This is a genomic window from Pseudomonas sp. ok266, assembly GCF_900110195.1.
Taxonomy (GTDB): Bacteria; Pseudomonadota; Gammaproteobacteria; order Pseudomonadales; family Pseudomonadaceae; genus Aquipseudomonas; species Aquipseudomonas neuropathica.
On sequence record NZ_FOCU01000001.1, the window covers coordinates 341,956 to 453,670 of the forward strand.

Genomic DNA, 111,715 nt, shown 5'->3' on the forward strand with positions numbered 1-111,715 from the left:
TAAACGGTCGCCGACAGCAGGTTTTCCGTCAGGGTCAGGGACTGTTGCTTGCGGGCGAAGATCACCGGCACGCCGAGGTTCAGACCGGTCATGATCGCCGGGGCGATGCCCGAGGCTTCGATGGTGACGATCTTGGTGATGCCCGAATCCTTGAACAGCGAGGCGAATTCGTCGCCGATCAGCTTCATCAGGGCCGGGTCGATCTGGTGGTTCAGGAAGGCGTCGACCTTCAGGACCTGGTCGGAAAGCACAATGCCTTGTTCGCGGATTTTCTGGTGCAATGCTTCCATGAAGCTGTCCTCTTTTGGCGCTTTGTGCGCCGAAGGTCTAGTAAAAAAAGTGGTCAATTCTAGCGCTTTAACATCGCGCGTATATCGGCCAATGCGTTGTTGCCGCGCACGGCTTTGACTTCGGTCGGTGTGTCGTCGTTGCCTTCCCACGCCAGATCGTCCGGCGGCAGCTCATCGAGGAAGCGGCTGGGCGCGCAGTCGATGATCTCGCCGTACTGCTTGCGCTTGGCGGCGAAGGTGAAGGCCAGGGTCTGACGCGCGCGGGTGATGCCCACGTAGGCCAGGCGGCGTTCCTCTTCGATGGTGTCGGCTTCGATGCTGGAGCGGTGCGGGAGGATTTCCTCTTCCATGCCCATGATGAACACGTAAGGGAACTCCAGACCCTTGGACGCGTGCAAAGTCATCATCTGCACGCCTTCGGCGCCGTCTTCCTCTTCCTGCTGACGTTCGAGCATGTCGCGCAGGACGAGTTTGCCGATGGCGTCCTCGACGGTCATTTCGCCTTCTTCGTCCTTTTCAAGGGTGTTTTTCAACGCCTCGATCAGGAACCAGACGTTGCTCATCCGGTAATCGGCCGCCTTGTCGCTGGAGCTGTTGGTGCGCAGCCAGTTCTCATAGTCGATGTCCATGACCATGCTGCGCAGCGCCGAGATCGGATCCTCACCGGCGCATTGCTCACGGACCTTGTCCATGAAGCGTTTGAAGCGCGACAGGCGATCGGTGAAGCGGCTGTCCAGATGCTCGCCCAGACCGATTTCGTCGGTGGCGGCGTACATCGAGATCTTGCGTTCGGTGGCGTAGTTGCCGAGTTTTTCCAGGGTGGTCGAGCCGATTTCGCGGCGCGGTACGTTGATCACCCGCAGGAAGGCGTTGTCGTCATCCGGGTTGACGATCAGGCGGAAGTAAGCCATCAGGTCCTTCACTTCCTGGCGGCCGAAGAAGCTGTTGCCGCCGCTCAGGCGATACGGCACCTGGTGGTGCTGTAGCTTCAGTTCGATCAGCTTGGCCTGGTAGTTGCCGCGATAAAGGATGGCGAAATCGCTGTACGGACGGTCGGTGCGCAAGTGCAGGCTGAGAATTTCCATGGCCACGCGCTCGGCTTCGGCGTCCTCATTGCGGCAGCGGATCACGCGGATCTCGTCGCCGTGGCCCATCTCGCTCCACAGCTGCTTTTCGAATTCGTGCGGGTTGTTCGAGATCAGCACGTTGGCGCAGCGCAGGATGCGGCTGGTGGAGCGGTAGTTCTGCTCGAGCATCACCACTTTCAGGGACGGATAGTCGTCCTTGAGCAGCATCAGGTTTTCCGGCCGCGCACCGCGCCAGGCGTAGATCGACTGGTCGTCGTCGCCGACCACGGTGAACTGGTTGCGCTTGCCGATGAGCATTTTTACCAGCAGGTATTGGCTGGCGTTGGTGTCCTGGTATTCGTCGACCAACAGGTAACGGACCTTGTTCTGCCACTTTTCGAGGATGTCGGCATGTTCTTCGAAGAGTTTTACCGGCAGCAGGATCAGGTCGTCGAAGTCCACCGCGTTGAACGCTTTCAGCGTGCGCTGGTAGTGGGTGTAGACGATGGCGGCGGTCTGTTCCTTGGGATTGCGCGCGTTCTCCAGCGCCTGAGGCGGCAGGATCAGGTCGTTTTTCCAGGCGCCGATCATGTTCTTGATCTCGTCGACGCCGTCGTCGCCCGCGTACTCCTTCTGCATGATGTCGGTCATCAGGGCTTTGACGTCGGTCTCGTCGAAGATCGAGAAACCGGGTTTGTAGCCCAGCCGCACGTGTTCCTTGCGGATGATGTTCAGACCGAGGTTGTGGAACGTGCAGACGGTCAGGCCGCGACCTTCGCCGGCCCGCAGCAGAGTGCCGACCCGCTCTTTCATCTCGCGCGCGGCCTTGTTGGTAAAGGTCATGGCGACGATGTACTGGGCACGGATGCCGCAGTTCTGGATCAGGTGCGCGATTTTGCGCGTGATCACGCTGGTTTTGCCGGAGCCAGCACCGGCGAGCACCAATAGAGGGCCGCCGACGTAGTTCACGGCTTCTTGCTGCCGGGGATTGAGTCGGGACATACGAAAATTCGGGAGTCATTGACGAAATGGGCCGGCATTTTAACAGGCTCAGCGATTTGTGCTGCTCTCTCCGACTTGTGACGTACCACGCGATTCAAATTTGCCGGTTTTGTTACTTTCGCGGAGGATGCGCGGTGATTTTGCGGCTAATGTTCTCATTCGTGACACAAAATAACGTTTTGATAACCGTTGTCATTTGGTCATTGAACGGCGCAACGGCATAATGCCCCGCCCACATCATTGCAGAGTCTAGGGAGCTAGCTTGTCTACGCCTGTCGAACCCTTGCGTTTGCTGCTACTGGCCGAAGAGCCAGCGTGGACAGCGTTATTGCGTGAGTGTCTGGCTCCAATGGGGAGCGCGGCGGTGCTGATCAGCGCGCCGAGCTGGGATTCGGTCAGCAGTTTGTTCGAAGACAACCGCCATGCGGTGTTGTTGACCCTTCCGGCATTGCAACCGGCACCGGGCCGGTGCAGCCTGCCGACGGTCTTGCTGCTGGAGCATGAACCGGACACCGCGCCGGTTGGCGTCAGTGACTGGCTGGTGTTCGACGCCCTCGACGCCGGCATGCTGCGCCGCTGCCTGCGCCATGTGCGCGAACGCGGCGTTCTCGAAAACACCCTGCAACGCCTCGCCGAGCAGGATCCGCTGACCGGCATCGCCAACCGTCAGGGTTTCCAGACCTTGCTTGCTGCGCGCCTCGCGGAAAACGACGGTCGCGGCCTGGCCCTCGGGCATCTCGATCTCGACAACTTCCGCCACGCCAACGATGCGCTTGGCCATCAGGCGGGCGATCGCTTGATCCTGCAAGTGGTCGCACGGCTGAAAAGTCAGCTCGAAGCCGGTGATCAACTGGCGCGACTGGGCAGCGACGAATTTGCACTGCTGATCGACACCCGCCGTGCACCGCAGCGCGCCGAGTGGATGGCCGAACGCATCACCGAAGCGCTCGCCGAACCGTATTGGGTCGATGGCGAAAGCCTGCTGATCGGCTCCAGTCTCGGCATCGCCCACGCCCGTGCGCAGGGCGGCGCTGATCCGCTGATGTGGCACGCCCACATCGCCATGCAGCAGGCCAAGAGCACCCAGGGCTGCACCTTCCATATCTTCAACGAACGCATCAACCGCAATGCGCGGAGCATGGCCGACCTCGAAAGCGAGTTGCGCCGAGCGTTGCGTCGCGATGAGCTGGAGTTGCATTACCAGCCACGCCTGAATCTTGAGGATGGCCAGATTGTCGGCCTAGAAGCGTTGGTGCGCTGGCGTCATGGCGAGCGCGGTTTGCTGCCGCCGAGTGAATTTGTCCCTTTGGCCGAGCAGAGCGGTTTGATTGTGCCGCTGGGTTACTGGGTGATTTCCCGGGCCTTGCGTGACATGCAGGCGTTGCGCGAGCGCGGACTGCCGGCGCTGCACATGGCGATCAACCTGTCGTTCCGCCAGTTTCAAGACAGTCAGTTGTTGCCGACGCTGAGCCGGTTGATTGCCGAGCGTGGCGTTGAGGCCCAGTGGCTGGAATTCGAACTGACTGAAACCGCCGTGATGCGCCGTAGCGATCTGGTCAAGCAGACCATGGACGCTCTCGGCCGTCTCGGTGTGCGCTTCTCGCTGGATGACTTTGGCACCGGGTTCTCGTCGTTCGTGCACCTCAACAGCCTGCCGATCACCTTGTTGAAGATCGACAAAAGCTTTGTCGGCGGCATGGAGCAGCGCGAAGAGAACCGCAAACTGGTGCACGCGATGATCAATCTCGCGCACAACCTGCATCTGGAAGTGGTGGCGGAGGGGGTGGAAACCCCTGAACAGCTAGAACTGTTGCGCGGGTTTGGTTGCGATCAGGTGCAGGGTTATCTGATCAGCCGGCCGTTGCCGTTGGCGGAGTTGGTTGAATATCTAACCTTCGGCTCAAGCCAACAGTCAGCCCTCGAAATCGTGAGCTGAACGCATAACCCTGTGGGAGCGAGCTTGCTCGCGAAGGCTGCGACACATTCAATACACATGTGTCAGGTACACCGCTTTCGCGAGCAAGCTCGCTCCCACAGGGGAACTTCATTCAGGTTGAGGGATGTTGAAGCCCCGAGATTGCGGCTCCAGCCGAATCATCCGCTTCATCTTCCACTCGAATGCCAGCGTCAAACTCACCGCCGCACACGCCAGGCCCAGCGCCAATCCCCACCAGACACCCGTCGGCCCCCAGTTCAAATGGAACGCCATCCACCATGCCGCCGGTGCGCCAATCAGCCAATAGCAAGCGAGCCCGACCAGAAACGTGGTCTTTGCATCCTTGAGGCCACGAATGCAGCCCATGGCAATCGTCTGCGTGCCGTCGAACAGCTCGAACCACGCCGCCACTGCCAGCAGGCTCACCGCCAGGCGAATCACCTCGGCAAACGCCGGATCATTGTGATCGAGGAACAACCCGACCAACTGGTTCGGCAACAGCCAGAACACCATGGCGAAACCCAGCATCACCACGGCGCCGAAGACGATCCCGACCCGTCCGGACATCCGCGCATCACTCAGTTGCCCGGCGCCGTAATGCTGGCCGACGCGCATGGTGATCGCGTACGACATCCCCGCCGGCACCATGAACGCCACCGAGACAATTTGCAGGGCAATCTGGTGCGCGCCCAATTGCGTGCTGCCCATGGTGCCCATGCACAACGCCGCGAAGGCGAACAAACCGACTTCCACCGCGTAGGTGCCGCCGATTGGCAGGCCGAGGCGCCACAGTTCTTTGAGATATTGCCGGTTGGGCCGCGACAAGCCTTCGCGCAATGGATAAGCGTCATAGGCCGGATGCCGGCGAATATGCCAGGCCAGCGCCAACGCCATGCAATTGGCGACAATCGCTGTGACCAGGCCGATGCCCGTCAGGCCCATTTTCGGCAGACCGAACATGCCGGTGATCAGCGCGTAATTGAGCAGGAAATTCGCCACCGTGCCGGCCAGGCTGATGACCATCACCGGTGTCGCCCGGCCGATTGCACTGGTGAAACCGCGCAGGGCCATGAAGCTCAGGTAGCCGGGCAGGGCGAAGGGCAGGGCAATCAGGAATTGCCCGGCCGCGTTGACGTTGGTTTCGGTCTGGCCGAACAGCAGCAACACCGGTTTCAGGTTCCACAGCAGCAACCCGGCGCCCAGCGCCATCAGCCACGCCAGCCACAATCCGGCCTGGGTCAGACGCGCAGCGCCAATGATGTCGCCGGCGCCCTTGCGAATCGCCACCAATGTGCCGACCGCTGCAATCACGCCGATGCAGAAAATCGACACGAACGAATAAGTCGCCGCACCGAGACCGCCGCCCGCAAGCGCTTCAGGACTCAGGCGCGCCATCATCAACGTGTCAGTCAGTACCATCAACATGTGCGCCAACTGTGAAGCAATCAACGGCCCTGCCAGCCGCAGAATGGCCCAGAGTTCGGTACGCACAGGATGCTGCATGGTCATCACCACTCAATTTCAGAGGGAACAGGAGACCGTCGATTCTCGGCGCTTGGCGGGCTTTGCACAAAGGGATAAAAAGGATGGGTGGCATGATTAAAACTCATCCTGGGTAAACGGTTTAAGATTGGCTTTATCCCGCTATCGGAGCTTTCTGCATGTCTCGTCGTCTTCCTCCCTTGTATGCCCTGCGCGCATTTGAAGCGGCGGCGCGACATAGTTCGTTCACCCGGGCTGCCGAGGAACTGTCGATTACCCGGAGTGCGGTGAGTCGGCATATTCGGACCCTCGAAGATCACTTCGCCTGTCGGCTGTTTCATCGCAGCGGGCGCAATCTGCAACTGACCGAAGCGGCGCGGTTGCTGCTGCCCGGGATCCGCGAAGGCTTCAGTGCGCTGGAGCGGGCCTGCAATACCTTGCGTGCCGAGGACGACATTTTGCGCATGAAAGCGCCCTCGACCCTGACCATGCGCTGGTTGCTCGCGCGCCTGAGTCGCTTCCGTCATTTGCAGCTTGGCAACGAAGTGCAACTGACCAGTGCGTGGATGGACGTCGATTCGGTGGACTTCAACGATGAGCCGTTCGACTGCGCGGTGCTGTTGAGTGACGGGCATTTTCCGCCGGACTGGGAGGCCAGCCTGCTGTTTCCTGAAGAGCTGATTCCGGTGGGGGCGCCAAACCTGCTGAATGATCAGCCGTGGGATCTGGCTCGACTGGCTTGCACCGAATTACTTCACCCGACACCGGACCGTCGCGATTGGCGCAGTTGGCTGGAACACATGGGGCTGTCCGATCAGGTGTCACTCAAGGGTGGGCAAGTGTTCGATACCCTCGAATTGGGCATGATCGCGGCGGCGCGCGGGTACGGTGTGTCGATGGGCGACCTGTTGATGGTCGCCGAAGATGTGGCGCAGGGAAGGCTGAGCCTGCCGTGGCCAACCGCGGTCGCCAGCGGCTTGAATTACTACCTTGTGTGGCCAAAGACCCGCCCGGGAGGTGAACGTTTGCGCCGTCTCAGCGACTTTCTGCAAAGCGAAGTCCGCGCCATGGAGTTGCCGGCGGTCGCGCGCTTGAGCTGAAACGTTAGAGCCGCCACAATGCCGGCCTTGTGCCATAACCTTGTTTTCCGCTCAAGTATTTGGATCCACCGCCGAATACGTGCTTGTGGAACCGTCGTGCCGGTATCCACGATTCACCCCCACAACCAGAAAAATTTCCGAGTCGAGATCAAGGAGGATCCCGTGGCTCGGCCAGGAGCTGTCCATGTCTCAACCTCGCGCTCGGATCGCCTCGCAGCTGGGCCTCGCGCTCGCTGTAATACTGGCGATAGTTATCAGTGGCAGTACGGTGTTCGCCTTGCGTTCGCTGGACTCCGCCAACCTCGCCACCCGTGAAGAGCATCTGGCCAGTGAGGCGCGGCTGCTGGCCGACCAACTGAGCACATTCCACGGCACGCTGCGTGAAAGCACCCAGCGCCTGAGCGGGCTGTTCGAGAAGCGCTTTAGCGCAGGTCTGAGCATTCACCCGAGTGAGCCGGTGAATGTTGCCGGCACCCAGACCCCGGGTCTGCATCTGGGCAGCGAAGTGCTGAACAACAACTTCAAGGAAGTCGACGAGTTCAAGCAGATGACCGCCGGCGTCGCCACACTGTTCGTGCGCAGCGGCGAAGACTTCATCCGCGTCAGCACTTCGCTGACCAAACAGGATGGCACCCGTGCCATCGGCACCTTGCTCGATCACGCGCACCCGGCCTACGCGAAGTTGATGGCGGGGCAGGGTTACGTCGGTCGCGCCTTGCTGTTCGATCGCTCCTACATGACCCAATACACCCCGGTGCGCGATGGCAGCGGCAAGGTGATTGCGGTGCTGTTCGTCGGCTTCGATTACACCGACGCGCAGAACATCCAGTTCGATAACCTCAAGCGCTTCCGCATTGGCCAGAGCGGTTCGCTGGCGTTGCTCGACGAGCAAAACAAATGGCTGGTCGCGCCGGCGGGGGTGCAGGCGCTGGATCAAGCCGTTCCGGTGATCAAAGGTTTGGCTGCAAAGCCGGGCAAGGGTGAGTTCTGGAGCGACACCTCGGAAGATTTCTACAGCATTGCCGTGCCGTTCGATGGCGGACCATGGTCGGTCGTGGCGAGCATGCCGAAAGCCGAGATCCGCGCGGTGACCTGGAGCGTGGGTACGCAACTGGCCATTGGCAGTCTGTTGGCGATGCTGCTGGCGGTCGGATCTGTGGTCTGGCTGCTGCGCAGCAAACTGGCGCCTCTGGGGGATCTGGTGCGTCAGGCCGAGGCCTTGGGCGCCGGTGATCTGAGCGTTCGCCTGAACGTATCGAGCAACGATGAAATCGGTCAGTTGTCGCGCGCGTTCAACCAGATGAGCCAGGCGCTGTCGACCATGGTCGAGCACATCCGCCGCTCTTCGGAAGAGGTCAATAGCCGTGCCCAGGCCCTGTCCGGTTTGTCCGGTGGTGCGTATGAAGGCATGGAGCAACAATCTGGCGAAATCACCAGCATGGCCGGCGCGGTGGAAGAGTTCAGTGCGACGTCGTTGAACATCGCCGACAACATGGGCGCGACCCAGCGTCTGGCGCAGGAAAATGCCCAGCAAACGCAGATTGGCCGCAGCTCGATGGAAGAAGCGTCGTCCTCGCTGGAGCAAATCGCTGGCGCCCTGAACAGCACCGCTACCGTGATCAACACCCTCGGTCAGCGTTCGCAGGAAATTGGCGGCATTGTCGGTGTGATTACTTCGATTGCCGAACAGACTAACTTGCTGGCGCTCAACGCCGCGATTGAAGCGGCACGTGCCGGTGAACAAGGTCGCGGCTTCGCCGTGGTAGCCGATGAAGTGCGCAGCCTGGCCTCGCGTACTCGTCAGGCGACTGATGAAATTTCCAGCATGATCCACAGCATCCAGCAGGAAACCGGTAACGCGATCAGCACCATGGAGCAGGGCAATGTGCTGATGCAGGAAGGTTTGTCGCGCAACGCCAACGTGGCGTCGGCGCTGGCGCGAATCGATGAACAGAGCCGTTCGGCGGGACAGCAGTTTGCCGCGATTACCACGGCCACTCAGGAGCAGAGCAGCACCGCGACGTTGTTGAGCAGCAATTTGCAGAGCATCGCACTGGCCAACAGTGAGCAGCGTGAGGTTGTGTCGAACCTGGCGGTGACGGCTAAAGAGCTGGAGAAACTGGCGGCGGATTTGCGTTCCGAGGTTGATCGCTTCCGTTGATACAGCCTTGATATAGCTTTCGCGAGCAAGCTCGCTCCCACATTTTCCGGGGTAGCTCACAAATTGTGTGAACACCCCAAAACCTTGTGGGAGCGAGCTTGCTCGCGAAGGCATCCCTGCCAATTCTTGATAAATCACACGATCGCAAGCTCCGTTACACTTGCTGAAACGTTTCCGCAGCGCTATAAAAATGGCACAACTCCAATAAAGGCTGCTGCCATGACCCCGCTCAAACTCGCCGTCGCCCTCGGCGCATTCTCTGCTGCTTCCCACGCCATGGCTTGGGATTACGTCCTTCTCGATACCAACAAGCCCGCGCAAAACTGGACCATCACCAGTGAGCAGCTCGGCGTGAAAACCGCCAAACCCTTCTCCGTGAGCCTGCGTACCTTGCACGGTGGGCGGCAAGAAGGCGTCAGCATCGTCGATATCGATAACGGCGCGATGAAACTCTCGGTGGTGCCCACCCGAGGCATGAACGTCTTGCAGGCTTCTGTCGGCAACGTGCGGATGGGTTGGGATTCGCCGGTCAAGGACGTGGTCAACCCGGCCTTTATCGAGCTCAACGGGCGTGGTGGCCTGGGTTGGCTGGAAGGCTTCAATGAACTGGTCGCCCGCTGCGGTTACGAATGGGTCGGCCATCCCGGCATCGACAATGGCGAACTGCTGACCTTGCACGGCCGCGCCGCCAACATCCCGGCCAGCACCGTCACGCTGCACATCGATGAAAAGCCGCCCTACGCCATCAGCCTGCATGGCGAATTGAAAGAACAGGCCTTCAAGAAAGTCGACTTCTCGGTCGTCACTGAACTGGTCACCGAACCCGGCAGTGTGCGTTTCGCACTCAACGATACGCTGACCAACAACGGTGATTATCCGAAGGAATACCAGGCGCTGTACCACAGCAACTTCAGTACGCCGTTTCTCGAGCAAGGCGCCCGTTTTGCTGCACCGGTAAAACAGGTCTCGCCTTTCAACGACAAGGCCAAGGGTGATCTTGCGGACTGGCAGACCTATCGCGCGCCGACCAAGGACTACGACGAAACCGTCTACAACGTCGTGCCCTATGCCGACGCCAAAGGCGAAACCCTGACTGTTCTGCATAACAAGGCGGGCAGCCTCGGTGTTTCCGTTGGCTTCAATACCCAGCAGTTGCCGGTGTTCTCCCTGTGGAAAAATACCGACACTCAAGGCCAGGGCTATGTCACCGGGCTGGAGCCGGGCACCAGTTTTTCCTACAACCGTCGCTATCAGCGTCCGCTGAATCTGGTGCCGACCATCGCGCCCAAAGAACAAAAACAGTTCCAGATCAGCTACAGCCTGCTCGCGGACAAAGGTGCTGTGGATAACGCCTTGAAGCGCGTGACCGAGATTCAGGCCGGGCGCGAAACTGAAGTGCGGCAGACGCCGCTGGTGGATCTGACCGAGCATTAAGGTGTCGCCGGCCGATATTGCAGCGCCTCGGCCAAGTGTTCGCGTTTGATTGCATCGACTTGCTCGAGGTCTGCCAGTGTCCGGGCGACCTTGAGCAGGCGATGGGCCGAGCGCAGCGACAACGTCAGTCGCTCACAGGCGGACTCCAGCCAGGTTTCATCGGCTGTGGATAACTTGCAGTGCCGCTTCAATCCCGGCAGATCGAGAAACGCATTGGCACAGCCCTGACGCTTCTGCTGTCGTTCGCGAGCCTCGGCTACCAGTGCTGCGGCGCTGGCGCTATCTTCTCCCGGCTTCACCTGCGGGTTCAACGCCGTCGCTTCCCGCGCCACGGTCAGGTGCAAGTCGATCCGGTCCAGCAACGGCCCCGACAGTTTGTTGCGATAGCGCTGCACCATGTCTGGCGTGCAGGAACACTTGCCGCTCGGCTCGCCGAGATATCCACAGGGACACGGGTTCATCGCCGCCACCAACTGAAATCGCGCCGGGAAACGCACGCGATCCTTGGCCCGGGCAATCACGATATGCCCGGACTCCAGCGGCTCGCGCAGCACCTCCAGCACCTTGCGATCAAACTCCGGCAGTTCATCGAGAAACAGCACGCCATGGTGGGCGAGGGTAATCTCGCCGGGTTGCGGTTTCGAGCTGCTGTCGGCTTTCGAAATAGCTGCGAAAGGACTAGGCTAGAGGCCTCATAACACCGTCTCTCTCTACTGAAATTGCTGCGAATAATTACGGAAATAACTGCGACAGGATTGAGAATGTCTACAAATAACTGCGACCAGCCAAAACAGGTTCGACGTATCAAACCTACGAGACGCAGTGTCTCGGGTGTTATGCCATTTCGGGGTGCGGGCGGGATTCCCTTTGAATCTCTTCTCGAGCGAGATTTTCTTAAGCGAATGAGGTTTTCTCATCGAGTTTCATCGGTGGTCGCCCAGCCGGTGAGAATCGATTTTATTGATCCTCACGGTCGACCTCAGACCTACACTCCCGACTTCTTGGTGTACTACCACCAAGGGGGACACAGCCATGTCGATTACATCAAGCCAATGCTTGTTGAAGTGAAACCTGCGTATCTCTGGCGTGAGCACTGGCGAGCTTGGTCCGGGAAGTGGAAGGCCGCTCGGCGTTATGCCAGCGAACAGGGGTGGTCATTCAGCATCTACGACGAATCCCGAATTCGTGGCCTGCCGCTGGAGAACATCATTTTTCTCGAACGCTTCGAGCGAATGACGTTTGATCGCGAAGACATCGACATGGTGCTCAACACTCTGCAGGAGACAGAGATCTCTCCCGTGCATTATTTGCTAGCGCGGCACTTCAACGGCATTTATCGGGAAAGAGGTGTTTCCCTTCTTTGGCATCTCATCGCGACTGGCCGAGTCGAGTGCGACATTACTGAACCTCTCGATCAGTTCCTTGAGTTGTGGATACCTCACTTATGAACATCTACGAAATTGATACCGATGAGCATTTGATCCCTTTCGAGCCGTCCAGATCGCGTGTAGCAATTGAGGTCGGCGCGATGGTGCGTCGTGACAAGACTATCTACCGAATCCTTCAAATATTGGGGTTCGATACAGTCATCGGTGTGGAGGTAGAAACCGGTGTAAGTGCTTCGTTGCGGGTGCCGGAACTACGGGCTGTCGAGCAAGAAAGAATTGATGGGCTCTACGTCAATCATGATGTAGCGACCATCAACTCTGACGACTGGGCCGTCGCGCAGCAGCGCTTCTCGGCAATAAGCCCTCTAATCAACGAGACCGTTAATCCTAGGTATACCGTAGAGGCGCGGGCGAAAGAGGTTGGGGTTGATACTGCCACGCTTTACCGTTGGCTGGAGCGCTACCAGAACTGGAACGAAATTCTCGCCTTGGTTCCGCGCAAGCGTGGCTGGAAAAGTGGGGCAACGAGGCTGACGATTGAAGCTGAGAAGATCATCCGGGATGTGATCGACGATCACTATCTCAAGTCTCAAAGACCGAGCATTCAATCGACCATCGCGGAAGTGGCGATGCGCGCCAAGGCTCAAGGTATTACCCCTCCAGGTGCCTCGGCGATCCGTGCTCGGATTGCCAAAATTCCCGAAAAGCAGGTTCTTAGAAAGCGTGGCTTTGCTGATCAGGCTCGTAATAGGTACACACCGTCTGTGGGCAAGTTTCCGGGGGCTGACTATCCGCTTGCGGTCATCCAGATTGACCATACCCCTATCGACCTGATTGTCGTTGATGATCTTCATCGCAAACCCATCGGCCGCTTATGGCTCACAGTTGCCATCGATGTGCATTCCCGAATGATCGCTGGCTACTATCTGGCACTCGAGGAACCATCGGAAATCTCCGTCGGCATGTGTATCGCTCACGCGGTGCTGCCGAAGGAGGACTGGCTCAACGTTCACCAGGTAGAGGGTGATTGGCCAGTATGGGGCTTTCCGCGAGTCGTTCACTCCGATAATGGGCCGGACTTTCGCGCGGAGAACGTTCGGCGTTCTTGCTCGAATTACAACATCGAGAACGTCTTTCGCCCGGTCAAAGTTCCTAAATATGGTGGGCATATCGAACGGTTGCTCGGAACGTTCATGCGCATGTTGCACGAGCTACCTGGCACAACGTTCAGCAACACGAGTGACCGAGACGGGTACGATTCGGATAAGAACGCGACGTTGACGATGGGCGAGTTCGAGAGATGGTTAGTACGGGCCATCCTCCGCTACCACCAGAGTCCTCATTCAGCTATTTACATGAGTCCAGCCCGAAAGTGGCAGCTGGGCTTCTTTGGGAATCGCGAGCTTGACCCGCTTGTCAGTGTTCCGCCGCGCCCAGATGATGCGCTAACGGTGCAGTTGGACTTCCTGCCGTCTTTTCATCGTACCGTACAGACCTACGGCGTCCAGATCGACGTGTTCTATTACTCCGAGGCCTTGCGACACTGGATCAACACCACTGATCCTGAAACTGGCCTAGCGAGGAAATTCATTTTCCGGCGAGATCCGCGTGACATAAGTGTCATTTGGTTCTTCGACCCATTACTTAAGCAATATTTTCGCGTTCCAGTCGCAAACCAGGCTTTCCCTGCAGCTACCGTTTGGGAGTTCAGGGCCGCTAAGAAAAAGGCGGTGGACGAGGGGCGAGAGAACATCGACGAAGCGACGATATCCAGACTAATAATGGAGAATCGTGAGCTGGTGAAAAGTGCCTCTCAGATGACCAAAAAAGCACGTAGGGATGCCCAGAAGCTCAAGGTGCACGGGAAAAACGTTACTCCTGCATCCCCCAAGAGATCTGTAGCCCAAGTTGTCGCGGATTTGCCCGCATCGCCAGACGGCCTACTGCTCGATGACGTTGAATTGATCGGTGACATTTCATGAGTGAGTACGCGCATCTTCTGCCGGATTTTCGACCGGTTCTTCAGCTCTCAGATCGTGAGCGTATTTTGTTCATGGGTGAGCCACGCTGGATTGGTTATGGAGCCGCTCATAATATCCTGGAGAACCTCGGTTACTTGTTCGATATGCCCAAGCGACCCCGCATGCAAAATCTGCTGATTGTCGGCGATTCTAACAACGGCAAAACAACTATCGTGCGCCAGTTCATGAAGACTCACGGTGAAGGCTACGTCAACGAAAATGCCGATCCAGTGCGGCCCGTGATCCTTGCCGAAGCACCGGCATCCGCCGATGAAAAGGACTTTTATATCGCATTATTGGATCGCCTTTGGATGCCGTATCGAACGACGGACTCCAAGGTTTCATTGCGCTATCAGGTCTTCCATTCCTTTCGCGAGCTGAACGTGCGGATGCTGATCATCGATGAAATCCATTCGCTTTTAACCGGCTCTGCGATCAAGCAACGAGAGGTCATGAATGCCATCAAAGCCCTGTGTAACGAGCTGGCTATTCCAGTGGTTGGTGTAGGAACACCTGATGCCGTCAGGGTGCTCCATCATGATCCGCAACATGCCAGTCGATTTGACGTGGTCAAACTGAATCTTTGGAAGCTCAACCCTGACTTCCAACGGTTGTTGAAGGCCTTTGAAGCCATCCTGCCACTTAAGCGTGCTTCGGAGTTGTACAAGGCGGACAAGGCGCAGTTGATCCATTCGATTTCCGGTGGCAACACAGGCGACATTCATCGCCTGTTGGTCGAGTGTGCAAAGGAGGCAATAGTTTCGGGTAAGGAGCACATAGACAGAGAGCTGATCGAGAGTAAGTCGTGGCTGCGTCCTACACGTGGCATCCGGGAGCTGATGGGGTAGCGCCTGTATGGCCACTTTCTCAATCACTAATTGCGGACGAGTTGCTGTCTTCGTGGCTGGTGCGCGTCGCACTGGCCCACGGCTACTCACCCAGTAACTTGGCGTCCGTGGTGTGGCCGGCATTTCGAATCTGGACTCAGGATTTTGATCGTGGGATCGAGCTTCGAAGGTTGGAAGTGCTCGCTGCATACACTGGGATTACAGCAACCACATTGCAGTGTTCAACACTGGATCGAGTCGCGAAGTTGCTGGTCAATGACCCTTCGAAGCGGACTGGTGTCTGGCCGTGGGTGCTTGTACTAGGTTGTCGTAGTAGGTTTCATGCCGGCGGGCTCCAGTGTTGCCCCGAGTGCTTCACCCAAGGAAAAACGTTTTACCGAATTCAATGGCGATTGGCTTGGCACACGAGTTGTCCCATCCACAACGTCGGCTTGATCGACTGTTGCCAGCGATGTCACTCTCCTTTGCAGCCGGGCCTACTGCAGGCGAGCGAACTTATGGGCCAATGTCACGCCTGTGGTGCCTTGCTCGGAGCATGCGCTCGAGTGGCGGCTCTGCCAGACGCGCTTGCTATTCAGCAGTACGCGGATCAATTGGTCACAGCGCCTGGATCATTCGGAAATATCACTCTGGATTTCACACAGTGGATGCGGGTGGCGCGTGCGATGATTAGCTTGTTGCAAGTTACTGCCCGACAACGTTCGCAAACACTACTGCTATTTTGCAAAAACCTAGGTGTGGATACGACATCCCTAACACCCGCATCGCTGGGCTTACCGTTCGAATATTTAGCACAGCCCGAACGTGCCAAATTGCTTGGGGGAGCTTGGGCGCTGATGACCGCTGGGCCAGACATATTCATCCACGAGGCCAAACGACTTGCCTTACCTTTGTATGCCCTTCATGTTCCTCCCCATGGAGCACCGGACATCTTGATCCGCATGGCGAGCGCGTTGAAAGTCCACTCCCCGCATCTGGCTAGTCAGCGTAACGATGATCATCCTCGCACGCAGATGGAGGTGTTACGCATGTGGTTGCGATTGACGAGAAGGATGAGACGAAATGGCCTCTGACCAGGCGAGCACCACTCCGACGTGCTGTGACTGCGGCAGGGCAATGCTCAAGGCGAAGAAGGTTCATGAGGGCCAGCGCTATTGTGCGACCTGCTACCCGCGCTTGTTCAAGCGACGGATGTGCGCCGGCTGTGGAAATTTCGCAAGGTTACCCATATTCGATCTATCCGCTCGATGCGGTGGTTGCGCGCGAAATCGTCCTTGCGTGCGCTGTCAGAAGGTCGAATTCAAGATTGGCCTGATGACTCAGTATGGCCCGGCGTGTAAGGCATGCGCGCGATATTTTAGAGTGCCGGCACCTTGCGAGGTCTGCGGCAAACTTTCGCGGCAACTGGCTCAGAATCAAATAACGGGTTTGCGTTCTTGTCCGAAGTGCAGCGGTCCCGACGCTGCTACGTGCCCTAGTTGCCGCCGCCATCGAGTTCTGGTGGAAAGTGCGCAGGGAGAGAAACTTTGTAAACCGTGCAGCTACGAGGGGACGCGGCCTTGTGGCACATGTGGCACTGACATGCCGGCGGGTCGAGGCCATGAGTGTGAGCACTGTTACTGGCGGCGTACGCTTAGAAGTCGTTTGGCAATAGATCAGCAGGGTTTCGCTTCTCCTGAGGTAGGCGCGTTGTTTGTGAGCTTTGGCGAATGGCTTGAGCGCGAGATGGATGTAAAGAAAGCGGCGGCCAGGGTACATACTTACTTCGACTTCTTTAGCCAGATCGATCATCTATGGGGTCGTATTCCTTCCTACGAAGCTCTGCTCGAGCACTTCCATGCCGGTGGCTTGCGTAGGGCTGAAGTACCCATGCGGTGGCTTGTAGAGGCTCATGGGGTACGCGCAACTGCTGATGCTCGCGAAGCACACTCGGAACAGCGCCGATTGGATGAGTTGCTATCTCAAGTTACAGGGCAATGGGAAAGCGATGTGTTGACCAAGTATCACCGCGCCTTGATCGCCAAGCTGAGTCAACACGACGTCCAGTTGCGTTCAGTCCGGCTGGCTATTCGTTCGGCGGTAAATTTTTTGAACCAGGTACAACTGACTGGTGGGGCGTTACCCACCCAGCGTACGCTTGAGTCTTTTTGGCGACATTGGCCTGGGCAAGTAGCGGCGGTGACAGGCTTTATCAACTTTCTCAACAAGACTCTCAATCTGAAGCTGGATCCGCGACCAAATGAGAAGTGGCTGAAAGCTGCTAAGCGTCATAAGTCCGAAAGAGAGCTGATCGATCTTTTCAAAAATCGTTATGAGGTCAGAGACTTTGAGGCGAAGTGGATAGTCAAAGGGTTGGCCTATTTTCATGGTATTAGACGAGCGAACCGCAAGTCGTTGGACTTTCGCCCAGCCTCATTCCGCGAGGTGGCAGGATTCGAAGTAGACTTTGCGGGCAGCACACTCTGGGTGCCGTCTGCTGAGAGTTACGGATCAACGCACGTTGATGCTGAAACGTTAGGGGCAGCGACCTTGCTCATTGCAGGCTCAGGAGATCACGCGCGGTGATTTGCTGGCGATTGCCATCGCCTAGCAGAACATACACCGTGTTCTTGGTGATAAAAAAACCGTTATTGTCATAGCTTTGTTGGAAAGAGCTACGAACCCAGTCCCCAGCGGAAAAGCGTCCACGACTGTCATGTACTACATGTAGTGCATATAGAAGTACTGGCTTCAAACCACGGGACAGAAGGATATCCCGCTCTTCTTCGGTGATTTCCAGGTCGAGTATCGCCCAGTCTTTCACAAGACAGAATGAGTGATGCGCAAATTTCCCGTGCGCCACTATGGCAGCCTCATCGGCCGACAAGTTGCAGCCTTTGACTGTCTGCCGGTCTCTCCCAATAAGCTTTTCAAGTCTTCCGAGATCCATTGGCGAGGTACTCCCGAGAATTGGCCGTGTGCTTCTGCATGCCTATGTGCGCGCAAATACGAACAATAGCTACTGAAAGATTGATGATGGAAGTGACGATCCAGGTTGTCAAAAGGCTAAATCGGTAGTTCTTTTGCTTTAAGGGCAGCGGTGAGCTGTTCTGTAGGCTTGCTAGCAAGTACCGCAACGACTGATGGCAACATTGATCCCTTTAACCGTCGGTCGACACCTTCTCGCCTCTCATTGACATCATCGTCAGATATGACGATGCTTGAGTGCATGAGATATCCAGGCGGGAAAGGCAAGTGCTACCAGCACTTGATCAACCTGATGCCACCGCATCAGACCTATATTGAGTCGCACCTTGGCGGCGGCGCGGTCATGCGCAACAAGAAACCTGCGCAGCGCAGCATCGGGATAGACCTCGATGCGAAGGTCATTGACCGTTGGCACGCGGAGCTGCCAGGGGTATGTGAGCTTAAAAAAACCGATGCGTTGGGGTTTCTAGAAAACTTTGAGTTTACTGGGGACGAGCTGGTTTACGTTGACCCTCCCTATGTGCCGCACACCCGCCGAAGGGCCAAGGTCTACCGTTGCGACTACTCAGAGGCCGATCATGTACGGCTGTTGCACCTGCTTAAAACACTGCCCTGCAAAGTGATGCTTTCTGGCTACGACAACGAACTCTACGACGAGCAGTTGGTGGGTTGGCACAAAGTGAAATTCCAAGCCAAAACTCACGTGGATGTACGCGAGGAGGTGGTGTGGATGAATTTTGAACCACCTGCACGTTTGCATGACTCTAGATACATGGGAGCAACATTTCGCGATCGGCAAACCATTCAGCGTCGTCAGGCGCGGTTACGAGATCGTATCGACAGCATGAGTGCAGCAGAGCGCTATGATTTGCTGCAATGGATGCAGGAACAATACGGTGACGCCGAGGAGGCAGCCTGATGCAGCTGGGCGCGATTTTCATGGACCACGTGGTCTTCAATGTCGAGTTGCCTATGCCAGACTCGGAAGTGATTCCGGGTGTTCCGTGGGGTGCAATCGAAGCTTTTCCGACACCCGCGTATTGGGCGTATCAGGTCTACGCCCGACGGCTGCAAGGTGAGCGCATCAACTACAAACTGGGTGCGACTCTGAAAGAAGAAGTGGGTGCATGCCTCTTGGGAGGTCACGGCATTCCTGCCAGTGTTGGGCTTGCAGCCTTCCACCATGTCAAAGCGCGTGGGGCATTTGGAGATCGGCCACCTTCAGAGGAAGCGCTACTGGAATGGCTCAAGGAGCCAATATCGGTGGAGGATCGGACGGTTCGTTACCGGTTTGCCAAACAGAAGGCGCGTTACCTAGCTGCAGCACTGCACAAACTGGCAACCGAGTATCCCCCGCTGAGTACGGGGCGAGCCCTACGAGATTGGCTGCTGGACATTCCCGGCATCGGTTACAAGACGGCTTCATGGGTGGCGCGCAACTGGCTGGACGCAGACGATGTCGCCATTCTCGACATTCATATTCTGCGCGCAGGTCTGTTGGGCAAGTTCTTTGAACAGAGTTTGACTGTTGAGCGCCATTATCTGGAGTTAGAGGAGCAGTTCATCCAACTCAGCAAAGGATTGGGTGTGCGAGCATCTGAACTGGACGCGCTGATCTGGCTAGAAATGATGTCTTCCTCGGCGACGGTCCACAGCATCATGGGCATGGGGCAGACTTCACCTGAACGACGTTCACGGGGCAAGCCCAAGAAAAGCCAAGCCGACGCCAACCAGTTGACTTTCCTCAGCTAGGGCGCTGGCCCACGGCTCGCCAGTGATGCCCAGTGGGCAGAAATTCAGCCCTAAGCCGCACGCAGCGAGCGCCATTGTCGCTATCTGTGCGCCGGCATCTCTCCAGATCAAACTGCACCCTTCCTGATATTTCGCCAAGGCTTTGCCAGGCTCAGCCAGAAATAAGATCAGAGTGGCGTGTGGTGCGTTGAGAAGTTGCTGGCTGTGCTCCCAGAGTCCTTCAAATGCCTTTGGTGCAGTAGTCAACTCGGCGAGGAAATGCCCTCTAGGTTCATACAGCCACCAGCGCTCGTCATGGGGTCGCTTGATGACTAGGTGTATGGGATGGATTGCCCCCGCCGATGGTGAGGCGCGGTACTCAAGCTCGAAACCCAGATCGGACGGCCACGACTCATAAGTGCGACAGGCGTACCAGAGAAAATCAGCTAGCCCCGCGTCCTCAAGAGCTGCGAACTGACGTACTGTCCTTCTCTGCTGAAGTGCTTCAAGTACTGCCGGCGAAGCTACAGGTAACCCCGCCGGCAGATGCTGGATCTTTCCTGTGACCCACCGAAACGGTTTATAGAGATCGTGGGGGTGCTTGGGAAATGGATTACCCAGATCGATCCAAGTCATATCCGACCTCTTCGAACACCTCAAAGTACTTGTTACAGCCACGGCAATTGCCACAAGGAACGTCGGCTTTATGGCAACTATGCGCCCATGCCAGATAGCCTGAGGGAATACCTGATGCGCGAACAAGCTCTTGCGTGGAGAGCTTTATGGCTGGAGCCTCAATGCGCATGCCACCTTCCTGAAGTGACATCAGTTGGCTGATCGCGTTCACGAACTCGGGTGTTCCGTCTCGGTGGGATCCGTCCGACTTCACAGTTCCCAACCATAGATGCGTCACGTCGTACGAAATGGCTTTCATCGCTGCCAAAGTAATTAGCATCTGATTGCGGTATGGCCACCAGTCTGAGGCAGGGGCCAAACCATCTGCCGTAGTACCGGCCATGTCACCTGAGCCGAGGCTACGACAGTCAATCTCCAGAACGTAATGCTCAATTCCCAAGCGTTCACAAATAGCTTTGGATGCGGCGATCTCGGCATTCGCTGCCAACTGACCGTAATTGAGGGTAAATGCCAGATCAGGGCGTTTCCACCAGGCTAGTGACAACGAGTCCATGCCCCCTGAAAGCAAAAGTGCGATCTTCATAGCTTGATCGCCTCCCAGACCGTCTGATAAATCGATGACACGTAGTCATCACAGATCAGGCAGTCCGACCCTTCCATCATCTTCTTGTCTTGGGCTGACTCGTTCTCCGAGTACAGCACTACAGGTTTGTTTAGAGCCCTGGCGTAACCGATCTCATAGATCGTGCCTGAATCCAGTCCATCGCCAATGGCAAACAACAGATCGCAGTCTCGGATTGCCTGAATATCCAACTCAACGACGTCTTCAGCCGAGCCAAGCCCTACGTCGTGATAGGGGGAGAAAACCCGTAGTCCCATCGCTTGTAGATCGTTTAGCGCTTCGCGGATCATCCAGAGTTGAGCCAAGGTAAAAAACGGGCCCGCCAAATACACTTGGGGTGTGAAACCGTTGCGGTATCGATCTGAGGCAACCAGCGCTTCAGGTGTATAACCGCTGAGTTGCTTGGGCGTAGGATATCCCTGAGTCTCGCAATAAAAAGCAGTGGCCTTGGATGCGATTGCAGCAGCTTCAGTGGCGTTGTGTCCCTGCTCTAGCCACGCGTATGCAAAGTGGGCAGCAAAGGTGTCGCCTGAACCGATCTTCCAGACACGCTTCGTCCGGTAAGCCGGCACGGAGGTAATTGCCCCATGCTCGTACACCAGCGCGCCCAGCGGCCCCATCTTGATGATGACTACTTCCGCGCCTTCTTTTTGGGCAAGCAGTGCTGCCAGCTCTTCCACAGGCAAATCGGAATCACACAGCTGTTGTGCTTCGTGGCGATTCAGGACAAGTGCCAAATGTTTGGCCTTCGAGCCGTTGGCGCTGAAAAACTCGGGATTGTCTGCACTCTGTGGGTCGTAAACGGCGTAGTCGGCATCTACTACGACAGTGCCTTCGATCATGCCAAATCGAAGAACACGGGGGGCTGCAACCTGAATGCTGATAGCAGGATCGGCATGACGATAAGCAATCTGCGGGGTGGCCAAGCCATGGGTGTAATCGAACGATACGCTTTGGGGCACATCGGTAGGCTCCAGCGTGAAGCCTTCGAGTGCTGCGCGGTTGCTCATGATGAACAACGACTGGCTGTCCAGAGGGCTGTGGAGCTCCACATCACCCCCAAAACGAGAAATCGCCGTTGCCGCCCTGCCTGCGGAGCCGTAGTACTCTTGCCAACTCGGGCGTAGACAACGCTCCCTGTACACACCACCTGCGACGGTAATCATAAAGCGCTCCTTGCTTCACTTGACGGGATAGATGAGGACTCGTACTTGGCCGTTGTTGATAGCGAGTACTCTGGCGGCGTACATGTAACCTTCACTCATGCAGATCCGCAGGCGTTGGAGGCGCGGGTCTGCGATTCCGCCGGCGATGTTGCCACGCCAGAGTGCATGCACAACGGACTGACCGTTCTGTTCCCCGGATACGATGTCCAGGATGTCGTTGACGTGCAGCTGATCCACAATCTCTTCCTTGGGGGATGCCAACTGCGCACTAAACGACAGCTGATCACACACCTCAGGCGTTTCAATCGTCGGGCCTTGGGGCCCTCCAGTACCGGACATGAGCATTTCCTTTTGCTAAGCGAGGGTCATAGCAATATCACGAGGTGATATCCAATTGCTATCAGTCTCGCCGGTTGATTTGACCAATTGATATTTCACCTTAGTGGGGAAATATCAGATCTTTTCGCAACATCGTTCCGGCAATCGCAGCGGGCTTGAAGTCCACAATACCAGCTTCTCCCAGAGGCCCAGTCGCTTGCAATGGCGGTTCGAGAGTGTAGGTTTCTCCCGTACTACTGAGCTGAATTTCATCGAAGTAAACATCGCGAGTGTTGTTGACCTTGGCGACTTGGCGCCCGAGCAAACGACTGCCTTTCGGAATGGTGATGTTCTCGAAGTTGTCGTAGACGTTCTGGTAAACCATTGCCGATACTTGATCAGGATCGACACGCTCCAGCGTCAGATTGATGAAGGTTCCCTGCGTCAGTTCATACGGTTGAGGTTGGTGTAATTGAGCTTTGATCGCCGTGTCATTGACCAGTTGCTGAGCCGAGGCAGAACCCGAAAGAATCAGCACCTGAACCATTGCCAATACGGCAGTCAGCTTTTTAAAACGCATAGTTATCTCCAGTGCTTCAATGTAGAAATGATTCAGAAACCCAGCCGTACGTGCCCGGACTGTCCAGTTCAAGCGCATGCAAAATCTGGTGGAGCACTGCTGCGCAGGTGGCACTCATACAAGCTCCACTCCCAGCTTTCTAAACGCACCTATTAGCCGGTTGCGATAACGAACCTGCTTGTCTTTCTGGGTGTGATTAAAGGTTTCGAAGCCTTGGGGGAAGAAGTTGGCCATATTTTTAAAGACGCCCTTTTTGTACCGGATTGAGGAGCTCAACTTCTCTACGAATTGTGAAAACTCTTCCTCGCTCGACACGTGCGATTTCATTAATAGCCCTGCACGCCCTGAGCTTTGATCACCTTCGATTTCCTTACGCTGGGTCTCGAAGCAGAAGTAGTCCACATTGGCGATCTGGATGCGCAGCACCAATAGGCCGCGCAACTGATTGGTGCCTCGGTCGAGGTAGACCCAGCTGCGTACATCACTGGGAATCTTCGAGTTCTCGATGGGAGCCAGCACAAGTACTTTGGCTGGCTCACTCGAGTTGAACCCATCAGTGGGGGTATACCAATCCAAGCGCGTGATTTTGTTCTTCTCGCATTTTTTCAGAGATGCGAAAGCGTTCCAGATATCACGCAGAAACCCGTGAGACTCCAACTTGGCTTCTGCAACGTGCTCTGCCTTGCCGACGTTCTTGCCGGAACCGACACCGTCGCCGTCTGCCAGGGAGTCAGGCCTTGGTGGATTTGGGCCAAGCCTCCCTTTATCTGTGGGAACAATTTTTTTGGTTTTGACAACCTTCCTCCTCTTCCCCAATGCCTTGAAGGGTGGAGCTTTGACGATCGTGATTTCTGAGTGCTTGTCAGGTTCAACATAAGACTGTTCCTGAAGAAACTCTTCAGCATGCGCAGATCTTAACGGACGTGGCATGACCAATCTCCCAGCACCCTCCTTCCCATCGGTAGAGTCAAATTTTAAAGCTTGCCACTGAATGTCTTCCCCGATGGGTTCGCTGGAGCCCACTAAATCGAGGCAAAGAAATGTTTTGCCGCCGTTAATCCACTTCCCTCGGCACTCTAGCGTTCCAGGGCCGGTAAACCACGGTTCCGCTTCCAAGTTCACCTTTTGTAGCGGGGATCGGGAAGCAAACTGTGAATTGATTTTCTTTGTGCGCATCTCGGTGTAGCTGTCATACATAAGATGAGCCAAATACACGGCATCGTAGTTACGCATTCTGCGAGACGGCTTGACCAGCCACTGGTGAGCAGAAGGTCGCGGGTCTTCATAAAGCACGTCCATCACGTCTGACCATTTGAGAGTGGTCAATGCCCGGCAGACATCCATGTTCCTAGCATAGGCTCTAGCAAAATAGTCAACGCAAGAAACCAGCAGATTGCCTTTTGGCAGCTTGAAGTTGATCAGTTTCATGCTGTCTCGCTCGCCGTAATGCAGGGGGTAATCCTGATCAGCGAAGATGTGGCCCATACCCATCTGATTGAGCTCCAACCGAGATGTCAGACTCCAGCCTTCCGGAGAGAAATCCACATCGAATTTTCTCTCTTGCATCAATGTGTCCGACACACATTTACCCCGCCTCCAGATCGTTCCGATCCGATAGTGAGGAATGGTGCTCAGTGGCAGACTCACAAATTGGCCTGCCGAGGGAACGTTCTTTTTCAAGGAACGGAAATACACATCCACAAGAGGCATGGAGCGGGCACGAATGTTGTGCCGGATTTGGGCATACGACCAGACGATGTAATTACCGCTAAGGCGCGCCACGCCAGAGTCGGGATGAGTCAAATCGGATCGTGGATAGGAGAACTCAACACGTTTAACTGGCCCCACCTTACAGCCCCTTAGTCTGAAAATTCCGCTCTTAATCCTGCATAAAACCGCCTACCTCAAGCGGACGGCGTTATGCAGGGCTAGGTGAAACATTGAGGTCTGGGACTAAGCCCAATGTACTTTTCCGTGACGAATCCAAAAGTGAGACTTGCAGCCGCTTTTTAGCCATACGGAAGGGTGGAGAGAGGGATGACCGTGCTTATCAAGTTCGCAATCCCATCTGGGCCGGGCTTCCTCGATCAACAAGAGTTCAATAGTGTGTCCACAACCGCAGGGGCATTTGAATCCCACACACCAGTCCTCTTGCCCATCTCTGGCCAAAACGAGTGATCGCATCGGCATTTTTGCTGGCAACGAATCCCCCTCGATCACCACGAGCGTTCTCGCCGGAAGCAATGGGTCTAGCTTGCTCACAACGTACTGAAATAATTTTTTCAGCATGGTGTCCTCGCACTCAGGTCAGGAAGGCCGAGCAGCGGCTCTTTGCAGCTCTGGGCTAGCTGCGACTTCGGGCTAGGGGAGTAGGCTGTTTCGTTGAAGTAGTCCTCCTCACAGCCTGATAATGTAAAAATAGTGCGCGCATACTTGCCGTTCTTATCTTCTCGATATGGGAAGGCTCGCGCGATGAATTCAGATACGCACGCTGATGCTGCACGCATGTTGAGCGTGATCACGGCAGGCGCTTCCTCCTGCATACCGGTGATGTATCCGCGCTCCACTTGATCCTTGTGCGCTTGCGGATCCACCTGATGAAGATATTCGGCTAGCAACGTTTGAGGGGTGTACACGCCGCGATCACCCAGTGACGAGCCACCGGGTTTCACATAATCAATCCGGCCGACCACGTCCGTGATGATCCAGTGATCATCACCATCTTTACGAGTAGGAATCTTCACTCCCACGTCAAACAGCGGAATAAGGAACGTCGTGGATATCAGATCCGCGACCATCCGCGCCTGGTGAGTGTCGACGCAGCAGAAAATGACATCGGCGCCTGCGGCTGCGAGAACCGCTTCACGTGTCAGGATGGAGGCGTTGATTGATTTGGTGAACGGTACCGCGCGAATACGGTTGATGGCTTGCGCGAACATTTCCACCTTTGGTCGACCCGCCAGAGCATCTTGAAGTGTGGCATTCAGAATCCGGTTGAGGTTCTTCTCTTCAAGCTGATCGTGATCAATGAGGATGACCTCGCCGAAACCAAGTCTTGCGACCTGTTCGGCCACGATTGAGCCAGTGCCAGAGACCCCAATGACGACAGCGCTCAGCCGACTCAGGGCTGCTGTCATGCCGGAGGTAAAGGCGACCACGGGTTGAGATGGCGGAGGGACAGATCCCCACCAGTATTTAAGGTCATCGCCTGCAACCGTGACTAGAGCGATCGGTGTGCAGTGGTTTTGCGGGTCGTAGACCCGAGCGCGCATCGCGCCACTTGGCACCATGATTGCTGAGCCATGAATGGCGTCAACGCCTTGAATTAAACACGGTATGGTTTTGGCATCGCTTTGGTCATCTACCTCGGAAAACTCGAAGTAGCTGCCAGGATGGGAGTGAACCAAGATAATTGAATGGGATTCACTCTCTGCAAGGTCGATGGCTTGTTCGAGATACCGGCCAGGCCAGCTTATGTAGTCAGCGTCACGCCGTTCGCATTCGGCGTAGGGTACGGTTATCAGGTGCTTTGAGAGCAGTTTCAGGTGCTCTCCCTCAAAGCGCGTGCACACGAGTATGGCGGCGGCTTCTAGGCCATCGCCCGGGAACAAATGTTCCCGAAGCGAGGCATGAATCTCCTCCGTCAGCACAAGACGAGAGTCGATACTCATTCACCGATCTCCTTGAGGAGGCAGCCCTCAACCAGTGCTAAATGAGTAATGACGTTGTCGGTAGCTGGATTCCATGGATGTGCACTGCGATGACGAGACCACCGCTGGAAAGACATACCATCGATAACCACTGTGTAATCCGCGCACGGGATGGCGACGCCACTGGTGAGGCCGACGGCTGGATACAGGTAGAACATGTCGATCTCTGTGGAGGGATACCCAGCCGGGATTTGGAGTGCCAGCCGCACGTGCTGATGGGTATAGCCCTGCGGCAAGGGGTAATCATTGATTACTAACCAACGATTCCCCTCCGGGGTCAAGCACGCTTCCCAGTGACCCGCAGTCCGATCCAGATGCTGCTCATCGACAGGGAGCAGACTGAAGAAGCGACGTGGCGGCACAGGTACCTCACCATTGCCCACATCCTTGGGTGTCAGGCGCAGTTTTTCGATGCCCGGTGTCCGCAAGTCGATGATGTCGTCGAGCGTTTTCTCCACCTTTGGTTGACTCTCGACTTTGAAGTAGATGTGCCAACCTTCATTTGGATTCATGCCTGCGCGTACTACGGCGTCGCGTACCGATATCGTTGGAGTATCGATCTCAAGGACGACCCCTTGAACGTTGAGCTTCCACACTGCTTTGCGAGTAACGAAGCGCTCAATGCCGGACTTATCCAAGTTGACGAAGTCGGTGGCTTGAATTTCCAAGTCGGCTTCATCCTCACGCTCCAGCAGCAGGCGTTTGTTATCACCTACCTCTGCCAGTTTGCGAACCTGATAGCCGGTGATTTGCTCGAACGGCCATTCCAGACGAGCGCCATCTACTGTGAGAAAGTAGGCGCGATCCGTCTCCGCTACCAGGAAGCGGGTGGGGTCTTGGGTGAGCGTGACGATCTCATCAGGACGGATGTCTTCCATGGCCCCGGAAGCCAGCAGCTGCAAGACGATGGCCAGTTGATCCGGTTTAAAGCCAGCCGCCGCCGCAATCTGCGCGCCAGTGGGAGTTTGATCCTCGATGGTTACCTTGCGGAAGTCGAGGTTCTTGCCAGCCACTTCAATTACGAAGCCGCTGTGATGGTTTTGGGAGGTAACTTGCATGGTTTGTTTCTCCAAACGGTTGCCCCAGAGGGCGGTTAATGACCTCAAACGAAGCCATTTCTTTTCACGTCGGAGGGAACACGATCAGTACTTGACCGATCGGCAGCGCACGAAGATACTCATCCAGCACAGACGTATTCGTGTTTGAGCTAAGGCGCAACTGCAATTGCGCTTTAGCTTTCCTTCCTTCGATGTGCTTCCTTCAAATTCCTTTTCATACTGCTTCCTAAGCCTGTATGACGCGCTTTCTGCGTGCCTTATTTTGTTAGATCGATCACATCTGCTTGTGGGGCGTAGCGTTTGACTGCCGCGAGCCCTGCCTCACGAGCTTGTACGGTTTCGTAAAGCTCGCTCTGCCCTATGATTCGGTTGTTGGCTGCTTTCAAATGAAAGAACGGTTTCTCCCCCTTGGTCGCGGCCCTTCCATAGAACCTGTCGTACGGAGCATGCTCGCGGCACGAACCGATACCGTTTTCACATCCGGCCAGCGTTTTGTAGCTTTCGCTGTACATGATGATTTCTCCATTCGGGGCCTTCAGGTGAAAGTACCTTTCTTCGTTTGTGGCCCATTTGATTTCATAGCGAGCTTTCATTTTCCCTCCTGGGCTCCTGATTTCCATCTCGATAAATGAATCCGTTTAACAGTGACCAAAAAAAATGGCCTGAGCAAAAGCTTAGACCATTTTTCTGGTTAACGGAAGCCCTTTAATCAGATTTGCCAGCGACCTGGTACACAAATTCCTTGCCACCGGTATCGGCAGCCTCTTCAACCCTTAACAGAAAACCTTCTTCTGCGAGGCGCTTAAGGCGAGTGCTGGCGTTCTGAACGCTGATGTTGAGTTCTTCAGCGACTTTGGCTGTTGTGGTCGAGCGGTGGCTTATCACCATGTCCAGCAATGCCTTGCTGGAGGCGGTTGGCCTTGGTCCGGCAAACCGGCATTGGCCGTTCACCCAGCACGTAAGGTGCTGCTCCGCAGAAACTGCCGCGCCATCAAGGTTGGCGAAGATGTCTTCATCTTGGAAGTTAAAAGCGAAAAAAGTAATTTCCTTACTGTATCGCTTGACGGTGTAAATTAATGACTCTCGGAGAAAGGAAATATCAGCAGCGGCTAATTCAGAAAACGATATACCAATAGTAGAGGCATCTTTAATTTTATCAATGCGATTCAATAATTTGGTATAAGTTTCCCTGCCCCTAGAAGTTCCATAGGGGTTACTTTCTTCCGTGAAGTCCCGCAGGGCTATGATGTAAGTTTTCTCGTTCATGGCGCGAGTTTAAGCAGAGATTGGGTTTTTGTCAAGCTGAATTCAAATACAATGTGAGTTCCGATCAGTTTTGGTAAATTCAATGCCCAACTCTTTTTCTCAAGAACACCTGCTTTGTATTCGAGAGTAACGGAGAAGTTTTCTTGCCTAATTTTAATAGTCGCATTTAATTTCTCTGCTTCGGAATGACTGTTATGTAATCCGGCGCCACCCCCCGTGGTTCGACTACTGAGTCCGCCTTTCAAAATAGCGTGAAGAATAAGTTTTGGATTGGAGACTGGAAGTGATGGATCGAATTTCTTGGCAAGCTCAGGTAGTCGTTCGCTAATGGCAGGACGAAGCGTTTCACAGATGCCCATACCGGAGTCCGATATAACAGTAATTACTTTGGGTCTTTGATCTGCACTTCCGTAGCACTGAAGTCCCGCAAAGCCCGGGATCGGAGTAGCGGAGTGCTCCTCGACATTTCCTACGAATTCAGCCACGACTGTAAATAGCTTGCTGGAATGATTTTCGCCGAACGCCTTGATAAAGCTAGTTTTGATCCGCTCTGGAACATTAACACTTCTATCCCCATATGCAGTAATTTCCATAAGCTCAACCAAGCCGACATTATTGGCATTATATAGTTGGGCTGCTGAACGTGACGGCTTTTTTGGAAGTACTTTAATGCTCGGATCCAATCTATCGATAAACCCTGCGCGGTTCAAATAAGAAAGCGCTAACTTATTCTCGGAGAAGTCGAGCTCTACCTTTTTCTTTGCAGCCGCAAGCTGGTTAGCTATCGCAAGTATCTTCGCCGCCGCGCAAAGAAGGATCTTTCGTTCGGCAGGTATTTTGATTGTGACATGGCCGTGATCCGCATCTAACGGCGAGCCCGCTTTGCTCAGAGCTTTTTCGAAGTGCGTTTCCGTAAGCCAAGTCCCTCCGCAATTAAGCTCCAGAACGAAACTTGCGCTTTTAATAATCGACCAGCCAAATGTTTCGGGGTCTTGGATAAATACTTCTAGGTTTTCGTGGAGGTGATGTGATACGGCTTTACGCTCAAGATCCAATTGGCTGGCTATTTCTCGTGCTTTCAATCCTGATGACTTGCTGAGTAGCTGAATAATCCTTTTCTGCATAACTGGCTCGAGATCTTACATAAATGGCAACGTCTGTTTTCCAGTGTCGCTTTTGAGCCTATCGGAGATTTTTGAGATCGCGGCTAGTATGGGGAGCCATGACCTACGGACCTACGCTCGGCGTAAAAAACCACGGGAGATACGCATGTCCCGTGGGATGTGGGTGCAAAATGCTACTACGAATGATGGCCTCGGTGGGGTGTTCCAGACGATCCGCATGAAGGAGTTCCTCAAAAACGAGAGTATCAATGGATAGGCATGGCAGAGTTGCCCCGTACATAAGGAAAATCAGCAGTTCAGACCTTCAGCCACTTGAATCAGCATTTCCTCCACAAGATTGGTTCCCAGGCTAGTAGAAAGCAGCTCACTTGGACTTTCACCCGAAAAGCGAAATTTGGGTTTGGACAGCCAGTGGCGGGCCTTTTCAGTGTCACCGAATACCGCTATAGCCATCGCGATAACGTGTACCGCACGATACATTCGATCACTTTCGTCGGCTCTCAAGCGCTGGTTGTTGGCTAGGCGCGTTTTGAGGGTTCGATAGGGGATGACCCTATCACGCTCGACCGGGGTCATGATTCCCTTATCGCAAAGGGCTTGGAGACTACTGGCGGAAAAACCAGACTCGATCAACTCGTGAATGGCTTGAACTGAAGCGTCGGTTGGAATCTGGAGATGGGTTTCTAGCCAGAGCCTGTAAGGCCGGTATTCGTCGCTTCGTAAAGTCACGGACGATGAGTCACGAATTGTGGGGTTGCGCAAGGGTTGCAACGTTATTACGCCATTGACCACTTCGATGATCAACTCATCGCCGATGGTCAAACCGTATTGCGCAAGAAGTTCAGGCGGTAAACTGACTATCCCTTTATCACCACCATCGTTCGTGTTCTTGAGTCTAACCCTCCAGCGCTCACCTTCACTCATGATTTGCGGCCCTCACGTTGAGATTAGAGTGTCGTCAGTATGCTCGTGTGAAATGCAGTACGCACGGAAGTGAACAACGGGGGCAGGGTCATAGGGGGGGCGCCCATCACCACCGAAAAGGTCAGAGAGCTTCGGGCTGGGCGCTGATCCCTTTGGAAGGAAGCGACGATGGGATCCTCGGCGCTTCTGGTACTGGGTTGGTATGCAATTCCCACCATAGACTCAAGTGATTCTTGCGCAAAGGCTCAGGAGTGCGCTCTAGGCATCATTGGTGATGCCTCCCGAATACATGGAAATCGTGTTGATGGGTGCCAAACTGTATTTGTCCGGATTGGCTGTCCCCTCCTTTACCTGGCGATCATTCGCTCAGCCAATCGCTGTGCACGTTCTGCTGGCCGTTGCGCGAGTCCTCGTCTGAGTGTCAATTGCAGAGTGGTGATGTCCTCTCGACACGTTGCGCTGCGCTATACACCTTAAGCTGGCGCCAGCCTAGCTTTCGCAAAATCCACCTAATACACTCCACTTAGAGCTACTAGGTCAGCGACTGAATCGTCGCTGGCCTTAGGGCTTCGGATACCCTGTCGCCAGGTCAGGGGCAATCGATACCCGAAGGGTTTGCTACGTAGGAAGTTGCGATGGATCAAGATTTAATGAATGCATGGAAGGGGCTTGCTGACTACGGCGATAATCTTGACTTCGTCACTAAGCAGCTGATGGCTTTGTTTCCAGATTCCCTTGGATGGTTGGCTTGGCAGGACGTTATCTTCCGTGCCCAAAAAGACTATTGTTCGCCCGGGGATGTCTCTTCTGATTTGCGTCTTCAGATTGCTGAACACTGGCTCGAGCTTGCGAAGGCTGGTTGCCTGGATGTGCAAATCGATCCCTCCAAGGGTCTGGTGGTAAGGGAAAAACCTTCGGATGCAGCGCAAAGATTGCAGCGTAAGGATTTGGAAAAGGTTCTGTTCAAACTCCTCGAGCGTCTGCCGGATGAGCGATGGCTGCCGTATCAAGATATTTTCGCTGCTTTAGATGCAATGACAGGACAGTCGCTTAGGGACTATCTCGATGAATTCGGCGATCTAGTGAATCACCTTACGGAGAGACGCTACATTGTCTGGAACGATATGAGCGGGCGGAAACTTCCTCGCTTCCGCAAAGGGTTGGATTTCGATGAATGGAGTAGAGTGATGTCTAAGCCACCAGCACCTGCACAGGCAGGTCACGTTTTTAATTTCAATGCTCCCGTTGGTGCTGTGCAGTCAGGGGACTACGCCGTTGCTAACGTTCAGCAAACGGCTGGTTCAAGTGATTACGGCGTATTGATAGGCGCGCTTAAAGCGGCTCAAGCAGAGTTTGCTGCCGCAGAGATTTCCTCGGGTGACCGGGAAGAGGCGCGGGAACACCTTCAAGTTGTTATCGAAGAAATTCAGAAGGAAAAGCCCAATCGTCTCAGCCTGAAATCATTGCTATCAGGTGTTGCTGCAACGGTCCAGACTCTCGGCTCCAGTTCTGAGGCATATAAGGCAGTAGTCGCAGCCTTGAGCGTGCTGGGGGTCTCCTGATAACTAAAGTCTCCCCCCAAGCGATCCGAAGATTATCCCGGACATAAGAACACCGAAGCAATGCGCATGATGACGTGTATACACTCAACAGCACATCATTCACATATAGCCACTATGCAAAACTCGAAGGATCGAATGAGTAAAGCAAATCTTAAGCCCTCTCGAGGAGAGCTGGTCAAGAACCTTGATCACTATCGGTTAACCCAAAACAGTCAGATGAGTGAGCTAGAATTCGAAGTTCTCACGTCAGTTTGTTTCGATGCAGATCGCGTAATACGGATCGTCTCGAAGACGGCTCTTGTGGACGTGCCGCAGCCATTAAAGGTTACTCTGCTCCCACACCTGTCACTTGACCCAAGCCCGATACCGATGGCTACCATGGTTGGAGATAGGGAGGCCTACCGCATATCAATACCCATTTCCTTCATACAGAAGCTGATAGCGGTCGCACCAACGCGTGATGGGATGCAACCTGCGGTGGTATCCGATTACTTCTGTCAGTCGGCTCTGGTCGCCGTTCTCGCTGCCTATGCTCACGAGCTAACCCATGTTTTTATTGGCCATTTGCCTACAAAGTCATCGATCGCTCAGGAAAGCCATGCTGACTATATCGGCGGAGGCTTGATATGGAGGTGGTTACGACGCCCCGATATCCAAAAAATTTGCAATGTACGACCACAGATAGTGGAATCTGCATGCGCTTTTGGCTTCCTACACTTGCTATCAATTTTGAATGATACGGACCACGACGAGAGCATCTATTTGCCTCGGGCTGCTCGTCTCCAAGTTTACGGTGGAGCAGCGGCATTTTGTGCTGATCAGACTGTCGGAGTTGGCTACGGAAATCTCATGCTGAAAGCAATGATGGGTCTTCCAGCATGTCCGGACCTCGACTTCCGGTCAGCTCATATAGAAAAGGCTTACCAATATTTGATGTCACAGACTACTGAGGAGATGATAGACAAAACAGTCTCAGCTTTAGATAAGGTTCCAGAAGAAAAACGTCATTGGTATGACGCTTCCGTGCATCTCAAACCGATCAAAAGATTTTTGCAGCGTATTTTAAAAAGGGATTCAAGATAGTCTCTTAGGCAATACCTCAAAAAGGCGTGCCTTTTGTTCGCTAGTGGCAGCTAGCGACCCTATGCACTCAGAAGTATGCGTACGTTTTTTGGCCGTTCTCTTTCGGTTGTCACTGTGGTGCCTGCTGGCCAAGTCGAACGCAAGCGGTTGGTCAGCAGGGAGACAATTGGCTGGCCAGAGTCAATCCGAATGAGTGGTCACGTGGAATGCAATTTCTCACTCTCCAAAGAGTCCATTTTTCCCGAATCAATCGGGACTCATTCATGAATGAGGGGAGCGGGGCGCTAGATGATGCCTATAACTGCCGTAGTCGCATGATGGCGCCTGTGATGCTTTGAGCATTCGTATCCAGCGTTTCCATGGCCGCAATTGCGTTAGTGGCGACAATCCCCATTCCATTCTCGGAGAGCCACTTGGTCACCTCCTCAATTGCCGCACATATGGAGTGCTGGTTGTGCAGGAGCAGTGTGAGAGCGTCCGCTGTGGCTATGTTGGCTTCAGAATTATCTGGCATGGGTATCGTCCTTGAGTAACTGGTGCAGGAAGACTAGCTGAACTCGCCGCTGGCTGGAGCTACTACTCCAGATACGCTGGCACTAGTGGTAATTGCACTGACTTGATCACCCATTTGCAATCGAGCTAACCAGCCATTTGCACCGGACTTTACCCACACCCTTAGCAGACATGACCGGCAGTGAGCGGCTGTGGATTTAGCCGGTCGGAGCACACAAACACTTCAATATGATGACCTCAATGGTCGTGCCTTCACTTTGCCTTGGGTGAAGTTGCGGTCACTATTGTTGACGGCTTTGAACTTGCTGCCATCAATGGCGATGATCGATTGAGAGAAGAGATAGAGGTTGCGGCAAAGCACTACGAACTGGCGACAGACGTTACGAATAGCTTTGCCGTGGTCCTTGCGAAAATCGGCAATGGTTTGAAGTCCGGGGCCAAACGCCCCGTAGGCCACTTTAACTCGACGTTGCGCTCCGCCTCACGCTCAAGCCGGCGGCTGGATTGAATTCATATCTCCTTCGAACGGAGCTGCGAAGCGCTTTCAGACTAGCCTGTCGCGACGGTAGGCACTTGATACCGCGGAGAGTAAAGAGTCCAGCTCGGCATTTGTTGCAAACCGGGCTTCAAACTCGCCGGCCTGTCCGTCGAACATGAACTCCGCACACTGGCATTCCTCTTCAGCCTCGTCGCAGTTGCTGCAGAGCGGGTTGCAAGCGTCGATAAGCGCGTCGATAGGGTCATCATCCAGCGAATAAGCAGCCCCGCCATCCATTTCCCCCATGCCTCCTCGGGCGAATTCAACCACGTCCTCCTCATCTTGGAATGCCCAGCTACACAGAGCCTGAAGGACCGGAATGAGCACAACGCGGACGTAGTCAAAGCGGAACCCATCGAGGAGGCACAGTATTCTCCCATCGGCCTCAACCAGGCACTCGAAGCTTACTTGGCCATATTTCTGGACCAGGGTTTGGTACCTTTTCGGGTTGATCCGAATGTGCTTCATGGCGTTGTTGACCGCATCTACCAGTGCCATCTTGCCGCCGTGGATGCGGGCACCACAGACTCCGTACTCCCCGTCAAACATCGGAACTAGCATCCCGCGGGACTGGTTCAGGCCAATTGTCTGGCGGATGGCGACGATGTAGTCCACTGCGTGGGCGGCGCAGAGATTCGCGCCGATGACTTGGTGCAGAGTCAGCGCACGGTTGTCAGAGTCACTTTTCAGCTCTTCGAGGACCGGAGTGAGGATGGTGTCTAGGTATTTGAGGTAATCGGAACATGCGCTCCTGCAGGGTTCGGAAATTGGCAGCTCTGGAGCATCCGTCTGGGTGTTCTTGGTCATTGAGGGCCTGTACTAGGGCGTGAAGCCTAATTGGTCAGAAAGCGAGTATACACCTGCACCTGACGCCCTCGGCGGAGGCATAGTTTATTGGCACAGGCTGCCGGGAAGGGCTGGAGTCCAGACGTGTGAAGTCTAACGATCAATGTAAGATTTCAGTAATTAATGCAAATTGCTCCCGGCCTGGACGAGCCACGTCAAACCTCGGCTGGGCCAAGTGCCGCATTGAACCGGAAAAGCACGATATAGACACTCAGAAGAGGGGCTTGAATTCGTTTCGAAACACGCTTCCCGAGAAAGATCTCAACGAGTATGAATCGGTCATACTCCCGAAGCACGCGCCCTGCGAGGCTTATCGGAGTCTACTGGTGTTATGGTAGTCGTCCAAATAGGAGGACATCTTGGACGCGCATACACAGACATTGAGATTGGTGCAGGGTCTAGAGGACTTACTCGACCAGTTTCCCCTTTCTAGCGTAATCAGATCGCACGCGGAGTTAACTGAACAAGCACTTGATGCTTGGTCTGAGCGCCTCGGGGATCTGGGGCATCCGGGGCGCAAATACTGGGATCACCCGGCGGAGTTAATGTACGACAAAGCCGGCGTACTGCTTGGAGCCATGTTTGTGCTTATTCAGGCGGCTATCACCGAGACGGTCTCGATCGTAAAACGGATCTACGAGCTAAACGGACAGACGATACGCAAGGATGCCGTGATGTCGTTGGAGGCAGAGCTTAATCCGAAGTCAGGCCTTAGCTATGTAGCGATCGCAAACGGAGCTGCAAACTTTTATAAACATCGCTTCGAGTGGCCGGAGGACTGGCTTGGAAGCGTGTCATCGCAACAGACAGACACAATCAACCTCGTCCGCGCCGTCGGAATGAGTCCCGAACAGGACTTGGCGGATAACCTGCTCTCCGCGGTCCACGCCATTACGAGAACAAGTGACGACAACCCGAAAGACTTATCAGATCTGGTTGTTGGAAAATGGCGGGCGCGACTTGCGCTGAGCCTTCGCGTTCAGTTCGCGCTGACCCAGTATCCCTAATGTGATAATTGAGCGAGGGGTTAGCGACAGTTCGCCTAGGATGCAGCCGTGTCAGCAGCGCCATATTCCTTCTTTTCATGCACCGATGAACAGTCGTTCGGTTCTGCCGCCGGGTGGACTGGGGGCCGTCAATTTTCCTCCCCGAAAAGTAACCTTTGGTCGTTAGCCGCTAAGGATAGCGGTATGGATGCGAATAATGAGCACAACTATAGATTTAGAGGGTATGACTACCGGATGATTTCAGTCGCATTAATTCCGAAATTCGACAAGTGGAGCTTCTAGGTGTTCGCTGCTCTCTGTTGTTAACACTACTCTCATTTGTTTGGATCAGCAGTGGCATAATAAGATTCTTGTCTCATTAATTTCGAAAGTGTCGCAGCTATTCGAAAGCCTACAGCTGCACTCGCTGTTGTCTAGAAAAGGTTTTTTAAGGGCGGACGCAGAATTACACTTTTAGAATCTGAGTGGAATTCTACTAGATCCAAGGGCGGCACACGCTCGGTATCATATATACGGGCCTTATCAGGCATACCTATAATTGTGAATTGATCCGGATGCTCGGGTAGCGCACCCCAAAAGCATGTCCAAGGGCCAGCCCACGACTGCGCGATTCTAAGGTGACGTATTTTGTTCTGTATATCGAGTGCGATCTCGTCGGATAGTTCTGCAGCAATATCACCTAATAGTTCAATCCCTTCCCGGTAAACTGGCCACCCACGCCGCAGAGCTCGCTCAAGACGCTTTATATGGTCATGGATAAAATCGCGCCTTAGTTCTTGATTTTTTAAACCTTTTTTTAACAGAAAAGCGCAGAGTATGATAATTCCATCTGGGCACCAGTAGCAAGACCTCGCAAGATTCTCGTACCATTGAACATGTATGTTAGCCCATCCTCCGCGTCTCAATAAATAGTAAGCCCCTGCAACTGCACTCATAGGATCGAGGAATTTACTTGAAAACATAGAGCGAGCTTGATTCTGGTAAGCAGATTCGGCGATAGCGTCTGCAGCACGCAATGAATCTCGTGCTAAAAACTCAATGAGATTATCTGCATTCTCTCGGTCACTTGTTATAGTGATGTCAATGTCAATTAGCCTGGTTGATGGCGGTGATATAAGGATCCGCATCTTTCCTGTGGGCAGTGTCGTAAAACGCCATCGAACAAACTCCCCTCCAACTTGAAGCATCCATTGACCATGAGGAAGATTCAGTTCGATTTGCCAACTATCGGACTTTGGTCTTACGTGCTGGACCCCAAGGTCGGCTACCTTCCAATAAGGGGGGGCATCAGCATCGTAAATGGACTGATAGAGACGTAGCCAAATTTCCATACGAGGAAATTTTAAGGAATAGGATGCAATGATGTTTGAGGAGCGGTGGATATAGTGTCGATTTCGGTTCGGTATAGGGTCGACTTTACCACGACCAATCGACACGGTAGCCTCATCGGTGCCGGAAAAATCTACTGACTCGGTTGCTGTCTTGCCGGATGGCCAATATAGTTTGACGTATGCCTTTTTCGTCTTGCGCGGCAAACTTACTGTCCTTTGGTCTTGGTTGGCTAGAGCAAACTCTGCTAGCACAGATCCATCTATGGCCAATACTTTCAAAGGAAGAGCTGGTTCAGCTTCTTCATAAAATTTAATAGGCGTATCGTAAACACTTAGCTTGATGGTCAAAAACTTCATGGATTGATCACCTTGAAGGTCAGCGGATAGACAGGCGGATCCAGTTGTTCATCGGGATGCACCATGCTAGGAAAATCGGCAGACGCTCCAATAGCCCCAACTTCATAAAAGCCAGGTTGCACTTCAACTTGGAATGCCTGATCAGTATGGATCTGAGCTGTCCTTTGGCCTCTAAAGTGCTGCAGGTAGAGCTCATACGACGAACGCTGATCGGGTGGAGAAAGATCAATCCAGACTTTTACTTTGGGTGCGGTCTGCGCGCTGATCAAAGGAATAGATCGACCATTAATCCGGTGGTCTATTGTTTGTGAAGGTAAATTTCCTTGGTTATTAATCAATTCGAAGTCAAGTAGCTTTCTCACAGCTGCCGCCAGTATTTCGCCATCCACTATCCAACGTCGTGACCCAATCTCTTTCACGCCACAATATCCGGACAGTGCCCCAAGAAGAGCTGACGTGAAGCGGGACACATTGCCGCCAGGGCGGGAAAAAGCGAGCTGCCCTTCACCGGTTGCAAACAATGCTGTAACTGATCTTCGAATTGACTCCTTTTCAAGATCGATTGGGGTCAGCGCTGCCGGCTCTGATCCTTGTGTAAATAGCATGTCACGAGGTACTTCGCGGCACGCGTCAATGAAGTAATACAGGGCACCCGCAACCTCTCGTTCAAGGGCACGCATGGTAGTAGTGATGTTAAAACCATTCTCCCAAGGCCTGCGCCTATCCGCGCCGAAATCTTCTGCAAGGAGATAGTGATCAGCGACCATCACGCCGTGTCCACAGAAGTAGAACACGCCCACATTGTCCGGATGACGTTGTACACGCTCTAACCATTCATCAAAGGCGTTCTGTATGCTTGTAAGCGTTGCAGCGGCTAGGAGGTGGTTACCCCCTGGAGTGGTGATCGAAATTGGGGTGTTGCTGGAGCCGAGCGCTGCCACAGAGGCTAACGGCGCCTGCGGGTTTGCCAAGCCCACCACTCTTGGATTGATCGTTGGGGCTAACAACCAGCTCAAAAGCGCTATCAGGGATACTGGGGGTGACTCCAGTTGGCCAAGGCCAAGCGGACGCTCTGCAAGAGGCCCGCTACCGCCCAGGAGGTGCGGGTAGTTGCCGACGCCAATGGCCAGGACATGCGTTCCTGGGCCATCGCCCGTGGCGGTTGAGTACAGTAGGGTCACAGGGCACTCATCCTTTAGTTAGCCGGGCAGCCAGACGTTTGTAGAAACTTGGACGCTGAAAATATCCGCCGTGCGCTCCACCTGCTCCATACCCTGTATCGTAGTGGTAGTCAGATACCCCTCCAAAAATCGGCTCTAGCTGATAGCTGAATGGGTCATTGGTGTCGAACACGTTGAGCCAACGGGAAATCTTGGCGGGACGGGGGAGGCGTCCTTTTGGCGGATCTGGCGGCAGATTCTCCTGGCTAATTCTGAACAGCTTCATTTCTTCGAACAGGCCAACTTGCGAACCGACGGTGATCAGGCAGTCGATCTGCAGGCCTTTAGGAGCGTAATGCGTGGCCAAGTCGTAAATGATCTCTCCGCCAAAGCTGTGAGCAATTACTGTTAGTTGCTGATCACCGTCTCGACGCGCAGCGTCTGCCTTGAGAAGCTCGTCCAATACGATTGAAACAATCCGGCCCTGACCTGTTACCCGTTGAGCAAAGTAGGTGAAGGCATCACCAGTGAAACGAGTGAAGTTAGCGTTGAGTTTCTTGCGCAGCAGCTTTCCAGCGGCATCTGTGGCCTTGTCGGGCACTGCGTGAGCCAGCCTTGACCAGGCTTCCTTAAGCGAGCTGATTATCGCTCCTGCGCCGAACGATTCAACCTGGTTGGCTTTGGTGTGGTGGACCAACTGGTCTACCAGATTGTTGACGGTGGTGGATGGATTCATTACCCAGTCTGGAGTGGAACCTACGGCGTATGTTGAGCTGATTGCGTAAGACTGGGCTAAGGCTTGAGCCTCAGCTTCGGTCTTCGCTCCAGCCATGGCCGACGCATACAGCAGATCAACGATTTCTGGGAAGTGCCGGCGTGCATCATCCAACCTGTCGCCGGTGAGTTGTGGGGATTCTGCCCAGAGCCCAGCTACCCGGCCGCGGGCAACGCCTTCAGCAGTACCGGTTTCCATTCCGCCGAAACTCTCAAATTTGTCATCCGGATTGGGCAGCGCGGCCATGCCCCAAGCAAATTTAGCCCCCGCGTCCCCCCAGTAAGGACTGAAGATTTGAAGTGAAGCTCTGTCGGCACCCAGTGCCGGCGCAACCAGTTCTTTGAGGAAACCGTTGCGGCCAACCTCGCTTTCCCGGTACTCAGCTCCATCACGGTTGTTAACTCCGTGTACGAAAACTATTGGCATAAAGCTGCTCCTTTGCAGATTGTGCATGGTTTCTGCTAGCACTAAAGAAGGCAGCGCGGGTACTACTGATTACGGCGCTGGCGGAGCTCGCAATTTCCCATGGCGATAAGTCGTGGTCATTGGCTTCACAATGCCATCACGGACAATCTAGCCTAAGGAGGCGGCTCTGCACGCTCGGAATTCAAGTATTTGATCGTAACCATCCTCCCCCCCCCCCCGATCACTGATCAGATTTTGGAATTGGTCGAGAGTTACCTGACCGACCTGAGTATTTGGAGGGGGCGAAAAAGTAATCTGCTGTACGTGGTGTCTCAGTGGGGCTATCTGAAAAGATCCACCAGAATATAAAGCGAATAGACCTACATCGAGCTTGGAGAGCACGGCTTGGACGCGATCCGTCTCAAGCGAGGTGAGATATCTGGTGAGTACTGTGAAACATCCTGCCTATCCGGAATACAACCCTTTAATATCTATTGGAGCATTGAGCAGAACTCAATGCCTCCGGGCCGATCTGACGTCACTATCTGGTCGGCATCTAGCCTAAATTTGCGGTAAGAGTTAGCTCAATCAAGGGCTACGTAGTCGCATTAATTTCGAAAAATTCGCATTTATTTCGAAAACCGACACCTGCCACCCACCAGTGCCGGCCCGGAGGCCGAATGGTGCGGTTGACGGAAGGGACGCTGCGGCCAATGGGTTAGCGGTGCACCACTGGCGACTGACTGAATCGCCGCGACCTCCAAAGCTTCACTCTCGGCAAGCGGCGGCAACAGTCCCGGTAGCCTACTAGCTAACAGCGTTTTTCCAGTTCCCGGCGGCCCACTGAACAGCAGGTTATGCGCACCCGCAGCGGCAATCAGCAATGCCCGTTTCGCCGCCACTTGCCCCTGCACTTCATTCAAGTCGGGATAAGGCTTGCTGGCATGCATCAGCCCGTCAGACACATACGGCTCAACCGGTGTATGCCCATTGAAATGCGCCACCGCCTCCAGCAGATGATCCACCGCAATCACCTTCAACCCCGAAGCCAGACACGCCTCCTCGGCATTCGCTCGCGGCACCACCAGCGCACGCCCCGCCTTGCGCGCCGCCAATGCTGCCGGCAACACCCCGCGCACCGCCCTTACTGCGCCGGACAATGCCAACTCACCCAGGCATTCCACATCGTCCAGCGTCAGACACGGCACCTGCACACTCGCCGACAGAATCCCCAAGGCAATCGCCAGATCAAACCGCCCGCCATCCTTGGGCAGATCCGCCGGCGCCAGATTCAAGGTGATCCGCCGCGCCGGAAACTGCAGCCCGGAATTGATGATCGCACTGCGCACCCGATCCTTGCTCTCCTTCACCGCCGCCTCGGGCAGCCCGACCATGGTCAGCGACGGCAGGCCGTTGGCCAGATGGACTTCGACGGTGACAGCGGGGGCTTCCACGCCAATCTGGGCGCGGCTGTGGACGATGGAGAGGGACATGGTCGTTCCTTGAGCTGAATCGGGGGCCGCTTCCTGCGGGTTTTTGAAGGGTAGTCTGGGGAGAGGGCGTTGGTCGGACAGTTTTAAGGGCGAACTTTCACTGGATGTTGCTGAAGGCACTAATCCTCAGGCATAAAAAAACCGCCTGTTTGGCGGTCATTTTTGCGGTACTCAGGTTCCACCACCGGCGAGCCAGCCATCGGGCTCCATTTCCTTGCCATAGGTCGCGGCCACTTTCAGAAAATGCCGCTGACTGGCTGAAACTCTGTCCGGCAAACCGAGTGTCTCGGTACCTGGTTTGGAAACCCGTGCCGGTTGGGTTTTCTGCTTCTTCTGCTTCATAAACACCTCACGTGCCGGGATGCTTGATTCGATCTTATTGGTCGTCCAATGGAAAGACAAGGCGGCCGGTTGTATCAAAATAAAATCCCAGCGTTTGATAGTAAGGGATGGCGCCTGAGTCTGGCTCTTGTACTTCGATTTGCGTGCACCCCAGCTTCCGGGCGTAGAACTCTGTTGTCAGCAATGCCATCGGAGCGATCCAGCCCCGCAAGGTATTTGTCTTGCAGGTGTGCCCCTGCAAAAGGACGATTTTCATGCAGATCGTGCTTCTTCGCGGCGTTGCGTAGCACAGTCCGCACAGTTCTTCTTCGTACCAGAACGCCAAGTCCAGCCCTTTTGCATCTTTGGTCTTCCAGTCCAACACAGCGTCCCATGGATACCCAACGGGGCCGGTCCACTGGTGGAATGCGTTGATTGCTACTGGAGTAATCGGATCGATCCTGAGTGATAGAGCATCAACTCCAGCCGCCAAGGCTTCTGGGTCCATGGACATTGTTTGATGTGCGAGTTTTCGGGATTCAGATTTGAGTGTCTGATTTCGAAGTTCGGTACCTTTGCCTTTTCTTCGCATCGTCTTGTTCTGTGGGATCAATCTGCAGACGATATCGAAGGCATTGATGCTTACGTAATCAGACGTAGGGGACGGTCCTTGTAGGACAGTGCTTGCGTTAGTGAAGGACGTTGGAGATGGCCAGTTCAGATTGTGAGAGGGCGGAGAGGCAATACTTTATACCGGCATGGATGAGGGTTTTGCGCTGCTCTCGATCGTAAATGAGCTTTGACTCCTGAGCGGTACTGAAGGATCCTCACGTTCGGGGACTGCAACTGCGCATTCGTCGGGACTGGGCACCAGTAAAAGCTCCCCCGCATTTTTGGCAGCAGAGAAAGCTGGTTTCTCTGAAGTAATGACGACGGGCTAGCCTGTCGGATTCTGAACCCAAGGCCGTAAAGCCAGGAGCTAAAGAATCGCTGCGACTATTCCTCCGAACAAAAAAAGGCGTCCTATGGACGCCTTTTTTATTTTTCACTCAGGACCTTCTACCGGCCAGCGCGCCGCTTGGCTCAAGCGCTGGCCCACATGTAACAGCAACTTCAATAAATCGCCGTTGGTTGGCTGACATATCCCCAGCCAAACGGAGTGCTTCGAGGTGCAAATCAACAATCTGAAATAGCTTTTCCTTCCTCTTCTTATCCTTCACAGATACCTCCACTTTGATGGGCGTATTTCGTTTGCCAATGTAATGACATGCGTAAGGGCTGCGTAACTGGGCGCAGACTCTGATGTTTGTAGGGCTATGCCCTAATAGTTGTAGGACGCCGGCGAAAGGGTTTCGACGATCTTGTATCGCGGAGTCGGATGCTCCAGTTTGGCCGCTCAATGCAGCCTCTGGAGCCGAGAAATGAACCGCAATGGTATGCGCCCGATTCATCCGGGCGAGGTTCTGAATAAGGAATTCATGGAGCCGTTGGGCATGACTATCATGGATCTGGCCATGCCCACGAACTGGCCCGCAAGTGAGATCGAAAAGCTTGTGAAATGCCAGCTCAGGATCTGCGCCGATCTGGCAATCAGCCTTGCCTCTCATCTCAACACTACGCCTGAGTTCTGGATGAATCTGCAATCGACTTACGATTTGCGCAGGGTCCAGCTCCGGCATGCGGGTTTATAGCGATTGCAGCATCCGCGAAGCCCTTTTCCACCATGGCCCCGTCATTGGGCGCTTGGTCTGTTCCCGTTCCACCACCATCAGCGGCACATCCTGCAACCGTATCCACGGCTGGTTATTCCAGTGCAACAAACTCAACGACATATCCGGCCAACTGAGCAGGCTCAGGTGTGGGCGTTCGCTTGTGGTGGGATGTTGGGCGTCGCGCAGGGTAGGGATGACCTGGTGGGTGATCCATTCGCGTAGCGCTCGGTATTCGGGGCAGTAGTGGTAGACGAGGAGGGCGTAGATGCCGGATTCGCTGATCAGCAGGGTGTTTTCGATTTGATTGTGGATGAGGGTTTTACGGGTTTGGTATTGGTCGGGGTCGAGTTTTCGCAGCATGCGTTCGTTGAGGTAGATGTGCAGCAGGCGACTCAGGTCTCGGGCGCAGAACCAGGGTTGGTTCTGGATGAGAAGGGCGTGGAGGGGGAGTTTGTGGCGGGTGAAGATGTGCGGGCTTAGATAAGTCTCTTCTTGATTCATGGAGCAGTTCCTCTTGCTTAAGGGGCTGCCCTCAATCGTCGCCAAACGATTGGGTGGCAGTTGTACGCGGGTTGGCGAACCGGAGCAAAAGGAACCCGGCAGACCCGAAGGTCTCCCACGCACAACCGCCATGAAACGATGTGGCGGTAAATGTAGCCGCCATCATGGTTGTCGTGCGCCTTAAGCTGTTCGGGTCGCCAAACCCGGTGCTGAACATTCAGCATCGGGTGAGCTTAGAAACCTGGGCTTTTCGGCGCAATCGGACGGCGGTCATTCAGGTTGTAGGACGTTGCCGGGATGGTTGAAGGGCTGGAGATCAAAAGATCGCAGCCTTCGGCAGCTCCTACAGGGGGCGCGGATTATTCAGCGGGCGGCGTCAGCTTTGCTTCCATCTCGGCGACTTTGGCTTCGAGGCTTTCGAGGCGTGCGCGAGTACGCGCCAACACAACCATCTGACTATCGAATTCTTCCCGGCTCACCAGGTCGAGTTTGCTGAAGGCGCTTTGCAGCAGCATCTTGAACTGGCTTTCGATTTCGGCTTTCGGCAGCGGGGTGTCGCCGCTGAACAGGCGTGAGGCGGTGCCGCTCAGGGCGTCGAGGAAGTCTTTGGGCGCGAGCATGGAATGTGTCCTGTAAACAGTGGCGGGCAGTGTATCACGCAGTGTCTATAGTCACTGATGCAGGCATGGATGCACGCTTTTCGCGCAAGAGGGCGGGCGGCGACGCACCGTTGTTGTGCGTAACCGTCGGGCCTTTTTCGCGCTAACGCCTGTGGCAGCGGCCAAGGGATTGAAATCAGGGGATTTTGGCGAGATGGCAAGCTTTCTGCTTAGTCACCTTCGACCCATGCACTGATGCAGTCGCTGTGACGAATGCAGTGCGGCAGACGGAGCGGGGAGTTTCGTCGGCAGCGGTTAGCTGGCGTCAGTCGGGCAGGTAAGGCCGACGATGCGTTACAAAGCCAGGCACTGCGCTTAGACTTGAGTCGGGTTTGTTTTCCTGGGGCAAGTCCACCAATTCGGGAGAGAGTTTCATGAAGCTAGTCACTGCCATCATCAAGCCGTTCAAGTTGGACGACGTGCGCGAGTCGCTGTCCGAAATCGGCGTGCAGGGCATTACCGTTACTGAAGTCAAAGGCTTCGGCCGGCAGAAGGGTCACACCGAGCTGTATCGCGGCGCGGAATATGTGGTCGATTTTCTGCCCAAGGTGAAAATCGACGTGGCCATCGACGACAAGGATCTGGATCGGGTTATCGAGGCGATAACCAAAGCGGCCAACACCGGCAAGATCGGTGACGGCAAGATCTTCGTGGTCAATCTGGAACAGGCGATTCGCATCCGTACCGGCGAAACCGATACCGACGCGATTTAACCGCCGCCACAAACCCCAACGCCCCAGGAGAAAACAATATGACTCTGCGTAAATTCGCAGGGCTAGGAGCCCTGTTGTCCATCGTAATGCCAAGCCTTGCAATGGCGGCAGACGAAGTGGCGGCCCCGGTCCTCAATTCCGGCGACACTGCCTGGATGCTCACCTCGACAGCCCTCGTGCTGTTCATGACCATCCCGGGCCTGGCGCTGTTCTACGGCGGCATGGTTCGCTCGAAAAACATTCTTTCTGTGATGATGCAGTGCTTCGCCATTACCGGTCTGATCAGCATCCTGTGGGTCATTTATGGCTACAGCATTGCGTTCGACACCACCGGCATGGAGCAGGGCGTCGTCAACTTCAACTCGTTCTTCGGCGGCATGGGCAAGGCGTTCCTCGCCGGTGTCACGCCGTCGAGCCTGACCGGCCCAGCGGCGCTGTTCCCTGAGGCGGTGTTCATCACCTTCCAGATGACCTTCGCGATCATCACCCCGGCGCTGATCGTCGGTGCGTTCGCCGAGCGGATGAAGTTCTCCGCGATGCTGATCTTCATGGGCGTCTGGTTCACCCTGGTTTATGCACCGATCGCGCACATGGTCTGGTCCGGCAACGGCGGCCTGATGTGGGACTGGGGCGTACTCGACTTCGCGGGCGGCACCGTGGTGCACATCAACGCTGGTGTGGCTGGTCTGATCGCCTGCCTGGTATTGGGCAAGCGCAAAGGCTTCCCGACCACGCCGATGGCTCCGCACAACCTCGGTTACACCCTGATGGGCGCGGCGATGCTGTGGGTCGGCTGGTTCGGCTTCAACGCCGGTTCCGCTGCAGCGGCCAACGGCACCGCCGGCATGGCGATGCTGGTCACTCAGATCGCTACCGCTGCTGCCGCGCTGGGCTGGATGTTTGCCGAATGGATTACTCACGGTAAGCCAAGTGCACTGGGCATCGCTTCGGGTGTGGTTGCTGGCCTGGTGGCAATTACGCCGGCTGCCGGCACCGTAGGCCCTATGGGCGCACTGGTGATCGGTCTGGCCGCAGGCGTGGTGTGCTTCTTCTGCGCCACCACCCTGAAACGCAAACTCGGTTATGACGATTCCCTGGACGCGTTCGGCGTACACGGTATCGGCGGTATCCTCGGCGCGATCCTCACCGGTGTCTTCGCTGCACCGTCGCTGGGTGGCTTCGGCACCGTGACCGACATCGCCGCACAAGTGTGGATTCAGTGCAAAGGCGTGGGCTTCACGGTGATATACACCGCGATCGTCACCTTCATCATCCTCAAGGTGCTGGACGCTGTGATGGGTCTGCGTGTGACCGAGGAAGAAGAATCGGTCGGCCTCGATCTGGCACAGCACAACGAACGCGGCTACAACCTGTAAGTACGCGCAGCAAAAAACTTGCCCGGTTCGCCGGGCATTTTTTTGTCTGGAATTTGTCGCAAAGAGAGCAGCTGAAAGGATTTTTCGTACGGCTTTGGTCGTGTTTACGACGAGCGTTTTTCTACGGCCAATGGCTTACATCATTGCAGGAATATTAGGGCCTTTGTTTTTTCCCAGAGCGCGCTAGAATGCGCCCCGAACGTGCGGAGAACTGTATGTGGCAACAGACTCTGATAACCCTGCGGACACGGCCCCGGGGCTTTCATCTGGTGACGGACGAGTTGATCAAAGGGCTGCCTGAACTCAGGGAGTGCCGGGTCGGTCTGTTGCATTTGTGGCTGCAGCATACCTCGGCGTCGTTGACCATCAACGAGAACGCCGATCCGGCGGTACGTCGCGACTTCGAACGATTTTTCAATCGTCTGATCCCACAAGGAACAGACGGCTATGAGCATAACGACGAAGGCCTGGACGACCTCCCGGCGCACTTCAAGGCCAGCGTGCTTGGCTGCCAGATCAGTCTGCCGGTTTCGGCAGGTCGCCTGGCACTGGGAACCTGGCAAGGCGTTTATCTGGGCGAGCACCGTGATCATGGCGGTGCCCGAAAAGTCCTCGCCACCTTGCACGGTGAAGGGGCGTAAACCGTTGGTCACCAATGGTTACTGATTTTTTAACGGCGACTTTCGACAGTTGCCAAAGCTGGTCTATAACTAATCTGCTTTTCGCAAGTCATGAGGTAGAACATGAGCGACGATGATCTGGAAAACGACGACCTCGAAGTAGGCGACGAAGACGAGGCCGAGGAAGGTCTGGAAGCAGCAGCGGAAGACGTTGCTGAAGACGATGGTGGCGACGATACGCCGGCCCCGGCTGCCAAAGGCAAAGCCAAGGCCGCGGTGTCGGTAGATGAATTGCCGAGCATTGAAGCCAAGAACAAGGAACGCGACGCCCTGGCCAAGGCCATGGAAGAGTTCCTGTCGCGTGGCGGAAAAGTGCAGGAAGTGGAGGCCAATGTGGTCGCCGATCCGCCGAAGAAGCCGGACAACAAGTACGGCAGCCGCCCTATCTGAGGCGTGCCGCTGGCTTGCTGAAAAGGCCCGCCGTCGCTGCGGGCTTTTTCATGCCTGGAATAAATGAGCTGAAGTGAATGCAGTTCCCTTGTGGGAGCGAGCTTGCTCGCGAATGCGGTAGGTCGTACAGCATTGCAGTGACTGACCTGACGCTTTCGCGAGCAAGCTCGCTCCCACAGGGTTTGTGGATTATTTCGAGGTGGCATTCCAGCGTGCGAGTACGGCTGGCAAATCACTCAGGCTGCGAATCTCGGCATCCGGCAGACGATCCGCTTCCCAGACTTTCCCCGCCGGGTTAAACCAGATTGCCCGCAACCCCGCCTGTTGTGCTCCAGCGATGTCATCGCCCGGATGATCGCCAATATGCACGGCTGTTTCGGCTGTAGCGCCACCACGCTGCAAAGCTTCATGAAACAACCGGGCATCCGGTTTGGCGATGCCGATATCTTCCGCGCACAACGCAAACTTGAAGTAGTCCGCCAGGCCCAATCGACGCACATCAGCATTGCCATTGGTGACCACGCCAAGCGCATAGTAATTGGCGAGAATCTCCAGTACTGGTTCGACTTCAGGGAACACTTCGATCTGATGCCGCGCATTCAGAAACACTTCAAAACTCTTGTCCGCCAGCGCCGACGCCTCGTCATGGGCGTACCCGGCTTCTTCCAGTGCATGGAACAACACCCGCCGGCGCAGCGCGCTGATGCGATGTTTCAGCCCCGGCTCATTGGCCAGCACCCGCTCACGAATCCCCCACAAATGCTCCACCGGCACCGCACCCAGATTCGGCGCATGTTCGCTCAGCCATTCGCGCAATATCGCTTCGGCGCTGACGATCACCGGAGCGGTGTCCCACAAGGTGTCGTCGAGGTCGAAGGTGATCAACTGGATGCTCATGAATCATCGCCTTTCATGCGTTTGGCTCGTGGGTGAGCACTGTCGTAGACCGCCGCCAGGTGCTGGAAGTCCAGGTGGGTGTAGATCTGCGTAGTCTTGATGTCCGAATGGCCGAGCAGTTCCTGCACCGCGCGCAGGTCCTGCGAGGATTCCAGCAAGTGGCTGGCGAAGGAATGCCGCAGCATGTGCGGGTGCAGGTTCTGCCCCAGTTCGCGTTCGCCGGCCAGTTTGACCCGCACCTGAATCGCTCGCGGGCCGAGGCGCCGACCTTGCTGGCTGACGAACACGGCGTCGTCTGCGGGGTTGGTCATGGCCCGTAACGGTAGCCATTGTTCCAGTGCTTCGCGGGCCTTTTTACCCACTGGCAGCAGGCGGGTCTTGCTGCCTTTGCCAAGCACTTGAACCATGCCATCGGCCAGATCAAGTTGATCAAGATTAAGCCCGGTCAGCTCTGACAAGCGCAGGCCGGAGGAGTAGAACAACTCCAGAATCGCCTGATCGCGCCGCGCAAGAAAATCATCCTCGACCGCCCCTTCAAGCAGTTGCAGTGCGCGATCAGTATCGAGGGTTTTCGGCAGGCGACGTTCGCCCTTCGGCGGTGCCAGACCGGTTGCCGGATCGTGGTCGCAAAGACCTTCGCGATTCAGATAGTGGTAAAGCCCGCGCACCGCTGACAGCAGCCGCGCGAGGCTGCGCGAGGATTGCCCCTGCGCATGCAGACGAGCGATCAGGCTGCGCAGACGCTGAATATCCAGCGCCGCCCAGCTGCCGATGTTCTGTTTGACGCACCAGCCAAGGACTTTATCGAGATCGCGGCGGTAGGCCGACAGCGTGTGCGGCGACACCTGTCGCTCACTGCGCAGGTGTTCGCAGTAAGCGTCAAGTTGCCGTTCCATGCTCAGCGTACCGAGCGCAGGGAGCTGTTGACCCGTGGCAGCACACGGCCCATGACTTCGGCGATATAGCTGAGGAACAGCGTACCGACCGAACTCTTGTAGTGCTGCGGATCACGGCTGGCGATCGCCAGAATGCCGTGGATGCCTTGATGACTGACCGCGACCACGGCGGTGGAGCCGATCTGTTTGCGCTGTTCTTCGCCGAAGAGGAAGTCCAGTTCATGCTCACGCAGGCTGCCGCTGACGCTTTTGCCTTCGGTGAGCAAGCCACCGATGGCGACTTGTGCGTCGGCGTGAGTGACCCAGCGACCGACCGGTGCCGGGTTGTCACCGAGCAGAATCAGGCTGACAAAGGGCACCTGAAAATCCTGGCGCAGGCTGTCTTCGACGCTGATCACCACGTCTTCGAGGCTGGCGGCGTCCATCAGGGACAGTATGAGACGGCGGGTCTTGTCGAACAGTCGATCGTTGTCGCGGGCGACGTCCATCAATTGCGAGAGGCGATGGCGCATCTCGATGTTGCGGTCGCGCAGAATGGTCATCTGCCGCTCGACCAGCGAAACGGTATCGCCACGCTGGTGAGGAATGCGCAGGGCGGGCAGCAGTTCTTCGTGCTCGACGAAGAAGTCCGGATGAGCCTCCAGGTATGCGGCAACCGCTGCCGCCTCCAGGCTCTCGGACGCTGATTCGTCGGACTGTCGGGCGGGTACCTGAGGCTTATCGGTCATGGTTTCTGCTCACTCAAAGACGTACTTGTCCTTCGTATACACGCACTGCCGGACCGGTCATCAGAACCGGTTGGCCAGGGCCAGCCCATTCAATGGACAGGCGCCCGCCTGGCAGGTCGATCAATAGCGGCGAATCCATCCACCCCTGGCTGATCGCAGCGACAGCCGCTGCACACGCGCCGGTACCGCAGGCCTGGGTTTCCCCGGCACCGCGTTCCCACACGCGCAACTGCGCACGGTTACGGTCGATGACCTGGAGAAAACCGACATTCACGCGCGCGGGGAAGCGCGGATGGTGTTCGATTTTCGGCCCCAGTTCATGCACCGGTGCATTGTTGATGTCCTGCACGCGCAACACTGCGTGCGGGTTGCCCATCGACACGGCGGCCAGTTCGACCGTGGTGCCGTCGACTTCCAGTTGATAGCTGCTGGCCTGCGCCGGCGCTTCGAACGGAATGTCCGCTGGCACCAGACGCGGGGCGCCCATGTTCACGCCGATCTGGCCGTCGTTACGCACGTCCAGTTCGATGATGCCGCCCTTGGTCTCGACGCGAATCTGCCGTTTGGCGGTCAGACGCTTGTCGAGCACGAAGCGTGCAAAGCAGCGCGCACCGTTGCCGCACTGCTCGACTTCCGAGCCATCGGAATTGAAGATCCGGTAACGGAAATCCACGTCCGGATTGCACGGTGCCTCAACGATCAGCAACTGGTCGAAACCGATGCCGGTGTGGCGGTCGCCCCACTGCTTGGCGTGCTTTGGCTGAATATGCGCGTGCTGGCTGACCAGGTCGAGAACCATGAAGTCATTACCCAAGCCGTGCATTTTGGTAAAACGCAGCAGCATGGGTTACTCCGGCAGCAGGCTTTCGCCGGCAAACAGCTCGGCCACGGTTTCGCGGCGGCGCACTTCAAAAACCTGATCACCGTCTACCAACACTTCGGCAGCACGGCCGCGGGTGTTGTAGTTGGAACTCATCACAAAACCGTAGGCACCGGCCGAATGCACGGCCAGCAGATCGCCTTCGGCCAGGGCCAATTCACGGTCCTTGGCGAGGAAGTCACCGGTTTCGCAGATCGGGCCGACGATGTCGTATTTGCGCGCAGCGGTGTCACGCGGTTTGACCGCGGTGACGTCCATCCACGCCTGATACAGCGCCGGGCGGATCAGGTCGTTCATCGCCGCGTCGACGATGGCGAAGTCTTTATGTTCGGTGTGCTTGAGGTACTCGACCTGCGTCAGCAGCACGCCGGCATTGGCGACGATGAAACGGCCCGGCTCGAACACCAGCGCCAGGTCACGTCCGTTCAAGCGCTCGCGCACAGCCTTGATGTAGTCGGCAGCCAATGGAGGCTCTTCATCGCGATAGCGCACGCCCAAACCACCACCGAGATCGATGTGGCGCAGGTGAATGCCGCAGTCGCCGAGACGATCGACCAGATCCAGCAAGCGATCGAGCGCATCAAGGAACGGTGGCAGGGTGGTCAGTTGCGAGCCGATGTGGCAGTCGACACCGACCACTTCCAGGTTCGGCAGATGCGCGGCGCGCACGTACACGTCTTCGGCGTCGGCGATGGCGATGCCGAACTTGTTCTCTTTGAGACCGGTAGAAATGTACGGGTGGGTGCCGGCATCGACGTCCGGGTTCACCCGCAGCGATACCGGGGCGCGAACGCCCAGCTCGGCGGCGACCACTTGCAGGCGCTCCAGCTCGTCGGTGGATTCGACGTTGAAGCAGTGCACGCCGACTTCGAGGGCGCGACGCATGTCGTCACGGGTCTTGCCGACACCGGAGAAGACGATCTTGTCAGCGCTGCCGCCAGCGGCCAGAACGCGTTCCAGCTCGCCACGGGAAACGATGTCGAAACCGGCACCGAGACGGGCCAGGACATTCAGTACGCCGAGGTTGGAGTTGGCCTTGACCGCAAAGCACACCAGGTGCGGCATGCCGGCCAACGCATCGGCATAGGCCAGATACTGGGCTTCGATGTGCGCGCGGGAGTAGACGTAGGTGGGCGTACCGAAACGATCGGCGATGGCGGACAGCGCCACACCTTCCGCGAACAGCTCCCCGCCACGGTAGTTAAAAGCGTCCATGGCGATCCCTTATTGGTAAACGTCGTGCTTGTGTGCTTTGGACGGCTGCTTCTGCGAAGACTGGGCTTGCTCGGCCGGGTCCTGATCGTCATCCGGCAGGTACAGCGGGCCTTTTTGACCACAGGCCGAAACGAGGCAGGCAACCGCGACGAGCGCAGCAAGGGAAGAGATCAGGCGCTTCATGGCGAAATCCTTGAAAATGCGTTAATTGCGCCGGAGTATACCGGCCACCCGGCAGCTTGCCTATGCGAGGGGGTTCCCGTCCGGCGGGGCTTGTCCGTGAGCACTGGTAACCCTGAGGGAGCGAGCCTGCTCGCGATGGCGGTGTGTCAGGCAACAATAATGTTGAATGTGCCGGCCATTCGCGAGCAGGCTCGCTCCCACAGGGTTGGGTGTTCGATGCCCTGACCGGTGCTTGGTCGTTAATCTTTGCAATCGGCCAGCAGCGTCCGTATCTTTCGGCGCTTGTGCCTGATCAGACATTTTTTGAGGTTGCCGCAATGAGTTTGTCCGAAGCCCGTTTCCACGATCTGGTCGATGAAACCCAGGAAAAACTGGAAGACATCTTTGACGAGAGCGACCTGGACATCGATCTGGAAAGTTCGGCCGGTGTGCTGACCGTCAAGTTCGAAAACGGCTCGCAGCTGATCTTCAGCCGCCAGGAGCCGCTGCGTCAGCTGTGGCTGGCGGCGGTGTCCGGTGGTTTCCACTTCGACTACGACGAAGAAAGCGAGCGCTGGATGTGCGACAAGAGCGAAGAGCAACTGGGCGAAATGCTCGAGCGCATCGTCAAGCAGCAGGCTGGCGCTGAATTCGACTTCGAAGGTCTGTGATTCCGTGACTGACACCGCTCCCGTTCGTCCACCGAAGCCGCTGTACAGCAACATCAGCCCGGCCGTGCCCTCGCCGTGCAGCGGTGTGTGCCGATTGGATGAGCAGAAGGTCTGCCTCGGCTGCTTCCGCCATGTCGAAGACATTCGCGAATGGCGCTCGGCAGACGATGACCGGCGACGTGTGATTTGCGCGCAGGCGTCGCAGCGCAAACAGTGCGGCGGGGCGTGACTTGTATATTTTTTGAGCTGTGATAGTGTCCGAACACGCCTCAACCCATCGAGGCTTGGTGAAAACCCCGTCTTTTTTGGCGGGGTTTTGCTTTTTTTGTGTGCAGAAGAAAGGAGTCTGCCCGGATCATGACCGCACCTTCCATCACCCTTACCCGTCTGGACGTGCAACGTCTGGAGCGCCTGATCGACAGCCTGGATGACACGCTGCCGGGCGTGATTGCGCTGCAAACCGAGCTGGACCGCGCCGACACCGTGGTCGGTCACGATGAAGTGCCCGCCGATGTCGTGACGATGAATTCCCGTGTGCATTGCCGCGAAGAAGGCAGTGGCAAGGATTACCACCTGACGCTGGTCTACCCGAAGGACGCCAACGCCGATGAAGGCAAGATCTCGATTCTGGCGCCAGTCGGCAGCGCACTGCTGGGCCTCAAGGTCGGTCAGCACATCGACTGGCCGGCTCCGGGTGGCAAGACCCTCAAACTGACCTTGCTTGAAGTCGAATCGCAGCCGGCCAACGGTGGTGATTTCCGCGAGTAAGCCCGCCTCAGACCTGTTCGAGTGCCTCGTTCAGAGCGCGCTCCAGGTCAGCCTTGTAGCGCAGATACAGATTGCTTGAACTCTGCCCGTCACCGAGCAGGCCGGAAAGGTCGAGGTCGGTGATGTAGCAGCGATAGCGTTCGCTCTCGCGGCGCTGCTCGACGATCTCCCGGGCGACCACGCTGAACAGCTGGTCGCCATGTTCCAGTTCGCTGAATTCCCGTTGATTGCAATACAGCGTGACCTGCACTTCGCCCGGTGCGGCTTTGCCGACGATCGCCTGTACGTCGTAGAACGGCTTGTTCACTGGCGTCTGTGGTGCCGACCGCGCTTCGACCCGGCGCGCACGTCCCGGACCTGAAGGCAATAACTGGTAATACAAAGTTTCGAGACGGCCGTCGGGACCGGCGTCCATCGGCAGCACGGCTTCGCGGCGGAACAGAATAGATTGCAGGAAGCGTTGCAACGGCACCAACAGACTCTGCTCGTCGTGATAGGGCAAATGTTGCTGCCACAGCGCGTTGAACTCATCCAGCACGTACAGCTCGGCCTGCTGCTCGGTGATCCGATAGAACACTTGAATGCACTCCGGCTGGCCCATCGGCAGGATCAGTGCAAGGTCGTTATCTTCCAGTGCCATGGGATCCAGGTGCAGCGGACTGTAGCGCGGCTGTTCTTCGCCAAGGTAATCGAGCAGGGCCGGCAGGGTGGCAAGCGCCACATGGTTGACCTGACCCGGCACCAATTCCAGCACGTGATAATGCTGCTGCACCTGAATCAGGTAGCGATGGTTCAACTCGCTGAGCAACAGGTTCTGCGCGGTGTCGATGATTTCTTCAACGCGACGGGCAATGAACTGCGCGCGGTTGTGGCAGAAGCAGCGCACCTTCAATGACGGCTGCAACGGCCCGCGCGGCAGGTTGTTGAGGTAATCGCGTAGGCAGTCGAGCAGGGCATGCGGGCCGTCGAAGCGGTTGACCAGTACTTCGTTCCAGCTATTGAGCGTGACCTGATCCAGGGTCAGCACGAGGTTTTCGCGCACCCCGGCGTAACTCAGCGAGTCGGTGCGCTCGGTGGTCATCAGGATATTCAGGTCGCGGTGATGCTTGAGCGGGTCGACGCCGACGTTGACCAAAATCAGCACTTCGCTTGGCACCGCTGCACGCAGCAACGGTTCTTCCGCGACGGTGGGCAAGGGCAGGGCAATGCACTGTTGCAGGCTGCCAAGCAGGTTGAACAACTCGAACTCGCTCAGGTCGCTGGTGCCGGGATGCAGGGCCAGGCGGGTGCTGCTGTCGATCACGCCGTTGCGGTGGCACCAGGTCAACAGCTCCAGTAACTCGCGGCTGCGCTTGATTGGCGCAAAATGTTCCCACTCAAGTGCCGTGAGGCTGCCGTTATACAGGCCCCACTGGGTTTGTCCCGGTTCCTTTTTATTGCGTGACTGCACCAGGGTCAGGGTGTCTTCGGCCAGATCCGGGGCGATGCCGGGGTTGATGAATTCGACCTTGTCGGCCTTGCGTTCGAAGGCCGCGTAGAGCCGGCGCCCCAGCACATTGAGATCGCGTTTATTGATCAGGCTGACGGTTTGTTCTGTGCGGGCGAACTGGGTCAGGAAGCGATAGCTGTAGTTCAGCTCATTGACCAGCGCGCGACGTTCGGCGCTGACCTGGCGGACTTTCCACTGACTGCGGCTGTCGAGCAGCGTCAGTTGCCGCTGATCCCAATGCCACTCGCTGGCAAGCCGTTCCAGCAACGTGCGTTGCCAGCTCTGGGTGCGGCTATTGCCGGTGAGCTTGCGGTTGACCTTCAGGTACAGCGCGCGGCGCACCAGCTCCAGCCGTTCCGGCTCGTTGCGCGCGGTGAGGTATTCCTCGATACACCGGTACACGACCATGTACGGGTCCAGCTCATCCAGATCGAGCTGATTGGCGAACACAGCTTTTTTGAAGCGCAGGCTCAGACATTGCACCTGCGGGTGTTCGCTGGCGTAGACCTCGGTCAGCAGCAGCTTGAGCACCGATTTGTAGGGTGACTCGATGCCCTTGAACAACTGCCACAATCCGGCACCGATGAATTCGCCCGGCGGAATCCGCGCCAGATGACCGAGGTCGAGGGTCTCGTCGGCGCGGATAAAACGCTTGGACAGCAGGGTGTGGGTGTAAAGGTCGTACGCAGTTTCTTCGTAAACCGGCACCAGCCACCAGATCGGCGTGCGTCCGGCCAGCCAGATTGCGGTGCGGTAGAACTCATCCAGCAACAGATAGTGCTGAGTGCTGCCGCAGTTTTCCGAGCTGAGCTGGGTGTCGCGTTCGCCCTTGACGAAGCGCACCGGGTCGATCAGAAAGAAATGCGCCTCAGCACCCTGGCTCGCGGCCCAGGCTTCCAGTAACTGACATTTCTTGCTCAGTTCGGCGAGTTCACCTTCGCTCAAGCCAGGCGCGTGGCAGACCCACACGTCCATGTCACTCTGATCGGCTTGCGCCAGCGTACCGAGGCTGCCCATCAGGAACAGGCCGTGAATCGGTCGCGGCGGATTGCTGCCGTGACGCGGTTTGTACGAAAACGAACGAGTCAGACGCTGTGCTTCGGTCAGCACGTTGGCGTCGGGCTCGTAATTCGACAGGCCGGCCGGCGTGCTGCCCGACACGTAGCCCGGCAGCAGCGGGTGATTAACATGAAAGAACAGCGGCAACAGCGTCAACACACTTTGCTGGCGTGTCGACAGCCCTTCAAGGGCACGACCGAGGCGGCCTTCATTGAGTTTGAGAAAACGCGCGCGCAGCTGGCTGAGTACCTTGCGGTCGATGCCTTCGTCCAGGTCGGGGCGGATTTCGTGGGTGCGCGTCATGTCAGCTCAAACCGGCTCGCAGGCTCGGACGAAGAGGGTCTCGGAATGGGAGGCAGTTTAGCCTTTGCGCAGCGGGACTTTTAAGCTGAATTTGTTTTTTGACGTCAGATTTCTATCGCGGGTGGCCGGGCAAGCCCGCGGAAATCCCGTGGCAGGAGTTCCCGTGGGCAAAGTCAGGGGGAATCAGGCGGTTTCCTGCTCTCTCAGAATGGTCAGCACGGTTTGCACACTTTGTGCGGCATCGCGACCGAGGCTGGTCAGATACCCGCCATCGGGCTGGTCGGTCAGTTCTTTTTCAAAGAGGCGTTTGGCAGCGGCGATGTGTTTCGGGGCAGCGGTCTGATGAATTTTCAGACCTTCCTGGGAACTGTCCAGGTTGAAGAGTGCGAGGACTTCCAGTTCGGCAACCAACTCAGGGGTAAGCGACATAAGGACTCCAGACTTTCTAGGAATTGGACGACAGCGTCCCTAAGGTGAACCCGCTTTTGCGGCATGTCCAGTGCTCAGATCAGGGATTTTGTCTTGAGGCGGATTGCAGTGTAGTCGGGAGGCGGGAGTTGGCTGGATGGATACGTTACAAACATTGTAGGAGTGAGCCTGCTCGCGATAGCGGAGTGCCTGTCAGCATCTTTTTCACTGACAGAACGCTATCGCGAGCAGGCTCACTCCTACAGGATCGGGGCTTACTGCTTTTCGGGTGGCAACTCTGGCAAAGCGCGCAGCGCCGCTTCGTACCATTCGGTATTGAACGCACGGTCTTCATCGAGCATCGCGTCGATTTCGTAAGCCAGCACGTGAGCCATCAGATTGAGGATTTCTTCGCGCTCGACGCCCACCAGGGTCAGCTTGTTGAACGTCGCTTTGGCGGCCGGCGGATTGTCGCTTTCGATCTGGTTTTCGATGGCTTCGATCAACGTCGCTTCGGTGAACTCTTCTTCGTCGTTGTCATTGTCGATGTCTGTCGGCTCGCTCATGGCAGGCTCCTCATGGAAAGGCGCCAGTTTACCCGCATTCAGTGGCGTGATGCTGCTGGCGGGAAAGGCCTGAGCGATCTATAAACAGGCACTGCCCACCCCGCACGGCCTGGAGGCTATGTGATGTTCAAGCTCTACGGATTCTCAGTCAGCAACTACTACAACATGGTCAAACTGGCACTGCTGGAAAAAGGCCTGCCGTTCGAAGAGGTCACGTTCTACCCGACGCAGACACCGGAGTCTCTGGCCATCAGCCCGCGCGGCAAAGTGCCGGTGCTGGGTGTAGACGCTGGTTTTATCAACGAAACCGCGATCATCCTCGAATACCTCGAACAGACCCAGAAAGGCACGCCGCTGCTGCCGAGCGATCCGTTCCAACGCGCGCAGGTATTGGCGATTGCCAAGGAAATCGAGCTGTACATCGAGTTGCCGGGACGCGCTTGTTACGGCGAGGCGTTCTTCGGCATGACCCTGCCGGAGGCGATCAAGGAAAAGACCAAGACTGAATTGCAGCTGGGTTTCGCCGCGCTGGGACGACACGGAAAATTTTCTCCGTACGTGGCGGGCGACAGTCTGAGCATTGCCGATTTGTATTTCCTCTACAGCGTGCCGCTGGCCTGTGCGGTCGGGCAGAAGCTGTTCGGGATTGATCTGCTGGCGGAGTTGCCGCAGGCGAAGGCGCTACTGGAGAGGTTGGAGCAGAATCCGCATGTGCAGAAGATCGCGGCAGACAAGGAAGCTGCGATGCCGGCGTTTTTGGCGATGATCGCTGCCAAGAAGTGAGTTTTATAGCGCTCTGAAGGAAGCCTTCGCGAGCAGGCTCGCTCCCACATTTGGATTTTTGTTGAACACAAAATTTTTGGCCGACAAAAATCCCCTGTGGGAGCGAGCCTGCTCGCGAAGCTTTTGGCTTTTGGCTTTTAGCGGCTAGCGATCAGCGCCTGACCGCGCACCATCGCTGCCTTGACCTGCGCCGGCGCAGTGCCGCCGATATGGTCACGAGCATTCACCGAACCTTCCAGGGTCAGCACGGCAAACACGTCCTGCTCGATCTGATCACTGAACTGGCGCAGTTCTTCCAGGCTCATCTCGGCCAGGTCCTTGCCAGTGTCGACGCCGTACTTCACCGCGTGACCGACGATTTCATGGCAGTCACGGAACGGCAGGCCACGGCGTACCAGGTAGTCAGCCAGGTCGGTCGCGGTGGAGAAACCGCGCAGCGCCGCTTCACGCATGATCGCGTGCTTGGGCTTGATCGCCGGGATCATGTCGGCAAAGGCACGCAGCGAATCGCGCAGGGTGTCGGCGGCGTCGAACAGCGGCTCTTTGTCTTCCTGGTTGTCCTTGTTGTAGGCCAGCGGCTGGCCTTTCATCAGGGTCAGCAGACCCATCAGTGCACCGAACACACGGCCGGTCTTGCCACGTACCAGCTCCGGTACGTCAGGGTTTTTCTTTTGCGGCATGATCGAACTGCCGGTGCAGAAGCGGTCCGGCAGATCAATGAACTGGAACTGCGCGCTGGTCCACAGCACCAGCTCTTCGGAGAAGCGCGACAAGTGCATCATCGCGATGCTCGCGGCCGAGCAGAATTCGATGGCGAAGTCGCGATCGGAAACGTTATCCAGCGAGTTGCCGCCCACGGCGTCGAAACCCAGCAATTGCGCGGTGTATTCGCGGTCGATCGGGTAGGTGGTGCCAGCCAGCGCGGCGCTGCCCAGCGGCATGCGGTTGGTGCGCTTGCGGCAGTCGACCAGACGCTCGTAGTCGCGGCTGAGCATTTCGAACCAGGCCAGCATGTGGTGCCCGAAGGTCACTGGTTGCGCGGTCTGCAGGTGGGTGAAGCCCGGCATGATGCTCGCGGCTTCGCGCTCGGCTTGCTCCAGCAGGCCTTTCTGCAGGCGGGTGATCTCGGCGAGGATCAGGTCGATTTCGTCACGCAGCCACAGGCGAATGTCGGTGGCGACCTGGTCGTTACGGCTACGCCCGGTGTGCAGCTTTTTACCGGTGACGCCGATGCGGTCGGTCAGGCGTGCTTCGATGTTCATGTGCACGTCTTCGAGGTCGACACGCCAGTCGAACTGGCCGGCCTCGATTTCGCCCTGAATGGTCTTCAGGCCGTCGATGATGCTGTCGCGCTCGGCATCGGTCAGCACGCCGACCTTGGCCAGCATGGTGGCGTGGGCGATCGAGCCCATGATGTCGTGGCGATACAGGCGCTGGTCGAAAGTGACGGAGGCGGTGAAGCGGGCGACGAAGGCGTCGACGGGTTCACTGAAGCGGCCGCCCCAGGACTGATTGGTCTTGTCAGTGCTCATGAATTCGCTCGTATCGGCTTGAAGAAAGAAGGCGTGAAACGCTGGCGCGGATAATAACAGGGTTGCCAATCCTGTCGCTGACACTGGTCGATACGTTTTTTTCTCATTGCGTCAGCCATAGTGGCCGCTGGTGCCGGGGGATTTGCACAAGGATATTTTTCGATTGAGCAATATCGGCCCGGCGAGCGTCTACAGTTGGACATAAGGGTCGACGCGGCTCTGGATCGCGCAAAGGTCTGGCCGGCGACTATAAGAAGAGGGGGTGGGTGTTTTGTCCTTCGGCAAACCCCGTGAGAAACGCAGGAAACAGCGGGCTTTGAGCAGTACGACCCGGACACTGGCAAATATTGCTGGCCGACGTACGGCACTTTTTGGCGCTCGGGCTAGTCTTAGCGTGGATCGCGGTGACGGACGTCACTTCACCTGTCTACGCTATCCTTGTGCGAGACTCACGCAGGAATCCAGCGCAATATGAATGTCCTGATCGTTGATGACGAACCACTGGCTCGCGAGCGCCTCAGCCGAATGGTGAGCGAGCTCGAGGGTTATACAGTTCTGGAGCCCGGCGCCACGAATGGCGAAGAGGCGTTGGCACTGATCGACAGCCACAAGCCGGATATCGTGCTGCTCGATATCCGCATGCCGGGTCTCGATGGCCTGCAGGTTGCTGCCCGTTTGTGCGAACGTGAAACGCCGCCGGCCGTGGTGTTTTGCACCAGCCCCGATGAATTTGCCGTGGAAGCCCTGCAGGCCAGCGCCGTGGGCTATGTGGTGAAACCCGTGCGAACCGAACATCTGCATGACGCCCTGAAACGGGCTGAACGTCCCAATCGGGCGCAACTCTCGGCCCTGACCCGTCCTGCTGCTGAAAGCGGCAACGGCCCGCGCAGCCATATCAGCGCCCGCACCCGCAAAGGCATCGAACTGATCCCGCTGGATCAGGTGGTCTACTTTATCGCCGACCACAAGTACGTGACCCTGCGCCACGAGGCCGGTGAAGTGCTGTTGGATGAGCCGCTCAAAGCTCTCGAAGACGAATTCGGCGAGCGCTTTGTGCGTATCCATCGCAACGCGCTGGTCGCCCGCGACCGCATCGAACGTCTGCAGCGTACGCCGCTGGGGCATTTCCAGCTGTTTCTCAAGGGTCTAAATGGTGACGCGCTGATCGTCAGTCGTCGGCACGTGGCCGGTGTGCGCAAGATGATGCAGGGCCTGTAACCCGGTCATTCCGGACAGCTCCAGCTCCTTTTTACCAGGCACTGCGGGCCAGGGAGGCCGCGCCGACTCTGATTCAAGTCAAAGTGGATTTGGCTGAGCTGTTATTATCCGCCGTATCTATTCAGTACGGATTGATCCATGTCCTCTCGCGAAATCCGCATCGCCACCCGTAAAAGTGCGCTTGCCCTCTGGCAGGCCGAATACGTCAAAGCCCGTCTTGAAGCGGCCCACCCGGGCCTGCTGGTGACGCTGGTGCCCATGGTCAGTCGCGGCGACAAACTGCTCGATTCGCCACTGTCGAAAATCGGTGGCAAGGGCCTGTTCGTCAAGGAACTGGAAACTGCGCTGCTGGAAAACCAAGCAGACATCGCCGTCCACTCGATGAAAGATGTGCCGATGGACTTCCCGGAAGGCCTCGGCCTGTTCTGCATCTGCGAGCGTGAAGATCCGCGTGATGCCTTCGTTTCCAATACGTATGCCAGCCTGGAAGCATTGCCTGCCGGCAGCATTGTCGGCACGTCGAGTCTGCGTCGGCAGGCACAGTTGCTCACCCGTCGTCCGGATCTGCAGATCCGCTTTCTGCGCGGCAACGTCAACACTCGCCTGGCCAAACTCGATGCCGGTGAGTACGACGCGATCATCCTCGCCGCCGCTGGCCTGATCCGCCTCGGCTTCGAAGATCGCATCACTTCGGCGATCAGTGTTGATGACAGCCTGCCGGCCGGTGGCCAAGGTGCAGTCGGCATCGAATGCCGCAGCGCCGACACCGAAATCCACGCCTTGCTCGCACCGCTGCATCACGCCGACACCTCGTCGCGCGTCACCGCCGAGCGTGCCCTCAACAAACATTTGAATGGCGGCTGCCAAGTGCCGATCGCCTGCTATGCCGTGCTCGAAGGCGAGCAGTTGTGGTTGCGTGGTCTGGTCGGTGAGCCAAGTGGCGGCAAGCTGCTCAGCGCCCAAGCGCGCGCGCCACGGGCCGATGCCGAAGCACTGGGTGTGAAGGTCGCCGAAGACCTGCTCAGCCAGGGTGCCGACGACATTCTCAAAGCGGTCTACGGCGAGGCAGGTCACGAGTGACCGGTTGGCGCCTGCTGCTGACGCGCCCCGCGGAAGACTGTGCGGCGCTGGCGCAGACGTTGGCCGGGCAGGGCGTTTTCAGTAGCTGTTTGCCGCTTCTGGACATTGTCCCGCTGCCAGTCTCTGAGAAAATTCGTCAGGCGATTACGCAGTTGCCAAGTTGCAGTGCAGTGATTGTCGTCAGCAAACCGGCGGCGCGTATTGCGCTGGATCTGCTCGAAGGTGCATCTGCGCTGACGATGCCGTGGTTCAGTGTCGGCGCGGCGACTGCGCAGATTTTGCTGGATCACGGTCTGGACGCGAACTTCCCGGCCGCCGGCGATGACAGCGAAGCCTTGCTGCAATTGCCGCGTCTGCGTGAGGCGGTCAGCCAGCCCGGCGCGCAGGTGTTGATCTTGCGCGGGGAGGGTGGGCGTGAACTGCTCGCCGAGCGCTTGCGTGAGCTAGGTGCTAGTGTCGAGTATCTGGAATTGTATCGACGCGACCTGCCAGCCTATGCCCTGGATGAGCTGCCACGGCGGATCGAAGCGGAACGCTTGAACGGGCTGGTGGTCAGCAGTGGACAGGGTTTCGAGCACCTGCGCCAAATGGCCGGTGATACCTGGCCGGCCATCGCGCCGTTGCCGTTGTTTGTACCAAGCCCAAGGGTCGCCGAGCTGGCACGTGCCGCCGGGGCTCAAACAGTTGTGGATTGCCGCGGCGCGAGTGCCGCGGCTTTGCTGACGGCGTTGCGGGAGTATCCCGAACCCGTTTTCTAATGCAAAGGATGGATACGTGAGCGAAACAGCCTTGCCAAAAGATGACGTCCAGCCTGTGATTGAACCCCAGGTTGAAACTCCACCGCCGGCCACAGAGCCGCGCCGAGGCAATGGACTGGCCATCGTCGCTTTGTTGCTCGGTGCTGCCGGTGTTGCGATCGGCGGCTGGGGTGTCTGGCAGGTTCGTCACCTGCAGACCAACACTCAACAGCAGTCCGGTGAAGTGCAGGCATTGAACGATCAGGCGCAGAGCCTGAAGCTCAATGAACAGCGTCTGACCGAGCGCCTCGCGCAGTTGCCGGGTGCCGACGAACTTGCCGAGCGCCAGCGTCTGGTGACCCAGCTTCAAGGTGATCAACAGCGCCTCAATCAACGTCTGGAAACGGTGCTGGGCGCTAGCCGCAAGGACTGGCGTCTGGCCGAGGCCGAGCATTTGCTGCGCCTGGCCAGTCTGCGTTTGTCGGCTTTACAGGACATCAGCAGCGCTCAGGCGCTGGTCCAGGGCGCTGACGAAATTCTCCGTGAGCAAAACGATCCAGGCTCTTTCGCCGCCCGCGAGCAAGTGGCGAAAACCCTGGTGGCGCTGCGCAGTACTTCGCAACCGGATCGCACCGGTCTGTTCCTGCGTCTCGGCGCGCTGCGTGATCAAGTCATCGACCTCACCGAGCTTGCGCCGGAGTACAAGGATCGTGGCGAATCGCTGCTGGGCCTGACCGCTGACGGTGACGGCGCCAGTCGTTGGGCGCAGTGGTGGGACCAGGTCTCGCGCTATATCCGTATCGATTTCAATGCCGACAAGAATGTGCGGCCGCTGCTGGCCGGGCAGAGCCTGAGTCAGGTGCGTCTGGCCCTGAGCCTTGCGCTTGAGCAGGCGCAGTGGGCAGCCCTCAACGGTCAGGCGCCGGTCTATACCCAGGCGCTGGCCGAAGCGCGCGATGTGCTCAAGGGCAATTTCAACCCGGACAATCCGCAAAGCAAAGTGATGCTCGAGCAGGTCGGTGAGTTGAGCAAGGAACCGGTCACGGTCACCACGCCGGATCTGGCCGGCACGCTGAGTGCGGTGCAAGCCTACCTTGAACGGCGCAACGTTAACGCCGAAGAGTCGGTGAAACCCTTCGCCAAGCCTGCCGCCAACACCGCGCAGGAGACCACGCCATGAAACGCCTGTATGTGATCGTGTTTCTGGTGATCGCGGCGACAGCGGCGCTGGGTCTGGCGATTGCCGAGCATTCCGGTTACGTGCTGGTGGCCTACAAAAGCTTCCGCTACGAGTCCAGCCTGTGGGCGACGCTGGCGGTCATCGCGGTGCTGTGGCTGCTGATCTGGGGGATCAAGGCACTGGTCGAATTGGTCATGACCTCCAGTGGCGTAGTCAACCCATGGTCGCGCCGCAACCGCAGTCGGCGCGTGCAGGTGGCGATCGAGCACGGTCAACTGGATCTGGCCGAAGGTCGCTGGGCCAGTGCTCAGCGTCACCTGTCTCGAGCGGCTGAAGCCGAGCGCCAGCCATTGCTGTACTACCTCGGTGCTGCCCGCGCAGCCAACGAGCAAGGTCTTTACGAAGAGTGCGATCGTTTGCTGGAACGGGCGCTCGAGCGTCAGCCCCAGGCGGAGCTGGCCATCGCTTTGAGTCATGCGCAGTTGCAGACTGACCGTGGCGACACCGACGGTGCCTTGGTGACGCTGCAAGCGATGCACGATCGCCATCCACACAATGCGCAGACGTTGCGTCAGTTGCAGCGCTTGTATCAGCAGCGCGGCGAATGGTCGGCGGTGATTCGTTTGCTGCCGGAATTGCGCAAGGACAAAGTCCTGCCGCGCGCCGAACTGGCTGAACTCGAGCGCCGCGCCTGGGGTGAAAACCTCTCGCTGGCTGCGCAACGGGAAGAGGATGGCAGCGTGGGTTTGCAGTCGCTCACGCGCGCCTGGGAACAGCTCACTTCGGCGCAACGGCAGGAGCCGCCGCTGGTGTTGGCGTACGCCGAACAGTTGCGGCAGTTGGGCGCCCAGGTCGAAGCAGAAGAAGTGCTGCGCACTGCCCTCAAACGCAAGTACGACAGCCATCTGGCCCGTCTCTACGGGCTGGTGCGCGGCAGCGATCCGGCCCGCCAGTTGCAAACCGCCGAAGGCTGGCTGAAGGAGCATCCGAACGATCCAAGCCTGCTGTTGACCCTCGGCCGACTGTGTCTGCAAACCAGTCTGTGGGGCAAGGCACGGGATTACCTGGAAAGCAGTCTGCGTGTGCAGCGCAATCCCGAGGCGTGTGCGGAACTGGCGCGCCTGCTCGCCCAGTTGGGCGATACCGAGCGCAGCAATCAGTTGTTCCAGGAAGGCCTTGGTCTGCTGGACGAGCGCCTGCTGGCCGCGCCGTTGCCGGCTCCGGCCCAAGTCTGAAGTGGCGAGGGAGTTCGCTCCCTCGCTTACCTTTTGTGGCTGAATTTTCCACTTCGTTGAGCGCCTGAAGCAAATTCCTACAGCGGTCTACACCAATTCCTCTCGATCCTGTCGGGTTTTCCCTACACCTCTGGTGAACTGTCGGCAGGGCCTTGCCTTGAAAGGCTGACACGCTTTCCTCTACCGTAACCGTCTGTCTCTACTGTTACGGAAAAGCCATGTCGTTGGCCTGCTCACGCTCCTTGTTCTTCATGGCTTTCACTGCGGGGGCCTTTGCTCTGGGAGCTTCCTATTATCTTGAATATGCAGTCGGCCTGACGCCGTGCAGCCTGTGTCTGGTGCAGCGCCTGTTCCTCACGCTGCTGTGCGTAGTCAGTGGTCTGGCGGCGGTGCACGGTCCCAAACGTGTCGGTTTGTGGTTCTACTGGCTGTTGACCCTGGGCGCCAGCCTGGGTGGGACCACGGCGGCCTGGCGGCAGGTACTGATACAGAGCGATCCGATGCTGCACCTGCTCAATTGTTCGCCTGCTCCCGAGGCCTTGTTCAGTGGTCTGCCATGGATCTGTGCCCTGCAAACAATGTTTAGCGGCGGTACCGATTGTGCGGAAATTTCCTGGACGCTGTTCGACCTGAGTATCCCGGAGTGGAGCCTGCTGTTCTTTGTCGCGGTATCGATTCTGGCGGTGTATCAATTGTTGCGGCTGGTATGGAGTGCTCTGCAACGCCCGCTCAGCGGCCAAGCGTCGCACCCGGTGCTGTTGCGGGATTAAACACTTGTATGAACTTTATCTCCTGCGTACCTTGAAGCCATAGGCGTGCGGGCATAATCTGGCCCGCACGTGTCATTGGATTTATGTTGCTCGATGACGCTCTGCCCGGCCGACCCCCAAGCCAGAATCAAAAGAGGGGCGCGGGTGTAGAGCAGCATGACCCACAAGGGAAGAGAGATCGCCATGCTCGAAAGTTGTCAGAATGCTCAGGAACGTTGGGGTGGGGTTCATCTGCTGATCGACCGCTGGTTGCAAGAGCGTGAAGAGCTGATCGGTGCCTACGACAAACTCGGTGCACAGCCTGAGTCGCTCTCCGAGAACCGCAAGCCTCTGCAGGAATTCTGCGGTGTGCTGGTCGATTACGTCTCGGCCGGGCACTTCGAAATCTACGAACAGCTGACGGGCGAAGCCAAGGCTTTCAACGACAAGCGTGGGCTGGAACTCGCCGAGACGATTTATCCGCGCATCGATGTCATTACCGAGAAGCTTCTAGCCTTCAACGACCTGTGCGATGAGGGCAAATGCGTTGCAGAGAAATTCAAAGAGCTAGGTGGCCTGCTCCACGAACGCTTCGAACTTGAAGACTGCCTGATTGAAGTGCTGCACACAGCGCACAAGGAAGAAGATCCGGTTCAGGCCTGATCCCGAACCCTGATCAAAAAAAACGGTGCGCCCGAAAGCGCACCGTTTTTTATTTCCCGATCAACTCGTCGCACCACGCAATTCCACTTCAAACACCAGCGGTGTGAACGGCGCAATCAGGTCACCGGCACCGTCAGCGCCATAGGCCTGGTCCGATGGAATCACCAGTCGCCATTTCGCGCCTACCGGCATGTTCTGCAACGCGGTGCGCCAGCCGGCAATCACGCTGTCGAGGTTGAACCATTGTGGCTGAGTGTTCTGATCGAACACGGTGCCGTCCGGCAACCGTCCGACATATAGCACCTGCACTTTTCCATCGGGGCCGGCCTTGGCTCCTGTGCCGGAAGTCAGTTCGGTGAGCAGGATGCCGTCGGCCAGTTCCTTCACGCCCGGTTTGGCTTTTTCAGCGGTAAGAAAACGTTGCTCGTTTTCCATCGCGGCATCGCTGGATGGTTGTGCAGAGTGCTCGGCATTCTGCGCCTCATGATCGGCCAGAATCTGTTCGATACGTGCTTCGCTCAACGCCAGCGGCTTGCCTTGATAGGCTTGTTGCAAGCCATCGACCAGTGCCTGGATCTGCAACTGCGGGACTTCCTGACGCAGCCGTTCACCGAGGCTGGCACCGAGGCTGTAGGCCAGATCGTGAGCATCGTTCGCGGTGTTTTTTTCGTCAGCGTGAACGGCCGAAAAAACCATGCAGAGGGATAAAAAAAAGTAGCGCGACATGGGCACACTCCGTCCTGAGATGCGGTGGATTATGCCAGCGCGAACGTCTGCAACGGTGAACTGCTTTTGACTTCGCGCAGAACATTTTCGATTCGGTGCAACGCAACGCAATCGATACTGTCAAGATGCCCTAGCGGCGGTAACTGCAGAGGTCTAGTATGAGCCGCACTCACGTCAGCCAGGAGGTAAACCATGTCGGCCACCAAGAAGCCTGTAAATACTCCGTTGCACTTACTCCAACAACTCTCGGGCAGCCTGCTCGAGCATCTGGAAAACGCTTGCTCCCAAGCCTTGGCTGATGCTGAAAAACTGCTCGCCAAACTGGAAAAGCAACGCGGCAAGGCGCAAGAAAAACTGCACAAATCCCGCACCAAATTGCAGGACGCAGCCACTGCCGGTAAAGCCAAGGCGCAGAACAAAGCCAAGGCCGCAGTGAAAGAACTGGAAGACCTGCTTGATGCCTTGAAGGATCGTCAGTCCGACACTCGCAGCTACATTCTGCAACTCAAGCGCGATGCCCAGGAAAGCCTGAAACTGGCCCAGGGTGTGGGTCGCGTTCAAGAAGCCGTGGGCAAAGTACTGTCCACCCGCGCCGCCAAACCGGCAGCGGCACCGGCGAAGAAAGCGGCTGCCAAGCCGGCAGCAGCAAAGCCTGCAGCGAAAACCGCAGCGGCTAAACCTGCTGCAAAAACGGCGGCCAAACCTGCGGCGAAAAAACCGGCTGCGGCGAGCGCTGCCAAACCGGCGGCTAAAACCACTGCTGCAAAACCAGCTGCTGCCAAGCCAGCCGCTAGAACGGCTGCCGCCAAACCGGCTGCAAAACCAGCCGCGAGCAAAGCTGCTCCCGCGAAAACTGCAGCTGCCAAACCGGCCGCTAAACCTGCGGCGAAAGCTGTGGCGAAACCAGCCGCAAAACCTGCGGCGAAAGCTGTGGCGAAACCAGCCGCAAAACCTGCTGCCAAAACCGCCGCTGCCAAGCCAGCCGCCAAACCGGCTGCCGCTAAACCCGCTGTAAAAACCGCGGCAAAACCTGCTGCCAAGCCGGCTGCAAAACCAGCAGTGAAAGCCGCCGCCAAGCCAGCCGCCGCTGCTAAACCAGCGACCACTGCTGCCAAGCCTGCTGCTGCAAAACCGGCCGCCAAACCAACTGCCAAACCGGCCGCAAAACCAGCCGTGAAAAAGCCTGCCGCTGCCAAACCAGCTGCCGCCAAACCGGCTACCACTCCAGCTGCCAAGCCTGCCGTGCCAGCCACTCCGGCAACGCCAGCCGCCGCTGCTCCAGCCGCCACCACCTCGACTCCTTCGACTGCGCCATCGCCAGCCGCTGCGTCGAGCGTCAGCAACAACCCGACCAGCGCTTCCTAAGTGCCGGTTGCCGCGACGCGCAGCACTTGCAGCGCGTCGCGGTTCGGGCTGGCCGCCATGCCGGCCAATCCTTCAAGCCAGGTCTTCGAGCCTGCATCGTTTAGCGGCCATTCCTGCGCCACCCCTTCAAGCCGTGACAGCAACGCTCGCTCAGCCTCAAGCTCCAGTGATTTGATCTGCTCGCGCATGCCTTTCAGCACCGCATCATCAACGGCCCGTGTTTTCCATTGCATCCGCAGTGAGCGCAGCGGCTGTACCACCTCGGTATCCCAGGGCTCGGTCAGCGTCTGAAGCTGGCTTACACGTTGTTCATCACAGATCACCCCGCGTTGTTCGAGCCATAAACCGCACAGCAGCAGGCACACATTGGCGCCCGCCGTTTGCAGTCGCAGGCAGGCATCTTCCACGCCCGGGCGGGCGTAGGTGGCAAGGGAAAAGCTCCACAGGTCAGAGGACATCGTGCTACTCGCGCCAGTTGTGAGCGAAGCTGGTAGACTCCGCCGCCATTATGATCCGACTTCAGAACCTGACTTTACAGCGTGGCCCGCAACGTCTGCTAGAAGACGCCGAGCTGACCCTGCACGCCGGCCACAAAGCCGGCCTCATCGGTGCCAACGGCGCCGGCAAATCGAGCCTGTTCGCCTTGATTCGGGGCGAACTGCACCCCGACTCGGGTGATTGCTTCCTGCCGGCTGACTGGCGCATCGCCCACATGCGCCAGGAGATCGAGACCCTTGAGCGTCTTGCCGTCGACTATGTGCTCGATGGCGATTTGCGTCTACGCGAGGTGCAACGTGACCTCGCCGCCGCCGAAGCGGCGCACGACGGTGCCGCTCAGGCCCGCCTGCACTCGGAACTCGACAGCGCCGACGGCTACACCGCCGACGCGCGGGCGCGCAAATTGCTCGCCGGTCTCGGCTTCACCAACGAGCAGATGGATCGCCAGGTAGGAGATTTCTCCGGTGGCTGGCGGATGCGTCTGAATCTGGCGCAGGCATTGATGTGCCCGTCCGACCTGTTGTTGCTCGACGAACCGACCAACCACTTGGACCTCGACGCGATCATCTGGCTCGAAGAGTGGCTGAAAAGCTACCCGGGCACCTTGCTGCTGATCTCCCACGACCGTGATTTCCTCGATGAAGTCGTCGATCACGTGGCCCACGTCGATCAGCGCAAAATCACCCTGTATCGCGGCGGCTATACCGCGTTCGAACGCGCCCGTGCCGAGCGTCTGGCCCAGCAGCAACAGGCCTACGAGAAGCAGCAGGCGCAACGTGCGCACATGGAAAGCTACATCGCCCGTTTCAAGGCCCAGGCGACCAAGGCCCGTCAGGCACAGAGCCGGATCAAGGCACTGGAGCGGATGGAAGAGCTATCGGCGGCCCACGTCGATTCGCCATTCGACTTCGTCTTCCGCGAGTCGAGCAAGATCTCCAGCCCGCTGATCGACCTGTCGGATGCGCGTCTTGGCTATGGCGACAAAACCATCCTGGAGAAGGTCAAGCTGCAACTGACCCCGGGCGCGCGGATCGGCCTGCTCGGCCCGAACGGCGCAGGTAAGTCGACGCTGATTAAAAACCTCGCCGGCGAACTGTCACCGCTGGGCGGGCGGCTGACCCGTGGCGAGAACACTGTGGTTGGCTACTTCGCCCAGCATCAGCTCGATTCGCTGGATTCCAAGGCCAGCCCGTTGTTGCACTTGCAGCGTCTGGCGCCGACCGAGCGCGAGCAGACACTGCGTGACTTCCTCGGCGGTTTCGACTTCCGTGGCGCGCGCATTGATGAGCCGGTACTGAATTTCTCCGGTGGTGAAAAAGCGCGTCTGGCCCTGGCGTTGATCGCCTGGGAGCGCCCGAACCTGTTGCTGCTCGACGAACCGACCAACCACCTCGACCTGGAAATGCGCCTGGCGCTGACCATGGCGCTGCAGGAATTCAGCGGCGCGGTGCTGGTGGTGTCTCACGATCGTCACTTGCTCAAGAGCACCACCGACAACTTCTACCTGGTCGCTGATGGCAAGGTCGAAGAGTTCGATGGCGACCTCGAAGACTACGCGCGCTGGCTGGTGGAGTACCGCCAGCGTAACGCGCCGGTCAGTAACACCCCGGTGAATCCGGACAAGACCGACAAAAAGGCCCAGCGTCAGGCTGCTGCTGCGTTGCGTCAGCAACTGGCCCCGCACAAGCGTGAAGCTGACAAGCTCGAAGCCGAGCTGTGCAAGCTTCACGAGAAACTGGCCAAGGTCGACGCCAGCCTCGGCGACAGCGACATCTACGAGCCGGCACGCAAGAACGAATTGCGTGATCTGCTCGCTGAACAGGCCAAGCTGAAGGTTCGTGAAGGCGAGCTGGAAGAGGCGTGGATGGAAGCTCTCGAGGTATTGGAAAGCATGCAAGCGGAGCTGGAGGCGCTGTCCTGATGGAAGCGTTCAAGCTGCCGCTGCCGGCGGAGTGGGTCGAGCCGATCTGGTTCGCGGTGCAGATTCTGCTGATCCTGCTGGCCGGTTACCTCACTCAGCGCTTCGTCGCCAAAGGCCTGACCCGGTTGGGCGAGCGCTATCCGTTCCCGCCGCAATTGCTGATGCCACTGCGCGGCGTGTTGCGCTGGCTGATCATGGGCAGTGCGCTGATCTTTGTTCTGGAACGCCTCGGTGTCTCGGCCACGGTGCTGTGGACGGCGCTGTCAGGGTTCGTCGCCGTGGCGGCGGTGGCGTTCTTCGCGATGTGGAGTGTGCTGTCGAATCTGCTCTGCGCGATTCTGATCTTCACGGTTGGGCCGTTCCGGCTGGGCGATATCGTTGAGCTGGTGGACACCACGGACAAGCCTGGCGTCAAAGGCCGGGTGGTGGCGATCAATCTGCTTTACACCACGTTGATCGAGGCGGAAGAGCTTGGGACTGGCAGCGCGATGGTACAGGTGCCGAACAGCTTGTTTTTCCAGCGCTCGGTGCGACGTTGGCGCGGGACGGATGTATTCCCTTCCAGCGGGTTCGAGAAGTAAGTCTTACAGCAAGATCAAAAGATCGTCCGATCGCGGCCCGAGCCTTCGGCAGCTCCTACAGGGGTCGCATTCCAAAGTAGGAGCTGCCGGAGGCTGCGATCTTTTGCTTTTAGGCCCAATCCGCATTAGCTTGAGCGTCTGTCACAATTCAGATGCGAGGTGTGCGATGGAGCTTCAAACATGGCTGGCATTTTTTGCCGCCTGCTGGGTGATCAGTCTGTCCCCGGGTGCTGGCGCCATAGCGTCGATGTCCAGCGGTCTGCAATACGGTTTCTGGCGCGGTTACTGGAACGCCCTCGGCCTGCAGATTGGCCTGGCGGTGCAGATCGCGATTGTCGGCGCCGGTGTTGGCGCGATCCTGACCGCTTCGGCCACCGCCTTCCACGCGATTAAATGGTTCGGTGTGGCTTATCTGGTGTACCTGGCCATCAAGCAATGGCGTGCGCTGCCCATGGACATGAGCGACGACGCGACGGTACGACCGATCGGCAAGCCGCTGGCGCTGGTGTTCCGCGGCTTTCTGGTGAACATCAGCAACCCCAAGGCTTTGGTGTTCATGCTCGCGGTCCTGCCGCAGTTCATCAACCCGCATGCGCCGTTGCTGATTCAGTATGTGGTAATTGGTGTGACGATGATCTTCGTCGACCTGATTGTCATGGCGGGCTACACCGGTCTGGCGTCGAAGGTGCTGCGTCTGTTGCGCACCCCGCAACAGCAGAAGCGCATGAACCGCACGTTTGCCGGGCTGTTCATCGGCGCTGCGGCGTTTATGGCCACGCTGCGTAAAGCGGCAGCATAAACCGCGCAGGCAAAAAAAAGGCGACCTTTGCGGGTCGCCTTTTTTGTGGCTGGGACGCAGAGCGGCCAAGGATCAGCGCAAGATCACCGGCGCAGTATCACGCGGCAAATTGTTGCGCTGCGGCGCCTCACGCGGCTGCTCGTAACCGCCGCCACCAAGCTGCATGCTCAGTTGCCCGGCCACGTCTTCACCCAGCGCCTTGGACACGTCGCGCACCACCCGTGGGCGGTTCAGCGAGATCTTGATGTCGCGGTGGTTCACCAGTTTGGTGTCCTGCGCTTCGCCCATCGCCGTGAAGGCCGAGGTGATCTCGAAGGTCTTGGTGTTGATCAGGCTGAAGTCCGCCACCAATGTCAGGCCCAGCACCGCCGAATAGCTGTCGGTATTCGCCAGCTCGTTGATGTCCTGAGTGAAGTCGATATCGGACACGGTACCGAACAGCACATAGTCGGCGCCCTTGAAGTTGCCGGCCTTGATGCGCTTGATCACGTCGTAGACGTCACCCTTGGACGACGCGGTGTACGGCGTGCCCTGCACCAGCTGGAACATGCCGGTGCGCAAAATTTCACCCTTGATGTCGCCGGTGAATTTGCGCAACTCGCCTTGCTCGATGTAGCTGGTGCTCGCTTCGATCTCGTTGTAGCTCGACGAGCCGCTGGAGCTGTAGTAACCCTCGCGATGATTGCTCTGGGCCGAAACGATGTGGATGTATTGCTCCACACGTTCCTGGTAAGCCAGATCCGTCACCGCGACTTTCGGGGCCGCTTGCACGCTGAACGCGCAAGCCAGGGCCATCATGCCAATCCATGCGCGCATCAATTAACGCTCCGTGGTTTTGCGGATCTCTTTTTCGTCCATCCACTCGGCTAGACCGCTTTCAACGTCGATCAGTTGCAGGCTGAATTTGTAGAAGACGTCCTTATAGTCGCTGCTGCGTTTGACGATCGAGCTGATCGAACCTTCGATGCGGTACTTGGCGGCAACCATGTTGCCAGTCTTGGCCACGGTGCTCTTCTTGTACAGGCCGCTCTGGTTTTGCAGCTTGAGCTGGTCAACCTGGCTCTGCATGGCGTTGTTGTCGCTGGCGAAGCGGGCCACGCCGGTTTTCATCAGCTGAGTCTTGATGCTGGTGGTGATTTCGCGGGTGTCGATGTATTCGCTGGTCTTGTTCTTCACGTCGTAGACCTGAACCACCGGGCGGCCCTGCAGAATGCCGGACTGGGCCAGCGAGCGGGTCATCGACTCGGCGATCATTTGCAGGTCGGTCGAACCGAATTCGTTGGTCACGGTTTCAACCGCTTTGGTGTCGCCGTAGCTGATGTTCTTGCTGCCCAGGGTCGGCGAAGTGTTGGCGCAACCGGAGGCCAGCAGGGCGATAACAGCGATGCAGGAAAAGCGTGCAAACATGGGAATGCTCTCTAAAACAGGAATAGGGTGACAGGCTTACGGCGTCTTGATTTCCAGACGGAAGTCCACGGCTTTCGGGGTCGGGGCGATGCCTTGAATGAAGCTGGTCTGGGCGCCGTACATCATTTGGCTTTTCCACACTTCTTCTTCGGCAATCGGGAAACCTTCCGCGCCGAGCCAGGCGAAGCGGTAGTAGAAAATCTTGTTGCTGTTGAGGGTGTTGCTCAACTGCACGTTGACCGTCATGAAGCCGTTTTCGCGAGCGACGCGCATGGCGCCGACGACGATGTGTTTCTGCGGGCCCATGGCCACGACTTTGCTCGCGGCGCTGCCCGGCTCTGGCGGTGGCGGGGTAGCGCAGCCGCTCGCCAGCAAGGCGAGGGCGGCGACGGCGATGAGTTTGAAGCGCATGCAAAGACTCCGTTCTTAAGGTTGTTTGAGGCTGGCGACGTTGGTCGCGCTGGCGCTCGGGATGACGTGGGCGGCGAGGCCACCGGCGAACACCTGGTTGCCCACGGCGCGCAGGGTGATCACCTGATAACGCTGATCGACGGTGACCTTGACCACCGAACCGCCGACGGCGCTCGGCAGACTGACCTGATGCTCGCCTTTCTTCAAGCGCAGACGCACCACTTGAGTGTTGTCCGGCAGGGTGCGCCACGTACGGGTATCGGCACCTTCAAGCACAGCTGAAGAGATGCCGACGGCCAGACCGGCCAGTGGATTGGTTTCGTTGATCTTCTTCTGCGCCACGCCTTTGGTGATCGCCCGCACGGTGGTGCGCAGGATGATCCCCGGCATATCGTCACGCAGGGCGCGGCGGGACATGGCGGTGGTGCTGTTCAGAGCGGTCAGATCGACCTGCTGGCCATCGACACCGATCTGCGCGAACGGCGCGGTGGAGGTGTCCGGCTTGATGATCGGGAACGACAGTGGGGTGATCACCACGTTGTTGGAGATCGGCAATGGCAGCGGCACGCGGATCGAGTCGCGAGCTGGCGCCAGACCGCTTTGCACGACGATCAGAATATCGCTGTCGTCAGACTTGCTCGGCTTGTCGAGGTTGACCAGTGCCTGCTCCAGCAACGGCGTGTTCGGACGCAGTTCGGCAGCCTTGCGGTAACCCGGCGCCGCGAGGCCTTTTTCGCCCAGGGCTTCGTAGACGAAACCGGACAGGTAATGGCTGAAAGCACTCTGGTAGCTGTTCTTCAGACCGACCACTTCCGGTGCGTCGAGGCTGGCGACCGGATAACCCTGCAGGTCTTTGTACTGGGTCTTGATGCCTTCTTTCTCGGCCTCTTCTTCGCTCTTGAGGTATTCCTTGTCGCGCAGCTCGGCGATCACCGCTTCACGTTCGTGAGTCTTTTTGATCGCGGTGCGCGCGCCGTCGAAGTCGTTGACCGCCAGCAGGTTCAGGGCCATCTGCGTGGTCAGCATGACTTTTTCGTAGTCGTAGCCTTCGTAGCGACGCACCTTGTCGTTGACCAGGAAGCTGCCGAACTGGGCCAGATATTTGTCGGTGTCGAGCTTGACCGAGTCTTCCCACTTGCCCACCACCTGATCAGCGCTGGTCCAGGCGTTCTGGCTGCCGGACAGGTCGCCCTTGGCGCGCAGCAATTCACCTTTCTCGAAGTAATAGAGCAGGTCTTTGTCCGGGCCGGTGTTGTTCTTTTCCAGCAGAGTCAGCGCGGCGTCAACATTGCCGGTGGCCAGTTGCTGATTGGTCTGGGCCAGTTCGGAGTCGTAGTTGCGAAACGCCGAACAGCCGGACAGCAGAGTGACGGCGCTGAGCGCAATCAGAGTGGGAGCGCGGAATGCCATGGGGGTACTTCTTCCCTGGAGTAATACAGCCGCGAATGCTGGTCGGGCTGGTGTGACCCATCGACAGTGGCGCTGGCCTCCTGCCAATTCCTCATAACCTGAGGAGCTTTAATGCCGTTTCGCGATAGCGAGGGCGCGGCATTATAGGCGGGCAGTGGTGGCTATGTAATATCTTTTTAATTGCATTTGTTAGTTTGGTGCCATTACTTATTTCAGGTCGGATACCACACTGCCGGTCGGCGCTCAGCCAGGCTGGAATGCGCTGCCATTGGCAAACACTCGCTCACCCAAAGCACGCAGGCCGATGACCTGGCGGCTCTGGTCGATGCGGATTCTCATGGGCGCAGCACCGGGAGCGTTGGGCAGGCTGATCAGGTGCTCACCTTTTTTCAGGCGCAGGCGCACGACTTGGGTGAGGTTGGGCAAGGTGCGCCAAGTGCGCGTGTCGGCATGCTCGAAAGCATCCCAGTGGGTGACGTAGGAGGCTTTGCTCGGGTCGCGTCGATTGTCCCTGGCCTGAACATCTGCTGCCAGAAATGCCCGATAGGTTGTGCGCTGGATAATGCCCGGCATGTCGTCACGCAGGGTGCGCAAGGACATGTCGGCAATGCTGTTGACCGCAATCAGCTTTTTTTGACGACCATCGATGCTCAGTTGGTTGAATGAAGGCGTCGAGATGTCGGGCACCATTACGGGGAACGAGATATTGGCGACGATGACCTGACCGTCCGCGAGCTTCACCGGGCAGGGCACGCGCACGGAGCTGCGGGCCGGCGCCAGGCCGCTCTGTACGATGATCAGCACATCGCTTTCGTCTGCCTTCAGACCAGGGCTGTCGAGGTCGCGCAGTGCCTGTTGGAAAAACGCCATGTCCGGACGCAGTTCAATTGCCTGACGATAGCCGGGCGCTGCCAGATCTTTCTCGCCCAGCGCTTCGTAGGTGAAGCCGGCGAGATAGTGACTGAATGCACTTTGGTAGCCGTTTTTCAGCGCAATCACCGCAGGCGATTCGAGCATCAACACGGGGTAACCCTGCAGGTCCTTGTAATGCACGCGCGCGCCCTGGGCCTTGGCCGCTGCTTCGACACGCTCGTATTCCAGCTCCCGCTGTCGGGCTATAAGCGCTTCGCGCTCGTGGGTTTTCTTGATGTCGGCACGGGCGCCGTCAAAATCATTCATGGCCAGTTGGTTGAGGGCCATTTGCGTGGTCAGCATGACTTTTTCGTAGTCGTAGCCATCGTAGCGGCGCAGCTTGTCATTGATGATGCTGCCCCAGTGATCGCCCATGGCGGCGAGCAGCTTGTCGCCGGTGGTTTGGATTGTGTCCTGGCGCTCGATGATCATCTGCTCGGCGCTACGCCAGGTTGTCTGGCTCTGCGCAAACTCGCCGCCCGCACTCAGTACGGCGCCCTTTTCGAAATAGTAGAGCAGGTCTTTTTCCACGGCCGGATTGTTCGCTTCGATCACGGCCAGGGCGCTGTTGATGTTGCCGGCCTTGAACGGGTCGGTGGTCTGTTGCAGTTCCAGATCGTAGTTGCGATATGCACCGCAGCCGCTCAGTTGCACAACGGCGGCGATCAACAGGGGCAAGTGCAAGCGGTGGCGCATGAAAGGGGTTCATCCTTGAGCGGGAAATGCGACAGGTCGCGCAGTATAGGGTGCAATAGTGGCTAAGTGATGTGGCGTTTTTGCTGGCCGATGGCTCGCGTCTTGTGTGGCGTTACGTCGACAAAGCTTGAGGGAAACGCGCTCGAAGTGAACAATATGTAACTTCGCATTTCCATTTGAGACTCATTCATGACTGCCTCGTCCCGTTTTCTGGCCTGGCTGGTGTTCCCGTTGTTTGCCCTGAGCAGCTTTAATCTGCTGGCCGATACCGTGGAAGGCGCGCCGCAAGCGCTGCACCTGCTCGATTACATCAGCGCCGACTATCCGCCGACGGTAGCGGCGGGCAAGGTTGTCGATGATTCCGAATACCGCGAGCAACTGGAGTTCACGCGGGCGCTGCAAGGCTTGATCGCCGGCATGCCGGCCAAGCCTGAAAAGGCTGCGCTGGAGCAGGGTGTCAGCGCTTTGCACGCGGCAATCACTGCCAGGCAGGATGGCGCCGAAGTGGCCCGGCAGGCACGGCAACTGGGCGCGCAACTGGCGGTGGCGTATGAGGTCAGCCAAGCGCCGATCATCACCCCTGACCCCTCCAGGGGTGCGCCGCTCTATGCGCAGAATTGCTCGGTGTGCCACGGCGACAGCGGCGCCGGTGACGGCCCGGCGGGCCTCGGCATGACCCCGGCACCGGCCAATCTGCGTGATGCGGCGCGTCTTGATCACCTGAGTCTGTACGCGATCTACAACACCCTCGGCCAAGGCGTCGAAGGCACCGACATGCCGGCGTTTGCCGATCAGCTCGATGATCGTCAGCGTTGGGATCTGGCGACCTACATCGCCGGGTTCAGCGCTGATCCGGCGGCGGCCAAAGCCGAGAAAACCTACAACATCGCCGATCTGGCGCGTCAGACCCCGGCCGAAGTGCAGGCTGCCGAAGGCCTGCAAGCGGCGGCGACGTTCCGTGCGCAACGCGCGCAGCCGCCGCAGGTCAAGCGTGGCCCGGCGCAGTTGCTCGACTACACCGCCGCAACGCTGGACAAAAGCTTGGCGGCGTACCGCGCCGGTGAACACGATCAGGCTTACGACCTGTCGGTCGCGGCCTATCTGGAAGGCTTCGAGCTGGTCGAAAGCTCGCTGGATAACGTCGACGCCAATGTGCGCAAGGACACCGAAAAATCCCTGATGGCGTATCGGCAATCGTTGCAGGATGGTTTGTCGGTCGAGCAGGCCGAGCAGCGCCTGGACGCCGCCAAAGCCAAGCTTAAAGAGTCCGCCGGGTTGCTCGGCAGTGATGGCTTGAGCTGGTCGCTGAGCTACATCTCCGGTCTGCTGATTCTGCTGCGAGAAGGCCTGGAAGCGATTCTGGTGCTGGCGGCTATCCTCGCTTTCCTGCGCAATACCGGCCAGCAATCGGCGGTGCGCAGCGTCAACGTCGGTTGGGGTCTGGCGTTGCTGGCCGGCCTCGGCACCTGGGCGCTGGCGGCGTATGTGATCGACGTCAGCGGTTCGCAGCGTGAACTGCTCGAAGGCGCGACGGCGCTGTTCGCCAGTGTGATGGTGCTTTGGCTCGGCGTGTGGATGCATGACCGTCGCCACGCAGCGGCCTGGCAGGATTACATCAAGAGCAGCCTGGTCGGCGGTGGCGGGCGTTTCGGCTTCGCGATCCTCGCGTTCTTCTCGGTGTACCGCGAGCTGTTCGAAGTGATCCTGTTCTACGAAACCCTGTGGTTGCAGGCCGGCCCTGCCGGGCATGACGCGGTGCTCGCCGGCGGTGCGACCGCACTGGTGCTGCTGGTGGGGCTGGCGTGGGTGATTCTGCGCGGTTCGGCGAAACTGCCACTGACGTTGTTCTTCGGCATCAACGCGGCGCTGCTGTGCGCATTGTCAGTGGTGTTTGCCGGGCATGGCGTGAAGGCGTTGCAGGAAGCCGGGATCTTCGGCACGCGGCCGGTGGCGTTCTTCGAGTTTGATTGGCTGGGGATTCATGCCGATGCCTATTCGCTGACGGCGCAGGCGGTGGCGATTCTGGCGATTGTGCTGTTGTATGGGCGTAGTTGGGTGGCGGAGAAGCGGCGGGTAGTCGCTTAACAGCATTCGCTGCGCTCACTTTCGCGAGCAGGCTCGCTCCCACAGGTTTAACGCGTAACCTGTGGGAGTGACGGTGCGACGATTCGACTTGCTCGCGAGTTGTTTTTGGAGGTTAGAAAAATGCGTGTATGGATCGATGCCGACGCCTGCCCGAGGGCGGCGAAGGATCTGGTGGTGAAGTTCGCCCTCAAGCGCCAGTTCGAAGTAGTGCTGGTGGCCGGGCAGCCGCAGATCAAGCCGGGGCTGGCCATCGTCAAACTGATCGTGGTGCCGAGTGGTCCGGATGCGGCAGACGATTATCTGGTCGAACACGCAGTGCCCGGTGAGCTGGTGATTTGCAGCGATATCCCGCTGGCCGATCGTTTGGTGAAGAAGGGCGTCGCGGCGCTTGATCCGCGCGGCAAGGAGTTCGATGCACAGAACATGGGCGAGCGGTTGGCCGTGCGTAACCTGTTCACTGATCTGCGCGAACAAGGCCAGATGAGCGGCGGACCGGCGCCGTTTGGCGATCGCGAGAAGCAGGCGTTCGCCAATGCGCTGGATCGGATCCTCACCCGACTGACGCGCCAGTCTTGAGCGGTACACAAAACCTGTGGGAGCGAGCTTGCTCGCGAAGGCGCCAGGTCAGGCAACGCTGTGTTGAATGACACACCGCTTTCGCGAGCAAGCTCGCTCCCACATTGGGATTTGTGTACTGCTGGGAATCAGGCGTCGTTTTCGTGGGTCAGTTCGAGCACGCGGTCGACCAGTTTGTTGATCCCCGACGCCGCTTCACTGATGTTCTGCGCCAGCATGTAAGCCGGGGTCGTCACCAGTTTGCGCGCCTTGTCTTCGATGATTTCCGTCACCGCACAGTCTTCGTGGGTGGCGCCCATCTTGTTCATCGCCGTGGCGGTGTCGGCGTCGTTGCCGATGGTGCAGGTTACGCCCGGGCCGTAGATCTTCGCCGCCAGTGCCGGCGAGATGCACATCAGACCGACCGGTTTGCCCGCTTCGGCAAATGCCTCGGCCAGCGCTAGTACTTCCGGCTGCACGCTGCAGCCAGCGCCTTCAACAGCAAAGTTCGACAGGTTCTTCGCCGCCCCGAAACCGCCCGGCACGATCAGCGCATCGAAGTCGTCGACGTCGGCTTCGCGGATGTCTTTGATGTTGCCGCGAGCAATGCGCGCCGATTCCACCAGCACGTTACGCGACTCGGGCATTTCTTCGCCGGTCAGGTGATTGATCACGTGCAATTGCGCAATGTTCGGTGCGAAGCACTGCACCTGCGCACCGCGTTGGTCGAGGCGCAGCAGGGTGATGACGCTTTCATGGATTTCGGCGCCGTCGTATACGCCACTGCCGGACAGGATCACTGCAACTTTTTTGCTCATGGGTTTCTCTCCAGATTCATGGCGCTAAATGTCCACTAAATTGTCGCGCGTTGCCATAGGCCCAAGTGGCGGCTGCACCTGTATGGAGCGCTTTCTACATGGATCGCAACGACGGCGGGGTGTTCATTATTTGCGGTTGCCTGCGGCGTAACGAGCGGGAGATTTTTGGCGTGACAACGCCGCTGGCGAACTTGAATGCCCCAGAGTAGCGAGGATAAAAGTGATCCGTCTGACTGAAAGGGTCGGCCAGCCCGCTCAGTGCTGGCGGGCTGTAGCAAGTCGCCAGCGAGTTACTCGGCTGGCGTCTTCGGTTCGGCAGCCTTGGACGCTTCGTCTTGACTCAGCAGTGCAGCTTTCGCGGCTTGCTCGTCGGCGTAAACCTGTTTGGCCAGCCGCGCATTCTTGAAGCGGCGGCGCAGCCACAGGCCGACGCCAAGAATCAGCAGCGCACCGAGTACCCACAACTCGTACTTCTTGATGCTGCCGAGCATGCCTTCCAGTACCGCACCGAAGTGGTAGGCGGCCGCAGCCAGCGCCGTCGCCCAGATCGCCGCACCGATGCCGTTGAGCAGCAGATAACGTCCCGGCGGATAACCCGACAAACCGATCGCTACCGGCATCACCGTGCGCAAGCCATAGACGAAGCGGAAGCTCAGCACCCAGATGTCAGGATGCTTGCGAATGTGCTCCAGCGCGCGGTCACCCATCATCTGCCAGCGCGGTTTGCGCGCCAGCAATTTGCGCCCGTGCTTGCGGCCGAGGAAGTACCACAGCTGATCGCCGGCATAGCTACCGAAGAACGCCACGACCACCACCATATTGATGTCCATGTATCCACGGAACGCGAGGAAGCCCGCGAGCACCAGAATGGTTTCGCCTTCGAAAAACGTGCCGAGGAACAAGGCAAAGTAGCCAAAGTCATGCAGAAATTGTTGGAGCATTGTCTGGGTGCTGGCGAAATGAACGCGCAGCCTAACCCTTCGGACACATTCATGAAAGTGTCCAAATGTGTCTCGACGTGAACAATTCCTACACTGAGAATGGAATGCGGCTACCTGTCACAGGTCTCACACAACTGTCATCTGTTCGTCATAATGGCCGTCTATAACTGTCACGCTCGCCCGTTTGCGCGGGCTCAGGAGTCTGCCGTGAGCTTTACCCCCGCCAATCGTCTGTTCCCTGCCACACGCCTGCGGCGCAATCGTCGTGATGATTTTTCGCGTCGGCTGGTGCGGGAAAATGTGCTGACAGTCGATGACCTGATCCTGCCGGTGTTCGTGCTCGACGGTGAAAACCGCCGCGAAGCCGTGGCCTCGATGCCCGGGGTAGAGCGGCTGACGATCGATTTGCTGCTCGAAGAAGCGGCCCGGTGGGTCGAGCTGGGGATTCCGGCGCTGGCGCTGTTCCCGGTCACCCCTCCTGAGCTTAAATCCCTCGACGCCGCCGAAGCCTGGAATCCTCAAGGCATCGCCCAGCGCGCCACCCGCGCCCTGCGTGAGCGTTTCCCGGAGCTGGGGGTGATCACCGACGTCGCGCTCGATCCGTTCACCACCCACGGCCAGGACGGCATTCTCGACGAAGAAGGCTACGTACAGAACGACATTACCGTCGACGCGCTGGTTCGTCAGGCGTTGTCCCATGCTGAAGCCGGCGCGCAGGTGGTGGCGCCGTCGGACATGATGGACGGTCGCATTCAGGCGATCCGCGAAGCGCTGGAAATCGCCCGCCACGTCAACGTGCGGATCATGGCTTATTCGGCCAAGTACGCCAGCGCCTATTACGGCCCGTTCCGCGATGCGGTCGGTTCGGCGTCGAACCTAGGCAAGGCCAACAAGGCCTCGTATCAGATGGACCCGGCCAACAGCGACGAAGCGCTGCACGAAGTCGGCGCCGACTTGTCTGAAGGCGCGGACATGGTCATGGTCAAACCCGGCATGCCGTATCTGGACATTCTTTTCCGGGTAAAAGATGCCTTCAAAGTGCCGACCTTCGTCTATCAGGTTAGCGGCGAATACGCCATGCACATGGCGGCGATCCAGAATGGCTGGTTGAGCGAGGCGGTGATTCTCGAATCACTGACCGCCTTTAAACGTGCCGGCGCTGATGGCATCCTGACTTACTTTGCTGTCCGCGCCGCTCAATTGTTACGAGAGCAGAAATAGCCCTCCCAGGAACATTCAATGAATACCGAAGGACTCACGGAAGTTGCAGTAAAAGAAGCTCAACCGGTGGTCGAGCAAATCACCGAGACCCCGCCGGAACTGGAGCCTGCGCCACCCGCGCCAGTCGCCGAACCTGTCGCGGCGGCGCCAGTGATTGCGATACCGGGCCTGGATGACAGCAGCCTGTACATCCACCGTGAGCTTTCGCAACTGCAATTCAATATCCGCGTGCTGGAACAGGCGCTGGACGAGTCCTATCCGTTGCTGGAACGCCTGAAGTTCCTGCTGATCTTTTCCAGCAACCTTGACGAATTCTTTGAAATTCGCGTCGCCGGCCTGAAGAAGCAGATTACCTTCGCCCGTGAACAGGCCGGTGCTGACGGCTTGCAGCCGCATCAGGCGCTGGCGCGGATCAGCGAGCTGGTCCACGGTCACGTTGACCGCCAGTACGCGATCCTCAACGACATTCTGTTGCCGGAGCTGGAAAAGCATCAGGTGCGCTTTATTCGTCGCCGGCACTGGACGACCAAGATCAAAACCTGGGTGCGCCGTTATTTCCGCGACGAGATCGCACCGATCATCACCCCGATCGGCCTCGACCCGACGCACCCGTTCCCGTTGCTGGTGAACAAGAGCCTGAACTTCATCGTCGAACTGGAAGGCATCGACGCCTTCGGTCGCGACTCCGGTCTGGCGATCATCCCGGCGCCGCGCCTGCTGCCACGGATCATCAAGGTGCCGGAAGAAGTTGGCGGCCCGGGCGACAACTATGTGTTCCTGTCGTCGATGATCCACGCCCATGCCGATGACCTGTTCCAGGGCATGAAGGTAAAAGGCTGCTATCAGTTCCGCCTGACCCGAAACGCTGACCTCGCGCTCGACTCCGAAGACGTCGAAGACCTGGCCCGCGCCCTGCGTGGCGAGTTGTTCTCGCGTCGTTACGGCGATGCGGTGCGTCTGGAAGTCGCTGACACCTGCCCGAAACACCTCTCGGATTACTTGCTCAAGCAGTTCAACCTGAGCGAGAGCGAGCTGTATCAGGTCAACGGCCCGGTCAACCTGACGCGGCTGTTCAGCATCACCGGTCTGGACAGTCATCCGGAGCTGCAATACACGCCGTTCACCCCGCAGATCCCGAAACTGCTGCAGAACAGCGAAAACATTTTCAGCGTGGTCAGCAAGCAGGACATCCTGCTGCTGCACCCGTTCGAGTCGTTCACCCCGGTGGTCGACCTCCTGCGTCAGGCGGCGAAAGACCCGCATGTACTCGCTGTGCGCCAGACGCTGTACCGCTCCGGCGCCAACTCTGAGATCGTCGATGCGCTGGTGGATGCCGCGCGTAACGGCAAGGAAGTGACGGCAGTCATCGAGCTGCGTGCACGGTTCGACGAAGAGTCCAACCTGCAACTGGCCAGCCGTCTGCAAGCGGCCGGTGCGGTGGTGATCTACGGCGTGGTCGGCTTCAAGACCCACGCCAAGATGATGCTGATCCTGCGTCGCGAGGCCGGCGAGATCGTCCGCTACGCGCATCTCGGCACCGGTAACTACCACGCCGGTAACGCCAAGCTCTACACCGACTACAGCCTGCTGACCTCCGACGATGCCTTGTGCGAAGACGTCGGCAAACTGTTCAGCCAGTTGATCGGCATGGGTAAAACCCTGCGCATGAAGAAGCTGCTGCATGCGCCGTTCACCCTGAAGAAGGGCATGCTCGACATGATCACCCGCGAGACGCAATTTGCGCTCGACGGCAAACCGGCGCACATCATCGCCAAGTTCAACTCGCTGACCGATCCGAAGATCATCCGCGCGCTGTACAAGGCCAGCCAGTCCGGCGTGCGCATCGATCTGGTGGTGCGCGGCATGTGCTGCCTGCGTCCGGGCATCGCCGGTGTTTCGCACAACATCCATGTGCGCTCGATCATCGGCCGCTTCCTGGAACACACCCGCGTGTTCTACTTCCTCAATGGCGGCGACGAGCAGATGTTCCTCTCCAGCGCCGACTGGATGGAGCGCAACCTCGACAAGCGCGTCGAGACTTGCTTCCCGGTAGAAGGCAAGAAGCTGCTGACCCGGGTGAAGAAAGAGCTGGAGCTGTATTTGACTGACAATACGCATAGCTGGAGTTTGCAGTCGGATGGTCGTTATATTCGCAACACGCCGACCGGCAACCAGAACCCGAGGAGTGCGCAGGCGACGTTGCTGGAGCGGCTGGGTAGCCCGATCTTGCCGGTGAGCAGTTGAGGCCTTGAAGGTCAAAAGCCCCTCATCGGAACGCCGCCCGCCTAACCCTCTCCCAGAGGGAGAGGGGACTGACCGAGGTGTCTTACGCTATCACCGACCTGAGAAATCGAGTCGAACTCAGGATTTGAAAAGCCCACAAATCGGCTCCCTCTCCCTCGGGAGAGGGCTGGGGTGAGGGGAAGGCCCAACTCCAATTTCAAGCCGAACCCAATAAAAAGGCGATCCCTGCGGATCGCCTTTTTTGTACCTGTTATCCACAAATTTGCTGGGTATCAGTGAACAGTGAGCACAATCCCCACCCGCGTCAGCCAATCCGCCTCAAGCCCGAAATCCGCCTGAGTCAGCTGATTCTCATCCAGCCAATTCTCCGGAAACTCCACATCGAGGGTGTTGCCCTTCGCGTGCAACACCACCTGCGGCATCGCCTGGGTGCCACGAATGTGGTGGAACAGGATTGCAAAACGCAGCAGCACACAGAGGCGAATCAGCTTGTCACCGTCGTCGCCGAAATCGGCAAACTTGTCCTTGGGAATGTTGCGGCGATGGCCGCGCACCAATAGCGCGAGCATCTGTTGGTCTTCACGGGAGAACCCGGCGAGGTCCGAGTGCTCGATCAGGTAGGCGCCGTGCTTGTGGTAGTGATAGTGAGCGATGTCGAGGCCGACTTCGTGCACTTTCGCCGCCCAGCCGAGGAGTTCGCGCCAGATGCCGTCATCCAGCTCCCAGTCCACCGCAACCTGGTCAAACGCGTGCAAGGCTTTGCGCTCAACCCGTGCGGCTTGCTCCAGATCAACGTGATAGCGCTCCATCAACGAGGTCAGGGTGCGCTCGCGCACGTCTTCATGATGATGACGGCCGAGCAGGTCGTAGAGCACGCCTTCACGCAGTGCGCCGTCGCAGTGGTCCATGCGTTGCAGTTCGAGGGCGTCGAAAATCGCTTCGAGAATCGCCAGACCCGCCGGGAAGATTGTCCGGCGATCAGGCTTGATGCCTTCGAAATCGATCTTGTCGACGTCACCGAGCTTGAACAGGCGGCGCTTGAGCCACGCCAGGCCTTCGGCATTCACTTCGCCAGTGCCGTGACCGCCGGCCTTCAGCGCCAGGCCGATGGCACGGATGGTGCCCGAGGAGCCGATGGCTTCATCCCAGGTCAGGCGATGCAGGGCGTGTTCGATGCTCATGATCTCCAGCCGCGCCGCGGTATACGCCTGGGCGTAGCGGGCCGGGGTGATCTTGCCGTCCTTGAAGTAGCGCTGAGTGAAGCTGACACAGCCCATTTGCAGGCTTTCGCGCAACAATGGCTCAAAGCGCTGGCCAATGATGAATTCGGTACTGCCGCCGCCGATATCGGCGACCAGACGTTTGCCCGGGGTGTCGGCGAGGGTGTGCGATACGCCCAGATAAATCAGGCGCGCTTCTTCACGGCCGGAAATGACTTCCACCGGATGACCGAGGATTTCTTCGGCGCGGTGGATGAATTCGAGGCGGTTGCGCGCTTCACGCAAGGCGTTGGTGCCGACGATGCGCACGGCGCCCAGCGGCATACCGTTGATCAGTTGGGCGAAACGCTTGAGGCAATCAAGGCCTCGTTGCATCGATTCTTCGTTGAGATGGCGCTCATCGTCGATGCCGGCGGCGAGCTGAACCTTCTCGCCGAGGCGTTCGAGAATGCGGATCTCACCGTTCTGGGCCTTGGCCACGACCATGTGAAAGCTGTTCGAGCCCAGGTCGATTGCGGCGATCAGGGACAGATTCTTGGCTTGGGATTGCGGCATGGTCAGGGGGTCTCGGTCGATAACCCCGTCATCGTGCCACGATCAAACGCTGGCGCCAACGCGCACGGTTCAAACCGTTGATTCAGCGCAGAAAGTCTGGAGATCGCGGCGCGGCCATTCGCGAGCAAGCTTGCTCCACAGGTGAGCGCATTCCAATGTGGGAGCGAGCTTGCTCGCGAAGAGGGCATCACTGCCTCAGAAGATCTTCAGGCTGTTGCTTCAACTGTGCCAATAAAGTTCGCCAGCTCTGCCGTCTGCGGATTGGCAAACAACACCTTCGGATCCCCCACCTCATGGACTTTGCCATGGTGCATGAACACCAATTTATCCCCGACCTCGCGGGCGAAGCGCATTTCGTGGGTGACCATGATCAGCGTCATGCCTTCCTTGGCCAGTTGCCGCACCACGCTGAGCACTTCATTGACCAGTTCCGGGTCGAGCGCCGAGGTGATTTCATCGCACAACAACACTTTCGGCGACATCGCCAGCGCCCGGGCAATCGCTACCCGCTGTTGCTGGCCCCCAGACAACCGATCCGGGAAGGCATCGAATTTTTCCCCAAGGCCCACGCGTTCCAGCATTTCCCGGGCCAGCTCCGCCGCTTTGGCTTTCGGCACTTTCTGCACCACTTGCGGTGCGAGCATGACGTTTTCGCCCACGGTCAGGTGCGGGAACAGATTGAACTGCTGAAAGACCATGCCGACTTTCTGCCGCAGGCTGCGCAGATCGGCGCGGGCGGCGTCGAGGTATTCGCCGTCGACTTCGATCACGCCGTCATTGATCGACTCCAGCCCATTGAGGGTGCGCAGCAGGGTGGATTTGCCCGAGCCGCTGCGGCCGATGATCGCCACCACCTGGCCTTCCTCGACACTGAGGTCAATGCCTTTAAGCACATGGTGATCGCCGTAGTATTTATGCAGGGCGGAAATTCTAAGCAGAGGCATGCAGTCTCCTTTCCAGGTAGCGCGCACTGAGGGACAAGGGGTAGCAGAGCAGGAAGTAGCCGAGGGCGACGAGGCCGTAGACCATGAACGGTTCAAACGTGGCATTGGCGAGCATGCCGCCGGTCTTGGTCAGCTCGGTGAAGCCGATGATCGAGGTCACGGCGGTGCCTTTGACCACTTGCACCGAGAAACCCACGGTCGGCGCCACAGCGATGCGCAGTGCTTGCGGCAGGATCACGTAGCGCAGCTGTTCCAGCGGATTCAGCGCCAGACTCGCCGAGGCTTCCCACTGGCCATGGGGGATCGACTCGACGCAGCCGCGCCAGATCTCCGCCAGATAAGCGCTGGTAAACAAGGTCAGGGCAATCGCTGCGGCCATCCACGGCGAGATTTCGATCCCGGCCAGCGCCACGCCGAAGAACACCAGAAACAACTGCATCAACAGCGGCGTGCCCTGAAACAGCTCGATCCAGGTGCGGGCGATGCTGCTCGGCACAGAGTTTTTCGAGATTCGCATGACCAGGATCAGCAACCCGACAATCCCGCCACCAATGAACGCCACCAGCGACAGCGCCAGTGTCCATTGCAGGCCGGTGAGCAGGTTGCGCAGGATGTCCCAAAAGGTGAAATCGCTCATACGCGGCTCCCGCTTCGACTGATATAGCGTCGGCCAATCCAGTTCAGCAACTGGCGAATCAGCAACGCCATGCACAGGTAGATCAGCGTGGTCAGCGCATAGGTTTCAAAGGCGCGGAAGTTGCGCGACTGAATGAAGTTGGCGGCAAAGCTCAGCTCTTCGGTAGCGATCTGCGAACACACCGCTGAACCGAGCATGACGATGATGATCTGGCTGCTCAGCGCCGGCCAGACCTTGCCCAGCGCCGGCAGCAGCACCACGTGGCGGAATGCCTCGAAGCGCGTCATCGCCAATGCCGCTGCGGCTTCCAGCTGCCCGCGCGGGATTGCCTGAATGCCGGCGCGGATGATCTCGGTCGAATAGGCGCCAAGGTTGATCACCATCGCCAGCACCGCCGCTTGCCACTCGGAAATCTGCACGCCAAGCGATGGCAGGCCGAAGAAGATAAAGAACAACTGCACCAGAAACGGCGTGTTGCGGATCAACTCGACGTAGACGCCGAAGATTGCCGAGAACGGGCGGATGTTCCACGCCCGCACCAAAGCACCGACAACTCCGACACCGACCCCGAGCAACGCACCGATGGCCGTCAGCTCAAGGGTGAACAGCGCCCCGCGCAGCAACAGGTCGGTGTTTTCCACCACCGGCATGAAATCGAACTGATAAGCCATGAAGGTCTCCCGCGCAGTCGATCAGAGATCGGCCGGCAGCGGCTCTTTCAGCCAGGTCTGCGAGTTCTTTTCCAGTGCGCCGTCAGCCTTGGCGGTGGTCAGGATGTCGTTGACCTTGGCCAGCAGCGCCGCTTCGTTCTTGTTCACACCGACGTAGACCGGCGAATCCTTCAGTTTCACTTTCAGCGCCGGCACGCGTTTCGGGTTCTTTTCGCTGATCGCGACCATGACCACGTTGCCGCTGGCGATCAGGTCGACCTGGCCGGCGAGGTAGGCGGCGATGGTCGAGTTGTTGTCCTCGAAGCGCTTGATGGTCACGCCTTCTGGGGCGACTTTGCTCAACTCGATGTCTTCGATGGCGCCACGGGTGACGCTGATGGTTTTGCCCTTGAGGTCGTCGAGGTTGGCGATCGCAGCGTCTGGCGGGCCGAACACGGCGAGGTAGAACGGCGCGTAAGCGCGGGAGAAGTCGATGACTTTCTCGCGCTCGGGGTTTTTGCCGAGGCTGGAGATCACCAGATCGACTTTGCCGGTGGTCAGGAACGGGATGCGGTTGGTGCTGTTGACCGGGGTCAGTTCGAGTTTGACCTTGAGTTGATCGGCCAGCAGTTTCGCCGTGTCGATGTCCAGGCCGCGAGGCTTCATGTCCGGGCCGACCGAGCCGAATGGCGGGAAGTCCTGGGGCACGGCGACTTTCAGCGTGCCGCGTTTGACCACGTCGTCGAGACCGTCGGCGTGCGCGGGAGCCTGGCTGAGCAACAGAGAGGAAAACAGAGCGGCGAGGAGGGCGCTGTAACGCTTGGTCATGGACAATCTCCGGATCGGCGAGAAGTGATTTCTGCGATCGGACAGAGCATGGGCCGTGCCAATACGTGGTTTTCGCCCCCGCAGACCGCAGTTTCAGCGACTTTGCTCGGTCTTACTGGTCTGAACAGTCAGGTTGTTTTTCGCACTGCCTTGGCGCACCGGTGTGGTTTACCGAACCCTGCTGGGGCACGACTTGCCGGACTCGGCGAATAGCTTTACAACTAGCCGCACATTGGTCTGGCGCGTCTGAAAAACCATGAACTCGATTTCCCGTGCGGTACCCGAAGTGGCGCTGCAAGCGATCCGCAAACTGATCACTGAGCAGGGTTTCGGTGCGGGCGATGCGTTGCCGTCGCAACGGGACCTGGCGCTGCAACTGGGCGTTAGCCGGGCATCGTTGCGTGAGGCGCTGTCGTCGCTGAGTGCGCTGGGCGTGGTCAGTATTCAGCCGGGCAAAGGCGTGTTCGTGCAGTCGCCCGTAGAGTTGCCGCGTGGTGCGCAGGCACCGGGCTGGCCATTTGCGGCGCAAGCGTCACCGCTGGACATCTTTCAATTGCGCTATGCGCTGGAAGGCTTCGCCGCAGGGCTGGCGGCGGTCACGTTAAGCACGTTCGATCTGGATGCGCTCGAAGACAACGTTGCGGCCATGCGTGACCAATTGAAGGTCGGTGACTTTGAAGCGGCGGCGAAACTCGACTTCGAATTCCACCGCCGAATCCTCTTGGCCAGCGGCAATCAGGCGATGCTGAGCATCCTTACCGCCAGCGCCGAGATGTTCCTGGAGAGCCAGAAACTACCGTTCATCCGTGCCGAACGCGCCATGGAAACCTGGCAGGAACACCGCAAGATCCTCCGCGCCCTCGCGCGCCGGGCGTCGGGCGCGGCACAAAAAGCCATGCAGGAACACGTGCGCAACGCCGCCCTGCGTACCGGAATTGCTTTCATTGCCCCCGCCACGACGTGACTTGAGCTATACCCAAACTCATCGAGTGCCATAGCAAGACTCAATCAACTGCGGCTTCCTGAACAGGGGAAGGGCGGCTATGATGGGCCACGTTTTTTTGCTTACAACCTGGAGAATTCCATGAGCAGCGATCTTATCAAACACGTTAGCGACGCTAGCTTCGAAGCCGACGTACTCAAGGCCGAAGGCGCTGTCCTGGTCGATTACTGGGCTGAATGGTGCGGTCCTTGCAAAATGATCGCTCCGGTTCTGGACGAGATTGCCGAGACTTACAAAGGCAAGCTGACCGTTGCCAAACTGAACATCGACGAAAACCAGGAAACCCCGGCCAAGCACGGCGTGCGTGGTATCCCGACGCTGATGCTGTTCAAGAACGGCAACGTTGAAGCGACCAAGGTCGGCGCCCTGTCGAAGTCGCAACTGGCGGCTTTCCTCGACGCCAACATCTAAGCGTCGCTGTAAAGTGCCTGAAAAAAAGCCCCGCAAATTAGCGGGGCTTTTTGCGTATTCAGGGCTAGACGCTCCGAAACTCAGGTGGTACATTCGGCCCCGCACTGGTTTCTCCATTGCCCCCTGCTAGCCGTCGCCGACGCACTCCTTTTCGAATAAGTACGCGATCCTGTCGCCTTCTCTGCGGCGCGGCCTCATTAAGCCAAAAGCTTAATTTCCCCCCCCTCCATAAATGATTACGTCATTCCTATATGAATCTGACTGAACTCAAGCAAAAGCCGATTACCGAACTGCTCGAATTGGCCGAACAGATGGGCATAGAAAATATGGCCCGTTCGCGCAAGCAGGACGTGATTTTCTCCCTGCTGAAAAAGCACGCGAAAAGCGGCGAGGAAATCTCCGGTGATGGCGTGCTGGAGATTCTCCAGGACGGCTTCGGCTTCCTGCGCTCCGCTGACGCTTCCTACCTGGCCGGCCCGGACGATATCTACGTCTCGCCGAGCCAGATCCGCCGTTTCAACTTGCGCACCGGTGACACCATCGTTGGCAAGATTCGCCCTCCGAAGGAAGGCGAGCGGTATTTCGCCCTGCTCAAGGTCGACACGATCAACTTCGATCGTCCCGAGAACGCGAAAAACAAGATTCTCTTCGAGAACCTGACTCCGCTGTTCCCGACCGTGCGCATGAAGATGGAAGCCGGTAACGGCTCCACCGAAGACTTGACCGGTCGTGTCATCGACCTGTGCGCCCCGATCGGCAAAGGCCAGCGTGGTCTGATCGTTGCACCGCCGAAAGCCGGTAAAACGATCATGCTGCAGAACATCGCCGCGAACATCGCCCGTAACAACCCTGAAGTTCACCTGATCGTGCTGCTGATCGACGAACGTCCGGAAGAAGTAACCGAAATGCAGCGCACCGTGCGTGGCGAAGTGGTTGCCTCGACCTTCGACGAGCCGCCGACCCGTCACGTGCAGGTTGCTGAAATGGTGATCGAGAAGGCCAAGCGCCTTGTTGAACACAAGAAAGACGTGGTGATCCTGCTCGACTCCATCACCCGTCTGGCCCGTGCCTACAACACCGTGATCCCGAGCTCCGGCAAGGTATTGACCGGTGGTGTCGATGCCCACGCCCTCGAGAAGCCAAAGCGTTTCTTCGGTGCCGCGCGTAACATCGAAGAAGGCGGCTCGCTGACCATTATCGCCACCGCGCTGGTTGAAACCGGCTCGAAGATGGACGAAGTGATCTACGAAGAGTTCAAGGGTACCGGCAACATGGAACTGCCTCTGGATCGCAAGATCGCCGAGAAGCGTGTGTTCCCGGCCATCAACATCAACCGCTCCGGCACCCGCCGCGAAGAGTTGCTGACCGCCGACGACGAACTGCAGCGTATGTGGATCCTGCGCAAGCTGCTGCACCCGATGGACGAAGTGGCTGCCATCGAGTTCCTGGTCGACAAGCTGAAAACGACCAAGACCAACGACGAGTTCTTCTTGTCGATGAAGCGCAAGTAATACACACGCTGTAAAAAAGAACGCTCCCGAAAGGGGGCGTTTTTTTTTGCGTACGCGCCGCATAACTTTCGTAACGCGCTACTGTCCTTGTCTGGAGCGGTTTGTACCTACAAGGATAAGAAAGGTTATGCACACGTTTGGCAATCGCCGTGATATCGACGGATTACGGGCGCTGGCGGTTATTCCCGTCGTCCTGTTTCATTTCGGATTCAACACATTCAGCGGCGGCTTTGTCGGCGTTGATGTGTTCTTCGTCATTTCCGGTTTTCTGATCACTTCAATCCTGTTTCGTGAAATCAGCGCGCAGCGCTTCAGCTTCCTCGACTTCTGGGGGCGTCGCGCCCGACGCATCCTGCCGGCGTTGACTGTGGTTGTGGTGGTCACGCTGGCATTAGGCTGGCTGTTGCTGACGGCCAAAGACCTGGCCGAACTGGGACGCACGATTCGTTATCAGTCGCTGTTCATTTCCAACATCTTGTTCATGCGCGAAGACGGCTACTTTGCGCCGGCGTCGGAGCTCAAACCGCTGCTGCATACCTGGTCGCTGGCGGTGGAGGAGCAGTACTACATCTTCTTCCCGTTGATGATGGTGTTGCTGATGCGGTATGTCCGTCATTGGCGCTGGATGCTGTTCGCGGTCCTGTTGGTGTCGTTTGGCCTGAACCTCATTTATATCGAACGCCGGCCTGAATTCGCCTTCTTCGCGCTGCCGACCCGCGCCTGGGAGTTGCTCTGCGGAGCAATGCTGGCGGTGCTGCCCGCGTCGAAACACGTCGCACGGCCGTGGCTGCGCCAGTCGGTGGGCCTGGCCGGACTGGCGGCGGTGCTGGTGGCGGTGTTCACCTACGACAAGTCCACGGTGTTTCCGGGCTGGGCAGCATTGCTGCCGGTATTGGGCACGACGGCGCTGATCTGGTCGGGTGCACAGGGCCCAACGTGGGCGGGCCGGTTGTTGAGTATCCGGGTTCTGGTGTGGATCGGCTTGCTCTCCTATTCGCTGTATCTGTGGCATTGGCCGGTTTACGTGTATGCCAATGCGATCTCCATCGACGGTATCCAGCCGCTGGAAGCGCTCGGTTGGATGGCTCTGGCATTGGCGCTGGCCTGGCTGAGCCTGCGCTATATCGAACTACCCTTCCGTGAAAAGCGTGTGTTTGCCAGTCGTAACTCGGTGTTGGTCGGCGGTCTGGTGTCGATCACGGTGCTGGCGATCACCGGCTCGGTGATTCGCTCGGCAGACGGTGTTCCGCAGCGTCTGACCGGCAAGGCGCTGGAATATGCGCAATCGCGCGAGTGGAACGCCGGGCAGTCGAAATGCATGCACTTGAGCACGGACAAGGCACTGACCAAATCCTGCCTTGTGGGCGGTGATCAAAATATTACGGTGACAAAAATGTTCTGGGGCGACAGTCACGCCGCAGCGTTGTTGCCAGCCATTGAAGGCAATGCCGGGCGCAACGTGCAGCCGGTGTGGCTGTACAGCTTGACCGGGTGCCCGCCGATCATCGATGACCACTTGCGCCCTCAGTGCAAAGACTTCAACCAGCGCAACATGGACCGCGTCACGAGTCTGGGGATCAAGGACGTGGTGTTGGCGGCGAACTGGAGTCTGTACGTTTATGGTCGTGAAGACGGCGATGGCGATCTACAGTTCCTGCTTGATCGCAAGGACAACCCGCGCCAGGCAGAGCAGCGCATGGCTGCCGCCCTCAAGGCGCAAGTGGCCGAGTTGCGTGAAGCGGGTGTGCAAGTCTGGCTGTTCAAGGAAGTGCCACTGCAACACAAGAGCTTCATCGACCGTCTGACCAGTCTGGCGCGCATCGGCCGTTCGGCAGAAGGTCTCGGTCGCCCGCTCAGCGAACACTTGGCTCGCCAGCAGTTTTTCACGTCGTTGTTCGGCTCGATGAGCGCCGCTGATTCCGGCATTCATGTCATCGATCCGACGCCGCTGATGTGCAAGGACGGCTTGTGCGCCATTGATGTCGATGGCCACTCGCAATACAAGGATGCCGATCATCTTTCGGACGTTGGCAGCGCCAGACTGAGCCCGTTGTTTGCGCCATTGATGCTGGGCACCAGCGACAATTGATTGATGCCAGGCGCTGACGGGCTGCTGTTTGCCCGTCAGAGCAGGTAGGATGTACGCCTATTTTGAGGGTGCCATCGTCAATGAAATTCAAGGATCTTCGGGATTTCGTGCAGCAGCTTGAGCAGCGCGGAGAGTTGAAACGCATCCAGATTCCCGTCTCGCCGGTGCTGGAAATGACCGAGGTGTGCGATCGCACACTGCGGGCCAAGGGCCCGGCACTGCTGTTCGAGAAACCCACCGGCTACGACATCCCGGTGCTCGGCAACCTGTTCGGCACGCCTGAACGGGTGGCGATGGGCATGGGCGCCGAGTCGGTCAGCGAGCTGCGCGAAATCGGCAAGCTGCTGGCGTTCCTCAAGGAGCCGGAGCCACCGAAGGGCTTGAAAGACGCATGGTCGAAACTGCCGATCTTCCGCAAGATCATCTCGATGGCGCCGAAAGTCGTCAAAGACGCGGTGTGCCAGGAAGTGGTCATCGAAGGCGACGACGTCGACCTCGCGATGCTGCCGGTGCAGACCTGCTGGCCCGGCGACGTCGGCCCGCTGATCACCTGGGGTCTGACCGTCACCAAAGGCCCGAACAAGGATCGTCAGAACCTCGGCATCTATCGTCAGCAAGTGATCGGCCGCAACAAGGTGATCATGCGTTGGCTCAGCCACCGTGGCGGCGCGCTGGACTTCCGCGAGTGGTGCGAGAAGCATCCGGGCCAGCCGTTCCCGGTGTCCGTCGCCCTGGGTGCGGATCCGGCGACCATTCTCGGCGCGGTGACGCCAGTGCCGGACAGCCTCTCCGAATACGCTTTCGCCGGTCTGTTGCGCGGTAATCGCACCGAACTGGTCAAGTGCCGTGGCAACGACCTGCAAGTGCCGGCCACCGCCGAAATCATCCTCGAAGGCGTAATTCACCCGGGCGAGATGGCTGACGAAGGTCCTTACGGCGACCACACCGGTTACTACAACGAAGTCGACAGCTTCCCGGTGTTCACCGTCGAGCGCATCACCCACCGGATCAAACCGATCTACCACAGTACCTACACCGGCCGTCCGCCAGATGAGCCGGCGATCCTCGGTGTGGCGCTGAATGAAGTGTTCGTGCCGATACTGCAGAAGCAGTTCCCGGAAATCACCGACTTCTACCTGCCGCCGGAAGGCTGCTCGTATCGCATGGCCATCGTGACCATGAAGAAGTCGTATCCGGGGCATGCCAAGCGCGTGATGCTCGGTGTCTGGTCGTTTTTGCGACAGTTTATGTACACCAAGTTCGTTATCGTCACTGACGACGATATCAACGCCCGTGACTGGAACGACGTGATCTGGGCCATCACTACGCGCATGGACCCCAAGCGCGACACGGTGATGATCGATAACACGCCGATCGACTACCTCGACTTCGCCTCGCCGATCTCCGGCCTGGGTTCGAAAATGGGCCTCGATGCCACCCACAAGTGGCCGGGCGAAACCACTCGCGAGTGGGGCCGTGTGATCGTCAAGGACGACGCCGTCACCCAACGGATCGATGCCATCTGGAATCAGTTAGGAATAGATTGATGCGTGTAACCCTGCAGCCCTCCGGAGCAGTGCTTGAGATACAGCCCGGTGAGCGGATTCTCGACGGCGCGCGGCGTCTGGGCTACGAATGCCCGCAAAGCTGCCGCAACGGTAATTGTCATGTGTGTGCGGCGTTGCTGGTTGAAGGCCGCGTCGCGCAGGATGGCAAAGTGCACGACCACGGCGAGTTCTACACTTGCATAGCCGAGCCGCTGGAAGACTGCATCCTGCTGTGGGATGGCGTGCTCGCGCTGGGAGAACTGCCGGTGCGCAGCCTGTCGTGTCAGGTCATCGAGTGCCGGGACGTCGGCGGCGACACCTGGCGCGTGCGTCTGCGTGCGCCGGCGGGCAAGTCACCGCGTTATCACGCCGGGCAATATTTGATGATCGAGCGCGAGAACGGCGAGAAGTCGGCGTTCTCTATGGCCTCGGCACCCCACGGCGGGCGTGATCTGGAAATCCATGTGCTGGCGCGCGAAGCCAGTGCACTGAGCCTGATCGAACAGCTGCAACGCAACGCGATGGTGCGTGTCGAGCTGCCATTCGGTGACACGCATCTGGCCGAGCTGCCGGAAGGGCCGCTGGTGCTGATCGCCGCTGGCACCGGCATGGGCCAGATTCACGCCTTGATCGAACACTGCCGCGCCAACGGCTTCAAACACCCCGTGCATCTGTATTGGGGCGTACGCCGTCCGGAAGATTTCTATCAGATCGAGCATTGGGACGAATGGTTGAAGTTGCCCAATCTGTTCCTGCACAAAGTCGTCAGCGATCAATGCGGTTGGGAAGGACGCTGCGGGATGCTGCATGAGGCAGTGTGTGAAGACTTCCCGGATCTGAAGTCCTTGCACGTCTACGCCAGCGGCTCGCCGGCCATGGTCTACGGCACGCTGGACGCTCTGGTTGAAGCGGGTATGGACGCTCATCAAATGCGCGCCGACGTGTTCGCTTACGCCCCCCGCTCCTGATTCGTTATAACTCGCTATATAGCCGATCGGTATTTATGTAATTGCATAAATGCCGCTAGGTTATATCAATCAGGCAATCAATTAAGAACTGTGCCATGGCACTCAAATTGCCTTAAAACATATGTGCCTTATTGTTACAGCGGTGCGTTCTATTAAGTAATTCTTCACCCGCGGGGAGCTGAACGCTATTCGCCATGAGCGCCATTGAAAACGCTTTTCTGAATTTGAATTACCCTCCGCGGCTCGATCTTGGGCCGCAGCTGACGCACGAACAACTTCTCGCTTCCATGCAGTCAACCATGGCGCGCCACAAGGGCGGGCCGGTGTGGCTGTTCGCGTATGGCTCACTGATCTGGCGGCCTGAATGCTCGGCGGTGGAGCGGGTGCGCGGCCGCGTGCATGGTTACCATCGCGGTTTGTACCTGTGGTCGCACGAGCATCGCGGCACGCCGGAAATGCCCGGTCTGGTGTTTGGTCTGGATCGCGGCGGTTCGTGCAGTGGCTTCGCCTATCGCTTGCCGGAAGATAATCTCGACGCGGCGCTGTACGCCTTGTGGAAACGCGAGATGCCGGTGCCGTCCTACCGGCCACACTGGCTCAACTGCCGGCTCGAAGATGGCACTCAGGTGCAGGCCTTGGGATTCGTTTTGGAGCGACACCTGCCCAGCTATGCCGGCAACTTGCCGGATCACGTGCTGAGCCAGGTGTTCGCAAGCGCTTGCGGGCGTTACGGCACCACTCGCGATTATGTCGAGCAGACCGCCCACGCCCTGCGCAGCCACGCCATGCCAGACCGTAATCTGGAGGCGCGGCTCAAGCGCTGTAAATCACAAAGCGATCAAGCGACTGCTTCACGGCTCTGACTGGCGACTTGCTTGTGCCATAGCGTCGGGGCCAGGAAGGCCATCGCCAGCAGGCAAGCGCCCACCAGCAGGACGAAACCGCCGTCCCAGCCGAAGTGGTCAACGGTGTAGCCCATCGCCGCACTGGCCGCGACCGAACCACCCAGATAGCCGAACAGGCCGGTGAAACCCGCAGCCGTGCCGGCGGCTTTCTTCGGCGCCAGTTCCAGCGCCTGCAGACCGATCAACATCACCGGGCCGTAGATCAGGAAGCCGATCGAAAACAGCGCGATCATGTCAACGGTCGGGTTGCCGGCCGGGTTCAGCCAGTAAACCAGGGTCGCCACGGTCACCAGCGCCATGAACACCATACCGGTCAGGCCACGGTTGCCACGGAAGATCTTGTCCGACATCCAGCCGCACAGCAGCGTGCCGGGAATGCCCGCCCACTCGTAGAAGAAGTAAGCCCACGAAGTTTTATCGACGGTGAAACCCTTGGCTTCTTTCAGGTAGGTCGGCGCCCAGTCCAGTACGCCGTAGCGCAGCAGGTAAACGAAGACGTTAGCCATGGCGATGTACCAGAGCATTTTGTTGCGCAGCACGTATTTGACGAAGATTTCCTTGGCACTGAATTCGTCTTCGTGGCTGGCGTCGTAGCCTTCCGGGTAATCGTTCTTGTACTTCTCGATGGGTGGCAGGCCGACCGATTGCGGGGTGTCGCGCATGGTGATGAAGGCAAATACCGCCACGCCCAGCGCCACGGCTGCCGGTACGTAAAACGCCGCGTGCCAGTCGTTGAACAAGCCCATGCCGAGCAGGAACAGCGGGCCGATCAGGCCGCCGCCAACGTTATGCGCCACGTTCCACACGGATACCACGCCACCGCGTTCCTTCTGCGACCACCAGTGCACCATGGTCCGGCCACTTGGCGGCCAGCCCATGCCTTGGGCCCAGCCGTTGATGAACAGCAGGATGAACATCATGGTTACGCTGGACGTTGCCCAAGGCGCGAAACCGAAAATGAACATCACCCCGGCCGAGACCAGCAGACCGAACGGCAGGAAGTAGCGCGGGTTGGAACGGTCGGACACCAGGCCCATGAGGAATTTCGACAGGCCATAGGCAATGGCGATCGCCGACATCGCCAGACCCAGATCACCACGGCTGTAGCCCTCGTCGATCAGGTACGGCATGGCCAGCGAGAAGTTTTTGCGCAGCAGGTAGTAACCCGCGTAGCCAAAGAAGATACCGGCGAAGATCTGCCAGCGCAGGCGTCGGTACGTGCTGTCTATTTTTTCTTCAGGCAATGGAGCCTGATGTGCGGCAGGACGAAAGAAAGCAAACATTCAAGAGCTCCAGATTTCTTGTTTTGACTGCGGATGCGAATGTTACAGTTTCGTTACCGAAAATAGCACCGGTTCGCATCGAGCAAATAGCGGAAAATGTTGGAAGTCGCGCGTTCCTTTACGAACCTGTCGCTCAGCTGTAAGAACAGGGCGTTTTCGTCGCGCTCGGGACGTTGTGACTTAGACTCACGATTTACAGATCGACTGATTTCGCGAGATAAACGATGACCCCGAAAGTTCGCAGGCTATTGCCCAGACTGTTGATGGTTGCTGCGGTGACTGCTTCAGTACTGGTGTTGAGCTTCGCACAGGGTTCTGCAGCGCCAGGCCTGCGCAATGTCACCGTATTGATCGTCCGTCATGCGGAAAAGCCTGAAGTCGGCCGTGAACTCAATGCCCGGGGCGAACAGCGCGCCGCTGCCTATGCGGACTATTTCACCTCGTTGCAACTGGACGACCAGACACTCACGCCCCAGCGTCTGATCGCTACCGCCGACAGCCCGGAAAGCATCCGACCGCGTCAGACACTGATTCCACTGTCCCAGCGCCTGCAATTGCCCATCGAGCAGCCCTACGCCAATAACGACGTCGACAAACTGGTCAGCCTGCTGCACAAGCACAATCAGGCGAAAACAGTGCTGATCGCTTGGCATCACGGCCACATCAATAAACTGATTGCCGCTTTCGGCGGCGATGGTCCGGCACTGATCGGCCAGCCGAAATGGCCGGTGGATGTTTACGACTGGCTGATCGTTCTGCGCTTCGATGACAAGGGAAAGCTGGTTGGGTCACAGAGCGAAAAGGTTCAGGAACATCTGATGCCGGGCGACATTGCGGCGTCGCCCGGTCGTTGAAGAGTCTCAGCGAACCTTTACCACAACCTTCCCGACAGCCTTGCGCTGGCCAAGATCATTGATCGCCTGCGCCGCATTGCTCAATGAGTACACCTGCGATACCAGCGGTTTCAACTTGCCCTCGGCAAACCAGCCGAACAACTGCTGGAAGTTCGCCGCGTTGTCCTGCGGCTGGCGCTGGGCGAAGGAACCCCAGAATACGCCGAGTACCGCCGCGCCTTTGAGCAGGGCGAGATTTACCGGCAGTTCCGGGATGCGTCCGCTGGCGAAGCCGACCACCAGCAGGCGGCCGTTCCAGGCGATGGCGCGGATGGCCTGGTCGAACAGATCGCCACCGACCGGGTCGTAGATCACGTCAGCGCCCTGACCATCGGTGAGGCGTTTGATTTCTTCCTTGAGGCTGGCTTCGCTGTAATTGATCAGCTCATCGGCACCGGCAGCTTTGGCCACCGCGAGTTTCTCGGCACTGCTGGCGGCGGCGAGGACGCGAGCGCCCATGGCTTTACCGATTTCCACCGCCGCCAAACCGACGCCGCCGGACGCACCGAGTACCAGCAGGGTTTCCCCCGCTTGCAGGTTGGCGCGTTGCTTGAGGGCGTGCATCGAGGTGCCGTAAGTCATGCTGAACGCGGCGGCGGTGTTGAAGTCCATTGACGGCGGGATCGGCAGGACGTTGTAGCCCGGCACCGCAACCTGTTCGGCGAAACTGCCCCAGCCGGTCAGGGCCATGACCCGGTCACCGACTTTGAGGTGGCTGACCTTTTCGCCGACTTCGCGAACCACTCCGGCCGCTTCGCCGCCCGGCGAGAACGGGAAGGGCGGCTTGAACTGGTACTTGCCCTCGATGATCAGCGTGTCCGGGAAGTTGACCCCGGCGGCGTGCACCTCCAGGAGGATTTCGTTCTTCTTCGCGACAGGGCTGGCGACGTCTTCCAGCACCAGCGATTCGGCAGGGCCGAAGGCTTTGCACAGCACGGCTTTCATCAGGGCTATTCCTTTGGGAGTGATGGCCGATAAGTGTAGGTGTGTCAGTCAACGGGTCAACGAGCATGCCCGGCCCTGATAGTCAGCCATAAGCTTGTGCTTGCGTGGCGGGTCGTTATGCTAGGCCGCAAACCGGATAAGGAGCGAATTGTGAAAGCGTGGATCATGTTGTTGCTGGCCCTGTCTCTGCCTGTGGCAGCGCTGGCCGAAGAAGCTAAAGAAGGCGAGGCGCCGAAGGTCAACTACATCACCCTGAGCCCGCCGTTCGTGGGCAACTACGGGTTGGACGGCACGCCGAAGCTTAAGGTTTACAAGGCCGATGTGGCGTTGCGCGTGACCGGTGAGGAGGCGACCAAACTGGTCAAGGCCAACGAGCCGCTGATCCGTAATCAGCTGGTGGCACTGTTCACCCAGCAGACCACCGAGGCGATGGGCAGCATCGAGGGTAAAGAGAAGCTGCGTCAGGAAGCGTTGAAGCAGACCCAGCAAGTGATGAATGACGAGACCGGCAAGCCGGTGGTTGAGGATCTGTTGTTCAACAACCTGATCATTCAGTAAGTCATTTGTTGTCCGGGCTGGCCTCATCGCGAACAGGCTCACTCCTACAGTTGGAATGCGTTTCCCTGTAGGAGTGAGCCTGCTCGCGATGGCGATGTTTCAGGCAACATACTCCTCAGGGTTTGAGCGCAATCACCGCCGCCCACTGTTCGGCCGTCACGGGCATGACCGACAACCGCGAGCCCTTCTGCACCAACGGCATCTCGGCCAGCGCGGTCTGCTGCTTGAGGTAATCCAGCTTCAATACCCGGGCAAACGTCTCGACGTGCGCAACATCAATCGCACTCCAGGCATTCTTCTCTGGAGTAGCCTTCGGGTCGAAGTAGTGGCTTTCCGGCTCCAGTGCGGTGGGATCCGGGTACGCCGCCTGAATAATTTTCCCGATACCGGCAATCCCCGGCTCCGGGCAGCTGGAATGGTAGAAAAAGAACTCGTCACCCACGGCCATCGAGCGCAGGAAGTTACGCGCCTGATAGTTGCGAACTCCGTCCCAGCGCGCTGTGCCGAGCTTTTCCAGACCTTTGATAGAGAGTTCGTCGGGCTCGGACTTCATCAGCCAATAGGCCATGGTTTTTGCTCCTGAAACGGTCATTGGGCAGGTTGTCGGGCAATTTTATGACAAACCGACAGTCGGTTGACGTCAGCGTTTGCGCGCAGGTTCACGTTGTCGCAAAATGCCGGCCTTTAAAGCTTGACGCTGCTGCACGGCCTACGAACGGAAACCGCTGCTGTCATCGTGATGATATGCCTTGAGGGGGGCAATCGATGAAACGCAAACCGGATCTACTATGGACTTTGGTAATTTTGTTTGGCTTGGGCGTCGTAACCACCGGTTATGCGCAGAGCTTGTGGTCGAACAAGGCCGACGCGCCGATTGAAGTCGCGCAACAGGTGCAACAGTCGACAGCCTTCAAGCGCTGAAACGGCTTTCTCGACGCCGCTGATCTGCGCGGCGTCCTATCCCGCGAAATACCAAGCCTTGTCGCTGACCGTGCCTTGTAACGGTACATCCCAGCTTGCCTGCGCCAAGCGTTCGACCTTCTGACATTCATGGGCCAGGCCCAGCAGCGTCGGCTTGCGCCAGCTTTTTCGCCGAGCCAGATACGCCAGGCTGCGATCATAGAAACCGCCGCCCATCCCCAGTCGCCCGCCGACATCGTCAAACCCTACCAACGGCAATAACACCAGATCCAGTGCCCAGACCTTGCGTTGCTGTGCCAGATTGGCTCGCGGCTCGAGAATGCGGAAGCGATTGGGTTTAAGTTTCTCGCCGGGACGAATGCGTTGGAAAACCATCTTGGTGCGTGGCCAGGCGCTGAGCACCGGCAGATAAGTCGATTTACCCCGACGTTGAGCTTCGCGCAGCAGAAGGCGCGGATCGATTTCACCGTCTGTGGGCAGGTACAGAGAAATATGTCTGGCCCGGCGAAAGTGCGGGTCTTGTGCCAGTTGCCGGTACAGGCCCTTGGCAGCCTGGCGTTGTTCGCTCTTGGTCAGCGCACGGCGCGCCTTGCGCAGCAGGCGGCGGAGTTGCGGGCGGGGCAGCAGCGCGGGTTCAGTCATGGTTCGGCTTCGGCAGGTTGGACGAAAACGTACGCATAAAAAATCCGATGGCGGTTTTCACCGACATCGGATTCGAATCAGGCTCCCCGGATGAACCGCTGTCAACTTAGCCCTTGAACCCGAAAGTTCAAGGTGGAAGATGCAGTAGACTTTAAGGCTTTCCGTCTAGCGGACATGCACACCAGCCCAACGTGCAACTTCCAGGGTAGTGCGAATCGGCTCAGGGACATCGTCAACTGGCAAGCACCCCAGGGAGTGCCGCGAGTATACCGCAAGCGGCCAGTTGAATCAGCCCTTGCTGGTGTTCTGATCGTCGGCGAGGACCAGATCGACACGATCGAGCAAGTCGCGCACCTGTTCACGGGTCGAACCGCTGGCCTGGATGTCCGGACGCTCTTCTTTGTGCAAGAGGTCGTGGGTGATGTTCAGCGCGGCCATCACGGCGATACGGTCGGCACCGATGACTTTGCCGCTGCTGCGAATCTCACGCATCTTGCCATCCAGATAGCGCGCGGCACTGACCAGATTGCTGCGTTCTTCCTGCGGGCAGATGATCGAATATTCTTTATCGAGGATCTGCACGGTGACGCTATTGCTTGAACTCATGAGTCTTGCTCCAGGGCCTTGAGGCGCGAAATCATCGATTCGACCTTACGCCGGGCGATTTCGTTTTTTTCAATGAGGTGAGCGCGTTCCTCGCGCCAGGTCTTTTCCTGAGCTAGTAAGAGTGCATTTTGACTCTTTAGTTGCTCGACTCGGCCAATCAACAGTTCGAGTCTGGCCATCAGCGCTTGCAGGTCGGTGTCTTCCATTGTGTCCACGTGTTCGTCTGATGGGAGGTAGCTGGCGGACAGCCTTTAATAGTCTTGGCGAGTCTGTCGATGTAGGATACAAGGCCTTCATTCTAGACATAGCGCCGTCTGGCGCCTAGCTGCCCATGACCAATGCGAATTCCCCGTACCAAGCCTTTGCCACCCTGCTGACTTCCAGCGGCCACAACGTCTCGCCTGCCGAACTGCATGGCCTGCTGCTTGGCCGTAGCTGCGCCGGTGCCGGCTTCAATGCCGAAGAGTGGCTGATCGATGCTGCCGAGTTGCTCGAAAGCGAACCGCAGGACAATGTCCGTAACGCCTTGATCGGCCTGCAAGAGATGGTCAAAGGCGAGCTGACCGGCGACGACGTCACTGTCGTTCTGCTGCTGCCGACCGATGACGCACCGCTGGCTGACCGCGCCGCTGCACTGGGCCAATGGTGCCAGGGCTTCCTCAGCGGTTTCGGCCTGAACTGCCGCGACAGCAGCATGCTCAGCACTGAAGCCACCGAAGTGCTGCAGGATCTGGCCGCCATTTCCCAAGTGCAGGATGCTCTCGAAGAATCCGAAGACGGCGAAACCGACTACATGGAAGTCATGGAGTATCTGCGCGTCGCGCCGCTGCTGCTGTTCTCGGAAACCAAGAAAGCCGACGTGCCGCCAGCCGCCAAGCCGTCGCTGCATTAATCGCGTGCCAGGGAAAGCCATCTGCCCATGATTCATATCCCGAAAGCGGAATACAGCCGTCGCCGCAAGGCCCTGATGGCGCAGATGGAACCCAACAGCATCGCGATCCTGCCCGCCGCCGCGGTGGCCATTCGCAACCGCGACGTCGAGCATGTCTACCGTCAGGACAGCGACTTCCAGTACCTCAGCGGATTTCCTGAGCCGCAGGCTGTCATCGTTTTGATGCCCGGCCGTGAGCATGGCGAATACGTGCTGTTCTGCCGTGAGCGCAACGCCGAACGCGAATTGTGGGACGGTTTGCGCGCCGGGCAAGAGGGCGCGATCCGCGACTTCGGTGCCGATGACGCTTTCCCTATTACCGACATCGACGACATCCTCCCGGGCCTGATCGAAGGCCGCGACCGGGTGTATTCGGCGATGGGCAGCAACCCTGAATTCGACCGTCACCTGATGGACTGGATCAATGTGATCCGCTCCAAGGCGCACCTCGGCGCCCAGCCGCCGAACGAATTCGTTGCCCTGGATCATCTGCTGCACGACATGCGTCTGTATAAATCGGCGGCAGAAGTGAAGGTGATGCGCGAAGCCGCACGGATCTCGGCGCAAGCCCACATCCGTGCGATGCAGGCCAGTCGGGCCGGGCTCTACGAGTACAGCCTCGAAGCCGAACTCGACTACGAGTTCCGCAAGGGCGGGGCGAAGATGCCGGCCTACGGCTCGATCGTCGCCGCCGGACGCAACAGCTGCATCCTGCATTACCAGCAGAATGACGCGCTGCTCAAGGACGGCGACCTGGTGTTGATCGATGCCGGTTGCGAGATTGACTGCTACGCCAGCGACATCACCCGCACCTGGCCGGTCAACGGCAAGTTTTCGCCCGAGCAGAAAGCGATCTATGAGTTGGTGCTGGCCTCGCAGGAAGCCGCGTTCGCCGAAATCGCCCCGAACAAGCACTGGAATCAGGCGCACGAAGCCACGGTTCGAGTGATTACCACGGGGCTGGTGAAACTGGGATTGCTGCAGGGTGAGGTCGACGAGTTGATCGCCAGCGAAGCCTATAAAGCCTTTTACATGCACCGCGCCGGTCACTGGCTGGGCATGGATGTGCATGACGTTGGTGAGTACAAGGTCGGCGGCGAATGGCGAGTGCTCGAGGTCGGCATGGCGCTGACCGTAGAGCCGGGCATCTACATCGCCCCGGACAATCAGAACGTCGCGAAAAAATGGCGCGGCATTGGTGTACGTATCGAGGACGACGTGGTCGTGACCAAAACAGGTTGTGAAATCCTCACCAGCGGCGTGCCGAAAACCGTCGCTGAAATCGAAGCGCTGATGGCGCAAGCAAGGACCCACGCGGCATGAGTCGAGTCAATCTGGCAATCATCGGTGGCGGTCTGGTCGGCGCCAGTCTGGCGTTGGCCTTGCAGGCAGGGGCCAAGGCGCGTGGCTGGAAGATCGTCCTGATCGAACCGTTTGCACCAGGCGACAGCTGGCAGCCGAGTTACGACGCACGTTCGTCGGCGCTGTCCTTCGGCTCGCGGCAGATTTATCAACGGCTGGGCGTGTGGCAGGAAATCTCCCGTCGCGCCGAGCCGATCAAACAGATTCATGTTTCTGACCGTGGCCGCTTCTCCACCGCGCGTCTGTCGGCGATGGAAGAGGGCGTACCAGCGCTCGGTTACGTGGTGGAAAATGCCTGGCTCGGCCAGTGCCTGTGGCAGCACATCGACAAAGACGTGATCAGCTGGCGTTGCCCGGCGGAGGTCACACGCATGGAACCGCTGCCCGATGGCTATCGCCTGACCCTCAATGATGAAACCACCCTTGAATGCGACCTCGCGGTGCTCGCCGATGGCGGTCGTTCCGGTCTGCGCGAGCAGCTAGGCATTAACGTGCGCAAGCGTCCGTACAACCAGAGCGCGCTGATCGCCAACATCACCCCGAGCGAAGCGCACAACGGCATGGCCTTCGAGCGTTTCACTGACGAAGGGCCGATGGCCTTGCTGCCGCTGCCGGAAAACCGCTGTGCTCTGGTCTGGACCCGTTTGGGCATGGACGCGCAGCGTCTGGCCGATTTGAGCGAGCGTGATTTCCTCAGCGAATTGCAGGGCGTATTCGGTTATCGCCTCGGCACGTTGAAACAGGTTGGCGCACGGCATTTGTATCCGCTGACGTTGGTCGAGGCCGAAGAGCAGGTGCGCTCGCATCTGGCTGTACTCGGCAACGCGGCGCACAGCCTGCACCCGATAGCCGGGCAGGGTTTCAACCTGTCGCTGCGTGACGCCGATGCCTTGGCCGCTGCGTTGCTGGCCAGCGATAAGCCGCTGGGCGACTTCGCCACGTTGCAGGCGTATCGCGAGCGTCAGCGTCTGGATCAGGACCTTACCGTCGGTTTCTCCGATCAGGTCACGCGGCTGTTCGGCAGCACGCAGCCATTGGTGTCGCTGGGCCGCAACATCGGTTTGCTCGGTCTCGATCTGCTGCCACCGGCCAAACGCTGGTTTGCCCGTCAGGCCATGGGTTTGGGAACGCGTCCGGATGCTTAAGTGGTTGACCGCTAAATTCGGCAAGGCGCGGTTGATGCGCTGGGTGATGACGTTCTACCCGCCGTACCTCGGTGCTGGCGTGCGGGTTCGGCACATCAGCGATGACTTCCGCGACATTCAAGTGTCGATGGGCCTTGGCTGGTACAACCGCAACTACGTCGGCACCCAGTTCGGCGGCAGCCTGTATTCGATGGTCGACCCGTTTTTCATGCTGATGCTCATGGAAAACCTCGGCTCGAAGTACATTGTCTGGGACAAGGCTGCCGATATCGATTTCATTGCGCCGGGCAAAGGCCCGGTGTTCGCCCGCTTCAATATCGACGAGACCTTGCTCGCCGAGATTCGCCGGCAAACCGCCAATGGCGAGAAATACCTGCCGCAGTTGCAGGTCGACATTCATGACGGCGCCGGCAATCTGGTGGCGCGGGTCGGTAAAACCCTTTACGTGCGGCTCAAGCCGCAAGCGAGACAGGCTTAAAGCATGGAAATGCGCGCAGATCTGCTGATTGTCGGAGCCGGAATGGTCGGCAGCGCCCTGGCGTTGGCGTTGCAGGACAGCGAGCTGGAAGTCCTGCTGCTCGATGGCAGCCCGCTGAGCGTCAAGCCGTTCGATGCCGACGCGGCATTTGAACCGCGTGTGAGCGCGCTGTCGGCAGCCAGCCAACGCATCCTCGAACGCCTCGGCGTGTGGGAAGGGATCGCCAAGCGCCGCAGCAGCCCGTACACCGACATGCACGTCTGGGACGGCAGCGGCACCGGACAGATCCATTTCTCGGCGAGCAGTGTGCACGCCGAGGTGCTGGGTCATATCGTCGAAAACCGTGTGGTGCAGGACGCCTTGCTCGACCGTTTGCACGATTGCGATCTGGGCATGCTCGCTAATGCGCGGCTGGAACAGATGCGCCGCTCGGGCGATGACTGGTTGCTGACGCTGGCTGACGGTCGTCAGCTGCGCGCGCCATTGGTGATTGCCGCTGACGGTGCCAACTCGGCCGTTCGCCGCCTCACCGGGATGGCCACGCGCGAGTGGGATTACATGCACCACGCCATCGTCACCAGCGTGCGCAGCAGCAAGTCGCACCAGATGACCGCGTGGCAGCGCTTTACCGATCACGGGCCGTTGGCGTTTCTGCCGCTTGAGCGTGACGGGCAGCAGGATTGGTGTTCGATCGTCTGGTCGACCACGCCGAGCGAAGCCGAGCGCTTGATGGCGCTGGATGAAGCGGCGTTCTGCCGAGAGCTGGAGCGCGCCTTTGAAGGTCGCCTCGGCGCAGTCGTCAGTGCCGATCCGCGACTGTGCGTGCCGCTGCGTCAGCGTCATGCCAAACGCTATGTGGCCGAAGGGCTGGCGCTGATCGGCGATGCGGCGCACACCATTCACCCGTTGGCGGGGCAGGGTGTGAACCTCGGTTTCCTTGATGCTGCGGTGCTGGCCGAAGTGCTGTTGCAGGCGGCCGAGCGTGGCGAGCGCTTGGCGGAGGTGAAGGTGCTGAGCCGTTACGAGCGCCGGCGCATGCCGCACAACCTGGCGCTGATGGCGGCGATGGAAGGTTTTGAGCGGTTGTTCCAGGCGGATCCTTTGCCGGTCAGGTGGCTGCGCAATGCCGGGTTGAAGCTGGTGGAGCAGATGCCGGAGGCGAAGGCGCTGTTTGTGCGTGAAGCCCTCGGGTTGACCGGTGATCTTCCGGCCCTCGCCAAACCCTGATCTCTTCGTTGCTGCTGATGGCCTCATCGCGAGCAGGCTCACTCCTACAGGGGAACGCATTCCAAATGTAGGAGTGAGCCTGCTCGCGATGGCGCCCGGCCAGGCACCACAATTTTCAAACTGTGCAACATCTGGTAACTCCTTCAAAAAGAGTTCGATTGAGGTGGTAAATGTGAGTCCTTATCATTTGGCCCACATTTTCCGACCGAGAGACCACTCCCATGTTGGCACCCAAGCGTCTTCTGACCGCACTGGCCCTGACCCTGATCGGCAGCACAACGGCCCAGGCCGCTGATGAGGTGGTGGTTTACTCGTCGCGCATCGATGAGCTGATCAAACCGGTCTTCGATGCCTACACCGCCAAGACCGGGGTGAAGATCAAGTTCATCACCGACAAGGAAGCGCCGCTGATGCAGCGCATCAAGGCCGAAGGTGAAAACGCTACTGCCGACCTGCTGCTGACCGTTGACGCCGGCAACCTCTGGCAGGCCGAGCAGATGGGCATCCTCCAGCCGTTCACCTCGAAAACCATCGACGCCAACATTCCACTGCAATATCGCTCGTCCACTCACGCCTGGACCGGCCTGAGCCTGCGCGCGCGGACCATCGCCTACTCCACTGAACGCGTGAAGCCGGGCGAGCTGACCACCTACGAAGCACTGGCCGACAAGAACTGGGAAGGGCGCCTGTGCCTGCGTACGGCGAAGAAGGTCTACAACCAGTCGCTGACCGCGACCATGATCGAAGTCCATGGCGCCGAGAAGACCGAAAAGATCCTCAAGGGCTGGGTCAACAACCTCTCCACCGACGTGTTCTCCGATGATGTCGCGGTGCTCGAAGCGATCAACGCCGGGCAATGTGATGTCGGCATCGTCAACACTTACTACTACGGCCGCCTGCACAAGCAGAAGCCGGAACTGCCGGTGAAGCTGTTCTGGCCGAATCAGGCCGATCGTGGCGTGCACGTGAACCTGTCGGGCATTGGCCTGACCCAGTACGCGCCGCACCCGGAAGCGGCCAAAGCTTTGGTTGAATGGATGACCACGCCCGAGGCGCAGAAGATTTTCGCAGACGTGAACCAGGAGTTTCCGGCCAACCCGGCGGTGGCGCCTTCGGAAGAAGTGGCGGCGTGGGGCAAGTTTGTCGCTGACACCTTGCCGGTGGAAGTGGCGGGCAAGCGTCAGGCTGAAGCGATCCGGATGATGGATCGGGCGGGTTGGAATTGAGGCGTTTCCGATAGACTTGTCTGCTTCAAGATCGCTGCCCCTCACCCCAGCCCTCTCCCAAGGGAGAGGGAGCCGATCTGTGTTGGATTCAACTCCTGAGTTCAACTCGATATCTCAGGTCGATGTAGCTTGAACGAACGCCTCGGTCAGTCCCCTCTCCCTCAGGGA

General features: G+C 58.0%; 110 protein-coding genes, 1 other RNA gene and 4 pseudogenes (1 of these 115 cut by a window edge). 55 read left to right on the forward strand and 60 right to left on the reverse strand.

The features are described from left to right. Positions 1-290, reverse strand: the 5' portion of a protein-coding gene (locus BMY54_RS01600) for a xanthine phosphoribosyltransferase (RefSeq protein WP_007920398.1). Its footprint begins 283 nt before the window's first position; only the first 290 of its 573 coding nucleotides appear in the window; the start codon lies at positions 288-290; its stop codon lies beyond the left edge, outside the window. Between the two features lie 59 nt (positions 291-349). Then, the gene (rep, locus tag BMY54_RS01605; protein ID WP_038359196.1) at positions 350-2,359 is read right to left on the reverse strand and encodes a DNA helicase Rep; all 2,010 of its coding nucleotides are present in this window, start codon (positions 2,357-2,359) and stop codon (positions 350-352) included. 262 nt (positions 2,360-2,621) lie between these two features. Here rep and BMY54_RS01610 point away from each other — a divergent pair, with 262 nt between their 5' ends. Next, positions 2,622-4,295 carry a putative bifunctional diguanylate cyclase/phosphodiesterase gene (locus BMY54_RS01610; RefSeq protein WP_093429679.1) on the forward strand — a complete coding sequence of 558 codons (1,674 nt, stop codon included), beginning with the start codon at positions 2,622-2,624 and terminating at the stop codon, positions 4,293-4,295. Positions 4,296-4,403: 108 nt separating this feature from the next. Here the strand turns inward: BMY54_RS01610 and BMY54_RS01615 are convergent, their stop codons facing one another. After that, positions 4,404-5,798, reverse strand: coding sequence for a NorM family multidrug efflux MATE transporter (locus tag BMY54_RS01615; RefSeq protein WP_093429680.1), 1,395 nt, complete (start codon positions 5,796-5,798; stop codon positions 4,404-4,406). 158 nt (positions 5,799-5,956) lie between these two features. On the opposite strand from BMY54_RS01615, the gene BMY54_RS01620 reads away from it, so the two are divergent. From BMY54_RS01620 to BMY54_RS01630, 3 genes are all read left to right on the forward strand, one after another. Continuing rightward, a complete protein-coding gene (locus tag BMY54_RS01620; RefSeq protein WP_093429681.1) occupies positions 5,957-6,877 on the forward strand; it encodes a LysR substrate-binding domain-containing protein in 921 nt (306 codons plus the stop codon). Positions 6,878-7,061: 184 nt separating this feature from the next. Continuing rightward, positions 7,062-9,038: a methyl-accepting chemotaxis protein gene (locus BMY54_RS01625; RefSeq protein ID WP_007920409.1), complete on the forward strand. Its 1,977-nt coding sequence runs from the start codon at positions 7,062-7,064 to the stop codon at positions 9,036-9,038. A 219-nt stretch (positions 9,039-9,257) separates the two neighbouring features. Further along, positions 9,258-10,472: an aldose 1-epimerase family protein gene (locus tag BMY54_RS01630; RefSeq protein ID WP_093429682.1), complete on the forward strand. Its 1,215-nt coding sequence runs from the start codon at positions 9,258-9,260 to the stop codon at positions 10,470-10,472. Here the strand turns inward: BMY54_RS01630 and BMY54_RS01635 are convergent. Then, positions 10,469-11,116: pseudogene (locus BMY54_RS01635) on the reverse strand (ATP-binding protein); the annotation flags it as partial. The gene BMY54_RS01630 and the pseudogene BMY54_RS01635 overlap by 4 nt on opposite strands. A gap of 258 nt (positions 11,117-11,374) precedes the next feature. Between BMY54_RS01635 and BMY54_RS01640 the strand changes: the two are divergent. The 5 genes from BMY54_RS01640 (at position 11,375) to BMY54_RS01660 (ending at position 17,294) form a co-directional block, all read left to right on the forward strand. Next, positions 11,375-11,920: a TnsA endonuclease N-terminal domain-containing protein gene (locus BMY54_RS01640; RefSeq protein ID WP_093429971.1), complete on the forward strand. Its 546-nt coding sequence runs from the start codon at positions 11,375-11,377 to the stop codon at positions 11,918-11,920. Continuing rightward, on the forward strand, positions 11,917-13,842 hold the full coding sequence (locus BMY54_RS01645; protein WP_093429683.1) for a Mu transposase C-terminal domain-containing protein: 1,926 nt from the start codon (positions 11,917-11,919) through the stop codon (positions 13,840-13,842). The genes BMY54_RS01640 and BMY54_RS01645 overlap by 4 nt, the downstream gene beginning before the upstream one ends. Further along, positions 13,839-14,729 carry a TniB family NTP-binding protein gene (locus BMY54_RS01650; protein WP_093429684.1) on the forward strand — a complete coding sequence of 297 codons (891 nt, stop codon included), beginning with the start codon at positions 13,839-13,841 and terminating at the stop codon, positions 14,727-14,729. The genes BMY54_RS01645 and BMY54_RS01650 overlap by 4 nt, the downstream gene beginning before the upstream one ends. Next, a complete protein-coding gene (locus BMY54_RS31160; protein WP_093429685.1) occupies positions 14,687-15,802 on the forward strand; it encodes a TniQ family protein in 1,116 nt (371 codons plus the stop codon). Before BMY54_RS01650 ends, BMY54_RS31160 begins: the two co-directional genes overlap by 43 nt. Before the next feature lie 571 nt (positions 15,803-16,373). Further along, positions 16,374-17,294: a hypothetical protein gene (locus BMY54_RS01660; RefSeq protein ID WP_139213373.1), complete on the forward strand. Its 921-nt coding sequence runs from the start codon at positions 16,374-16,376 to the stop codon at positions 17,292-17,294. On the opposite strand, the gene BMY54_RS01665 is transcribed toward BMY54_RS01660, so the two are convergent. Then, a complete protein-coding gene (locus tag BMY54_RS01665) occupies positions 17,263-17,658 on the reverse strand; it encodes a DUF6957 family protein (protein WP_093429687.1) in 396 nt (131 codons plus the stop codon). The two genes, BMY54_RS01660 and BMY54_RS01665, sit on opposite strands and share 32 nt — an antisense overlap. Before the next feature lie 318 nt (positions 17,659-17,976). Here BMY54_RS01665 and BMY54_RS01670 point away from each other — a divergent pair, with 318 nt between their 5' ends. Next, positions 17,977-18,615, forward strand: a complete 639-nt coding sequence (locus BMY54_RS01670) for a DNA adenine methylase (protein ID WP_224790805.1) — start codon at positions 17,977-17,979, stop codon at positions 18,613-18,615. After that, a complete protein-coding gene (locus BMY54_RS01675) occupies positions 18,615-19,448 on the forward strand; it encodes an 8-oxoguanine DNA glycosylase (protein ID WP_093429688.1) in 834 nt (277 codons plus the stop codon). The genes BMY54_RS01670 and BMY54_RS01675 overlap by 1 nt, the downstream gene beginning before the upstream one ends. Here BMY54_RS01675 and BMY54_RS01680 read toward each other — a convergent pair. The 13 genes from BMY54_RS01680 to BMY54_RS01740 form a co-directional block, all read right to left on the reverse strand. Next, complete coding sequence (locus BMY54_RS01680) at positions 19,389-20,063, reverse strand: nitroreductase family protein (protein ID WP_093429689.1); 675 nt, start codon at positions 20,061-20,063, stop codon at positions 19,389-19,391. The two genes, BMY54_RS01675 and BMY54_RS01680, sit on opposite strands and share 60 nt — an antisense overlap. Beyond that, positions 20,041-20,646 carry a 7-cyano-7-deazaguanine synthase gene (locus BMY54_RS01685; RefSeq protein WP_093429690.1) on the reverse strand — a complete coding sequence of 202 codons (606 nt, stop codon included), beginning with the start codon at positions 20,644-20,646 and terminating at the stop codon, positions 20,041-20,043. Before BMY54_RS01685 ends, BMY54_RS01680 begins: the two co-directional genes overlap by 23 nt. Beyond that, a complete protein-coding gene (locus BMY54_RS01690; protein WP_093429691.1) occupies positions 20,643-21,851 on the reverse strand; it encodes a PfkB family carbohydrate kinase in 1,209 nt (402 codons plus the stop codon). Before BMY54_RS01690 ends, BMY54_RS01685 begins: the two co-directional genes overlap by 4 nt. Positions 21,852-21,866: 15 nt before the next feature. Further along, positions 21,867-22,190 carry a hypothetical protein gene (locus BMY54_RS01695; protein ID WP_093429692.1) on the reverse strand — a complete coding sequence of 108 codons (324 nt, stop codon included), beginning with the start codon at positions 22,188-22,190 and terminating at the stop codon, positions 21,867-21,869. Between the two features lie 100 nt (positions 22,191-22,290). Next, positions 22,291-22,749 (reverse strand): TraB/TrbI/VirB10 family type IV secretion system protein, encoded by a 459-nt coding sequence (locus BMY54_RS01700; protein WP_093429693.1) that lies wholly within the window; start codon positions 22,747-22,749, stop codon positions 22,291-22,293. A gap of 114 nt (positions 22,750-22,863) precedes the next feature. Further along, positions 22,864-24,552 carry a hypothetical protein gene (locus BMY54_RS01705; protein WP_175559541.1) on the reverse strand — a complete coding sequence of 563 codons (1,689 nt, stop codon included), beginning with the start codon at positions 24,550-24,552 and terminating at the stop codon, positions 22,864-22,866. A gap of 150 nt (positions 24,553-24,702) precedes the next feature. Beyond that, positions 24,703-25,038: a ubiquitination-like system serine protease family protein gene (locus BMY54_RS30785; protein WP_093429695.1), complete on the reverse strand. Its 336-nt coding sequence runs from the start codon at positions 25,036-25,038 to the stop codon at positions 24,703-24,705. After that, positions 25,032-26,420, reverse strand: a complete 1,389-nt coding sequence (locus tag BMY54_RS01715) for a ThiF family adenylyltransferase (RefSeq protein WP_093429696.1) — start codon at positions 26,418-26,420, stop codon at positions 25,032-25,034. Before BMY54_RS01715 ends, BMY54_RS30785 begins: the two co-directional genes overlap by 7 nt. Further along, positions 26,417-27,517 (reverse strand): multiubiquitin domain-containing protein, encoded by a 1,101-nt coding sequence (locus BMY54_RS01720; RefSeq protein ID WP_093429697.1) that lies wholly within the window; start codon positions 27,515-27,517, stop codon positions 26,417-26,419. Before BMY54_RS01720 ends, BMY54_RS01715 begins: the two co-directional genes overlap by 4 nt. A 257-nt stretch (positions 27,518-27,774) precedes the next feature. Continuing rightward, positions 27,775-28,110 (reverse strand): YegP family protein, encoded by a 336-nt coding sequence (locus tag BMY54_RS01725; RefSeq protein WP_093429698.1) that lies wholly within the window; start codon positions 28,108-28,110, stop codon positions 27,775-27,777. A 112-nt stretch (positions 28,111-28,222) separates the two neighbouring features. Continuing rightward, positions 28,223-28,783: a winged helix-turn-helix transcriptional regulator gene (locus BMY54_RS01730; RefSeq protein ID WP_093429699.1), complete on the reverse strand. Its 561-nt coding sequence runs from the start codon at positions 28,781-28,783 to the stop codon at positions 28,223-28,225. Next, on the reverse strand, positions 28,780-29,907 hold the full coding sequence (locus tag BMY54_RS01735) for an ArsR family transcriptional regulator (protein ID WP_093429700.1): 1,128 nt from the start codon (positions 29,905-29,907) through the stop codon (positions 28,780-28,782). Before BMY54_RS01735 ends, BMY54_RS01730 begins: the two co-directional genes overlap by 4 nt. Positions 29,908-30,195: 288 nt before the next feature. Next, positions 30,196-30,831, reverse strand: a complete 636-nt coding sequence (locus BMY54_RS01740; RefSeq protein ID WP_093429701.1) for an antitoxin Xre/MbcA/ParS toxin-binding domain-containing protein — start codon at positions 30,829-30,831, stop codon at positions 30,196-30,198. Positions 30,832-31,466: 635 nt separating this feature from the next. Here BMY54_RS01740 and BMY54_RS01745 point away from each other — a divergent pair. Beyond that, positions 31,467-32,393: a hypothetical protein gene (locus BMY54_RS01745; protein ID WP_093429702.1), complete on the forward strand. Its 927-nt coding sequence runs from the start codon at positions 31,467-31,469 to the stop codon at positions 32,391-32,393. 135 nt (positions 32,394-32,528) lie between these two features. After that, the gene (locus BMY54_RS01750) at positions 32,529-33,476 is read left to right on the forward strand and encodes a hypothetical protein (RefSeq protein WP_093429703.1); all 948 of its coding nucleotides are present in this window, start codon (positions 32,529-32,531) and stop codon (positions 33,474-33,476) included. Between the two features lie 295 nt (positions 33,477-33,771). Here the strand turns inward: BMY54_RS01750 and BMY54_RS01755 are convergent, their stop codons facing one another. The 3 genes and pseudogenes from BMY54_RS01755 to BMY54_RS01765 all read right to left on the reverse strand — a co-directional run bounded on the left by BMY54_RS01755 (position 33,772) and on the right by BMY54_RS01765 (position 35,334). After that, positions 33,772-33,990, reverse strand: coding sequence for a hypothetical protein (locus BMY54_RS01755; protein WP_093429704.1), 219 nt, complete (start codon positions 33,988-33,990; stop codon positions 33,772-33,774). Between the two features lie 243 nt (positions 33,991-34,233). Then, a pseudogene (locus tag BMY54_RS01760) lies at positions 34,234-34,499 on the reverse strand (transposase); the annotation flags it as partial. Positions 34,500-34,533: 34 nt separating this feature from the next. Then, a complete protein-coding gene (locus BMY54_RS01765; RefSeq protein ID WP_093429705.1) occupies positions 34,534-35,334 on the reverse strand; it encodes a hypothetical protein in 801 nt (266 codons plus the stop codon). Positions 35,335-35,732: 398 nt separating this feature from the next. Between BMY54_RS01765 and BMY54_RS01770 the strand changes: the two genes are divergently transcribed. Then, on the forward strand, positions 35,733-36,380 hold the full coding sequence (locus BMY54_RS01770; RefSeq protein WP_093429706.1) for a hypothetical protein: 648 nt from the start codon (positions 35,733-35,735) through the stop codon (positions 36,378-36,380). A gap of 413 nt (positions 36,381-36,793) precedes the next feature. Here the strand turns inward: BMY54_RS01770 and BMY54_RS01775 are convergent, their stop codons facing one another. From BMY54_RS01775 to BMY54_RS01795, 6 genes and pseudogenes are all read right to left on the reverse strand, one after another. Continuing rightward, a complete protein-coding gene (locus BMY54_RS01775) occupies positions 36,794-38,068 on the reverse strand; it encodes a hypothetical protein (RefSeq protein ID WP_093429707.1) in 1,275 nt (424 codons plus the stop codon). Continuing rightward, positions 38,065-39,249: a caspase family protein gene (locus BMY54_RS01780; RefSeq protein WP_093429708.1), complete on the reverse strand. Its 1,185-nt coding sequence runs from the start codon at positions 39,247-39,249 to the stop codon at positions 38,065-38,067. Before BMY54_RS01780 ends, BMY54_RS01775 begins: the two co-directional genes overlap by 4 nt. A gap of 7 nt (positions 39,250-39,256) precedes the next feature. Continuing rightward, on the reverse strand, positions 39,257-40,429 hold the full coding sequence (locus BMY54_RS01785) for a hypothetical protein (RefSeq protein ID WP_093429709.1): 1,173 nt from the start codon (positions 40,427-40,429) through the stop codon (positions 39,257-39,259). Positions 40,430-41,049: 620 nt separating this feature from the next. Beyond that, positions 41,050-41,901 (reverse strand): annotated as a pseudogene (locus BMY54_RS01790) (YifB family Mg chelatase-like AAA ATPase); the annotation flags it as partial. A 171-nt stretch (positions 41,902-42,072) separates the two neighbouring features. Continuing rightward, positions 42,073-42,243, reverse strand: a complete 171-nt coding sequence (locus tag BMY54_RS30535) for a hypothetical protein (protein WP_167351291.1) — start codon at positions 42,241-42,243, stop codon at positions 42,073-42,075. Positions 42,244-42,277: 34 nt separating this feature from the next. Further along, complete coding sequence (locus BMY54_RS01795; RefSeq protein ID WP_224794712.1) at positions 42,278-42,730, reverse strand: N-acetyltransferase; 453 nt, start codon at positions 42,728-42,730, stop codon at positions 42,278-42,280. A gap of 913 nt (positions 42,731-43,643) precedes the next feature. Between BMY54_RS01795 and BMY54_RS01800 the strand changes: the two genes are divergently transcribed. Continuing rightward, positions 43,644-43,913: a HigA family addiction module antitoxin gene (locus BMY54_RS01800; RefSeq protein WP_093429710.1), complete on the forward strand. Its 270-nt coding sequence runs from the start codon at positions 43,644-43,646 to the stop codon at positions 43,911-43,913. On the opposite strand, the gene BMY54_RS01805 is transcribed toward BMY54_RS01800, so the two are convergent. Both BMY54_RS01805 and BMY54_RS01810 read right to left on the reverse strand, forming a co-directional pair. Continuing rightward, a complete protein-coding gene (locus tag BMY54_RS01805; RefSeq protein ID WP_093429711.1) occupies positions 43,908-44,435 on the reverse strand; it encodes a BRO-N domain-containing protein in 528 nt (175 codons plus the stop codon). The genes BMY54_RS01800 and BMY54_RS01805 overlap by 6 nt on opposite strands. Positions 44,436-44,794: 359 nt before the next feature. Then, positions 44,795-45,055, reverse strand: a complete 261-nt coding sequence (locus tag BMY54_RS01810; RefSeq protein ID WP_007920416.1) for an accessory factor UbiK family protein — start codon at positions 45,053-45,055, stop codon at positions 44,795-44,797. A 413-nt stretch (positions 45,056-45,468) separates the two neighbouring features. On the opposite strand from BMY54_RS01810, the gene glnK reads away from it, so the two are divergent. The 4 genes from glnK to sutA all read left to right on the forward strand — a co-directional run bounded on the left by glnK (position 45,469) and on the right by sutA (position 48,253). Beyond that, positions 45,469-45,807 carry a P-II family nitrogen regulator gene (gene glnK / locus BMY54_RS01815; protein ID WP_002555808.1) on the forward strand — a complete coding sequence of 113 codons (339 nt, stop codon included), beginning with the start codon at positions 45,469-45,471 and terminating at the stop codon, positions 45,805-45,807. Positions 45,808-45,845: 38 nt separating this feature from the next. Next, positions 45,846-47,183 carry an ammonium transporter gene (locus BMY54_RS01820; RefSeq protein ID WP_083367564.1) on the forward strand — a complete coding sequence of 446 codons (1,338 nt, stop codon included), beginning with the start codon at positions 45,846-45,848 and terminating at the stop codon, positions 47,181-47,183. A gap of 215 nt (positions 47,184-47,398) precedes the next feature. After that, positions 47,399-47,824 (forward strand): secondary thiamine-phosphate synthase enzyme YjbQ, encoded by a 426-nt coding sequence (locus BMY54_RS01825; protein ID WP_093429712.1) that lies wholly within the window; start codon positions 47,399-47,401, stop codon positions 47,822-47,824. A 102-nt stretch (positions 47,825-47,926) separates the two neighbouring features. Continuing rightward, positions 47,927-48,253, forward strand: a complete 327-nt coding sequence (gene sutA, locus BMY54_RS01830; protein ID WP_093429713.1) for a transcriptional regulator SutA — start codon at positions 47,927-47,929, stop codon at positions 48,251-48,253. Between the two features lie 189 nt (positions 48,254-48,442). Here the strand turns inward: sutA and BMY54_RS01835 are convergent, their stop codons facing one another. The 6 genes from BMY54_RS01835 to BMY54_RS01860 are packed head-to-tail and all read right to left on the reverse strand — an operon-like array spanning position 48,443 to position 53,052. Next, positions 48,443-49,150 (reverse strand): HAD family hydrolase, encoded by a 708-nt coding sequence (locus BMY54_RS01835; protein ID WP_093429714.1) that lies wholly within the window; start codon positions 49,148-49,150, stop codon positions 48,443-48,445. Next, complete coding sequence (xerC, locus tag BMY54_RS01840; protein ID WP_007950060.1) at positions 49,147-50,046, reverse strand: tyrosine recombinase XerC; 900 nt, start codon at positions 50,044-50,046, stop codon at positions 49,147-49,149. The genes BMY54_RS01835 and xerC overlap by 4 nt, the downstream gene beginning before the upstream one ends. Before the next feature lie 2 nt (positions 50,047-50,048). Then, positions 50,049-50,774 carry a DUF484 family protein gene (locus tag BMY54_RS01845; RefSeq protein ID WP_064116398.1) on the reverse strand — a complete coding sequence of 242 codons (726 nt, stop codon included), beginning with the start codon at positions 50,772-50,774 and terminating at the stop codon, positions 50,049-50,051. A 13-nt stretch (positions 50,775-50,787) separates the two neighbouring features. After that, a complete protein-coding gene (gene dapF / locus BMY54_RS01850; protein WP_093429715.1) occupies positions 50,788-51,618 on the reverse strand; it encodes a diaminopimelate epimerase in 831 nt (276 codons plus the stop codon). A 3-nt stretch (positions 51,619-51,621) separates the two neighbouring features. Beyond that, on the reverse strand, positions 51,622-52,869 hold the full coding sequence (gene lysA / locus BMY54_RS01855; RefSeq protein ID WP_064389521.1) for a diaminopimelate decarboxylase: 1,248 nt from the start codon (positions 52,867-52,869) through the stop codon (positions 51,622-51,624). A 9-nt stretch (positions 52,870-52,878) separates the two neighbouring features. Continuing rightward, positions 52,879-53,052, reverse strand: coding sequence for an LPS translocon maturation chaperone LptM (locus tag BMY54_RS01860; protein ID WP_007911098.1), 174 nt, complete (start codon positions 53,050-53,052; stop codon positions 52,879-52,881). A 317-nt stretch (positions 53,053-53,369) separates the two neighbouring features. Here BMY54_RS01860 and cyaY point away from each other — a divergent pair, with 317 nt between their 5' ends. The 3 genes from cyaY to rnk all read left to right on the forward strand — a co-directional run bounded on the left by cyaY (position 53,370) and on the right by rnk (position 54,470). After that, entirely contained in the window at positions 53,370-53,702 is a 333-nt protein-coding gene (cyaY, locus tag BMY54_RS01865) for an iron donor protein CyaY (protein WP_077575013.1), read from the forward strand. Positions 53,703-53,706: 4 nt separating this feature from the next. After that, positions 53,707-53,931 carry a DUF1289 domain-containing protein gene (locus BMY54_RS01870; RefSeq protein ID WP_093429716.1) on the forward strand — a complete coding sequence of 75 codons (225 nt, stop codon included), beginning with the start codon at positions 53,707-53,709 and terminating at the stop codon, positions 53,929-53,931. A gap of 128 nt (positions 53,932-54,059) precedes the next feature. Then, positions 54,060-54,470, forward strand: a complete 411-nt coding sequence (gene rnk / locus BMY54_RS01875) for a nucleoside diphosphate kinase regulator (protein ID WP_034152030.1) — start codon at positions 54,060-54,062, stop codon at positions 54,468-54,470. A 7-nt stretch (positions 54,471-54,477) separates the two neighbouring features. Here the strand turns inward: rnk and BMY54_RS01880 are convergent, their stop codons facing one another. The 3 genes from BMY54_RS01880 to BMY54_RS01890 form a co-directional block, all read right to left on the reverse strand. Next, a complete protein-coding gene (locus BMY54_RS01880; protein WP_093429717.1) occupies positions 54,478-57,321 on the reverse strand; it encodes a class I adenylate cyclase in 2,844 nt (947 codons plus the stop codon). A gap of 183 nt (positions 57,322-57,504) precedes the next feature. Beyond that, positions 57,505-57,750, reverse strand: coding sequence for a TIGR02647 family protein (locus tag BMY54_RS01885; protein ID WP_047596728.1), 246 nt, complete (start codon positions 57,748-57,750; stop codon positions 57,505-57,507). Positions 57,751-58,004: 254 nt separating this feature from the next. Beyond that, entirely contained in the window at positions 58,005-58,295 is a 291-nt protein-coding gene (locus tag BMY54_RS01890) for a hypothetical protein (protein ID WP_093429718.1), read from the reverse strand. 123 nt (positions 58,296-58,418) lie between these two features. Between BMY54_RS01890 and BMY54_RS01895 the strand changes: the two genes are divergently transcribed. After that, positions 58,419-59,078 carry a glutathione S-transferase family protein gene (locus BMY54_RS01895; protein WP_093429719.1) on the forward strand — a complete coding sequence of 220 codons (660 nt, stop codon included), beginning with the start codon at positions 58,419-58,421 and terminating at the stop codon, positions 59,076-59,078. Positions 59,079-59,215: 137 nt separating this feature from the next. On the opposite strand, the gene argH is transcribed toward BMY54_RS01895, so the two are convergent. Next, a complete protein-coding gene (gene argH, locus BMY54_RS01900) occupies positions 59,216-60,610 on the reverse strand; it encodes an argininosuccinate lyase (RefSeq protein ID WP_093429720.1) in 1,395 nt (464 codons plus the stop codon). Between the two features lie 334 nt (positions 60,611-60,944). Between argH and BMY54_RS31165 the strand changes: the two are divergent. From BMY54_RS31165 to rsd, 8 genes and pseudogenes are all read left to right on the forward strand, one after another. After that, a pseudogene (locus BMY54_RS31165) lies at positions 60,945-61,085 on the forward strand (sensor histidine kinase); the annotation flags it as partial. After that, complete coding sequence (locus BMY54_RS01905; RefSeq protein WP_093429721.1) at positions 61,082-61,828, forward strand: LytR/AlgR family response regulator transcription factor; 747 nt, start codon at positions 61,082-61,084, stop codon at positions 61,826-61,828. The pseudogene BMY54_RS31165 and the gene BMY54_RS01905, both read left to right, overlap by 4 nt. A gap of 138 nt (positions 61,829-61,966) precedes the next feature. Then, positions 61,967-62,908: a hydroxymethylbilane synthase gene (gene hemC / locus BMY54_RS01910; RefSeq protein ID WP_093429722.1), complete on the forward strand. Its 942-nt coding sequence runs from the start codon at positions 61,967-61,969 to the stop codon at positions 62,906-62,908. Next, entirely contained in the window at positions 62,905-63,666 is a 762-nt protein-coding gene (locus BMY54_RS01915) for a uroporphyrinogen-III synthase (RefSeq protein ID WP_093429723.1), read from the forward strand. The genes hemC and BMY54_RS01915 overlap by 4 nt, the downstream gene beginning before the upstream one ends. Positions 63,667-63,682: 16 nt before the next feature. Next, positions 63,683-64,825, forward strand: a complete 1,143-nt coding sequence (locus tag BMY54_RS01920; RefSeq protein WP_093429724.1) for a uroporphyrinogen-III C-methyltransferase — start codon at positions 63,683-63,685, stop codon at positions 64,823-64,825. Further along, a complete protein-coding gene (locus BMY54_RS01925; protein WP_093429725.1) occupies positions 64,822-66,060 on the forward strand; it encodes a heme biosynthesis protein HemY in 1,239 nt (412 codons plus the stop codon). Before BMY54_RS01920 ends, BMY54_RS01925 begins: the two co-directional genes overlap by 4 nt. A 218-nt stretch (positions 66,061-66,278) precedes the next feature. Then, entirely contained in the window at positions 66,279-66,830 is a 552-nt protein-coding gene (locus tag BMY54_RS01930) for a disulfide bond formation protein B (protein WP_093429726.1), read from the forward strand. Between the two features lie 183 nt (positions 66,831-67,013). After that, a complete protein-coding gene (rsd, locus tag BMY54_RS01935; protein ID WP_093429727.1) occupies positions 67,014-67,472 on the forward strand; it encodes a sigma D regulator in 459 nt (152 codons plus the stop codon). Between the two features lie 60 nt (positions 67,473-67,532). Here rsd and BMY54_RS01940 read toward each other — a convergent pair whose 3' ends face one another. Beyond that, positions 67,533-68,198, reverse strand: a complete 666-nt coding sequence (locus BMY54_RS01940; protein WP_093429728.1) for an FKBP-type peptidyl-prolyl cis-trans isomerase — start codon at positions 68,196-68,198, stop codon at positions 67,533-67,535. A gap of 192 nt (positions 68,199-68,390) precedes the next feature. Here BMY54_RS01940 and BMY54_RS01945 point away from each other — a divergent pair, with 192 nt between their 5' ends. Beyond that, the gene (locus BMY54_RS01945; protein WP_093429729.1) at positions 68,391-69,563 is read left to right on the forward strand and encodes an AlgP family protein; all 1,173 of its coding nucleotides are present in this window, start codon (positions 68,391-68,393) and stop codon (positions 69,561-69,563) included. On the opposite strand, the gene BMY54_RS01950 is transcribed toward BMY54_RS01945, so the two are convergent. Further along, positions 69,560-70,021, reverse strand: a complete 462-nt coding sequence (locus BMY54_RS01950) for a TIGR02444 family protein (RefSeq protein WP_093429730.1) — start codon at positions 70,019-70,021, stop codon at positions 69,560-69,562. The two genes, BMY54_RS01945 and BMY54_RS01950, sit on opposite strands and share 4 nt — an antisense overlap. A gap of 50 nt (positions 70,022-70,071) precedes the next feature. Here BMY54_RS01950 and abc-f point away from each other — a divergent pair, with 50 nt between their 5' ends. The 3 genes from abc-f (at position 70,072) to BMY54_RS01965 (ending at position 73,362) form a co-directional block, all read left to right on the forward strand. Continuing rightward, positions 70,072-71,982: a ribosomal protection-like ABC-F family protein gene (gene abc-f, locus BMY54_RS01955; protein WP_093429731.1), complete on the forward strand. Its 1,911-nt coding sequence runs from the start codon at positions 70,072-70,074 to the stop codon at positions 71,980-71,982. Continuing rightward, positions 71,982-72,563, forward strand: a complete 582-nt coding sequence (locus BMY54_RS01960; protein ID WP_093429732.1) for a mechanosensitive ion channel family protein — start codon at positions 71,982-71,984, stop codon at positions 72,561-72,563. The genes abc-f and BMY54_RS01960 overlap by 1 nt, the downstream gene beginning before the upstream one ends. A gap of 166 nt (positions 72,564-72,729) precedes the next feature. Beyond that, positions 72,730-73,362 (forward strand): LysE family transporter, encoded by a 633-nt coding sequence (locus tag BMY54_RS01965; protein WP_093429733.1) that lies wholly within the window; start codon positions 72,730-72,732, stop codon positions 73,360-73,362. A gap of 72 nt (positions 73,363-73,434) precedes the next feature. Here the strand turns inward: BMY54_RS01965 and BMY54_RS01970 are convergent, their stop codons facing one another. From BMY54_RS01970 to BMY54_RS01990, 5 genes are all read right to left on the reverse strand, one after another. Beyond that, entirely contained in the window at positions 73,435-74,178 is a 744-nt protein-coding gene (locus BMY54_RS01970; RefSeq protein ID WP_093429734.1) for a penicillin-binding protein activator LpoB, read from the reverse strand. Between the two features lie 3 nt (positions 74,179-74,181). Further along, entirely contained in the window at positions 74,182-74,769 is a 588-nt protein-coding gene (lpoB, locus tag BMY54_RS01975) for a penicillin-binding protein activator LpoB (RefSeq protein WP_016772610.1), read from the reverse strand. Positions 74,770-74,805: 36 nt separating this feature from the next. Next, a complete protein-coding gene (locus tag BMY54_RS01980) occupies positions 74,806-75,180 on the reverse strand; it encodes a YcfL family putative periplasmic lipoprotein (protein ID WP_007911131.1) in 375 nt (124 codons plus the stop codon). 15 nt (positions 75,181-75,195) lie between these two features. Then, positions 75,196-76,590, reverse strand: coding sequence for a COG3014 family protein (locus tag BMY54_RS01985; protein ID WP_093429735.1), 1,395 nt, complete (start codon positions 76,588-76,590; stop codon positions 75,196-75,198). Positions 76,591-76,833: 243 nt separating this feature from the next. Then, the gene (locus tag BMY54_RS01990) at positions 76,834-78,198 is read right to left on the reverse strand and encodes a COG3014 family protein (RefSeq protein WP_093429736.1); all 1,365 of its coding nucleotides are present in this window, start codon (positions 78,196-78,198) and stop codon (positions 76,834-76,836) included. 189 nt (positions 78,199-78,387) lie between these two features. On the opposite strand from BMY54_RS01990, the gene BMY54_RS01995 reads away from it, so the two are divergent. Together BMY54_RS01995 and BMY54_RS02000 are read left to right on the forward strand one after the other, a co-directional pair. After that, positions 78,388-80,283 (forward strand): FTR1 family protein, encoded by a 1,896-nt coding sequence (locus BMY54_RS01995; RefSeq protein WP_093429737.1) that lies wholly within the window; start codon positions 78,388-78,390, stop codon positions 80,281-80,283. A 120-nt stretch (positions 80,284-80,403) separates the two neighbouring features. Next, on the forward strand, positions 80,404-80,859 hold the full coding sequence (locus BMY54_RS02000; RefSeq protein ID WP_093429738.1) for a YaiI/YqxD family protein: 456 nt from the start codon (positions 80,404-80,406) through the stop codon (positions 80,857-80,859). A 128-nt stretch (positions 80,860-80,987) separates the two neighbouring features. Here the strand turns inward: BMY54_RS02000 and elbB are convergent, their stop codons facing one another. Both elbB and BMY54_RS02010 read right to left on the reverse strand, forming a co-directional pair. Continuing rightward, positions 80,988-81,656, reverse strand: a complete 669-nt coding sequence (elbB, locus tag BMY54_RS02005) for an isoprenoid biosynthesis glyoxalase ElbB (RefSeq protein ID WP_038359087.1) — start codon at positions 81,654-81,656, stop codon at positions 80,988-80,990. Positions 81,657-81,946: 290 nt separating this feature from the next. Further along, positions 81,947-82,597: a DedA family protein gene (locus tag BMY54_RS02010; protein ID WP_093429739.1), complete on the reverse strand. Its 651-nt coding sequence runs from the start codon at positions 82,595-82,597 to the stop codon at positions 81,947-81,949. Positions 82,598-82,804: 207 nt separating this feature from the next. Between BMY54_RS02010 and hemB the strand changes: the two genes are divergently transcribed. Both hemB and ppk1 read left to right on the forward strand, forming a co-directional pair. After that, entirely contained in the window at positions 82,805-83,818 is a 1,014-nt protein-coding gene (gene hemB / locus BMY54_RS02015) for a porphobilinogen synthase (protein ID WP_093429740.1), read from the forward strand. An 18-nt stretch (positions 83,819-83,836) separates the two neighbouring features. Then, a complete protein-coding gene (gene ppk1 / locus BMY54_RS02020) occupies positions 83,837-86,062 on the forward strand; it encodes a polyphosphate kinase 1 (protein WP_093429741.1) in 2,226 nt (741 codons plus the stop codon). Positions 86,063-86,334: 272 nt separating this feature from the next. Here ppk1 and ppx read toward each other — a convergent pair whose 3' ends face one another. The 5 genes from ppx to BMY54_RS02045 all read right to left on the reverse strand — a co-directional run bounded on the left by ppx (position 86,335) and on the right by BMY54_RS02045 (position 90,896). Next, positions 86,335-87,837, reverse strand: a complete 1,503-nt coding sequence (gene ppx / locus BMY54_RS02025; RefSeq protein WP_093429742.1) for an exopolyphosphatase — start codon at positions 87,835-87,837, stop codon at positions 86,335-86,337. A 206-nt stretch (positions 87,838-88,043) separates the two neighbouring features. Continuing rightward, the gene (locus BMY54_RS02030) at positions 88,044-88,781 is read right to left on the reverse strand and encodes an amino acid ABC transporter ATP-binding protein (protein WP_007911148.1); all 738 of its coding nucleotides are present in this window, start codon (positions 88,779-88,781) and stop codon (positions 88,044-88,046) included. Then, positions 88,768-89,418 carry an amino acid ABC transporter permease gene (locus BMY54_RS02035; RefSeq protein ID WP_093429743.1) on the reverse strand — a complete coding sequence of 217 codons (651 nt, stop codon included), beginning with the start codon at positions 89,416-89,418 and terminating at the stop codon, positions 88,768-88,770. The genes BMY54_RS02030 and BMY54_RS02035 overlap by 14 nt, the downstream gene beginning before the upstream one ends. Continuing rightward, positions 89,415-90,089 (reverse strand): amino acid ABC transporter permease, encoded by a 675-nt coding sequence (locus BMY54_RS02040; protein ID WP_093429744.1) that lies wholly within the window; start codon positions 90,087-90,089, stop codon positions 89,415-89,417. Before BMY54_RS02040 ends, BMY54_RS02035 begins: the two co-directional genes overlap by 4 nt. A gap of 21 nt (positions 90,090-90,110) precedes the next feature. After that, positions 90,111-90,896: a transporter substrate-binding domain-containing protein gene (locus BMY54_RS02045; protein ID WP_093429745.1), complete on the reverse strand. Its 786-nt coding sequence runs from the start codon at positions 90,894-90,896 to the stop codon at positions 90,111-90,113. A gap of 256 nt (positions 90,897-91,152) precedes the next feature. Between BMY54_RS02045 and BMY54_RS02050 the strand changes: the two genes are divergently transcribed. The 7 genes from BMY54_RS02050 to BMY54_RS02080 all read left to right on the forward strand — a co-directional run bounded on the left by BMY54_RS02050 (position 91,153) and on the right by BMY54_RS02080 (position 99,288). After that, positions 91,153-91,860, forward strand: coding sequence for a FadR/GntR family transcriptional regulator (locus BMY54_RS02050; RefSeq protein WP_093429746.1), 708 nt, complete (start codon positions 91,153-91,155; stop codon positions 91,858-91,860). 120 nt (positions 91,861-91,980) lie between these two features. Continuing rightward, on the forward strand, positions 91,981-92,310 hold the full coding sequence (trxA, locus tag BMY54_RS02055) for a thioredoxin TrxA (RefSeq protein WP_003206727.1): 330 nt from the start codon (positions 91,981-91,983) through the stop codon (positions 92,308-92,310). A 251-nt stretch (positions 92,311-92,561) separates the two neighbouring features. Then, positions 92,562-93,821 carry a transcription termination factor Rho gene (gene rho, locus BMY54_RS02060; protein WP_003229334.1) on the forward strand — a complete coding sequence of 420 codons (1,260 nt, stop codon included), beginning with the start codon at positions 92,562-92,564 and terminating at the stop codon, positions 93,819-93,821. A 127-nt stretch (positions 93,822-93,948) separates the two neighbouring features. Beyond that, positions 93,949-95,910 (forward strand): acyltransferase family protein, encoded by a 1,962-nt coding sequence (locus BMY54_RS02065; RefSeq protein ID WP_093429747.1) that lies wholly within the window; start codon positions 93,949-93,951, stop codon positions 95,908-95,910. 80 nt (positions 95,911-95,990) lie between these two features. After that, positions 95,991-97,457, forward strand: coding sequence for a 4-hydroxy-3-polyprenylbenzoate decarboxylase (ubiD, locus tag BMY54_RS02070; protein WP_007911173.1), 1,467 nt, complete (start codon positions 95,991-95,993; stop codon positions 97,455-97,457). Further along, on the forward strand, positions 97,457-98,425 hold the full coding sequence (locus BMY54_RS02075) for a CDP-6-deoxy-delta-3,4-glucoseen reductase (protein ID WP_093429748.1): 969 nt from the start codon (positions 97,457-97,459) through the stop codon (positions 98,423-98,425). Before ubiD ends, BMY54_RS02075 begins: the two co-directional genes overlap by 1 nt. A gap of 194 nt (positions 98,426-98,619) precedes the next feature. After that, complete coding sequence (locus BMY54_RS02080) at positions 98,620-99,288, forward strand: gamma-glutamylcyclotransferase (RefSeq protein ID WP_093429749.1); 669 nt, start codon at positions 98,620-98,622, stop codon at positions 99,286-99,288. On the opposite strand, the gene glpT is transcribed toward BMY54_RS02080, so the two are convergent. Further along, positions 99,264-100,613 (reverse strand): glycerol-3-phosphate transporter, encoded by a 1,350-nt coding sequence (gene glpT, locus BMY54_RS02085; RefSeq protein WP_016985912.1) that lies wholly within the window; start codon positions 100,611-100,613, stop codon positions 99,264-99,266. The genes BMY54_RS02080 and glpT overlap by 25 nt on opposite strands. A gap of 224 nt (positions 100,614-100,837) precedes the next feature. On the opposite strand from glpT, the gene BMY54_RS02090 reads away from it, so the two are divergent. After that, positions 100,838-101,467 carry a flagellar basal body-associated protein FliL gene (locus tag BMY54_RS02090; protein ID WP_093429750.1) on the forward strand — a complete coding sequence of 210 codons (630 nt, stop codon included), beginning with the start codon at positions 100,838-100,840 and terminating at the stop codon, positions 101,465-101,467. Between the two features lie 6 nt (positions 101,468-101,473). On the opposite strand, the gene BMY54_RS02095 is transcribed toward BMY54_RS02090, so the two are convergent. Beyond that, entirely contained in the window at positions 101,474-102,451 is a 978-nt protein-coding gene (locus BMY54_RS02095; RefSeq protein WP_093429751.1) for an NADPH:quinone oxidoreductase family protein, read from the reverse strand. 150 nt (positions 102,452-102,601) lie between these two features. Here BMY54_RS02095 and BMY54_RS02100 point away from each other — a divergent pair, with 150 nt between their 5' ends. Continuing rightward, a complete protein-coding gene (locus tag BMY54_RS02100; protein WP_027610485.1) occupies positions 102,602-103,009 on the forward strand; it encodes a flagellar basal body-associated protein FliL in 408 nt (135 codons plus the stop codon). Between the two features lie 115 nt (positions 103,010-103,124). On the opposite strand, the gene BMY54_RS02105 is transcribed toward BMY54_RS02100, so the two are convergent. Then, positions 103,125-103,577, reverse strand: coding sequence for an EVE domain-containing protein (locus tag BMY54_RS02105; RefSeq protein ID WP_093429752.1), 453 nt, complete (start codon positions 103,575-103,577; stop codon positions 103,125-103,127). A 197-nt stretch (positions 103,578-103,774) separates the two neighbouring features. On the opposite strand from BMY54_RS02105, the gene BMY54_RS30540 reads away from it, so the two are divergent. Beyond that, entirely contained in the window at positions 103,775-103,930 is a 156-nt protein-coding gene (locus BMY54_RS30540) for a hypothetical protein (RefSeq protein ID WP_016985917.1), read from the forward strand. A 36-nt stretch (positions 103,931-103,966) separates the two neighbouring features. Here the strand turns inward: BMY54_RS30540 and BMY54_RS02115 are convergent, their stop codons facing one another. From BMY54_RS02115 to BMY54_RS02130, 4 genes are all read right to left on the reverse strand, one after another. Beyond that, a complete protein-coding gene (locus BMY54_RS02115) occupies positions 103,967-104,572 on the reverse strand; it encodes a 5-formyltetrahydrofolate cyclo-ligase (RefSeq protein ID WP_093429753.1) in 606 nt (201 codons plus the stop codon). A 79-nt stretch (positions 104,573-104,651) separates the two neighbouring features. After that, positions 104,652-104,830: non-coding RNA, 6S RNA (gene ssrS, locus BMY54_RS02120), on the reverse strand. Between the two features lie 30 nt (positions 104,831-104,860). Next, positions 104,861-105,178, reverse strand: a complete 318-nt coding sequence (locus tag BMY54_RS02125; RefSeq protein WP_093429754.1) for a cell division protein ZapA — start codon at positions 105,176-105,178, stop codon at positions 104,861-104,863. Further along, entirely contained in the window at positions 105,175-105,384 is a 210-nt protein-coding gene (locus BMY54_RS02130; protein WP_007911197.1) for a TIGR02449 family protein, read from the reverse strand. Before BMY54_RS02130 ends, BMY54_RS02125 begins: the two co-directional genes overlap by 4 nt. A 125-nt stretch (positions 105,385-105,509) precedes the next feature. Between BMY54_RS02130 and BMY54_RS02135 the strand changes: the two genes are divergently transcribed. The 6 genes from BMY54_RS02135 (at position 105,510) to BMY54_RS02160 (ending at position 111,547) form a co-directional block, all read left to right on the forward strand. Next, complete coding sequence (locus tag BMY54_RS02135) at positions 105,510-106,070, forward strand: YecA/YgfB family protein (RefSeq protein WP_093429755.1); 561 nt, start codon at positions 105,510-105,512, stop codon at positions 106,068-106,070. Between the two features lie 27 nt (positions 106,071-106,097). After that, complete coding sequence (gene pepP / locus BMY54_RS02140) at positions 106,098-107,432, forward strand: Xaa-Pro aminopeptidase (RefSeq protein WP_093429756.1); 1,335 nt, start codon at positions 106,098-106,100, stop codon at positions 107,430-107,432. Then, a complete protein-coding gene (gene ubiH, locus BMY54_RS02145) occupies positions 107,429-108,616 on the forward strand; it encodes a 2-octaprenyl-6-methoxyphenyl hydroxylase (protein ID WP_093429757.1) in 1,188 nt (395 codons plus the stop codon). The genes pepP and ubiH overlap by 4 nt, the downstream gene beginning before the upstream one ends. Further along, entirely contained in the window at positions 108,609-109,094 is a 486-nt protein-coding gene (locus BMY54_RS02150) for a DUF4442 domain-containing protein (protein ID WP_093429758.1), read from the forward strand. Before ubiH ends, BMY54_RS02150 begins: the two co-directional genes overlap by 8 nt. A gap of 9 nt (positions 109,095-109,103) precedes the next feature. After that, entirely contained in the window at positions 109,104-110,321 is a 1,218-nt protein-coding gene (locus BMY54_RS02155; protein ID WP_175559544.1) for a 2-octaprenyl-3-methyl-6-methoxy-1,4-benzoquinol hydroxylase, read from the forward strand. A gap of 221 nt (positions 110,322-110,542) precedes the next feature. Beyond that, positions 110,543-111,547, forward strand: a complete 1,005-nt coding sequence (locus tag BMY54_RS02160) for an extracellular solute-binding protein (protein ID WP_093429760.1) — start codon at positions 110,543-110,545, stop codon at positions 111,545-111,547. The last annotated feature ends 168 nt before the right edge of the window (positions 111,548-111,715 follow it).

What these genes read in the sequence shown, in the direction of transcription:
- BMY54_RS01740 (WP_093429701.1), bottom strand. Translation starts at nt 30,831, where the DNA reads ATGAGTGAAGGTGAGCGCTGGAGGGTTAGACTCAAGAACACGAACGAT.
- rep (WP_038359196.1), bottom strand. Translation starts at nt 2,359, where the DNA reads ATGTCCCGACTCAATCCCCGGCAGCAAGAAGCCGTGAACTACGTCGGC.
- pepP (WP_093429756.1), top strand. Translation starts at nt 106,098, where the DNA reads ATGATTCATATCCCGAAAGCGGAATACAGCCGTCGCCGCAAGGCCCTG.
- BMY54_RS01960 (WP_093429732.1), top strand. Translation starts at nt 71,982, where the DNA reads ATGGAAGCGTTCAAGCTGCCGCTGCCGGCGGAGTGGGTCGAGCCGATC.
- BMY54_RS01685 (WP_093429690.1), bottom strand. Translation starts at nt 20,646, where the DNA reads ATGAAGATCGCACTTTTGCTTTCAGGGGGCATGGACTCGTTGTCACTA.
- BMY54_RS02105 (WP_093429752.1), bottom strand. Translation starts at nt 103,577, where the DNA reads ATGGCCTATTGGCTGATGAAGTCCGAGCCCGACGAACTCTCTATCAAA.
- BMY54_RS02040 (WP_093429744.1), bottom strand. Translation starts at nt 90,089, where the DNA reads ATGGCTTATCAGTTCGATTTCATGCCGGTGGTGGAAAACACCGACCTG.
- BMY54_RS02095 (WP_093429751.1), bottom strand. Translation starts at nt 102,451, where the DNA reads ATGAAAGCCGTGCTGTGCAAAGCCTTCGGCCCTGCCGAATCGCTGGTG.
- BMY54_RS01750 (WP_093429703.1), top strand. Translation starts at nt 32,529, where the DNA reads ATGAGTAAAGCAAATCTTAAGCCCTCTCGAGGAGAGCTGGTCAAGAAC.
- BMY54_RS02130 (WP_007911197.1), bottom strand. Translation starts at nt 105,384, where the DNA reads ATGGAAGACACCGACCTGCAAGCGCTGATGGCCAGACTCGAACTGTTG.
- BMY54_RS01775 (WP_093429707.1), bottom strand. Translation starts at nt 38,068, where the DNA reads ATGAAGTTTTTGACCATCAAGCTAAGTGTTTACGATACGCCTATTAAA.
- BMY54_RS01645 (WP_093429683.1), top strand. Translation starts at nt 11,917, where the DNA reads ATGAACATCTACGAAATTGATACCGATGAGCATTTGATCCCTTTCGAG.
- BMY54_RS01690 (WP_093429691.1), bottom strand. Translation starts at nt 21,851, where the DNA reads ATGATTACCGTCGCAGGTGGTGTGTACAGGGAGCGTTGTCTACGCCCG.
- BMY54_RS01665 (WP_093429687.1), bottom strand. Translation starts at nt 17,658, where the DNA reads ATGGATCTCGGAAGACTTGAAAAGCTTATTGGGAGAGACCGGCAGACA.
- hemC (WP_093429722.1), top strand. Translation starts at nt 61,967, where the DNA reads ATGTCCTCTCGCGAAATCCGCATCGCCACCCGTAAAAGTGCGCTTGCC.
- argH (WP_093429720.1), bottom strand. Translation starts at nt 60,610, where the DNA reads ATGAGCACTGACAAGACCAATCAGTCCTGGGGCGGCCGCTTCAGTGAA.
- BMY54_RS01985 (WP_093429735.1), bottom strand. Translation starts at nt 76,590, where the DNA reads ATGGCATTCCGCGCTCCCACTCTGATTGCGCTCAGCGCCGTCACTCTG.
- abc-f (WP_093429731.1), top strand. Translation starts at nt 70,072, where the DNA reads ATGATCCGACTTCAGAACCTGACTTTACAGCGTGGCCCGCAACGTCTG.
- BMY54_RS01800 (WP_093429710.1), top strand. Translation starts at nt 43,644, where the DNA reads ATGAACCGCAATGGTATGCGCCCGATTCATCCGGGCGAGGTTCTGAAT.
- BMY54_RS01990 (WP_093429736.1), bottom strand. Translation starts at nt 78,198, where the DNA reads ATGCGCCACCGCTTGCACTTGCCCCTGTTGATCGCCGCCGTTGTGCAA.
- ppx (WP_093429742.1), bottom strand. Translation starts at nt 87,837, where the DNA reads ATGCCGCAATCCCAAGCCAAGAATCTGTCCCTGATCGCCGCAATCGAC.
- sutA (WP_093429713.1), top strand. Translation starts at nt 47,927, where the DNA reads ATGAGCGACGATGATCTGGAAAACGACGACCTCGAAGTAGGCGACGAA.
- BMY54_RS01720 (WP_093429697.1), bottom strand. Translation starts at nt 27,517, where the DNA reads ATGCAAGTTACCTCCCAAAACCATCACAGCGGCTTCGTAATTGAAGTG.
- BMY54_RS01745 (WP_093429702.1), top strand. Translation starts at nt 31,467, where the DNA reads ATGGATCAAGATTTAATGAATGCATGGAAGGGGCTTGCTGACTACGGC.
- BMY54_RS01995 (WP_093429737.1), top strand. Translation starts at nt 78,388, where the DNA reads ATGACTGCCTCGTCCCGTTTTCTGGCCTGGCTGGTGTTCCCGTTGTTT.
- BMY54_RS02065 (WP_093429747.1), top strand. Translation starts at nt 93,949, where the DNA reads ATGCACACGTTTGGCAATCGCCGTGATATCGACGGATTACGGGCGCTG.
- BMY54_RS01695 (WP_093429692.1), bottom strand. Translation starts at nt 22,190, where the DNA reads ATGTCCGGTACTGGAGGGCCCCAAGGCCCGACGATTGAAACGCCTGAG.
- BMY54_RS02080 (WP_093429749.1), top strand. Translation starts at nt 98,620, where the DNA reads ATGAGCGCCATTGAAAACGCTTTTCTGAATTTGAATTACCCTCCGCGG.
- BMY54_RS01765 (WP_093429705.1), bottom strand. Translation starts at nt 35,334, where the DNA reads ATGACCAAGAACACCCAGACGGATGCTCCAGAGCTGCCAATTTCCGAA.
- glpT (WP_016985912.1), bottom strand. Translation starts at nt 100,613, where the DNA reads ATGTTTGCTTTCTTTCGTCCTGCCGCACATCAGGCTCCATTGCCTGAA.
- BMY54_RS01835 (WP_093429714.1), bottom strand. Translation starts at nt 49,150, where the DNA reads ATGAGCATCCAGTTGATCACCTTCGACCTCGACGACACCTTGTGGGAC.
- lpoB (WP_016772610.1), bottom strand. Translation starts at nt 74,769, where the DNA reads ATGTTTGCACGCTTTTCCTGCATCGCTGTTATCGCCCTGCTGGCCTCC.
- ubiH (WP_093429757.1), top strand. Translation starts at nt 107,429, where the DNA reads ATGAGTCGAGTCAATCTGGCAATCATCGGTGGCGGTCTGGTCGGCGCC.
- BMY54_RS01825 (WP_093429712.1), top strand. Translation starts at nt 47,399, where the DNA reads ATGTGGCAACAGACTCTGATAACCCTGCGGACACGGCCCCGGGGCTTT.
- BMY54_RS01895 (WP_093429719.1), top strand. Translation starts at nt 58,419, where the DNA reads ATGTTCAAGCTCTACGGATTCTCAGTCAGCAACTACTACAACATGGTC.
- trxA (WP_003206727.1), top strand. Translation starts at nt 91,981, where the DNA reads ATGAGCAGCGATCTTATCAAACACGTTAGCGACGCTAGCTTCGAAGCC.
- BMY54_RS01930 (WP_093429726.1), top strand. Translation starts at nt 66,279, where the DNA reads ATGTCGTTGGCCTGCTCACGCTCCTTGTTCTTCATGGCTTTCACTGCG.
- BMY54_RS01860 (WP_007911098.1), bottom strand. Translation starts at nt 53,052, where the DNA reads ATGAAGCGCCTGATCTCTTCCCTTGCTGCGCTCGTCGCGGTTGCCTGC.
- BMY54_RS02035 (WP_093429743.1), bottom strand. Translation starts at nt 89,418, where the DNA reads ATGAGCGATTTCACCTTTTGGGACATCCTGCGCAACCTGCTCACCGGC.
- BMY54_RS02125 (WP_093429754.1), bottom strand. Translation starts at nt 105,178, where the DNA reads ATGAGTTCAAGCAATAGCGTCACCGTGCAGATCCTCGATAAAGAATAT.
- BMY54_RS02115 (WP_093429753.1), bottom strand. Translation starts at nt 104,572, where the DNA reads ATGACTGAACCCGCGCTGCTGCCCCGCCCGCAACTCCGCCGCCTGCTG.
- lysA (WP_064389521.1), bottom strand. Translation starts at nt 52,869, where the DNA reads ATGGACGCTTTTAACTACCGTGGCGGGGAGCTGTTCGCGGAAGGTGTG.
- BMY54_RS30535 (WP_167351291.1), bottom strand. Translation starts at nt 42,243, where the DNA reads ATGAAGCAGAAGAAGCAGAAAACCCAACCGGCACGGGTTTCCAAACCA.
- BMY54_RS01630 (WP_093429682.1), top strand. Translation starts at nt 9,258, where the DNA reads ATGACCCCGCTCAAACTCGCCGTCGCCCTCGGCGCATTCTCTGCTGCT.
- BMY54_RS02000 (WP_093429738.1), top strand. Translation starts at nt 80,404, where the DNA reads ATGCGTGTATGGATCGATGCCGACGCCTGCCCGAGGGCGGCGAAGGAT.
- BMY54_RS01950 (WP_093429730.1), bottom strand. Translation starts at nt 70,021, where the DNA reads ATGTCCTCTGACCTGTGGAGCTTTTCCCTTGCCACCTACGCCCGCCCG.
- ppk1 (WP_093429741.1), top strand. Translation starts at nt 83,837, where the DNA reads ATGAATACCGAAGGACTCACGGAAGTTGCAGTAAAAGAAGCTCAACCG.
- elbB (WP_038359087.1), bottom strand. Translation starts at nt 81,656, where the DNA reads ATGAGCAAAAAAGTTGCAGTGATCCTGTCCGGCAGTGGCGTATACGAC.
- xerC (WP_007950060.1), bottom strand. Translation starts at nt 50,046, where the DNA reads ATGGAACGGCAACTTGACGCTTACTGCGAACACCTGCGCAGTGAGCGA.
- BMY54_RS01905 (WP_093429721.1), top strand. Translation starts at nt 61,082, where the DNA reads ATGAATGTCCTGATCGTTGATGACGAACCACTGGCTCGCGAGCGCCTC.
- BMY54_RS01715 (WP_093429696.1), bottom strand. Translation starts at nt 26,420, where the DNA reads ATGAGTATCGACTCTCGTCTTGTGCTGACGGAGGAGATTCATGCCTCG.
- BMY54_RS01795 (WP_224794712.1), bottom strand. Translation starts at nt 42,730, where the DNA reads ATGGACCCAGAAGCCTTGGCGGCTGGAGTTGATGCTCTATCACTCAGG.
- BMY54_RS01845 (WP_064116398.1), bottom strand. Translation starts at nt 50,774, where the DNA reads ATGACCGATAAGCCTCAGGTACCCGCCCGACAGTCCGACGAATCAGCG.
- BMY54_RS02050 (WP_093429746.1), top strand. Translation starts at nt 91,153, where the DNA reads ATGAACTCGATTTCCCGTGCGGTACCCGAAGTGGCGCTGCAAGCGATC.
- BMY54_RS01725 (WP_093429698.1), bottom strand. Translation starts at nt 28,110, where the DNA reads ATGAAAGCTCGCTATGAAATCAAATGGGCCACAAACGAAGAAAGGTAC.
- rsd (WP_093429727.1), top strand. Translation starts at nt 67,014, where the DNA reads ATGCTCGAAAGTTGTCAGAATGCTCAGGAACGTTGGGGTGGGGTTCAT.
- BMY54_RS30540 (WP_016985917.1), top strand. Translation starts at nt 103,775, where the DNA reads ATGAAACGCAAACCGGATCTACTATGGACTTTGGTAATTTTGTTTGGC.
- BMY54_RS02030 (WP_007911148.1), bottom strand. Translation starts at nt 88,781, where the DNA reads ATGCCTCTGCTTAGAATTTCCGCCCTGCATAAATACTACGGCGATCAC.
- BMY54_RS01880 (WP_093429717.1), bottom strand. Translation starts at nt 57,321, where the DNA reads ATGACGCGCACCCACGAAATCCGCCCCGACCTGGACGAAGGCATCGAC.
- cyaY (WP_077575013.1), top strand. Translation starts at nt 53,370, where the DNA reads ATGAGTTTGTCCGAAGCCCGTTTCCACGATCTGGTCGATGAAACCCAG.
- BMY54_RS02155 (WP_175559544.1), top strand. Translation starts at nt 109,104, where the DNA reads ATGCGCGCAGATCTGCTGATTGTCGGAGCCGGAATGGTCGGCAGCGCC.
- BMY54_RS01925 (WP_093429725.1), top strand. Translation starts at nt 64,822, where the DNA reads ATGAAACGCCTGTATGTGATCGTGTTTCTGGTGATCGCGGCGACAGCG.
- BMY54_RS01650 (WP_093429684.1), top strand. Translation starts at nt 13,839, where the DNA reads ATGAGTGAGTACGCGCATCTTCTGCCGGATTTTCGACCGGTTCTTCAG.
- BMY54_RS01890 (WP_093429718.1), bottom strand. Translation starts at nt 58,295, where the DNA reads ATGAGCGAGCCGACAGACATCGACAATGACAACGACGAAGAAGAGTTC.
- BMY54_RS30785 (WP_093429695.1), bottom strand. Translation starts at nt 25,038, where the DNA reads ATGCTGAAAAAATTATTTCAGTACGTTGTGAGCAAGCTAGACCCATTG.
- BMY54_RS01640 (WP_093429971.1), top strand. Translation starts at nt 11,375, where the DNA reads ATGAGGTTTTCTCATCGAGTTTCATCGGTGGTCGCCCAGCCGGTGAGA.
- BMY54_RS01620 (WP_093429681.1), top strand. Translation starts at nt 5,957, where the DNA reads ATGTCTCGTCGTCTTCCTCCCTTGTATGCCCTGCGCGCATTTGAAGCG.
- BMY54_RS01680 (WP_093429689.1), bottom strand. Translation starts at nt 20,063, where the DNA reads ATGACTTGGATCGATCTGGGTAATCCATTTCCCAAGCACCCCCACGAT.
- BMY54_RS02150 (WP_093429758.1), top strand. Translation starts at nt 108,609, where the DNA reads ATGCTTAAGTGGTTGACCGCTAAATTCGGCAAGGCGCGGTTGATGCGC.
- BMY54_RS02160 (WP_093429760.1), top strand. Translation starts at nt 110,543, where the DNA reads ATGTTGGCACCCAAGCGTCTTCTGACCGCACTGGCCCTGACCCTGATC.
- BMY54_RS02045 (WP_093429745.1), bottom strand. Translation starts at nt 90,896, where the DNA reads ATGACCAAGCGTTACAGCGCCCTCCTCGCCGCTCTGTTTTCCTCTCTG.
- BMY54_RS01625 (WP_007920409.1), top strand. Translation starts at nt 7,062, where the DNA reads ATGTCTCAACCTCGCGCTCGGATCGCCTCGCAGCTGGGCCTCGCGCTC.
- BMY54_RS01755 (WP_093429704.1), bottom strand. Translation starts at nt 33,990, where the DNA reads ATGCCAGATAATTCTGAAGCCAACATAGCCACAGCGGACGCTCTCACA.
- BMY54_RS01810 (WP_007920416.1), bottom strand. Translation starts at nt 45,055, where the DNA reads ATGCTCGCGCCCAAAGACTTCCTCGACGCCCTGAGCGGCACCGCCTCA.
- BMY54_RS01615 (WP_093429680.1), bottom strand. Translation starts at nt 5,798, where the DNA reads ATGCAGCATCCTGTGCGTACCGAACTCTGGGCCATTCTGCGGCTGGCA.
- BMY54_RS01965 (WP_093429733.1), top strand. Translation starts at nt 72,730, where the DNA reads ATGGAGCTTCAAACATGGCTGGCATTTTTTGCCGCCTGCTGGGTGATC.
- dapF (WP_093429715.1), bottom strand. Translation starts at nt 51,618, where the DNA reads ATGCTGCTGCGTTTTACCAAAATGCACGGCTTGGGTAATGACTTCATG.
- BMY54_RS02010 (WP_093429739.1), bottom strand. Translation starts at nt 82,597, where the DNA reads ATGCTCCAACAATTTCTGCATGACTTTGGCTACTTTGCCTTGTTCCTC.
- BMY54_RS01735 (WP_093429700.1), bottom strand. Translation starts at nt 29,907, where the DNA reads ATGCAGAAAAGGATTATTCAGCTACTCAGCAAGTCATCAGGATTGAAA.
- BMY54_RS01700 (WP_093429693.1), bottom strand. Translation starts at nt 22,749, where the DNA reads ATGCGTTTTAAAAAGCTGACTGCCGTATTGGCAATGGTTCAGGTGCTG.
- glnK (WP_002555808.1), top strand. Translation starts at nt 45,469, where the DNA reads ATGAAGCTAGTCACTGCCATCATCAAGCCGTTCAAGTTGGACGACGTG.
- BMY54_RS01945 (WP_093429729.1), top strand. Translation starts at nt 68,391, where the DNA reads ATGTCGGCCACCAAGAAGCCTGTAAATACTCCGTTGCACTTACTCCAA.
- BMY54_RS02075 (WP_093429748.1), top strand. Translation starts at nt 97,457, where the DNA reads ATGCGTGTAACCCTGCAGCCCTCCGGAGCAGTGCTTGAGATACAGCCC.
- BMY54_RS01970 (WP_093429734.1), bottom strand. Translation starts at nt 74,178, where the DNA reads ATGCGCGCATGGATTGGCATGATGGCCCTGGCTTGCGCGTTCAGCGTG.
- BMY54_RS01820 (WP_083367564.1), top strand. Translation starts at nt 45,846, where the DNA reads ATGACTCTGCGTAAATTCGCAGGGCTAGGAGCCCTGTTGTCCATCGTA.
- BMY54_RS02090 (WP_093429750.1), top strand. Translation starts at nt 100,838, where the DNA reads ATGACCCCGAAAGTTCGCAGGCTATTGCCCAGACTGTTGATGGTTGCT.
- BMY54_RS02135 (WP_093429755.1), top strand. Translation starts at nt 105,510, where the DNA reads ATGACCAATGCGAATTCCCCGTACCAAGCCTTTGCCACCCTGCTGACT.
- BMY54_RS01885 (WP_047596728.1), bottom strand. Translation starts at nt 57,750, where the DNA reads ATGTCGCTTACCCCTGAGTTGGTTGCCGAACTGGAAGTCCTCGCACTC.
- rnk (WP_034152030.1), top strand. Translation starts at nt 54,060, where the DNA reads ATGACCGCACCTTCCATCACCCTTACCCGTCTGGACGTGCAACGTCTG.
- BMY54_RS01980 (WP_007911131.1), bottom strand. Translation starts at nt 75,180, where the DNA reads ATGCGCTTCAAACTCATCGCCGTCGCCGCCCTCGCCTTGCTGGCGAGC.
- BMY54_RS01805 (WP_093429711.1), bottom strand. Translation starts at nt 44,435, where the DNA reads ATGAATCAAGAAGAGACTTATCTAAGCCCGCACATCTTCACCCGCCAC.
- ubiD (WP_007911173.1), top strand. Translation starts at nt 95,991, where the DNA reads ATGAAATTCAAGGATCTTCGGGATTTCGTGCAGCAGCTTGAGCAGCGC.
- BMY54_RS01730 (WP_093429699.1), bottom strand. Translation starts at nt 28,783, where the DNA reads ATGAACGAGAAAACTTACATCATAGCCCTGCGGGACTTCACGGAAGAA.
- BMY54_RS01675 (WP_093429688.1), top strand. Translation starts at nt 18,615, where the DNA reads ATGCAGCTGGGCGCGATTTTCATGGACCACGTGGTCTTCAATGTCGAG.
- BMY54_RS01940 (WP_093429728.1), bottom strand. Translation starts at nt 68,198, where the DNA reads ATGTCGCGCTACTTTTTTTTATCCCTCTGCATGGTTTTTTCGGCCGTT.
- rho (WP_003229334.1), top strand. Translation starts at nt 92,562, where the DNA reads ATGAATCTGACTGAACTCAAGCAAAAGCCGATTACCGAACTGCTCGAA.
- BMY54_RS01785 (WP_093429709.1), bottom strand. Translation starts at nt 40,429, where the DNA reads ATGCCAATAGTTTTCGTACACGGAGTTAACAACCGTGATGGAGCTGAG.